Here is a 115343-nt window from a genome sequence, read left to right on the forward strand (position 1 = left end):
TGCCCCTCGGCATAGCCCTGCTGCGCGACGTGGTGCCCATGGAGAAGCTCAGCTCCTCGATCGCACTGGTCAGCGCGTCGATGGGGATCGGCGGCGGCCTCGGCCTGCCGCTCGCCGCGGCGGTCGCCCAGTACGCCGACTGGCGCGTGCTGTTCTGGGGCTCCGCGGGGCTCGCCGTCGTCGTCGCGGTGCTGATCTGGTTCCTGATCCCGGACGTCCCGGCCGCGGCCAAGGGGCAGCGCTTCGACCTGCCCGGCGCGGTCGGCCTCGGCATCGCCCTGGTCTCTCTGCTGCTCGCGATCTCCAAGGGCGCCGACTGGGGCTGGGGTTCGGCGACCACTCTCGGCCTGTTCGCCGTCGCCGTCGTGGTGCTCGCCGCCTGGGGCCGGTGGGAGCTGCGCACCGGTGACCCGCTGATCGACCTGCGCACCACCGCCCGGCCCCGGGTGCTGCTCACCAACCTCGCCTCCGTCTTCGTCGGCTTCGGCATGTACGCGAGCATGCTGGTGATGCCGCAGCTGCTGCAGTTCCCCGCGGCCACCGGCTACGGCCTCGGCCAGTCGATGCTCGCGGCCGGCCTGTGGATGGCCCCCGGCGGCATCATGATGATGATCGTCTCTCCGCTCGGCGGCAAGCTCACCAACGCCCGCGGACCCAAGTTCACCCTGGTCGCCGGGGCGCTGGTGATCGCCGCCGGCTACGGTCTGTCCATGCCGCTGATGGGCACGGCCTGGGGCCTGATGCTCGTCGGCATCGTCACCAGCAGCGGCGTGGGCCTCGCCTACGGTTCGATGCCCGCCCTGATCATGGGGTCCGTGCCGGTCTCCGAGACGGCGGCGGCGAACGGCTTCAACACCCTCATGCGGTCGCTCGGCACCTCGATCGGTGCCGCGGTCATCGGTGTGATCCTGGCCCAGATGACCACCACCATGGGCGGCCACACCTTCGCCTCCGAGGCGGGCTTCCGCACCGCCCTGCTGGTCGGCGGCGGCCTCGCCCTGATCTCCGCGGCGATCGCGGCGTTCATCCCCGCCGCCCGCACCACCCTGACCCCCGAGGACACCCCGAACCAGACCCCCGCCCCCGAGGAAGCCACGGTCTGACGGCGATCAGTGAATTCCGGTGTTCCGGGAGGCGGGTGGCCTGAGCGTGCCGCGGCCGGGATTCGGGTGGTGGTGTGTGCGGCGCGTGGGGTGGGTCTGCCGTGGGCGCCGTGCCGGAGCGGGGTCGGCCTGTCCGATCTGGGTGGGCCGAGGTGCGGCGAGGGGTGAGTTCCGGTGTTCCTGGACGTTGGTGGCAGCTCCCCGGCGCAGGCGGGTCCCGCGTCGGCCGACCCGGTGTGCGCGGCCGGGGTTCGGGGGGCGCCGGGTACGAGTGGGACGTGGATTCGGCTGGTTCGCCGGGGAACGGGGCGGGTCGACCGACCGGGGTGAGCGCGGCACGGCGGACTTGACCGGCAGTGCGCCAGACGGTGGGACCATCCCCGGCGGGCCGAGGCCACGCGAGCGGCCGGGCGAAACGCCGCCCGCGAAGACCGCCACGGCGGCCCCATCCCGGACGCCGCGCGCACCTCGGTCAATCCGCCCCGCTCCTCCGGCGAACCCATCGCACCAGGCTCCAGCGGCACGTGACGCACCAGGAGATGAACCGGCGGTCCGCCCAAGAGGCCAGGCCGGTCCCGCCAAGTCGCGGAGCGCACCCCGACGCGCCGCCCGCGGCAGGCCCGCCCCGGGCGGCACGCACACCGCCACCCGGCCGCGTACGCGGCACACGTGCTGGGCCCGCCCGGGAGGCCGAGCTGATCCCACCGGATCACGGAAACGCGGCGGGGGCCGGAACCCGGGTGGGTTCCGGCCCCCGTGGGGTGTGGGGATCAGGCCGCGGCGCCCACGTTGCCGTGCAGCCGGGCGACGACCTCGGTCAGCTGGGCGACGACCTCGGCGTCGTCGGAGGGGTGGGTCTCGGCGAAGCGGGTCACCGAGCTGGGAATGGACAGCTTGATGTCCTCGATGACCTTGCCACCGGCGATGCCCACGGCCTTGCGGGCCTCGTCCTGGGCCCACACGCCGCCGTACTGGCCGAACGCGGTGCCGATCACGGCGACCGGCTTGCCGCCGAAGCCGCTGGACCCGTACGGGCGGGACAGCCAGTCGATGGCGTTCTTCAGCACGGCCGGGATGGTGCCGTTGTACTCGGGGGAGAAGAGCAGGAACGCATCGGCGGCCTGGGCGGTCTCGCGCAGCTTGGCGGCGGCGGCCGGGACGCTGCCCTCGACGTCGATGTCCTCGTTGTAGAACGGGATCTCGGCCAGCCCCTCGAACACCGTGACGTCGGCGCCCTCGGGAGCGACCTGCACGGCGGCCTCGGCCAGCTGACGGTTGGTGGAACCGGCGCGGAGGCTGCCGACGAGGGCGAGTATGCGAACAGACATGGGAACTCCAGAGAGGGCTGAAACATTGCCGTTACGAACCGGACCGAGGTCCGCTTAAATTTGTACCAGGCTAACCGGACCGCGGTCCAGTTCCGGCTGAGTGCTTTACGCTGTGTTCATGTCCAGCGCCCTGCCGCCCCTTACGCCGCCCCCGGAGCCGGTAGACATGCCGCTGCTCGCCTTCGGTTCGGCGGACGACGAGCCCTGTCTGCGTGCCGACGCCGCCCGGAACCGGGCCCGGCTGCTGGAGGCCGCGGCCTGTCTGGTGCGGGAGCAGGGCGCCGCGAATCTCACGATGGAGGCGGTGGCCGCGGCCGCCTCGGTGGGCAAGGGCACCGTCTTCCGCCGCTTCGGCGACCGCACCGGCCTGCTGACGGCCCTGCTGGACCACTCGGAGAAGAAGTTCCAGGCCGCGTTCATGAGCGGCCCCCCGCCGCTGGGGCCCGGCGCCGGGCCGGTGGAGCGGCTGGGCGCGTTCGGCGTCGCCCTGCTGCGCCGCACGGGCGACGAACTGGAACTGCAACTGGCGGCCGAACCCCACCCCGAGCGCCGCTTCTCGGCGGCGCCGCGCCGCGTCCTGCACGGCCATGTGGTGCTGCTGCTGCGGCAGGCCGTGCCCGCGGCGGACTGCGAGCTGCTGGCGCAGACCCTGATGGGCTATCTGAGCCCTGTCCTGGTCCATCACCTCACCCGGCAGTGCGGCATGCCGCTGGAGCGGCTCGAGGCCGGCTGGCTGGACCTGGTCGCCCGCGTGACCCGCACGGACTTCTGCTGTTGAACCCCGCTCAGCCGTGCGCGGCGAACTCGTCCAGCAGCCCCTGCGGGGCGTCGCCGCGGAAGAGCAGCGCGGCGCTGCGCGCGGACTCGGCCGCGGACCGCTCGCTGCGGGGGAACAGCCGCTCCTCGTAGGCGGACAGGGCGGCCTCGGCGTCGCCCGGGTGCGCGGCGAGCGCGAGGCCCAGTTCGGCCCCGTCGAGCAGCGCCAGGTTCGCGCCCTCGCCCGCGAACGGTGACATCAGATGGGCGGCGTCACCGAGCAGTGTGACGCCGGGGACGCGCGCCCAGCGGTGGCCGACCGGCAGCGCGTGGATCCGCCGCGGCACCAGCGCGCCGTCCGCGTCCGCGACCAGCGTCCGCAGGCTCTTGTCCCAGTCCGCGAAGTGCTCAAGCACGGCCGCCTCGGCGGCGTCGCCGTCACCGAAGTCGATCCCGTCCAGCCACTCCTCGGCCACCTCCAGGGCGGCGTACACATGCAGGCTGCCGTCGGTCTCGCGATGCGCGAGGAAGCCCCGGCCCGGTGCGAGCGCGAACAGCATGCCGCCGCCGACCACCTCCGCGGCCACCGGATGGCGCGCGTCGGCCTCCCGCAGGTCCGCCTCCACGAACGATACGCCGGTATACGCGGGTCGGGCCGCCGAGAGGAGCGGCCGGACCCGCGACCAGGCGCCGTCGGCGCCGACCAGCAGGTCCGTGGTGAGGGTGCGGCCGTCGGCGAGCGCGACCTCGTGCCGGCCGCCGCCGAGCGGGCGCGCCGCCGTGACCTTCGCGCCCCAGCGGACGGTGCCCGGCGGCAGCGAGCCGAGCAGCAGGTCGCGCAGGTCGCCGCGGTCGATCTCGGGGCGCCCGCCCGAGCCGTCGTCCACCTGCGCCATGAGCACCGCGGCGCTCCGGTCGAGGATCCGCATCTCCTGGCCGCCCGGGTGGACGCGCGTGCGGAACGCGTCGTGCAGCCCGGCGGCGCGCAGGGCCTGCTGACCGGAGTCCTCGTGGATGTCGAGCATGCCGCCCTGGGTGCGGGCGGCGGGGGAGTCGTCCAGGTCGAGGACGGTCGCCTCGATGCCGTGCACATGCAGGACGCGGGCGAGGGCGAGCCCGCCGAGTCCGGCTCCGACGACGGTGATCGGGTGGTGGGCGGTGGTCATCACGGTCTCCTCCGAGGGTCGGTCGACGGGTCGGTCAGTCGGGTACGGCGGTCCGCTCGATGCCGTTGAGCAGCGCGTGGAAGGCCCACGCCAGCCGCGCCTCGGGCGCCCCCGAGACCAGCAGGCCGGCGGTCGCGGCGAGCTGCGGGTGGGTACGCTCGGACGCCCCGCGCACGGCCCGGTCGAGCGCGTCCCACTCCTCGCGGGCACCGGGGGAGTCGTCCTGTCCGGCGTGCTCGGCGGCCGTCGCCGTGGCGTGCTGCAACAGCAGGTCCACGCCCCACGCGGCCTGCGCGGGCGGCACCCCGCCCTCGTCGAGCAGCGCCAGCAGCGTCTCGATCAGGTTCAGATAGTGGGGGCCGGACGGGCGGGTGGTCAGCGCGGACCGGGCGAGCGTCGGATGGCCGAGGAGCATCTCGGTGTACGCGGTGAGCACCGCGGCCAGCCGCTCCCGCCAGGAGCCGTGCGCCGGGGCCCGCCCGACCGTGCCGAGCAGTTCGTCGAGGACGGCGGCGTGCAGCTCGTGGGTGTTGCGGACGTACACGTACAGCGAGGCCGGGCCGGTGTCGAGTTCCTGTGCCAGGCGCCGCATGGTGACCTTCTGCAGTCCCTCGGCGCGCAGTACGGCGACGGCGGCGGCGACGATGCCCTCCCTGGTCAGGGCGGGCTTGGCCGGGCGTTCGCGGCGGCTGCGGGGGGAGTCGGGGCGGGCTGTCATGGAGACACCGTAACGAACATGTTCGGCGCGAACAAGTTCGTAACGAACGTGTTCGCGACGGTGCGGCCCTCCCCACCGCCGGCTTCTGCCAAGATGCGGTACGTCATGGTGCAGATACCGAACACGCCCGCGTCCGCGTCGCCCGCACCGCGCTCCGTCCCCACGAGCGCCGATGTCGCCCGCCTGGCCGGCGTCTCGCGCGCGACCGTCTCCTACGTCCTCAACAACACCGGCGCGGCCCGGATCAGCGAGCCCACGCGCCGCCGCGTCCGCGAGGCCGCCGAGGAACTCGGCTACGTGCCGCACGCGGCCGCCCGCAGCCTACGCGCCGGACACAGCCGGATGGTGCTGATGCCCGCCCCGGCCTTCCCGGTGGGCCCGCTGTACGGCCGGTTCATCAGCGAACTCCAGTGGGCCCTCGGCCGCCTGGGCTACACGGTCGTCCAGTACGGCAGCGTCGGGCTGCACGGCGACGAAGCCGCCCGCGCCTGGGCCGAGTTGCGGCCCGTCGCGGTGCTGGTGCCGGGCTCCGGGCCCGGCCCCCGGGGCGTCGCGCTGCTCAGACGGGCCGGCGCCCGGGCCGTGGTCACGGTGGGCCCCGAGCGCGTCGAGGGGGCGCACGCCGTGCTGTTGGACCACGACGGCGTCGGACACTGCGCCGGCGCCCACCTGTACGCCCGCGGCCGGCGCCGCATCGGCGTCGTCGTCCCCGCGGAGCCCGGACTCGAACCCTTCTCCCGGCCGCGGCTCGCGGGCGTGCGCGCGGCGCTGCGCGGCACGGACGCCGAGGTGACCGAGCTGCCGCTCGCCTACGAGGAGCGGGCCGCCGCCGAACTCGCCGCGAGCTGGCGCCGGTTCGGCCTGGACGCGGTGTTCGCGTACAACGACGAGTACGCCATGCTGCTGATGCGCGCCCTGCAGGACGAGGGGGTGCGCATCCCCGACGACACCGCCGTGCTCGGCGCCGACGACCTGATGCTGGGCCGGCTGCTGCGGCCCCGGCTCAGTACCATCCACATCGAGCTGCCGGCCGGGCGCGACCTCGCCGACCTCGTCGACCGCGCCGTGCGCGACCCCGGTCTCGCGCCCGAGGCGCACCAGGTGCTCGGAGCGTCCGTGGTACGCCGCGAGTCCAGCTGACCGGGGCCGCGCACCGGCCCCGGCCGGTCCGGCACGCCGTCCTCCGCCCGGCGGGTCCGGCGCTCCTCAGGGTGTCCCCGGGCTCACTCGCCCGGGGCGCTCGACTGCTGCGCGGCGATGCTCTTGCGGACCTCGTCCATGTCCAGCTTGCGGGCCTGCCCGATGACGTCCGTCAGGGCGGCCTCGGGCAGCGCGCCCGGCTGGGCGAAGACGGCGACCTGATCGCGGACGATCATCAGCGTCGGGATCGACTGGATGTTGAAGGCCGCGGCCAGCTCCGGCTGTGCCTCGGTGTCCACCTTGCCGAACACCAGATCCGGGTTCTCCTCGGCCGCCTTGTCGTACACCGGCGCGAACTGACGGCACGGGCCGCACCAGGACGCCCAGAAGTCGATCAGGACGAACTCGTTCTCCGTGACCGTCTGGTCGAAGTTCTCCTTGGTGAGCTCCACGGTGCTGCTCATGCGTGATTCCCTCTTCCTGTGTATGGGGGCGAAGCCGTCTGCGGAACACGGCCGCCCGCGTAGGTATTCCGGCCACGTACCCGGGTGGCCGCCGGGCACACCCCGTGTGGCCTCCCGGCACACCACCCACCAGACTTGTCCCCATGACGGAAACGGAATCCATCGCTTACGACGTCGTGGTGCTCGGGGCCGGGCCGGTGGGCGAGAACGTGGCCGACCGCACCCGGGCGGCCGGCCTGTCCACCGCGATCGTGGAGAGCGAACTGGTCGGCGGCGAGTGCTCCTACTGGGCGTGCATGCCCAGCAAGGCCCTGCTGCGCCCGGTCATCGCCCGCGCCGACGCCCGCCGCCTTCCGGGCCTGAGCCAGGCCGTACAGGGCCCCCTCGACGCACCCGCGGTGCTCGCCCGGCGGGACGAGTACACCTCGCACTGGAAGGACGACGGGCAGGCCGGGTGGGTCGAGGGCATCGGCGCCGACCTGTACCGCGGCCACGGCCGCCTGGCCGGTCCCCGCACGGTCACCGTGACCGGCCCCGACGGCGCCGTGCGGACCCTCACCGCCCGGCACGCCGTGGCCGTCTGCACCGGCACCCGCGCCCTGCTGCCCGACCTGCCCGGACTCGCCGACGTGCAGCCGTGGACCAGCCGGGAGGCGACCAGCTCGAAGTCCGTGCCCGGCCGGCTGATCGTGGTGGGCGGCGGGGTGGTCGCCACCGAGATGGCCACCGCCTGGCAGGCTCTCGGCTCCCAGGTCACCATGCTGGTCCGGGGCAAGGGACTGCTCCCCCGGATGGAGCCCTTCGCCGGCGAACTGGTCGCCGAGGCGCTCGCGGACGCCGGCGCCGAGGTCCGCACCGGCACCTCCGTCGCGTCGGTGGCACGGGAGAACGGCACCGTCGTCGCGCTGACCGCGGCCGGCGACCGCGTCGAGGGCGACGAGATCCTCTTCGCCACCGGCCGCGTCCCGCACACCGACGACATCGGGCTCGGCACCGTCGGCCTGGAACCCGGGTCCTGGCTGCCGGTCGACGACAGCCTCCGGGTCACCGGAACCGACTGGCTGTACGCGGTCGGCGACGTCAACCACCGCGCGCTCCTCACCCACCAGGGCAAGTACCAGGCCCGGATCGCGGGCGCCGCCATCGGTGCCCGGGCCGCGGGCGACCCCGTCGCGGCCGAACCCTGGAACGCGTACACGGCCACCGCCGACCACCACGCCGTACCCCAGGTCGTCTTCACCGACCCCGAGGCCGCCGCCGTCGGGCTCTCCCTGGCGGAGGCGGAGCAGGCCGGCCACCGGGTGCGGGCCGTCGACGTCGAGTTCTCCTCGGTGGCCGGCGCGGGCCTGTACGGCGACGGCTACAAGGGCCGCGCCCGCATGGTCGTCGACCTGGAGGACGAGATCCTGCGCGGGGTCACCTTCGTCGGGCCCGGCGTCGGCGAGCTGATCCACTCGGCGACCGTCGCCGTCGCCGGACGGGTCCCGGTCAGCCGCCTGTGGCACGCCGTCCCGTCGTATCCGACGATCAGCGAGGTGTGGCTGCGCCTGCTGGAGGCCTACCGGGGCTGACCGCGCCGGCCCGCCCGCCGTTTCACGGCAGTTCGAAGCCCAGGGCCGCGGCGGCGGCCTCGGGCGTCGGCTGGGTCCACTGCTCCGTCATCGCCGTGTTCGAGGACAGGGAACGCAGTTCGGCGCGGTCGAGATACAAGGTCCCGGCCAAGTGGTCCGTCTCGTGCTGCACGATCCGGGCGGGCCACCCGGTGACCACCTCGTCCAGGGCGCGGCCGTGCTCGTCCGCGCCGCGCAGCCGCACCTCGGCGTGCCGGGCCACCACCGCCTGCCAGCCCGGCACGCTCAGGCAGCCCTCGAAGAAGGCGGCCCGGCCGCCGCCCACCGGCGCGTACGACGGGTTCACCAGCACCCGGAAGGGCTGCGGCACCCGGCCGCGGGCCAGCCGCACCTCGTCCGGCACCGTCGCCGGGTCCTCGACGACCGCGATCCGCAGCCCCACCCCGACCTGCGGTGCGGCGAGCCCGACGCCCGGCGCCGCGTGCATGGTGTCGCGCAGGGCCTCGACGAAGCGGGCCAGCAGCGCGGGCTCCAGCTGCCCGTCGAACGGTTCGGCGGGGCGGCGCAGCACGGGGTCGCCGGCCGCCACGATGGGCAACGGGCCGTCGCCGGCGAGGAGTTCCTCGACCCGCTCGGCGAGGGGCGTGCGATCAGTGGGAGGTGCCATCGCGCCAGCATGACACGGCGGCCTCCGCAGGCCATGTGACGCACATCACCTCGATTCCCGGGAACTCGACCGCCCGGCGCTCCGACCACTGGATCGTCATCCTTGAGGATCGAGTCCCCGGAGAAGCCGCCGATGTCCACCGCTCCCCCGACCACCACGGACGAGGCCCCCCGGCCCCCCGCCCCGGCGCCCTCCCCGAGCCGCTGGGCCCCGCTGCGCCCCCTGGTGCTGCGCCTGCACTTCTACGCCGGCCTGCTCGTCGCCCCGTTCCTGCTGATCGCCGCCGCGACCGGATTCCTGTACGCCTGCTCGTACCAGGCGGAGAAGCTGCTCTACTCCCACGAACTGACCGTCCCGGTCGGGCCGACCGAGGTGCCCGTCTCCGAGCAGGTGGCCGCCGCCCGCAAGGCACACCCCGAGGGCACCGTCTCCGCCGTGCGCCCCGCCCCGGCGCCCGACGCCACCACCCGGGTGCTGCTCACCGGCGTCCCCGGCGTCGACCCGGGCCACACCCTCGCCGTCTTCGTCGACCCGTACACCGGGACCGTGCGCGGCGCGCTGGAGCAGTACGGCACGAGCGGCGCGCTGCCCCTGCGCACCTGGATCGACGAGTTCCATCGCGATCTGCACCTCGGCGACCCCGGCCGGCTCTACAGCGAACTGGCCGCCAGCTGGCTGTGGGTGATCGCGGGCGGCGGGCTCGTGCTGTGGTTCTCCCGGCGGCGCGCCCTGCGCAAGGTACGGGGGACCAGCGGGCGGCGCCGCACCCTCGGCCTGCACGGCAGCATCGGCGTCTGGGCCGCGGCCGGCTTCGTCTTCCTGTCGGCGACCGGCCTGACCTGGTCGACGTACGCCGGTGCGAACATCGCCGAACTGCGCACCACGCTCGGCCAGGCCACCCCGGAGGTGTCGGCGGCAGCGGCCGGCGGCGAGCACACGGGCCACGGCGCGGCGGCCGGCACCGGCGGGGACGCCGGGCACGGTGTCGGCCTGGACACGGTGCTCGCGGCGGCCCGGGCGCAGGACCTGAGCGACCCCGTGGAGATCGTCCCGCCCGCCGACGCCGACTCGGCGTACGTCGTCAAGCAGATCCAGCGTAGCTGGCCCGAGAAACAGGACGCGGTCGCCGTCGACCCGGCCACCGGACAGGTCACCGACGTCCTGCGGTTCGACGACTACCCGGTGCTCGCCAAGCTCTCCCGCTGGGGCATCGACCTGCACAGCGGCAGCCTGTTCGGGATCGTCAACCAGATCGCCCTGGCACTGCTCGCGCTCGCCCTGGTGCTGCTCATCCTGTGGGGCTACCGCATGTGGTGGCAGCGCGGTCGCGGCTCCGCCTTCGGCCGGCCCATACCGCGCGGCGCCTGGGCGCAGGTGTCCCCGTACGTCCTGGTCCCCGCGCTCGCGGTGACGGCCGTGCTCGGCTACTTCGTTCCGCTGCTCGGCATCCCGCTGGCCGCGTTCATCGCCGTGGACATCGTGCTCGGCGAGATAGCCCACCGCCGCGAGCGGCGCGCCTGAGGCAGCGGAACCGGCGCCGATCAGCGTGGTCCCGACCCGGCCGCTCCTTCGCATGGACCCCGGCCGCCGGCGTGGCGCGCCTCGCTGCGCCGCCTCCTCGACGGCGAACGGGACCGCGAGGCCGTCCTGGCGCCCGGCGACGAACAGGTGCGGCGCTCCCTGCTGGCGGCGCCGACGCTCGCGGCCCTGGCCGCGGCGGGACCCGCGCCGCATGGCGAGGGCCCGGTTCCTGCCGGAACCGGGCCCGGGGCACGGGACGGTCAGTCGTCCCGGTCGTCCGCGAAGTCGCCCGCGAGTGCCGAGGCGATCCGCAGATGCGTCTCCGCCTCGTCGTGCCGCGCCTGCCGCTGGAGCGTGCGGCCCAGCATCAGCCGGGCGTAGTGCTCCACCGGGTCGCGCTCCACGATCACCCGCAACTCGGCCTCGGCGCGGCTCAGTTGGGCCGAGTGGTAGTAGGCGCGGGCCAGCAGCAGCCGGGGGCCGGTCTGCTCCGGCACCTCATCGACCAGCCGGGCCAGCACGCGCGCCGCGCCCGCGTAGTCCTGCGCATCGAAGAACTGCCGCCCGCGCTCCCAGCGCTCGGCCGCGGTTCCGTGGTCGTAGTACGTCGTCTCCACTCGTGACCTCCTCTGCCGCCCACAACGGAACCCGATGATTGAAAATTCCACCACATGCCTGGCCGGTCGTTTGCGTGGTCCCCCTCGGCCGGCACCGCGACACCAACGACCGGCTGCCAGCCACGAGTTGATCGACGTACGAAGCATGGCTCCGAACTCCTCGGGGTCCACGGAGCCGACCTATTAACGTCGGGGATCTCAGATCACGGAGGACTTGATGAACGTCAAAGACGCCTACCTGGGTGCCGCGGGACAGGCAGTGGCACTGCTGGAGGCTCCGGAAGTCGCCACGGCGTGGGAGCAGCCCAGTGCGTTGCCCAAGATGACGGTCGGCGGGCTGGCCGGCCACCTCGCTTACCAGATCTTGAGTGTCAGCGCAGCCCTGCAGGTGTGTGTCGACTCCGCCCTGCAGGAGTCCCCGCCCCACGAGGCGCCGATCCCCCTGCTGGACCATTACGCCCGAGCCGCCTGGATCGATGCGCCGCTCGACGGGGAGGTCAACGCCGGCATTCGGGCGAAGAGCGAGGGCATCGCGGCCCAGGGGACGTTGTTGTTGACAGAGCTTGCCCGCACCGCGTTCGCCGAGCAGCGGACCAAGCTCGCGGAGTGTTCGGGCGACCAGGCCGTGTTCATGCCGCAGACAGGGTGGGCGCTGCGTCTCGACGATTTTCTGGTCACCCGGATGCTGGAGCTCACCGTGCACAGGGACGATCTCGCCGTCAGCGTGGGACTGGCCGTCCAGGACCTCCCGGAGGCCGCCTTCGAACCGGTGCTCGTACTGCTGACCCGGCTCGCGGCCCGCCGGCACGGCCAAGCCGCGTTGCTGAGGGCGCTGACCCGAACGGAGCGAGCGCCCGCGGCAATCAACGCGATCTGACTCGACGCGGATGGTCGGACCGAACGCACAGCACACGACGCTGATCACTTCGTAGTCCGGCCCGAAGAGATCGAAGGACTCCAGATCAGCTGCGACGACCCGGGGCGCAGGAACGTTCGGCGGTGTCCTGCCGGGTGATGGCCGCGCCAACCTGCTCGATAGCGCTACGCAACAAGGCACCGTAAGCGTCCTGGGGCAGGTTCGAGGCATGTTCCTGGGCCGTGTTGATGTGCTCGGTGGCAGCGTCGAAGGACCCGAGCCGGCGGTAGTTGTCAGCGAGGTTGAGGTGCAGGGACGGGTAGAAGCCGGCGATCCGAAGACTGGCGTGATGCTCCTGAACGCGCTGATCGGTCAGGGCGTCGGCGGCGTCCAGGGCCCGGATGTCCCAGGCCAGGGCCTGGGCGGGGTCTTCGTAGAGGTCCGCCATGTAGTGCGCGAGGGTGCAGCGGTGCAGGGGGTCGCCGGTGACGCCGATCGTGGACCAGAGGTCCAGGAGTGTCTGGCGGGCGGTGGCCATGTCTCCGGCTCGTCCTTCGGTGACGGCCTGGCCGATGGCTTCCATGGTCGAGTCGGGGCCGGTGGGAGTGGTGGTCATGAGAGCGGTCCTCTTCCTTCCTGCTCAGGCGGAGTGGCTGGGACTGACAGGCATGGCCAAAGTGGTGAGATCGCCGCGGTCGGCGGAGCGGATCGTGCCGGGTTGGTCGGGTCCTCGCAGCTCGAGCAGCACGTCGGGGCCGATTGCGGTGCTGATGGCTGGATAGAGCGTGGTCAGCTCGAAAGAGATCTGGAAGGCGCGTCCCGTCACGACGGCAGGTAGCGGGAAATCGGGGTGCTTGTCGTCGGCCGCCAGAATCTTCGTACCGCGGTGGTTCACGCACAGCGAAAGCTGCTCACCGGAATGTTCTTCCAGGGCTCGCAGGAGCAGGTTCTTCGGCACGGTCACACGGGTCGTGACCTCGGGCAGCGACGCGAGCATCAGCCGGTGGTCGGGGAACTCGTCCGACATCAGCCGGCAGTGCTGGTCGTCCCGGTCCGCCATGCGGAGCCAGATACCGTGCGGCGTCGCTTCGACTCGCACCAGCATGCTGCGGCGGAGCTCGCCGACCGCGGCCCGCAACTCGGCACCGTTGATCGTGGCCGCCCAGGCCGTGGCGGCAGGTTCAGCAGGAACCAGGGTCCGTGTCGAGAGCCGGTAGCGGTCAGTCGCGGTCAGCGTGACCGCTTCCTGGCTCGCCTCGACCCGCAGTCCCCCGAGGACCGGCATCCCCGGATCGCGTGCTGTCGCGGTCAGGACCTGCTCGATCGCGTCGGCCAGTACGGGACCCTTCAGCCCGGCAATCGGCAGGCTCGGCACGTCGGTCAGTGACGACTTGATCAGAGCGGCCTTCTGCTGCACCGCTTCCGCGTCCCCCCGGACCTTTGCGACATGCTCGTCGATCAGCCGGGACGCTTCCTCGGGCTCGGCATCGAGGACCGCCGAGACAGCAGTGAGGGGCATGGCCAGCTCGCGCAGCTGACGCAGCGCGACGGCCCGCGCCACCTGGTCAGCGGAGTAGTAGCGGTAGCCCGAGACCGGGTCGGTCTCGGCAGGGGGCAGCGGCCCGGAGTCGGCGTAGAACCGCAACGCACTGGAGGTCAGACCAGTGCGCCGGGCAAAGACCCCGATCGGCATCAGCTCAGAGTTCGGCACCCCGCTATCGTCGAGCTTCGACCAACTCGAAGGTCAACACCGACGGACTCAACGCTCGGTTGCGGGGTGGGAGCGGCACGGGTGGCCGTTGAGTACTCCAGCAGCGTTTCGCAATCCGGCCTGGTCAGAAGCATCGTCCGGAGCGTAGTCGGCGGATGGCGTGTCACACCGTCAACTGGGCCTGTTTGCGGCCGCGGCACTTCGCCGCTGCTCGCTCGTCAGCCTCGCCGTCGGACGCGCACCGGTCGAACACGGCTTCGCCCCTCAAGAACTGGCGGATCCTCACCAAGCTCCGTACCGACCCCGCTCGCGTCACGCGCCTCCTACGTGCCCTGCTCGTCCTGACAAATCTCGAAGTCAACCGCTGGTACAACTAGCCTGCGTGTAGTGGGAAGTTGGGGCCCTGCGCCGCTCGGGCGGCAGGCTCCCCAACTGCAGAGAGGACCGGTCATGACCTCGAACCACGACACGCTGTGGCGTCGCTGCGCGTACCTGGGTCGCGTCCTGCTGCCACTGCTGGACCAGGAGCCATGGCGCCAGGGTCGCCGCCGAGAACGGCTGCATTCCTGGGGCATTGACGTGGCGGTGGGGGAACGACTCATTGAGGTCTTCGCGGCCTTGGCCGCACACGCTGTCGCGGTGGACACTTCCTTGTCCGCAGCAGAGTTCGAGACCCTGCCCCTCAGCGCCGTAGCCGACGCGGCGACCGACAAGCAAGACTTCGAACTACTCGCCGGGCTCCCAGACACCTTCGCTGACGACCGCGACGAAATCGCGGTCAAAGTCATCCGCCTGTACGCCTATAAGGGCGACCAGACCAGTCTCCAGCTCCTTCGGCTGAGCACGGAAGTGCGCCATACGCTGAGCGTCCTTGCAGCGCGCGAGTCGGTGCCTTCCCCCACGTGCGGAGACGTCTTCCGCAAGGCGGACGAGGCCAACCTGCCGCAGTAGGCACGGAGATTGCCACTCCGGGCCGTTGGTGCCAGCCGTAGAACACAGCCTGACGGACGATCTACTGCTCAGACCGTCGCCAGTGACCAGCGTGAGCAACCCGAGAACCGGTCACACCTGCCAACTGACCTGCGTTTTCAAGTTGGCGGAGGCTCATGGCATTCGCTCTCGACCCCCAGGTCGCCGAGATCCTCGCGCCGATGGCGGCGTCGGCCGACGTCACGGTCACCGATCACCACCTGCTGACGGACGACGATGAGCAGATCCTGCCGCGCTGGTACACCAAGCAGGGCACACCTGATGCGGTGTTCGGCGACAGTGCCGGCGGCGGGATCGCCGCAGCGGTGTCCGTCCTGGCGCGGGACCGCCAGGGCCCCGGGATCGCCCAGCAGATCCTGCTCATGCCGATGTTCGATGACCGCAACCTCACCACCGACCCGCATCCGGTGCCGTTCGTGGCCTGGTCCTGGGACGACAACCGCACCGGCCGGGGTGCGCTGCTCGGCGATGCCGTCGCCGGCCCCGACGTGCCGGCGCGGGTGGCGGATCCGGCGGGGCTGCCCGCGGCGTACATCGAGGTCGGCCGGCTGGACATCTTCCGCGACGAGGACCTCACCTACGCACGGCGGCTGAGCCGGGCCGGCGTCCCGGTGGAGTTCCAGGGGCGACGACCTGGTGTCTGTGGCGCGTCCCTCCTGTCTCCGGTCGGTGGACGCCCGGAGACGGGAGGGACACGAGGTACAGCAGAAAAAGGGGGAGGATCCGCCTTATTCGGCGATCAGGAACTTGTCGACGGGCAAGGGGCGGTTCACGATGCGGGTGTCACCGACGTTGCCGTGGAAGACGATGTCGATGGCGCCCGCGCCCTCGTGGCCGCCCAGCAGCCAGGGCTGCCCGAGCGAGGTGAGGCCGACCGACACCCGCTTCGGGTTGTCGACGACCGGGGCGCCCTCGACGTACAGCCTGGTGTAACGGCCGTCGTTGACCACCGCGAGGTGCCACCACCTGAGCTCCACCAAGCCGTGACCCCAGTTGGTCGTCGGGTAGGTGGTGTTCAGCGGGTAGTGGTTGAACTGCGGCTCGCGGCCGTTGTTCGTGATGGCGAGCTGGACCAGGGGCTCGTTCGGGTTGGTGTTCTTGCCGTGCTTGCCGGCGGCCCCGGCGGTACCCCGGCGGGTGAGTATCGCGGACCAGCCGTTCTTGCCGGCGTCCCAGTCCAGCGGCATCATCACAAACGTCTCGATGGTGTACCCGGACCTGAACGTCTCGGTGTTCAGCGGCGCCTTCGGCCCCGTGGTCAGGTACGTGCCGTGCAGCGGGTTCCTGCCACCGGCGAACTTCAGGCTGGCGTGTCCGGGCTGGTCGGGGTGGTGATCGGCCGACCAGGTCAGCGCGTCGGCGGCCGTGCCCGGCACGGTCACCGCCGTCAGGTCGTTGCCCCTGCCGGACAGGTCGCGGATGGTCTGGCCCGCGCTGAGCGGGGTGCCGGGCGCGCCCTGCCCGTCGAAGCGCCAGTACGCCACCGTGCCCTTCACCAGTTCCTTGCCGGCCGGCCGGGCGGGCCGGACCGGAACCGGGATGAAGCTGGAGAACCGCTTCTCGAAGTCGATCGCGATCGAGAAGTCGTCGACCGGGCCGGTGATCCGGGCGTGCTCGGCGGCCAACTCGTTGCGCGACTTCGGGTCCTGGGCCAGGATCCACGGGTTGATCGTCTCGACGTCGATCGTGTTGCGGGCCAGGTCGAAGTGGTACAGCCGGATCATGCCGCCACCACCGAAGTACCGGTTCTGGTAGTTCGTGATGTGCATGTGCACGTCGTTGCCGGCGGCGTTCTTCTTGGTGGTGCGCCCGGACGGCCAGTAGTGGCCGTTGATGGTCAGGAAGATCTGGTCGTTCTCCTTGACCAGCTTGTCCCAGATCGTCTCGCCGTATCCGGAGAGCGCGGCATTGTTCTCCGGGTCGCCGGACTCGTACGGGAAAACGTTGTCATCGTAGTCCGAGTAGACAATGTCGTGCGCCGTGAGAATCACCGGCATCTTGGGGTGGGCCTTGATGACGTCGTTGGCCCACGCGAAGCCCTGGTCGGTGGTCCGCCAGTCCAGGGCCAGCACCAGCCACGAGCGGCCGGCGGCCTGGAAGATGTGCGCGGTGTTGTAGCCGGTCGCGTCGGCGCCGGCGAACGTCTTCGAGCGCTTGAACCGCTTCGGGCCCAGGGTCTGCAGGTACGACGAATCGCCACGGCTGTCGTCGCCGGACACGTCGTGGTTGCCGGCCACCACGCTGTACGCGGCGCCGTGCGCGTCCAGCAGCGCGAACGCCTTGTCGATCTGCTGGAACGACGACGGGTCGGCGTCCTGTGTCAGGTCACCGAGGTGCGCCATGAACACGATGTTGTTCTCGTCGTTCCCGCTGTTGTCGATGATGTAGCGGAACGATTCCTCCATCGGCGTCCGGTTGACGCTGTCCTGGCTGCCCCAGTACAGGAACTGGGTGTCCGGCATGACGGCCAGGGTGAACTGGAGGGAGGTCGAATCCGGTCTCCATGGGCCGGTCTTACCGGTCCTGGCGGTGTCCGCGGCGAATGCGGGCGCCGCGCCGAGCGGGGACGCGGTGGCTCCTACGACTGCGGCTCCCGCACCGGCCAGCGCCGCGTTGCGCAGAAAACCACGGCGATTGTGTCCGGCCGTGTCAGGTGACGACTGGTCACTATGGGTGCACATAGGGGTCCTTCCGGGGTGGATGCACCAAACGAAATGAGGCTATGGGGAACCGGCCGAAGCCGGGCAGACGCGAGATGACCAGCGGAGATTAAGTTTCTGACCAGGGCTGAAGCGCAAGTCGAACTGTGACCGGGAGTTGATCACGTGTGTGCGGACAGCAACTGAACGAGCCGAGGGCGTGCTTGAGGCCGGGGGCACCGGCCTTCACTCACCGTCAGGTGACACCACGCACCGGTGGGGCCGGCAGGTGGTGTCGTAGCCTGGCGGCCATGGTGCAGCGCTTACTGGCTCTGCCGTGGATCCACACGGCGTACGACGTCGCTCTCGCGGTGCTGGTGGGCTGCCTGACCGCGTCCTACGACCAGGGGCTCGACCCGTTCATCGGTGGGGCGATGGCCCTGGTGCTGTTGTTCCGCCGGTACCGGCCGATGCTGGTGATGGGGCTGGTCTCGGGGCTTGCGTTGCTCCAGCCCCCGTTGGCGACCGTCCCGGCCATGTACGACGTGGCGCTGCTCGTCGCGATGGTTTCGGTGGTCACCCATGCCCGGTCGATGCGGCATGCCTGCACGGCGGGTGCGATCGTGCTGCTGGGCGTGGTGGCGGCGTTCGGCGGGTTCCTTCCGTTCGGCGAGGAGTCGGGCGAGAGCCTCGGCGACATCGTCGCGATCGGCGGTGTCTGTGCCGCCGTGTGGCTGACCGCCATGGTGCTGCGGACACGCCGGCTCTACGTGGCCAGTCTGGAAGCGCGGGCCGCCACGGCCGAACGGGAGCGTGAACACCTGGTGCGGCTCGCGGCGGCCGAGGAGCGCGCGGAGATCGCCAGGGAACTGCACGATGTGGTGGCCCACAGCCTGGCGGTGATGATTCTGCAGGCCGACGGGGCGGGCTACGCCCTCAAGTCGGATCCGGACAGGGCCGGTTCGGCGCTGAAGGCGATTGCCGACACCGGCCGTGACGCACTGGAGGACATGCACCGGATCGTGCGGGTGCTGCGCGGCGGCCGGGCCCCCGGCCAGGGTGAGTCGGCGGACGCGGTCGCCGGTCGCCGCCGGGTCTCGCTGGACGACCTGGAGACGGTGGCCGAGCGTGCCCGCGACGCGGGGCTGACGGTGGCCCTGGAGACCGAGGGCGTACGGGGCCGGCTGTCGACGGCGGATGAACTGACCGTGCTGCGGATCGTCCAGGAGAGCCTGACCAATGTGCTGCGGCATGCCGGGCCCGGTGCGGAGGTGACGATCACGCTGCGGTTCGACAAGGATGCCGTACGAGTTCGCGTGGTCGATGACGGAGGCGGCAGGCCGGCCGGCCCCCGAACCGCGTCGGTGCGGGGCAGCGGCGGGAACGGGCTGGTGGGCATGCGCGAGCGGGTGGAGGTGTCCGGCGGCAGTTTCACCGCCGGGCCGCGCCTGGGCGCGGGATGGCAGGTCGACGCGGAGCTTCCGGTGCAGGAGCCTTCGGTGAGGACGACGGGATGAATGACGGGACGACCGGCGGGACAGCCGCCGGGACGAGGGACGCGAGCGCGCCGATCCGGGTCGTCGTGGTGGACGACCAGCCGCTGATCCGGGCGGGGTTCGCGATGGTGCTGGCCGCGCAGAGCGACATCGAGGTCGTGGGCGAGGCGGAGAACGGCGCGGACGCGCTGACGTTGCTGGCCGGCACGGAGGCCGATGTCGTCATCATGGACATCCGCATGCCCGTCATGGACGGCGTCGAGGCGACCGCACAGCTGGGCCGGCTCCGCGGCGCGCCCCGGGTGCTGGTGCTCACCACCTTCGACACCGACGAGGACGCCTTCGCCGCGCTGCAGGCCGGAGCGAGCGGCTTCCTGCTGAAGAACACCCCTCCCGAGGAGGTCGTGACGGCGATCCGGGTCGTGGCGGCCGGCGAATCCGTCGTGGCCCCCCGCGTCACCCGCCAGTTGCTGGACCGGTTCGCGGGCAAGCTGGCGCCGTCGCCCCGCCATGACGAGCGGCTGGACCTGCTGACCGCGCGCGAACAGGACGTGCTCGGGCTGATCGCCGAGGGCCTGTCCAACAGCGAGATCGCCGCCCGCCTGTTCATCGCCGAGGCAACCGTGAAGACCCACTTCGGGAAGATCCTGACCAAGCTGGACCTGCGTGACCGTGTGCAGGCCGTCATCTTCGCCTACGACGCGGGCCTCGTCAGCCCCGCCGGCTGACCGTCCGCCGGCGGGTCCCACCACGGGACTGCGACTGCGGTCGTAGTCCCGCCCTCCCCTCCCGGTCGCAGTCGGGTGGTGCGGAGATCAGGTTCTGATCCGATGTTCCGCGACACCCGTTCTTCGAGAATGTTCCGTGCTGATCGACATACAGCGTCGGAAGAAATCCTCGGAGGGCATCATGACGGTTTCCGTATTCAGCCGGAACAAGAAGGCGACAATTCTCGGTGTCGTCGCGGCGGCGTTTCTCGTGGCGCTGTCGGCTGCCGCCGGATACCGGCTGTACGAGCGCGCGCGGCCCAGCCAGGCGTCCGAGGCCGACTGCGTACTGGCGCAGCGGATCGTCGACGGGGCGCAGGAACTCTCCCACGACAAGGCAGCAGTCGGTGAATGGGAGCAGAGCACGGCGCAGTTGCGCAGGTCGCGGATGAAGGACGGATACCTCGGCTTCCGGATCGCCCAGTACGAGGTCTGGGCGGCCCTCAAGGCGAAGGGGGAGGGCACGCCCCCGGCCGACAAGGAAGTGAAGGAGCTGGCGGACCGGGCCAACCGCCACTGCGAGGACGCGGGCGTCACGCTCACGCTTCCTGCGATCGCCTCCTGAAAAGCCGCGGCACAAGGGAATTCATCTCATGGCTGTCACTCAGGGAACGGACATGTCCGCGGCCGCGGGTGAGCACATCGCGGCGGCCGTGGATCTGGTGAAGATCTATCAGCAGGGGCAGGCGCGGATCAGGGCCCTGGACGGAGTGACGGTCGGCTTCGTCCGGGGACAATTCACGGCCATCGCGGGCCCGTCGGGCTCGGGCAAGTCGACACTGATGCACTGCCTGGCGGGCCTCGACTCGCCCACCTCGGGCCAGGTGGTGCTGGACGGCACGGAGTTGAGCGGGCTGTCCGACCGGACGCTGACCCGCGTACGGCGGGACAAGGTCGGCTTCGTCTTCCAGTCGTTCAACCTGCTGCCCCAGCTGACCGCCCTGGAGAACATCGCGCTGCCGGTCACCCTGTCCGGCCGGCGTCTGGACCAGGACCTGCTCGGCCACCTGGCCGGTGTGCTCGGCATCGGCGACCGGATGGCCCACCGTCCCGGCGAACTCTCCGGCGGCCAGCAGCAGCGGGTGGCACTGGCCCGGGCCCTGGTGGCCCGGCCCGCCGTGGTCTTCGCCGACGAGCCCACCGGCAACCTGGACTCGCGGTCGGGTACGGACGTACTCGACTTCCTGCGCCGCTCCGTGCACGACCTCGGTCAGACCGTGGTCATGGTGACCCACGACCCACGTGCCGCCGCCTGTGCCGACCGGGTGCTCGTCCTCGCCGACGGACGCATCGTCGACGACATCGACGCGGCGGCCGGCGCCGATGTCACCCGGGCCCTGACCGGCGTGGGGAGGACCCGATGACCCCCTCGGCCCCCTGGGCGCCGTCCTGGCGCGCGAGCGTCCTGGGATCGCAGCTGACCGAGCTGTTCCGGCGCCCCGGCCGGCTGCTGACCACCGGCCTGTCGGTCCTGGCGGCCGCCTTCGTGGTGTTCGCCACCGTCATGGCCCAGCAGATCACCACCCACACCACCGTCGACCGCTTCCGTGGCACCCCCGAGGCCGTCACCCTGATCGCGACCGCCCGCGACGCGTCGTCGAGCACCATCGGCGAGGCCGCGCTGGAACGGATCCGCGCGCTGCCCGGTGTCGCCGAGGCCGTCGGCCGCGTGGACGTCGGCGCTCCCATCGCCGGGCCGTTCGAGCGCTATCTGCAGCTCTACGCCGACCCCGGCACAGGACCGCTGTCCCAGGTCGAGCTGGTCGAGGGAAGCTATCCCGACGGCGCCGGCCAGATCGCGGTCGACCGTCGGGCCGCCGAGGAACTGCAGCTCGCGCCCGGCACCCGCACGACCCTGCTCCTCCCCGACCCCGGGGACGCGGACGGGGCGAAGACCCTCAAGGTCACCGTCACCGTCACCGGCGTGGTGCGGAGCACCGCGACCGCCGTACAGCAGACCAGCGGTTACGCCACCGACACGCACCTCGCCCGGCTCGCCGGGGCGCCGGGCTATCCGCGCGTGGACATCCGCGCCGAGCACGGTGTCCCGCACGGCGAGCTGTCCCGGCAGGTGCGCGCCGTGCTCGACCAGACGTCCGCCGGCGCGTCGCTCACGTCCGGCAGTGCCGTACGGGCTCAGGAAGCGCGCGAGGCCGTGCACGGGGACGTCCGTGAGATCTTCCGGCTCATCGCCGTGTTCCTGGCCGTGGCGGTGGGGGCCGCGGCCCTGGTCGCCACCTCGACGTTCCGTATCGTCTTCGCGCAACGGCTACGGCAGTTGGCGCTCCTGCGTGCCATCGGAGCCCCCCAGGCCCGGCTGGTGACGGCACTCGCCGTCGAGGGCGCCCTGGTCGGCGTGGTCGCGGGTGCGATCGGGGTGCTGACGGCGCTGGGCGCCGGGCATCTCGCCCCGCAGGCCGCCCGTCTTCTCGCGGGACAGGAGCTGTCCGCACCGGGCTTCCCCGTGGCGCAGGCCGTGTGGGTGGTCGTGGGAACCGTGCTGGTGACGGTCTGCGCGGTCCTCGCCCCCGCCGTGTCGGCGGCCGGGGTGTCACCGCTCCAGGCGCTGCGCAATGCCGGCACCGTCACGGGCGAACGCCGTATCCGACCCGTCCGGCTCGCCACCGGAATCCTTCTCGCCGCCGCGGCCACGGGGCTCGCCGCCCTGCTCCTCGCAGACCTCCCCGAGCCGGGCCGGGCGGACTACGACCGCGACGCCGCCCTGATGGCCACCGTCGCCTCGGCGGGCTTCGCCTTCCTGGCGCTCGTCACCCTGGGCCCGCTCCTGGTCCGCCCCGTGCTGGCCGTGGCCGGATGGCCGCTGCGCCGGCTGGGCACCACCGGCAGGCTGGCCGTCAACGGGGTCGGCGGCACACCGCGCCGTGCCGCGGCCGTCTCCGTCGTCGTCGCCCTCGGCGTCGCCCTGGTCTCCGGCGCCCTCGTCAGCGTCGCCTGTCTGAGCGGATACATGGAACGCACCGCAGCCGTCCAAGCCCCCGCCGACTTCCGGGTCGTTGCCGACGGTCAGGGGCTGGACGCCGCGCTGGTACGACAGTTCGCCGCGTCACCCCGGCTCGCTCATGTCACCTCCTACCGCACCCTCGTGACGTCCGTCGGCCACAAGGAGATCGAGGTGTCGGACCTGGATCCGGCGGCGCTGCCCACCGGCAAGTACGTCGACACGGCCAGCGGCTCCCTCGACGACCTGGGCCCGGGCAACGCGGTCGTCGCCTCCGACACGGCCGACCTCCTCGGCGTGCGGGCGGGCGACACCTTCACCCTCCCGGCCGACCACGGCGCCGTCCGGCTGACCGTCGCCGCCACACTGCCAGGTCAGGGCCCGCTCCAGGCGAACGTACTCGTCGCACCATCCGACCTTGACCGGATGGGCGCCCCCCGGAACGCGAGCGGCATCCTCGCCGACGCCGCCACCGAGGGTCTCGCCGCCCGCGGCGAAGCCCACCGGGCGCTGGAGACCGCGATCCGCGCACACGTCCCGGACCCCGACGACGTCGGCGTGAGCGTTCTGGCGGCGAGCCGGGACAGCGACCGGGACACGATCCGGGCCATGGGCACCACCGCGCTCGGGCTCGTCGCCCTCACCGTCCTCATCGCGGTCGTCGGCGTCACCGCCACCACCGGCCTGACCGCGGTCGAACGCACCCGTGAGTTCGGACTGCTGCGCGCTCTGGGGCTGGGCGGCGGCGCACTGCGCGGGACCATCACCGTGGAAGCCGGTCTGTACGGCGTCCTCGGCGGCGTCCTCGGCCTGGCCCTCGGCGTCCCCTACGCCTGGCTGCTCATGCGCGTCGTCGTCGCCGGCGTACCCCTGCGACTGCCCGCGGGACAACTGCTGCTGGTCTTCACCGGCCTGGCGGCCCTCACCGCCCTCGCCGGCCTCCTGCCCGCCCGCCGCGCGACCCGCGTCACTCCCATGACCGCACTGGGCAGCACCGAATGAAACCGGCGCCGACCCGCGGCCTTCCTGGACGCGGGCGGGGCGAGGACGCGGGTGTCGGCCAGGCTCCGTGCGCCGGTCACCGCCCAAGTACGCACTCTGCGCCGCGCATCCTTCGATGCGCGGCGCAGCTCACGGCTCGGACGGCCTTCTTCCTGCCGTCACTTCACCGCGTCGGCGAACAGCGGCACCACCTTGTCGATGGCGTAGCCGACCGAGAGGACGGAGTTGGTGGCGAAGGACTGGCTGATGTCCTTGTCGTCGAAGACGATGGAGTGGCCCTTCTCCACCGCCGGCAGGGACTTGTAGAGCGGGTCCGACGAGATCTTGGACGCCTCGATGCCGATGGGCGCCATCACGACGAGGTCGGCGTCCAGCATCTGCAGGTTCTCCTCCGACACGGACACCGAGAACGAGGAACCGGCCTTGGCGTCGACCTTCGGGTTGTTGGTGAAGCCCAGCTGCTGCACGAAGTTGACCCGGTCCGTGCCCTTCACATAGGCGCCCCAGCCGACCGAGGTACGGGAACCGAGGGTGATCGTCCTGCCCTTGAACTCGGGGTGCGCCTTCGCGGCGGCGGTGAACTTCTCCTGGGTGTCGGAGATGAGCTTCTCGCCCTGGTCGGCGAGGCCGAGAGCGGTCGAGATCATCGTGGTCTGCTGCTGCCAGGAGATCTTGTACTGGTCGCCGCCCTTGGGCACACCGAGCGTCGGTGCGATCTTGCTCAGGGTGTCGTACCGGGTCTGGTCACCACTGGACTTGACGTCGAGAATCAGGTCCGGCTTGAGCGCGGCGATCTTCTCGTACTCCGGCTCCAGCGTGCCGATCTTCTCGGGGCTCTGGTCGTACCGGCCCGTGGCCCACGGGCCGACGCCGTCGCCGCCGAAGGCGAGCCAGTCGCTCTGGCCGACCGGCTGCACGCCGAGGGCGAGGGCGGTCTCGGCGTCACCCCAGCCGAGCGCGACGACCCTCTTGGGCTGGGACTTGACGGTGACGGTACCGAACTTGGTGGTCACCTCGGCGGGGAAGGCACCGGACGTCTTCGGGTCGGCGGTGCCGGAGGCGTCGGAGCCGGAGTCGTCCGAGGAGGAGCCGCAGGCGGCGAGGGCACCGAGCAGCGCGACGGCCAGGAGAGAAGCGAGCAGGCGCCACAGGCCGCGCCCGGTACGGGCGGTCGGGTGCGAGGACGTGCGAGGCATGAGGGTTCTTTCTGTGTGCGGTTCACTGCCCGGTGGGGGCGGCGCTGATGTGGTGGCGGCCCAGTGGCACGACCATCGGTGTGCCGGAGCCGGGGTCGGGGATCACGGTGGAACGCAGCCCGAACACCTCGCGTACGAGGGACTCGGTCACGATGGCGGAGGGCGCGCCCTCGGCGACGACGCGGCCGTCCTTCATGGCGATCAGGTGATCGGCGTAGCGACAGGCCAGGTTCAGGTCGTGCAGGACGACGGCGAGGGTGACGCCGCGCTCCCGGTTGAGGTCGGTGAGCAGGTCCAGCACATCCAGCTGGTGACTGATGTCGAGGTAGGTGGTGGGCTCGTCGAGCAGGAGGATGCCGGTCTCCTGGGCGAGCGCCATGGCGATCCAGACGCGCTGGCGCTGCCCGCCGGAGAGCTCGTCCACCGACCGGTCCGCGAGTTCCATGACGTCGGTGGCGAGCATGGCCGCGGCGACGCCCTCGTCGTCCGCCTTCGTCCAGCGGCGGAACCAGCCCTGGTGCGGGTAGCGGCCGCGGCCGACCAGGTCGGCGACGGTGATGGCATCGGGGGCCACCGGACTCTGCGGCAGCATGCCGAGGCAGGCGGCCACCTGTTTCGTGGACGTGGTGTGGATGTCGTGGCCGTCCAGGAGGACGGTGCCGGCGGTCGGGGTCAGCAGCCGCGCCATGGCGCGCAGCAGCGTGGACTTGCCGCAGGCGTTCGGGCCGACGACGACGGTGAAACGTCCCGGCGGCAGTACGACGTCGAGACCGGAGATGATCTCTCGCTCCCCGTAACCGAGGCCCAGGCCGCGGGTTTCGAGGGTGTGCGGGGACGACACCGTGCTCTCCTTGCGGGTCACCGTGCTGCTCTCCTTGCGGCAGATGGGGTGGGGGTGGGGCGGACGGGACACGGTCAGCCGCCCCGGCCCACCCGGTTGGCGCGGGCGAGCAGCCACAGCAGGTACGGGGCGCCGACGACGCTGGTCACGATGCCCACCGGCAGCTGCGTGTGCGGCAGCAGATGCTGGGCGGCGAAGTCGGCGGTGCACACCAGCGCGGCACCGGTCAGCGCGGAGGGCACCAGTGCCGCACCCCGGCCGGGCAGCAGCCGGCGCGCGATCGGCGGGCTGACGAAGGCGACGAAGCCGATGGGGCCCGCCGCCGCCGTGGCGACGCCCACGAGGGCGGTGGCACTGGCCAGCAGGGCGAGGCGGCTGCGTTCGACCCGGGCACCGAGCCCGCCGGCCGCCTCGTCGCCGAGCTGCAGTGCCGCCAGCCCGCGGGAGGCGAGGAGGGTGAGCGGGACCAGGAGCACGGCACAGCCGAGCAGCGGCCAGAAATGGGGCCACGAGCGGCCGTTGAGACTGCCGGTGAGCCATACGAACGCGTTCTGGGCCTCGGTGACCTCCGCCCGTGTCATCAGATAGGAGCGCAGGCTGATCAGCCCGGTGCCGACGCCGATGCCGATGAGCACGAACTTCCCGCCGCTGACCCCGCTCCGCCAGGCCAGCAGGTAGATCGCGGTTCCGGCCAGCAGGGCGCCCGCCAGGGCACCGCCGGACAGGGCCAGGCCGCTGAGCCCGAACGCCATGGACGCCAGGACGGCCGCGGCGCTCGCGCCGGCACTGACGCCGATGACGTCGGGGCTGGCCAGCGGGTTGCGCAGCAGCGCCTGGAACACGGCGCCCGACAGACCGAAGCAGCAGCCGACGACGAGAGCCAACAGGGCGCGTGGCAGCCGGAGTTCGTGCACCACGAAGCGGCTGCCCGGGTCGCCGCCGCCGGTGAGGACGGCCAGCACGTCGGCCGGGGGGACATCGATGTCGCCGACCATGAGCGACAGCAGCAGCGCGGCCAGCGCGGTGAGCGCCAGGGCGAGGCAGACGGCACCGAAGCGGATGCGGCCGGCGCGGCGGAGCCGCCCGAGCCGTGCGGCGGCTTCGGCGGCTTGGGCAGTCGACGCGTTCACAGGTCGGCCTTCCCGCGGCGGCGGACCAGGACGATGAAGGGCACGCAGCCCACGGCCGCGGTGACCACGCCCACCTGGATCTCGCCGGGGCGGGCGACCACGCGTCCGACGACGTCGGCGACCAGCAGCAGGACGGGGGCGAGCAGCACGCTGTAGGGCAGGATCCAGCGGTGGTCGGGGCCGGTGATCATCCGCACCGCGTGCGGGACCGCCAGGCCGACGAACCCGATGGGCCCCGCGACGGCGGTCGACGCCCCGCACAGCAGCACGACGCTCGCCGCGCCGACGAGGCGTGCCACGGCGACCCGTTGGCCCAGGGCGCGCGCGATGTCGTCACCGAGGGCCAGGCCGTTGAGCCGCGGCCCGAGCGCGAGGGCGAGCACACTGCCGACGACCACGAAGGGCACCGCCTGCAGGAGCACGTCCAGATCGCGGCCGTCGAGGGCGCCGACCTGCCAGAAGCGGTACTGGTCGTAGGTCTGGCTGTCGGACAGCAGCATGGTGTCGGTGGCGGAGACGAGCAGCGCGGTGGCGGCGGCGCCGGCGAGGGCGAGTTTGACCGGCGTCGCCCCTTCGCGCCCGAGGCCGGCGATGCCGTAGACGAGTCCGGCCGCCAGGCAGGCGCCGAGGAAGCCGAACCAGATGTACTGGGCGGGTTCGGTGAGGGACAGCACGCTCATCGCGAAGACGACGGCGACCGCCGCGCCCGCGTTGATGCCGAGCAGCCCGGGATCGGCCAGCGGGTTGCGGGTCACGCCCTGCATGACGGTGCCGGCGAGACCGAGGGCGGCGCCGGCCAGCAGACCTGCCAGGGTGCGGGGTATCCGGACTTCCTGGACGACGAGTTGGCCGCGTACGGAGCGGTCCGGGTCCAGGACGCCGTGGACGACGTCGTGCAGGGAGACGTCGCCCGACCCGACGGCGAGGCTGAGCGCGGTGGCCGCGAGGAGCAGGACGGCCAGGAGGCAGAGGCCCGCTGTGAGGGCCGACCCGCGGTGCCGGGGGCCGACATGTGTTCCCGAAGCCCGGTCCTCCCGTGCGGCGGCGGGCGCGTTCACCGGCGGGTTGCGCGCCGGATCGGGCGCTGCCGGGCGGGAAGGGGGCGCATGTACGGGTTCCTCGAGACGGGTAGAACGGCAGACGAACTCACCGGATCGACAGCTTCCGGTTCATAAGGTAAGGCAAACCTAACATTAGATAAGGTTCTCTGTGCACCTACCCGCCCGACGCACACCATGGGAGTCGGCCTTGCCACAGACGATCGACACCGCCGGGGACAGGCCGGACGCCATGGCCGAGGAGGGCTGGGCCGAACTGGGCTCACGCGCCGAACTGCGCGCACTGCTGGGCGAGCCCGCGGCCGTGGTGATCGAGAAGGTCCACGACCGGCTCACCGACAAGGACCTGGCCATCCTGGCCCGTGCGCCGTTCTGTCTGCTGGCCACCTCGGATTCCCGGGGCAACTGCGATGTCTCCCCGCGTGGGGGCGCGCCGGGATTCACTCACGTCGTCGACTCCGGCACGCTCGCCCTGCCCGACCGGCCGGGCAACCGGCGCGGCGACAGCTTCCACAACATCCTCGACAACCCGCACGCCGGCCTGCTGTATCTGATCCCCGGTGGCAGGGAGATCCTGCGCGTCAACGGACGGGCCCGCATCCTCACCGACGCCCCGTTCTTCGACGCCATGACCGAGGGCGACCGCCGGCCCGTGCTCGCCCTGGTCCTGGAGATCGACGAGATCTACCGCCACTGCCCGCAGTCACTACACCGCTCAGGCATCTGGAACCCACCCTCGTGGCAGACCCACTGAGTCCGGTCTGACGGACGCCTCACCGACCCCGGGTGCGGTGGGGTGTTCCGTGTTGCCAGGGAGCAGGTGCTTCCTTCGGGAGCAGGTTCACGAAGTCGACGGTCGGCGGTGTCGCATGGGTCAGGGCCGGGTGCTGGAAGCGTTTTGCCTCGATGCCGGGGAGCTCTCCCGGGCGGTTGCGGGGCTGCCGGAGGCGGAGTGGGACCGTCCGACGCGGTGTGAACCATGGTCGGTGCGAGAGGTGTTGGGGCAGGTCCGAGTGGTGATCGCATGGCTGCCGGGCATGCTGGCTGCTCCGCCACCGGACAAGGCCGAGGTGTCCGCCGTGGAGTACTACCGGCCCGACGACCGTTTCGCCCCACAGACGAACACGGCCCGCATCGCCTCGGCCCGGGACCATGCGGCCGGGCACGGGAGCGGTGCCGCGCTCGCCGACGACTTCACCGCGACCTGGCAACGGGCCGACCGGCTGTGCCGCGCCGAGCCCGAGGGCCGTGTCGCACGTACCCGTCACGGGGATGCGATGCTCCTGTCGCAGTTCCTGGTCACCCGGGTGGTGGAGGTCGCCGTCCACGGCCTGGACCTGGCCGAAGCACTACGGCGCGAGCCATGGCTGACCCCGCAGGCCGCATTCGGTGGCTCACGCTGAGCTGACGCCGCGGCCGGCGCTCCGGGACAGGTGGGCGCGGGGGCATTTCCGCGCCTGCGGGGATGGGCTCAGGGCTTCCTTCAGCTGCGTCGCCGTGGCGGATGTGGCTTTGCACCCGGAGGAGCGCAGCGGTGGCCGCTCTGGCAGCCGCGCCTCGGGGGTGGTGCGGCTGCACTGCGAAAACCACTTGAGGCGTCCTGTACGTGCTGGCACGGTGGCCCCTTGTGCCTGCAACAGACGTGCCGGAGAACCGAGATCGTGAACCACCGGAAAGGGACACGGCACCGGCATCCAGTACTGGCCTCGCCTCCGGCCGGCCGCTCCGCTCTGCCGCCTTCCGGTGGTTTCTGGCGGGTCAGTCGATCTCCATGGCCGGCAGCGTCATGGCGCCTGTCGCGCTGGCCTTCGGCGTTCTGGAGGTCACCGACAGTGCGGCATGGCTGTCCGCGGTCACCACTGCGGCCTTGGTCCCGATGGTCGCGACGCTCCTCCTCGGCGGCGGTGTCGCCGACCGCTACCGGCGCGACACTGTGCTGTGCCTCACCAGCCTGGGCGCCGGCATCACCCAGTCCGGCGTCGCCTTCCTCCTGCTGACGCACCAGCCCCCGGCGTTCCTGCTCCCGCTAGCCGCTCTCAACGGCGTCTTTCAGGGGCTGACCAAGCCCGCGTTGCGCGGCATCGTCTCGAATCTGGCGGCGGGACGCGGACTGCAACAGGCGAGCTCCCTGCTGGCGTCCGTCAGGAACGCCACTCGGATCACCGGCCCGACCACAGCCGGCCTGCTGACCGCGTCAGTCGGAGGCGGCTGGGCGATCGCCGCGGACGCCGCGTCCTTCCTCCTGGCAGCTGCGTTCTTCGCCCGGATGTCGCTGCCCGGCCTGCCCCCGCGCACCGAGGACGGCTTGACGATGGTCGGCGAACTGCGGGAGGGCTGGAGCTACTTCGGCTCCCAGCCGTGGATCTGGACAGTGACGGCGGCCTTCGCCGTCTTCAACGCCGTCAACATGGGCGTCTGGCAGATCCTGGGCCCGGTGATCGCGAACGACACGATCGGCGCGGAGGGGTGGGGACTGGTGCTGAGCGCCCGCGGTGTCGGGGCCTTGCTTGCCAGCGTGGTGATGGTGAAGCTGACGGTGCGCCGGCCGATGGTGCCGGCGCTGTCCTTGATGACGCTGGGTGCCGTTCCGCTGATCCTGCTGGGGACCGGCGCGAACACATTCTGGCTGGCTGCAGCGGCATTGGCGGCGGGAGCGGCCTCCGAGTTCTTCACCGTCGTGTGGGAGACCGCCCATAACACCTACGTCCCGGAGCGGCTGCTCTCCCGGGTCGGCGCCCACGACGAGTTCTGGTCCTTCGTACCCATCCCGGTCGGCCAACTGTCCACGCCCTTCCTCGCCGCAGCATTTGGGACAGCGGCGGTCGCCGTCACCGGCGGAGGGGTGGCAGCAGTGGCGATGCTGGTCCCGTTACTGGTGCCCTCGCTTCGGCGGATCGAGATCAACCGGAACGACGACTGAGCCGCAGCGATGGACGGTGCGGCAACTCAGAGCGGGGCGTAGGCGGAAGCCCGGGACATCGCCCGCGATCCGTCCTTGCGTGCAGAACGGTTCACCTTATCTTGCGCGTCCGACGTCATCTCGACGGCGGCAGGCCCGGTATACGGTCCCCGGAAACCCCCTCTTCATGAACGGTCTGCGTCAGCCAGAGCAGTCCGGCCAGTTCCCGCGACCCTGTCTTGAGGTGCCATGTCGGCCATCGCTTCGTCAACTTCACCGCAGCCGTCCTCGTCACCCGGCACGACCCGGAATACGAACGTGACGATCCTGCTGGCCTGCCTAGGGGTATTCGCCTCCTACCTGCCGGTCGTCGGTGTCGCGGTCGCCCTGCCGGTCATTCAGCAGGCACTCGACGCCTCCACCGCCGGGCTCCAGTGGGTGACCGACGCCTTCATCCTGCCGACCGCGGCACTGCTCCTCACCTGCGGCATGCTCGGCGAGTTGTACGGACGCAAGAAGGTCTACCTCGCGGGCCTGACCCTCTTCTGCGCCGGTTCCCTGGTGTGCCTGACCGCGCCGGGCATCGTTCTCGTCTGTGTCGGCCAGGCACTCGCGGGTGTCGGAGCCGCGGCACTGCTCCCCTCCACGCTGGCATTGATCAGTCATGTCTGCCCGGATCGCCGCAAGCGCGCTCGCGCCATCGCGTTGTGGACCGCCTCCCTCGGTCTCGGTCTCACGCTCGGCCCCGTCGTCAACGGTGTGATCGTCGAGCACCTGAGCTGGCGGTGGATCTTCCTGCCGTCCCTGGTCATCGGCGTGATGATCGTGGTCGTCGGCATGGCCTTCCTGAAGGAGAGCCGGGCCTCGCGCGATCCGCACCTGGATGTGCCGGGCCAGCTTCTTGCCATCGTCGCCATCACCGGGCTGGTCTACGGCGTCATCGAGGGCGGCAGCGCCGGCTGGGCTTCCCCCGCGGTCATCGCCGCCTTCCTCGTGGCAGGCGCCGCATTCGTGGCGTTCGTCGTGGTTGAACTGCGATCACCGTGCCCCATGCTGGACATGCGCCTCTTCGGTTCCCGGGCGTTCTCCGGTGCCGCGTTCGTCATGACGGTCACTCTCTTCGCTCAGGTCGGCCTCGTGTTCGCACTGAGTGAGTACTTCGGGCTCGTGCATCACGCTTCGACCCTGGACATCGGAATACGCCTCCTCGCCCTCAACGGCTTCACCGTGCTCCTCGGCCCCCTGGTCGGGCGGCTGATGAACCGGACCGGCCCGGGTCTTCTCCTGGTCACAGGGCTCGTCATCAGCGGCATCGGAGCGCTGTGTGTGTGCTTCTTTCACGCGTCGACCGATACGGGGACAGCTGCCCTGGTGATCGCCGTCCTGGGTGTCGGCATCGCCCTTGCCATGGCTCCGATCACCACCATCGCGATGAACAGTCTCCCCCGCCGGCTCGCCGGCACGGCAGGTGCGGCGAACAGCGCGCTCCGCCAGATAGGCAGCGCACTCGGCCCCGCCGTCTTCGGCGCCGTTCTCACCGACCGCACCCTGGCCACCCTTCCGGCACACCTTGCCGAGTCCGGTCTGAATCCAGCCGACCAAGGCCAGGTGGGTGGCGTGGTGGCACACGTGGGTATCCAGGCCGGAGCGTTCCTGCGGCTCGACACGCCGACCGCGACCGAGAGGGCGCTCTCGGCGTACGGGGCGAGCTTCACCGACGCGCTGCACATGTGTGCCCTCGTCAGCGGCATCGGCATGTTGGTCGCGGCGGCGGTCGCACTCGTCTTGATCGGGGTCCGCAACCGGTCCCCCCACGACGCGACGCCCGAGCCCGCGACCGCATGACCGGCCGCAACGGCCGCAACGGTCGTACCGGTCGTACCGGTCGTACCGGTCGTACCGGTCGTACCGGTCGTACCGGCCGACGAGGGCCGAGAGCCCGGTGAGCCGCCCGGGCGCCGGCGGTCGGTGCGACGACCTACCTGTCCACCCTGTCCACCAGAACGGCGAGCGCGGACAGGGGCATCAACCGTTCGAGTCGCCGCCGTGACGGGCAGCATGGGTTCTGCTAGCGTGAACTAGATCGTTCTAGCCGATGAGTCCGCCGCCTCCGCCCCGCCTGGTGAGGCAACGGCCTGCGGGGCGACCGTGCCGCGCATCAGCCCATACTCGTCCAGGGCTCGGAGGGACACCGGTGCCATGGACGACGGGAGGAACTCCATGGACCGCATGTCTCTCATGCACAGCTTTGTCGCTGTCGCGAGGATCGGCAGTTTCAGCGGGGCCGCGAAGACGCTGAATTTCTCGGGCTCTCTCGTCTCACGGCACGTTGCCGAGCTGGAGCGGCAGCTCGGCGTCCGGCTCGTCAACCGCACGGCCCGCTCGGTCAGCCTCACGGAACCCGGTCTCCGCTACGCCGAGTTCGCCGCCCGCATTCTCAAGGAGGTAGCGGCGGAGGACGCCAGCATCTCCCGGCTGCACGACCGGGCGGAAGGAGCCTTGAGCGTCATCGCGCCCAAATGGATCGGCAGCCTCGACCTCGGTGACGCCATGGCCGCCTTCTCCATGGCGCATCCGAAGATCTCCGTTCGGTTCGAACTGGGCGGCTTGTCCCACCGCACGTACGACTTCCTCGACAGCGGCTTCGACGTCGCCCTGCACACCCGGAATCTCCGAGACTCGAGCGTCCGCCTCAAGAAGATCACCTCGCTTCCCTTCGTCCTGTGCGCGTCGAAGGAGTACATCGAACGGCGTGGGGCGCCGGCCGACCCCGACGATCTCTGGGAGCACGACTGCATCGTCCACAGCAACGAGCCCGTCTGGCGACTCGGCCACGGCCGCACCTGCACACCGCTCAAGATGCGCAAGGCGGCCTACTCGTCCAACTCCTACCTGGCTCTGCAGAAAGCGGCCGTGCACGGCCGTGGCATCGCGCTGCTCCCTCAGCGGTCGGCACATGACGATCTGCGGTCGGGCACGCTCAGAGCCCTGCTCCCCGAACTCGGCGTTCCCGAACGGCCTCTCTACGCGATCTACGGTCCCGGCGACACCGTCCCCCGCAAAGTCAGTGTCTTCCTGGATTTCCTCACCGTGTGGTTCAGGGAAAGGCCCGTTCCGCGAACCTCATCACCCGTTGACCAGCGACAGGGCATGCCGTCATGACGTCATAGGCCGGCCTCGGCAGCCTTCGGCGGGGTCACGCGGTCGTGCCCCTTTGCGCCGTCCCCCTCCGGGCCGTTGGACGCGATCGTCAGGAGCCGGGCCGCCTTGAGCTCCGTCTCCTTCCACTCCCGCTCAGGATCCGATCCCCAGGTGATGCCCGCCCCGGTACCGAAGTTGAGACACCCCTCGGCGCGGTCGATCCAGAACGTGCGTATGCCCACCGCCAGTTCGCCACTGCGGCGATCGGCGTCGACCCAGCCGACGCCGCCGCAGTAGGGTCCGCGGGGTACGGTCTCCAGCGCGCGGATGATGCCCAGGGCACTCTCTTTGGGGGCGCCGGTGACGGATCCCGGTGGGAAGGCCGCTGCCAGCAGTTCCCCCCAGCCGACACCCTTGCGCAGCACTCCGCGGACGGTGGAGACCAGGTGGACGAGCCCCGGGTGCCTTTCGATCGCGCACAGCTCGGGGACGATGACGCTGCCGGCCTCGCAGACGCGCCCGAGGTCGTTTCGGACCAGGTCGACGATCATGACGTTCTCGGCATGGTCCTTGTCCAGGAGGTCGGCCTCGGTGCGACCGGTTCCTTTGATGGGGCCGGAGCGGATCACCCGGCCGTCGCGGTGGAGGAACAGCTCCGGAGAGGCGGAGGCCACCTCGATTCCCTGGTCCGGCAGTCTGACCATTCCGGCGTACGGTGCTTGATGGCGTGCGGCCAGCCGGTCGGCCAGGGCCTTGATGTCCGCGTCGGCGCGGACCGGGGCGGACAGGATCCGGCACAGGTTGGCCTGGTAGACCTCGCCTGCGGCGATGTGCTCGCGGATGCGTTGCACGCCGGCGATGTAGGCGGCCCGGTCGAGCGAGCTGGTCCATCGGTCAGGTCCGGGGCCACGCCATGGGGCGCCGCTCTGCGGGCGCTGGGGGAGGGGCCGGAGATCGCGGAAGCGGGCGCAGGTGAGGCGGCCCTCGAAGTCGGCCACGACGGCCCAGAAGCCCTCGGAGTCGAGGGCCTCGGGATCGTGGGTGATGTCGAGGAGACCGCTCGCCGCGCGGCCACGGAACAGGGCCAGGGGAGTGTCGTGTGTCATGTCCGGCCTCTTTCCGTGGCGCGCGGACGGCGGGGGACGGCTACGCGGGGACGGTCTCGCGTTCGGCTTCCCACTCGGCGGCCTGGAGGGTGTTGACGAGGAGCATGGCGATGGTCATCGGGCCCACGCCGCCGGGGACGGGGGTGATGCGGCCGGCGATGCCGTCCAGTTCGGCGGCGCGGACGTCGCCGGTCAGGCCCTCAGGGGTGCGGTGGATACCGACGTCGATGACGGTCGCGCCCGGCTTGATGTGTTCGGGTCCGATGAGGCCGCGGACGCCGGTGGCGACCACGACGACATCGGCGGGGCGGGTCACGGCGGTGAGGTCGGCGGTGAATTCGTGCGCGACGGTCACGGTTGCCCCCCGCCGCAGAAGGAGTTGGGCCAGGGGGCGGCCGACGAGTTCGCCCCAGCCGACGACGGCGACGCAGGCGCCCTTCAGTTCGATGCCCTCGGCGTCGAGGAGTTCGATGACGCCGCTGGGCGTGCAGGGGCGCAGTCCGCGTTCACCGCGGGCCAGGCGGCCGGCGCTGGCGGTGGTCAGGCCGTCGACGTCCTTGGTGACAGGAATGCGGTCGATCAGTGGTGGGGCGTCGAGCTGTGCGGGCAGCGGAAGTTGCAGAAGGATGCCGTGGACGTCCGGGGCTGCGGCCAGCTCGTCGATGACAGCCGCGACCTCGGTCTGGGTGGCGTGGTGGGGCAGGCGGCGGTGGACGTCGCGCATCCCGGCCTCGCGGATGGCGCGGCGTTTGGCGGCGACGTAGACGGCGCTGGCCGGGTCGTCGCCCACCAGGATGGTCGCGAGGCCGGGTACCCGGCCGGTGGCCGTGGTCTCGGCCACTCGTTCGGCGACTCGGGCCCGGATGTGCCGGGCGATCTCCGCGCCCTTGATCGTGCGTGTCATGGTGGCGAACCGCTTTCTCTCGGCGAACGATTCGCCCGGTGAAGAGGACTGCGTGCGGGGACCGCGGCCGGTGCGCGGCCGCGGTGTACGGCGTCGGGGACCGGGGCGGCGGTGAGCACCGGAGCGGATCCGGATGGGATCCGCCGTGCCCGCCGCCCCGGTGGTCTGTTCCGGCGCGCGACAAGACCACCTGTCCCTGTTCCGGGCGGTTTCCCTGTCGGGTTGTGTGGATGGACGGTGAGTCAGGCGAAGACGATGGTGTGGTTGCCGTTGCGGATGACCCGGTCCTCGGCGTGCCACAGCACCGCGCGGGAGAGGACGGCCCGCTCGACGTCCGCGCCACGGCGTGTGAGGTCGCCGGCGGTGTCGGCGTGGGTGACGCGGACGACGTCCTGCTCGATGATCGGGCCCTCGTCGAGGTTCTCGGTGACGTAGTGTGCGGTGGCGCCCACCAGCTTCACACCGCGTTCCTTGGCCTTGGCGTAGGGGCCGGCACCGATGAAGGCGGGGAGGAAGGAGTGGTGGATGTTGATGATCGGCACGCCGGCCTTCTCGATGAAGTCGGCGGAGAGGATCTGCATGTAGCGGGCGAGGACGACGAAGTCGACGTTGTCCTTGAGCAGGCGCAGGTGTTCGGCCTCGGCGGCGGACTTGTCCGGGCCCATGGACGGGACGTGGAAGAAGGGAATGCCGAAGCTGCGTACCTCCTCGGCGACATCCGGGTGGTTGGAGATCACCATGGGGATGCTGATGGGCAGTTGGCCCTGGCGGTGGCGCCAGAGCAGGTCGAGCAGGCAGTGGTCGGACCTGGAGGCGAAGACCGCCACGCGCTTGGGCACCGACAGATCGCGCAGGGTGTAGGTCAGGCCGTACTTGTCGACCAGTTCTTCGTCGAAGTCGGCGCGCAGCGCGGGCAGGGAGGCCTGGAGGCCGTCGAGGGAGAAGACGGTGCGCTGGAAGAAGGCGCCGCCTTGCGGGTTGTCCGAGTACTGGTCGAGAGCGACGATGTTGGCACCGCGCCGGCTGAGCACCGAGGTGACGGCTGCGACGATGCCGGTGGCGTCGGCGCCCTGGACGATCAGCGACGCCTGGTGGTCCGTCCCCCCGCTCCTCTTGGCGGCGCGGGCCGGTGCGGCCTGGGTGACCGTCATGCGAGAGCTTCCTTCCTGAACTGGGCGATCCATTCGGAGGTGGCTTTGAGACCGCCGAACGTATAGAAGTGGATCTTCACTTCGCCGTGCTGTGCCGGGTCGTGGCCGTCGGCCAGGGCGCGCAGGAACTTGTCCGGACCCGCGGTGCCCATGAGGTTCGTGAGGGACAGGCCGTACTTCTTGGCGATGGAGGCGCTGGTGCCCACGCCGAAGCGGGTGGCGTAGGTCATCAGCCGCCGCACACCGGCCGGTCCGGGGACGCCGATACGGACCGGGAGTGTGATGCCCTCGCCCCGGACCCGTTCGATCCAGGCCAGCACGGGATCGACGTCGAAGCCGAACTGGGTGATGACGCTGCCGTCGAGGCCCTGGGCGGCAATGGCGGCGCTCTTCTCCCGCAGTGCGGTCCACAGCACGTCTCCGGGGATGGCCGGATGGCCTTCCGGGTAGCCGCTGATGCCGACGTGCCGGGCACCGTACTCGGACAGCAGACCGGACTCGATCAGGGAGAGGGAGTCCGCGTAGGGCCCCTCGGGGCGGGTGGGGTCGCCGCCGACGGTGAAGACCTCGGCGCCGGTGGCGTCGGCCCGCAGCCCGGCGAGGAAATGCTCGAACTCGGCCTGGGAGCCCAGGCGCCGGGCGGAGATGTGCGGCACCGGCCGGAAGCCGAGGCGTTTGACGGCCCGGGCCGCGTCCAGCCGCATCCGAACGTCCTCGTTTCCGAGGAAGGTGACGTTGATCCGGGTGCCCTGCGGGATGAGGCCGGCGGCCTCCTCCAGCTTGGGCACGTCCTTGCCGGTCATCTCCAGAGAGAAGTCCTCCAGCAGTGAGGTACTGACCGCCGGGGAGGCTGATCTGAGGGGGTTCATCGTGCTCCTAACGGGGGGCGGGGCCCTGTCCTTTCCGGCCTGGTCGCTCGGCCGCCCGCCCGGCCGGGCCCACGGCCGAACGGCGCGGGACGGCCTCTGGGGCGGCATCGCACGGTGCCGAGGGCGGGCGGGGAGTGCCGGTCACTCCGGTGGGAGGCCTGCCCAAGTGCGCGGTGCCGTGCGGGTCATGCGTCGCGGCGGTACTCGGTGCGGGCGTGCCGGTCGAACGGGCTGGGCTGAACGGTGGCGCGGATGCGCGGGAACCCGAGGTCCGCCTCGGGGCCGGTACCGGAGCCCGGATGGTCGCCCCACACCACGGTCACCTCGGTGCCGGGTTCGGCGTGGGAGGGGTCGATCAGCGTCTGGGACAGGACGGTGCCGACCGGGTCGATGGAAGCGGTCTGCATGGTGAGACCGACCAGGCCCGCGGAGGTCTCCACCCGGTGGCGGGCGTAGCTGACCACGAAGCCCGGGTCAGCTCCGCCGCCGATCACGCGGCGCACGTCGTCGGGGTCGAAGACCAGGGTCACCTTCGTGCGCAGGCTCGTGTCCTCCTTGGCCCTGAGCAGAGCGTCCCGGCCGTGGAAATCATGACCGAAGTGGATCACCTTTCCGTAACCCAGCTCGTACGGGGAGATGTAGTAGTCCTCGATGCTCTCCGAGAAGAAGCTGCCGTAGAGCGGGCGCGCGCCCTCGATGCCGAACAGGGGGAGCCACGCCCGGTACTCCGCGAGTTCGGAGTCGGAGTAGATGCCGGGCACCGGCGAGGGGATCCAGCCGCTCTCCACGCTCGGCGTGGTGTACGCGAGGGCGCCGACCTGGACCAGACCGAGCGGTTCACCCGCCGTCAGGAACGCTTCGTGCACGTACGCTGCGTGCTCCCAGGGGCCGATGAACTCGTAGCCGGCCTGTCCGGCCATCCCGTGGCGCAGCGCCTTGAAGGCACGGCCGTCGAGCGTGACCGGCGTCGAGTGGAAGAACTTCGTCTCCGGTATGGGGGCACCGAAGACCTGCTCGACCAGTTCGACGGCCAGTGGACCCTGGATCTGGTAGCGGAAGAGCCTCGGGTCGCCGCCGCCGGGGCGGAACGCGGAGGACGGGTCGGTGGAGAAGGAGACGTCGTAGCCGCCCTGCTCGGCGTGGTACTGCACCCAGTGCTGAGCGGCAGGGACGCCGCTGAGCAGGTAGGTGTCCTCGGCCTCCCGGGAGAGGATGCCGTCGGTGACGATGTGGCCGTGGCGGGTGACCGGCACGTACTGCTTGGCCTGGCCGATGGCGAACTTCTCGAAGTTGTTGGCACCGTAGTCCGCCAGAACGCGGGTGGCGTCGGGGCCCTCGATCCACATGTCGTACATGTGGTGCGACAGGTTCAGCAGCGCCACGCCCTCGTGCCAGGCGCGCTGCTCGATGCGCCAGCCGGCGAACTCGCGGTCCACCACCTCGGGTGTCCACGGCTCAGCGCCCGGCCGCCACAGCAGGCCGACGGGCGAACCGGCCTTGTCGATGCCGTCCTGGAGGCTGGGAGTTGTCATGGGATTCCTTCTTTCGAGGTGGGTCGACCCCCGTGAACTAAATCGATCTAGTTCTGTTGGCCGGCCGATTGCGGCTCAGTCGGGAAGCGTGCGGATCAGGTGGCACTTAATCGATCTAGCGGAAGCTAGCAGAGGAGATGTGCCGTCGGCGAGACCCGTGCGGCGCCTTCTTCGGAGCGCCCCTGGGGAAAGGTCAGACGGCCGAGAGCATCCGGCCGCCGTCGGCCCAGGCCGCCGCCATGCACACGGCATGGAGACTGGAACGGACGTCGTGCACACGCACGCACGCCGCTCCCGAGGCCGCCGCCAGAGCGGACACGGCGGCCGTCGCGGCGTCCCGTTCGGCGGGTGCGGAAGCGCGGCCCCTCAGGGCGGCGCCGATCAGCCGCTTCCGTGAGGCTCCGACGAGCACCGGGAAGCCCGTTTCCCGCAAGGCGTCCAGATGCGCGAGAAGTTGCCAGTCATGGCCGGCGTGCTTGGCGAAGCCGAGACCGGGATCGAGGATGACATGTTCAGGATTCACGCCGGCCGCGACGAGCCTTTCCACACGGCCGAGGAGTTCGGAGACGACCTCGGCCACAACATCGCCGTAGACGGCGTGACGGTCCATCTCCCGGCTCGGGGCACGCCAGTGCGTGACGATGTACGGCACGCGCGCCGCGGCGACGGCGGCCGCCATGGCCGGGTCGGCCAGGCCGCCGCTGACGTCGTTGATCACGGACGCCCCGGCTTCCACCGCGGCGCGCGCGACCTCCGCGTGCATCGTGTCCACGCTGACGGGCACCCCGGCCCGGGCCAGTTCGCGCACCACGGGCACCACCCGGACGAGCTCCTCGTCCAAGGGGACGGGCCGAGCCCCGGGTCGCGTGGACTCCCCGCCCACGTCGACGAGGTCCGCGCCGTCCTCGGCCAACCGCAACCCGTGCCGGACGGCCCGCTCGGTCTCGGAGTGGAGACCGCCGTCGGAGAACGAGTCGGGAGTGACGTTGAGGATGCCCATCACCAGGCATCTGCCGGGCTGGGGGAGACCGCCGGGAAGTGGGGGAGACCACCCCGAGAGAGTGCGGTGCCTCATGTCGATCATGGCAGGAGAGACCTCCTCCGCGCCCGGGCCGCCGGCCCGGGCACTGGAAAGCTAAATCGATATGCCGACCAGGTTACAAGCAATCACTAAATCGATCTAGCCCCTGTCGTTGCGCAGTTCGTCAACGTCTGGGGTCGTAGGTGAGGGTCTTGATCTCGCGGAGCGTGGGGACGGCTTCGACGGCCTGCACACCCTGTATCGAGCCCACCCGGTCGGCCAGGTACGCGAACAACTCCTCCGTCGTACGACACAGCACCGAGGCCATGATGTTCGCCCGGCCGCTGACGGCCGCGGCGAACCGTACCTCGCGGTGGCCGGCGAGAGCCTGCCCGACCGAGCGCAGCCGGGGAGGCGCCACCTTCAGCCACAGCACCGCCTCGGCGCCGTATCCCAACGGCTCGTGGTCGTACTCGACCTGGAAGTAGAGAACCCCCGCCCTGCGCAGTCTTGTCACCCGCCGCTTGGCCCCGGACTCCGTCTGACCGGTCGCGGCCGCGAGGTCGGCGACCGTGGCCCGTCCGTCGTGACGCAGCAGCTCCAGCAGAGCCTCGTCCGACGGGTCCAGGGCCACGGGGGCGTCCATCGTCTCGGGCGGGTCCGGCCGCAGGGCCGCTTCCTGCGCCGGTTCCAGCGCGTCGATCTTGTTGAGCCAGCCGGACGGCCCGCCGTAGAAGTGGTACAGGACGCAGCAGGCGTCGGCCGAGGTGACGCGTCGGGTGCGCGGGATCCGGTCCAGGAGCAGTTCGTCACGGTCTCGGCGGCTGCGCGGTTTCATCGCGCACATCACCTCGGTACCGCCGGACATCAGCCCGATGTAGGAAGTGTCCGGTCGGCGGGCGAGGGCGTCGGCCAGTGGCTCGGCGGCGTCCGGGGTACAGCGCAGCCGCACGATCCAGTTGGTGCGTCCCAGCCGGCTGTGGTCGGCCGTGCCGATCACACTGAGCCGTGCCTCGGTCCGCAGCCTGCGGTAGCGGCGGGCGACCGTCTGGTCGGACACACCGAGGACTTCCGCGATCCGGCTGAAGGGCGCACGGCCATCCAGTTGCAGGGCCTGGAGCAGGCACAGGTCGAGTGCATCGGGTCGGTACATGCGGGCTGCCTCTCCTCCGGAACACCTGTCGTGCGGCGGAGCCTCGCACAGTGCCAGGTCCTGTCGTCAAACTCCCGTCGTCCCGGGGGAGCGTGCGGGGCGTCGCGGGGCCGGGGGCACCTCCCGGCCGGAGGCTGGGGGAGGGAATGTGACGACAGGGCCTGAGGGCCTCATGCCCGGCACGGCATGCGCGGCTGCGTCCCCGGCCCCGCGTGGTGCGGGCCGGGGACACCCGCGGCCGGTGCCGTCCCCGTCCCCACGGGAAGGCCCGGCGCCGCCCCGCTGCTCCGCTGCCGCGGGGCGACGGTCCGCGAGCCTACGGCGTGCGGCGCAGGGCGTACGCCGCACGCCGTTCCGCAGGCCCGCGAAGACGGTGGCGTTACTTCGGGCCGGCCGCCGCAGCGGTGTCCGGACGCCGCCCGGTCTCGACGGGCCGGGTGCCTCCGGCGGTGACCGGCGCGGCGGAACGGCTGCCGCTCGTGGGCCGCAGCAGCCAGGCAGCCACCGCGGCGCCGAACAGCACGACAACGGCCGAGACCAGCAGGCACAGCTGGAGTCCGTCCAGGAACGACTGGGACAGAGCCCGCAGAGCCGGCCCGGTGGCACGGCCCAGCGGCAGGCCGGCAACGGCCCCGAGGCCGCCGGCATCGACAGCGTCCAGAACCCGGCTGCTGGTCGAGGCCGGCAGACCGGCGGCGGCCAGGTGGTCGGGCAGTGTGCCGACCGCCCGGCCGGTCAGCAGCGCGCCCAGGATGGCGGGGCCCAGGGCGCCGCCGACCTGCCGGAAGGCATTGTTGCCCGCCGCCGCCATGCCCGCCTGGTGGTGCGGCACCGAGGAGACGGCGGTGGCGGTCATGCACGGGAAGGCCAGACCGAGTCCGAGACCCACCAGAGCCAGGCGCCAGGCCAGTGAGCCGAAGGACGTGTCGGTCCCGATGTTCGTCAGGGTGAAGAGGGCCACCGCCGTGATGACCAGGCCGCCGGTGATCAGCGCGCGAGGTGACAGGAACCGCGTCAGCCGGCCCACGACGGCCCCCAGGACCATCGGCGGCACGGTGATCACGAGCAGGCGCAGCCCGGCGTCCAGGGTGCTGAGCTGCTGCACCATGCCCAGGTAGAGGCTGAGGAGGAAGAAGAAGCCGATCAGGGCCAGGAAGCTGATCATGACGACCAGCGCCGACCCGGTGAACGCCGCACTGCGGAACAGCGTCAGGTCCAGCATCGGGCTCGGGCTGCGCCGCTCCAGCAGGACGAACGCCACGCCGGAACAGACCGCGACTGCCAGGGCGACGATCACCTGGACGTCGCCGAAGGAACCGGCCCCGCCTTCGATGAAGCCGTACACCAGGGCGACGATCGCCGATGCGGCGGTGAGCTGGCCCGGCCAGTCCAGCGCGCGCTGCACCGGGGACCTCGACTCCGTCAGGACGAAGGCCGCGATCACCATCGTGACCAGGGACAGGGGGATGGGCAGCAGGTAGATCCAGCGCCAGGCGGCATGCTCCACGATGACGCCGGCGACGAGCGGGCCGACGGTCAGGGAGCCCATCATCGACGTCGTCCACAGACCGATGTACTTGCCGCGTTCGCGCGGGTCGGGCACGGCGTGGCTGATGAGCGCCAGCGTCATCGGCAGCAGCGCCGCGGCCCCCATCCCCAGCAGGGCCTGGCCGGCCCACACCTGTGCGACGGACTGCGCGGACAGAGCGACCGCGGAGCCCAGCACACAGAAGCCCAGACCGGCCTGGAAGACCTTCTTCCGCCCGTGCACGTCACCGAACACCCCGGCGGTCAGGATCAGCGCGGCCACCGGCAGGACGAACGCGTCGGACACCCACGACAGATCGGCGGTCGACGCGTCCAGGGCCCGCTGGATCACCGGCAGACTCACCGAGACCGTCGTCACCGGGAAGTAGCCGACGAACACCCCCAGACAGGCCATGACCAGCGTCGCCGTACGGCGGTCCGGCCGCTCCTTGACCACTGCTGCACTCACTCCAGGCTCCTCCGTGACCGCGAGCGGGGCTCGCTCGTCCTTGACCTGGGAACTATGGGATCCGGTCGGCGGCCCTGGCGAACCAGGAGCGCTCCGGAGGCCGAATCCGACACAACCGGTCCTCCCGGGGCCGGAAAGTTCCGCGCCGCGCCGACCGGGAAGCCGGAGCCGGACCGGCCGGACCGTGGAGTCCGGTTGCCGTATCCGTGCCGTCGGCCATGGTCTCTAGAATGGGCGTGCACCGTCCCGCCCGGGGGTTCGGTGCGCGGACCGCGGCGGAGCAGGGGTGATGGGCACTTCCCGAAGAGTCACGCTGAACGACGTGGCGGCGGCCAGCGGGGTGTCCCGCGCCACCGTCAGCTTCGTCCTCAACGACGATCCCCATCAGACGATCTCGGCCGCCACCCGCGACCGGGTCAAGCAGACCGCCCGCGATCTCGGCTACGTACCGCACGGGGTCGCCCGAGCGCTCCGGGAGGGCACGTCCCGCGTCGTCGTCCTGACCATCGAGGCGGGTCTGGAAGGCCACTACTCGCGCAGCTACATCGACGGCCTCGACGCCGAACTCGCCGCCCACGAGTACGTCCTGCTCGTGCGGCACGGTCACCACACCCCGCAGACCACCCAGCAGGTTCTCGACGTCATCGCGCCCCGCGCCGTCATCCGCTTCGGCGAGACGTACCTCGCCGGCCGGGAACTCGACGACCTCGGTGGCGGGTGGCGCGACGGCCTCGCCGCCCACTCGGCGCTCCAACTGCGTCACTTGGTGGAGCACGGCCACACCGGCATCGTCGTGGCGCTGCCCGACAGCGAGTCCCCCCTCGCCGCGACACGGCTGAAGTTCACCGGGCACGCCGCGCGGAGCCTGGGCATCCGCGTTCCCGACTCCTTCGTCGTTCCGCTGGAGCGGTCCGCCTGCGCCGAAGCGGTCGCGGCGTACCTCACCCGCGCGCCTCAGGTGACCGCGATCGCGGGATTCAGCGACGATGTCGCCCTGCGCGTGCTGATGGCCCTGCACGACCTCGGCCGTCGGGTGCCGGACGACGTGGCCGTCATCGGCTTCGACGACAACGGCTACGGCGTGTACACCACTCCCGCGCTGACCACCGTCAACGTCGACGCCGAGGCCCATGGCCGGCTCAGTGCCCGCCTCGCCCTGGACCTCGACACCGGCGGCCTGCGCCCGCCGCCCGCACGGATCGTCGTCCGCCAGTCGGTCTGACCGGCGGCGGGGCCTCGCAGGCCCGCGGTCCCACCCCTCGGCTCAGTAGCTGGTGCGGGCGGTGTCGTCGCCGGTGGTGAAGCGTGCGGCGAAGGACTCGGCGGCGCGGGCGAGCACCGCGACGTCGGCTCCGACGAGCACGAACGACGCACCCGCCGCAAGGTAGGCGTCGGCGACCACGGGGTCGAAGGCGTTGACCCCGGCCGGGGTGCCGGCGGCGAGGATGCCGGCGAGCGCGCTGCGCACCGCGGCCATCACCTCGGGATGGGTCTGCTGCCCGATCAGACCCATCGACGCGGCCAGGTCGGACGGGCCGACGAACACCCCGTCGATTCCGTCCACGGCCGCGATCTCGGCCGCGGCCGCCACGGCCTCGGCGGTCTCCACCTGCACCAGCACCGACACATACGCGGACGCCTGGGTCAGGTAGTCGTCGACACGGTTCCACAAGGCCGACCGGGACAGCGCCGAACCCACCCCCCGCCGCCCTCGGGGCGGGTAATGAGCGGCCGCGACCACCTCCCGCGCCTGCGCCGCCGAGGACACCATCGGCACCAGAATCGTGCGCGCCCCGAGATCGAGGACCTGCTTGATGACGACCGGGTCACCGCTGGGGACCCGCACGACCGCGTCGACCGGGTAGGCCGCGACCGCCTGCAGCTGAGCGAGCACCGATTCCAGCCCGTTGGGAGCGTGCTCCATGTCGATGAGCAACCAGTCGAGCCCTCCCCCCGCGCAGATCTCGGCGACCAACGGGCTGCCGCTGCACACCCACATCCCCGCGAGCGGCCGGGTCGCCGATGCCAGCCTGTCCCGCAAGGTCGGCGTCACTCGAATCGGCATGAGATCGTCCCCATCGGTCCGTAGTCGCACAGGACGACATCGCCCCGTGACACCCACATCGGCCTGGTGAAGGAGCCGGCGAGAACGAGTTCCCCGGCTTCGAGTCGTCCGCCGTGCCGGTGCAGCTTGTTGGCGAGCCACGCGACTCCGCGGGCCGGATGGTTGAGCACCGCGGCCGCGACCCCGCTCTCCTCGATGGTCTCGTTGCGGTAGAGGAGAGCGGAGATCCAGCGCAGGTCGACCGTGTCGGGCCGGACCGGGTTGCCGCCGACCACGATTCCCCCGTACGCGGCGTTGTCGGCGATGGTGTCGACGATCGTGCGTCCCTGGAGCTCGATGTGGGAGTTGAGGATCTCCAGTGCCGGTACGACGTACCGGGTCGCGCTCAGCACGTCGAAGAGCGTGCAGTGCGGACCTTCCAAGGGGTCCGCGAGCAGGAACGCGAGTTCGACTTCGATCCGCACGTTGGAGAAGTCGTCGAAGGGAACGACCGCGCCGTTCTCCCACACGGTGTCGTCGAAGATGACACCGTAGTCGGGTTCGGTGATGCCGGTGGCCGACTGCATGGCCTTCGAGGTCAGCCCGATCTTGCGGCCCACCGGGCGACGCCCCGCCGCCAGCTGTCTTTCGCTCCAGGCGCTCTGGACGGCATAGGAGTCCTCGACCGTCGCCTCGGGGTACCGGGCGGTGATCCGGGGCACCAGTGACCGCTGCCGGTGGGCCTCGGACAACTCGGCGGCCAGGCCGTTGATGGTCTCGGGCGGCAGCATTCACGCTCCTTCGGGGACAGGGAGATCGCAGAAGTTCATCTCGGGGTGGCGGGCGGCCAGATCGGCGGTGAGGGAGCCGGCGCGGTGACGGCGGGCGGCGCGTTCGATCTCCTCGGCAGGCGCGCCGCTCTCGACGAGATCGATCAGGGCCTCGTGTTCCAGCACCGCTGCCGCCGCGCGGCCCGGCGCGATACCGAAGGCCGAGCCGTGCAGGTGCCCGAGCCGCACCCACTCGGCACGGATGATGTCGAGCAGGCGCGGATTGGGGCACTTCGCGTAGAGGGTGCGGTGGAGTTCCTGGTTGACCTCCCGGAAGACCCGCGGGTCGAGATCGGGCAGGCCACGGCGTACGACATCGTTGAGCCCGCGTGCCCGCGCGATGTCGTCCCAGGTCAGGAAGGGAGCGGCGAGGGTCGTCGCCGCGCTCTCCAGCACGCTGATCGTTTGCATCGTGAAGCGGTACTGGGCGCCGTCGACGGCGGCCACCCGCGCGCCGACGTTCCGCTCGAAGGTCACCAGGCCCTCGGCGGTGAGCGCGCGCACGGCCTCGCGGACCGGTACGACGCTCATGGCGAGCTCGGTCGCGAGCGAGCTCAGCACCAGACGGTAGCCCGGGCCGAAGACCCCTGCGGCGATGCGCTCCCGGATCCAGCGGTAGGCCACCTGCGACTTGCTCTCCTGACTCGGTGCGCTCACTGCCGCGCCCGCCACTCGGCGTACCGGGCCCGCCAGGCCGCGTTCATCGGGAACAGCCCGTCCACCGGGTGGCCGGCCTTCACCTGCTCGGCGATCCAGGCGTCCTCGTCCTCCTGGGCGATGGCGGCGTCGGCGACGTCCTCTGCCAGCGCCGGAGGGATCACGACGACGCCGTCCGCGTCGGCGACGATCACGTCGCCGGGCTGGACCGTGGCGCCACCGCAGGCGACGGTCAGGTCGTGATCCCACGGGACGTGCCTGCGGCCCAGAACGGCGGGATGCCTGCCGGCGCTGAAGACCGGGATGCCGACGGCCGCGACCGCGTCGGCGTCGCGCACCCCGCCGTCGGTCACGATCCCGGCAGCCCCGCGGACGTGCGCTCTGAGGGCCAGGACATCGCCGAGTGTCGCCGCCCCCGGCTCACCCCGGGCCTCGATCACGAGCACCTCACCGGGAGCCACGGCGTCGAAGGCCCGCTTCTGCGCGTTGTAGCCACCGCCGTGCGACGCGAACAGGTCCTCACGGTTGGGCACGAACCGGAGGGTCCGGGCGCTTCCGACGATCTTGACGCCGGGTACCAGCGCATGCAGGCCGTCGATCGACACATTGTCGAGCCCCCGTTTGCGCAGCTGCGCCGACAGGCCGGCCACCGGAGTGCGCGTGAGCTTGTCGCGCAACTCGGGGGTCAGGACGCCGCGCGCGGTGACAGGGTCCGGCAGCGCCCCGAGCCCGGCATCGAAGGGGACGTGCCCGGGGACGACGGTGGTGCGCAGCCGGCGCGAGGTCGGCGTTGCGGGCGCGCCGGGAGCGTCCACCTCGACTTCCACGACATCGCCGGGGGACAGCACCCGTGAGCCCGCCGGCGTGCCGGTGAGGATGACGTCGCCGGGTTCGAGCGTCAGGTGCTGGGAGAGGTCGGCGACGATCTGCTCCGGTGGGAAGAGCATTCCTGCGCTCGTATCGTCCTGGACGAGCTCCCCGTTGACCCAGGTGCGGACCCGCAGTCCTGCCGGGTCGACAGTTCGCGCGTCGATCAGCTCGGGACCGAGCGGTGTGAAGCCGTCACCGCCCTTGGCCCGCAGGTTGGACCCGTGGTCCTGGGCCCGCAGCTCCCCGACACCGAGGTCGTTGGCCGCAGACACCCAGCCCACATGTGTCCACGCCTCCTCGCGGCTGACATGCCGCGCCGTCGCACCGATGACGAGGGCGATCTCACCCTCGCAGGTCAGGTGTGCGGTGCCGAACGGGCGCTCCACCTCACCGCCGGAAGCCGCCACCGAACTGGGCGGCTTGAGGAAGTACGACGGGTGCGCGGGCCGGCCGCCGCCCTCGGCGGCGCGCGAGGCATAGCTGGTGTGGACCGCGATGATCTTCCCCGGGCGCCGCACTCCGGGGTGCTCCGGCCTCCCGAGTCCGGTCACCGTGTGCTCCTCTCAGTAGAATTCGCCGCATGCAGAGCAAAGCCGAGCAGTCCTTCCAGATCCTCAAGGAGCGGATCATGGATGGCACGTACGGGCCTGGCCACCGCTTGGTCATCAATCAACTCGTGCGTGAGTACGGCATCAGCTCCGTGCCGTGGCGCGAGTCCTTGCGCCGGCTGGAGGCCGAGGGCTGGGTGGAGATCGTTCCGAACGTCGGGGCGCTGGTGCGTACTTTCGACACCGACGCCTGGCAGCAGGGGCTGAGCCTGCTCGCCCGCGTCGGCGGCTACGCGACCGCTCTGTCTGCGCCGCATCTGACGAAGGACGACCTGGCTGCCGCGCGCCTCCTCAACCGGCGGATGGGCGAGGCTCTCGCCGCGTTCGACCCGGCCCAATTCGGCCGTCTCAACCGTGAGTTCCACGAACTGCTCGCCTCGCGCGCCGGGGACGACCGGCTCGTCACCATGGTCCGCAACGAGTGGGCGCGGCTGGAGGTGATCCGCAAATCGGCTTTCTGGTACGCGCCCGGCCGGGCCGAGGCGTCCTTGGCCGAGCACGACGAACTCATCGCGATCATCGAGGCCGCGGCCGACCCCGAGACCATCGAGACCGCCGCCAGACAGCACGAGCTGCGGACCGTGGACGCGGTGACCCGCTACGAGGCCGGGCTTCCCCACGGCCCGAACGGCTACGGTCATCGCTGATCACTCCTCGCGCTCGCGCCAGCGGGCGATCAGCGCACGGCCGTAGTCGTTGCCGTTCGGGTGCCGCAGGGTGGTGTGCACGTGGAAGCGGGCCGGCAGCCGGTTGGCCAGCCACACACCCGCGTGATGGTCGAGTTCGGCGATGATCACCGGGCTCTGTATCCGCAGGTAGAACGGCTGGGAGCCGTCGGTGGCGCCGTACCAGGCGAACCAGGTGTCGTCCACGTGGGCGTCGTACTGCGCCAATGTCGCCTCGCGCTGGGCCGCTTTGAGAAGCAGCAGGAAGTCCGCGGCCACCGTGCGCAGCAGCGTGCGCTGCCGTTCGGTGAGATCGGAGCCCCGGATTCCCTCGTAGGGGATCACCCGGTTGTCCTGGAAGGCGCCCGCCACATGGCGTTCGTCGGCCGGGTGCAGTCGGCCTTCGGGCATCGCCGGGTCGAGAACGGAGTCGTAGACGATCGCGCTCGCGCGCTGCTCCGCGCTGAGCGAGCCGGCTAGTTCGAGCGCGGCCTCCTCGCGGGCGGCGAAGAGCGGCGGGTGTTCCTCGGTCAGGGCGGGTTCGGCGCCGAGAAAGACCGGCGCGACGACGTGCCGGCCCCCGACGGAGACGAAGTTGACGGCCACGTGATGCCCGAAGAGCTGCCATCCCCAGGGCGCGAGCGGGCCCGGCTGTCCGAAGAGCGAGAACCAGTAGCTGCGGTCGTTCATCACCGTCGGCAGGTCCACCAGCTCGCCCAGCACTCCGTTCAGCTGCATCGCCCCGGTGACGCGCTCGTAGCCTTCGGGGCTGAGCGAGGCCCGCACCACCGCGAGGACGGCTTCCGCCTTTTCGGCGGTGAGGTTCTCCAGGCGCAGACCGACCCGGTGCACGACGAACTCCGGATTGCTCCACGCCCGCCACTCCTGCGCCGTGACCGGATGGCCGACCGACTCCCTCTCCTCGTCGGTGAGGGCGGCCAGCAGCTGCTCCGCCGCCCGCTGCGGGGCCGGATCGGTGCTCGGGCGCTCCGGCAGGTCGTACAGCCCCCGGCGCATCACGCCGTCGGACGTGATGCCGGTGAACGGCTCGTCGTACAGCGAGCGCCAGGACGCCAGGAGGTCCTGGAGGAACGGCGCCTGGTAGCGGTCCTGCGAGAACTCCTCGTAGCCCATGCCCCGGACGTCCGCGAGTTTTGGCTCGTCGAGGTCGAAGAGATAGTGGGTGTAGCTGTCGGTGGGCAGCTCGACCGATTCGCGCCGTGCGGCGACGCGTGCGGTCGAGAAGAAGCCGTCGATGTTCTGGTCGGCCTGGTCGGCCTGGTCGGCCTGGCTGCCTTCGCTGTCCTTGCCGTCCTGGCCGTTGTTCGGGCTCACGGGCGTCTCCCCTTCTCGGGCTCCTCGGGCGCGGATCAGATCGGGAGCCGGAAGAGCCGCTTGGCGTTGCCCGACAGCACCAGCTCGCGTTCCTCGTCGCTCACCTCGACCGTGTCCTTGATGAACTCCACGCCCTGGCTCATCCAGCCGTAGAAGACCGGGAAGGACGAGCCGAACATGTAGTGGTCGGCGCCGTTGACCTTGAGCGCGCACTCGACCTGCTCCTTGCCCCATGAGTGCGGGTGGGTCAGGTCGAAGAAGATGTTGTCGCGCAGGTAGCGCTGGATCTTGTCGCCACCGGTCGGGTCGAGCCGGTCGATGGCCTCCTTCTTGTTCGACTTGTGCGGAGTCAGCAGCGCTGTGTTGGCGAACCAGTTGCCGCCGAGCATCGTGTGCACGAAGCGCAGGTCGGGCATGCGGTCGAACATCCCGCTGAACAGTTCGCGGCCGACTGCGGTGGCCTGGTCCACGATGCGGCCGAACTCGCGTCGCAGGTTGGTGTAGTCGATGACCGAGCGCCACTCCACAGGCAACGGGGTGTGGTGCACGATGACCGGGATGCCGAGCTTCTCGATGACCTTCAGGTAGGGCTCGAACACCGGGTCGTCCAGGTAGAGCTGCCCGTAGTGGCACGCGAGTTGCACCCCCACGACGCCGAGCTCCTTGACGCACCGCTCCAGCTCGTAGATGTTCTCCTTGCCGCCCCACGGGGGGACGCACGCGGTCGCGAAGAGGCGGCCGTCGGACCGCTTGACGATCTCGTGGGCGTTGTCGTTGACCTCTCGGCAGGTCTCCAGGGGGAGCCACTCCTGCCATACCGGCACGCGCATGATCCCGTAGTCGACGCCGGCCTCGTCCATGGCGGCGAGCTTGGCCTCGGCGCTGTAGTCGCCGTCGACGTAGTTCAGGTTCTGGAAGCCTGCCGGCTTCTCCAGGATCAGCTGCTTGCGGCCGTCCTCCAGCTCGGCGACCCGGGCGATCTCACCGAAGCCGCGCGGGGCGCTGTCGAGGAAGCCGTTGAGGATCTTCGGGTTCGAGAACAGGTCCTCGGGCAAGTGGTGGATGTTGATGTCGACCACGGTCATGGGGGAGATCCCTCTCGTCGTACGTCGTCGGTTCCAGCGGCCTTCTGACGTCCTCGCGCTCACCATCTCGCCGGTGGCGCCCTGCCGCATCACAGATCAAATCGTGTACGAAATGCGATACGGAAGGTAGTCCGCTCCCGGGAACATCGCAAGTGATTTCGTAATTGAAATCGTACACGATCTCGTTTACGGTCCTGTGTGGCGTCGCTCCCATGACTCACGGACGCCGCTGCCGCCGCGCCCCGGATGCGGGGTGGGGCCGAAGAGAAGGGACCTTTCCGCAGATGAGCGACGTGACCGCGTACGACGTCGAGTACTGGCACGATGCAACCCGGCTGCTCGGCCACGTGTGCCTGCCCGGCGCCGGGCGTACCGGGACGGCAGTTCTGCTGCTCCCCGATGCCTACGGAGTCACCGAGCACATGATCGGCATCGCCGGGCGTCTGGCGGACCGAGGCCACGCCGTCCTCGTCGCCGACCTGTGGGGCAACCGGCTCCTGCCGGTCGACCAAGCCGAGTTCGGACCGCTCATCGGCGCCATGGCACACGATCGTGAGCGCTGGCTGGGGCGGGTGCGCGCGGCGCATGCCGCACTCCTGGAGCAGCCGGAGATCGAGGCTACGGCTGTCGTACCCCTCGGGTACTGCTTCGGCGGCTCGTCCGCGCTGGAGTACGCGCGTACGGGCGCCGAGGTGTCCGGTGCGATCAGCGTCCACGGCGGCCTCGACATCATCGAGTTCGACTGGTCAGCGGCGGGGGACGCCCCCGTGCTGGTGTGCACCGGCGCCGACGACCCGATGGCCACGGCCGATCTGCGCGCGAACCTCGCGTCCGCGCTGAGCCGGGCGGACACCGACTGGCAGATGCATGTCTACGGCAACACCGTTCACGCTTTCACCAGCCCCCTGGCGAAGTCCTCGCCGAGGCCCGATGTCGTCGCGTACAGCGCGCGGAGCACCGCCCGGGCCTGGGCCGCGACTCTCGGATTCCTGGACGAGATCGACGGTTCGCGGCTGAACGCCTGACCACCCGGCCATCGCGCCCGGCCCCTGCTCCCAGGCGGCGGCCGTGGCGCCGCACCGACCCGAGGACCCTCATGACCAGCAGCTCTCTCGACATTGTCATCATCGGCGCCGGCCCGGCGGGCCTGGCCGCCGCACTGCGCCTGCACCAGCGGGGCTTCAGGCCCCGGATCTACGAGACCGTCCCCGAACTCAAGCCGCTCGGGGTGGGCATCGACGTCAAGGTCTACGGCTCCAAGGAGTTGGACGAGCTGGACCTGCTCGAGGAGTTCCGGGCGATATCCGTCGACGCGCGGGACTCGATCTTCTACAACAAGTACGGCCAGGAGATCTACGCCGAACTCTGCGGTGTTCACATGGGCTACCTGTACGAGCAGCGATTCGTGCACCGTGGCCGCCTCCAGATGCTGCTCCACCGCACCGTCCTCGACCGGCTCGGCGAGGACGCGGTCGTGCTGGGTGTGCGGTGTACCGGCTACACCAACCACGAGGACCGGGTGAAGCTCGATCTGGTGGACCACGAGGGCAGGACCTCGCAGGTGACGGCGGACCTCGCGATCGCGGCGGACGGCATCAAGTCCGCGATCCGCCGGCAGATGCATCCCCACGCGTCCGAGCCGGTGTATTCCGGGATCACCATGTGGCGCGGCACGACCCTCATGGAGCCCTCCGGCAGCGGGGGCACGATCCTGCACATCGGCGCGCCCCAGACCTCCAGCATGATCGTGTACCCGATCGCCGACGACTTCGAGGGCACCGGGAAAGTACTCGTGAACTGGGTCGTCGAGGCCACCCGCGAGGAGTCCGTCGAGGACTGGAACCAGCTCGGCAGCGTCGACGAGATCATGCCCTACTACGACGAGTGCGACATCGTGCACCTCGACGTGCAGGAGATGATGCGCAACGCCCGTGAGGTCTACCTGTTCCCGCTCATCCGGCACGACCCGCTCGACACCTGGATCGACGGCCGTGTGGTCCTGATCGGTGACGCCGCGCACGCGATGTACCCGCGAGGCGGCAACGGCGCCTGCCAGGCGATCGTCGACGGCGGCGCGCTCGCCGAGAAGCTGGCGACCATCGCGGATGTCCCCGCGGCCCTGAAGGCGTTTGAGGACCAGCGCCTCCAGGCCGTCAACGGGATTGTCATGGCCCACCGCGGCGAGGGTTACGAGGTGATCCGCCGGATGGTCGAGGAGCGCACGGGCGGCGAGCGGTTCACCGACATCGAGGACGTGCTGCCCCTCGCCGAGGCCGACGCCATCTTCAGCAAGTACCACGCGCTCGTGGGCCAGCCCCGGCCGGGGCACGGTGCCGGCGACACCACCGGATTCCGTACCAAGGACGCCGACCGCTGACGACCGCGGCCGTCAGCGGCTCTCCGCGGGGCCCGGGCCGGCCGCGCTGTGCGGGCCGGCCCCGCGGCTCGATGGCAGATCGTACGAAGGACTGACATGAACTCCCACCAGCCACACCCCGTCGTCCACGCCGACGACGACATCCGGGCGGAGATCCTCGCGGTGGAGGAACGCCGGCGCACCGCCCTCCTCGCCGTCGATCTCGCCACCCTGGACGACCTGTACGACGACACGCTCATCCACACGCACGCACCGGGACTGACCCACGACAAGGCACAGCTGCTGGAGCACGTGGCGACCCGGCAGGCGTACCTCGACATGACGCGCGGCCCCCTCACCATCCGGCTGATCGGTGACGTGGCCATCATGACCGGGCGCATCGTCAACCGGCTCGACAGCCCCGACGGAACCGAGCGGGTCGTCCGGGGTCAGGTCATTCAGGTGCTGCGCCGCTGCGAGGACGACGCCTGGCGCTTCGTCAGCTTCCAGATGACCCCGGACGGTGAGCATGTGTGGCCGGCCACGGAAGCGGAGCGGGCCGGCCTCGCGGACACGACGATCGAGCAGAAGGGTTCACCCGCATGAAACTCGCGCGCTTCCACGTAGTCGACGGTCCCGTCCGGCTCGGCCGCGTCGACGGTGACCTGATCACCGACATCTCCGAGGAAGTGGGAACCTCCCTGCGGGCGATCCTGCCGGACCTGGCCACGCTGCCGGGACAGATCGCCGACGCGCGGGGAGAGACACACCGCCTGGCCGATGTCGTGCTCGACGCTCCGGTCGACGATCCCCAGAAGTACCTCGGCATCGGCATGAACTACCGCGAGCACGCCGAGGAGGCACGCCAGGCGGGCATCCCCGTTCCCACGAACCAGATGTGGTTCAACAAGCAGGTCTCCTGCATTGTCGGGCCGAACGCCGACGTCATGAAGCCGGACCTCTCCGACGAACTCGACTACGAGATCGAGCTGGGCGTCGTGATCGGCCGGCGCTGCAAGCACGTGACGGCCGAGGACGCCCGGTCGGTCATCGCCGGCTACCTGGTGGCGAACGACGTGTCGGTCCGGGACTGGCTGCAGAAGCGCTCACCGACGTTCACCCTCGGCAAGTCCTTCGACACGCACGGCCCCATCGGCCCCTGGCTCACCACGGACGACGAGATCCCCGACCCGCTCGCGCTGCGGATGACGCTGACGGTGAACGGCGAGGTGCGCCAGGACTGGACGACGAGCGACATGATCTACGACATATACGAGCAGATCGCCTATCTGTCGCAGGTCTTCACGCTCATGCCGGGCGACATCCTCGCCACCGGCACGCCATCCGGCATCGGCGCCCCGACCAAGAACTTCCTGCGGGTCGGTGACGTCGTACGCGCCGAGATCCAGGGCCTCGGCGCCCTGGAGAACCGCATCGTCGCGGAAGTCTGAGACGTGTCCGAACGGGTCAGCATCGAGCTGCCGGGCTTTGGACACACCAATCCGATCCCGGTGGCCAGCCGGATCGGTCCCTTCCTGGCCTCGGGCGCCATCACCGGCCGCGACCCGGTGACCTGCGACATACCGCGCGGACTGGACCAGCAGTGTGCCAACGTCTTCCGCCATGTGCGGGCCCTCATGCAGGCAGTGGGCGGCAGCACGGACGACATACTGAAGATGACCTTCCACCTTGCCGACCCTCACGATCGTGCGGCGCTCAACCGCGAGTGGCTGGCCATGTTCCCCGACCCCGCGCACCGGCCGGCACGGCAGGCCGTCGCCGCGCGACTCGACGGCGGGGCACGGGTGCACTGCGACCTCCTCGCCGTGCTTCCCGAGACCTCCGCATGTGAACCACCACACCCGGCCGCCTGACGCGGGAGGAACCATGTCGAAGCCCCCTTCCATGAACTACGAGGCACCTCGCGCCGTCAAGAGGATGCTCTTCTCGGCGTGGGCGCTGCTGGACTCGCTCACTCCGGAACTGCGGGACCGGATGCACCTCACTGAGATGAGCGATCCGCGGCGCGACGACTGGGACTTCATTCCCAAGCCCGACCGCACGGGCGTGCCGCTCACCAAGCTGGACAGCCACCAGCGGACCCTGGCGCACACCCTGTTGAAGTCCGGTCTCAGTCTCCGCGGCTACAGCCAGGCCCTGGCCGTGCTGGCCACCGAGAACATCCTGCGCGAACTCGACGTGATCGACCGCCAGTTCGGGGTCTTCGCCGGCGACTTCCGCAGTCCTGACGCCTACTGGTTCACGATCTTCGGACGTCCCGGATTCGAGGACACCTGGGGGTGGCGGGTCATCGGCCACCACCTCTCGCTGAACTTCACCGTCGTCGCCCAGCGGTATCTGACCATCACTCCGCTGGCCATGGGGGCCATGCCTGTCCCCGCCGGGGCCCTCGACCCGCTGGGCGAGCACGGGCGCATGGCGTTCGACATCCTGCGCTCGCTGTCGCCCGACCTTCGTGCCCAGGCGGTCATCCACGACGTGGCACCCGCCGACTTCGTGACGCGCCAGGTGCCCCGGGTCGGTGTCGAGGAGTGGCCGGACCCCGTCGACCTCGGCATCGTCGGCTACACCACCACCGATGAAGACCGCCGCAAGCTCCGCTTCACCAAGGAGGCTCCCTCGGGAGTCAATGGCGCCGACCTCAGCCGCGGTGAGCTGACCGCCGTCCGGGAACTCCTGTTGCGCTACGTCGAGACCGGCCCGGAGGAGATCACCGCCCAGTACCGGGACGAGGTGTTCCGCGAGGATCCGGCCACGCTGCATTTCGCGTGGGCCGGCGGCACCGAGCCCGACACCGCGCACTACTACCGCATCTCGACCTCCGGTCTGCTGGTCGAAGCCGACAACGCGGTTGCCGCGGGCCAGCACATGCACACGGTGTGGCGCGACCTGAACAACGACCTCGGACACGACCTTCTGCTGGACCACTACGCACGGCACGGGCACTACGGTGAGCACCTGAACCGCCGGCTGACCTCCAACCGGCCGGAGACCGACAGTCCGCTCCGGACCCAAGCCTGGTATCCGCCGCAGGCGTACGTGAAGCACTGACCCGGCCCCTGCCCCAGTGGTGAGGCGGACGTCGCACCCGGCCACCGTCGCCCCGGGGAGGTCAGCCGACAACTGTCGGCTGACCTCCCCGGGGCGACGGGTTCTCCGCGAACCACTGGCTGACGAAGTCGAGCAGGGCACTGACCTTCCTCGGTGTCGCCGCTCCCGAACCGTGCACAGCGCACAGCGAGCGCTCCCGGCCGTGGAACAGCACCTCCAACTCGCCCGTCGCGATCGACGGGTGAGCCGACCGCAGCGGCAGGAGGGCGATGCCCCTCCCGCGGACAGCCGCCTTCTGCAGCGCGAGGTACGAGTTCGCCGCGAACGAGCTGCGGGCGATCCTGTGCACCTGCTCCTTGCCCGCCTCCTTCAGACGCCAGCAGAGCTTATGATCGTGGGTGAGGCAGTCGTGGCGGGCCAGCTCGTGGACCTCGCGCGGCCGGCCCCGCTCGTCCAGGTAGGCCGGCGAGGCGCACAACACGAAGGGCAGCGTGGCGATACGGCGCAGATTCATGAGCGAGTCCCGCAGCGGACGTGTGTGGAAGGAGACGTCGAACCCGTTGTCCAGGAACGCGTAGGCCCGGTCCTGGACGCCACCGAGCGCGAGCCGTACCTCGACCTCGGGGTGGCGGACGGAGAAGTCGGCGATCGCGTCCCCGAGGTCGAGACTTCCCAGCCATTTGGGGCAGATGACCGAGAGCGTCCCGGTGAGGCCGGCGTTGGCCTCCGTCAGGCTTCGTTCCTCCCGCTCGATCTCGTCCAGAACGCGGCGGGCGAAGACGGTGTACCGCACCCCGTTCTCCGTCAGGGTCACCGCGCGAGCGGTCCGGTTGATCAGCCGCACCCCGAGGTGCTTCTCGAGGGCGGCGACGTGCCGCGAGACCGACGAGGCGGAGGTGCGTACGAGTTCGGCGGCGCCGGCGAAGCTCTCCGTGTCGGCGACGGCGACCAGGCTGCGCATGACCAGCAGTCGATCCATCGTCATGTGCCTCCACGAACCGCCGTACTCGATTGCACGGCCATGGTGAGCGCCGGCACCGGATCGTGCAAGCTCTCACGAGTCGACTGCTTTCCCCGGCGCCCGCACCGATGTTCAGTCCTGGCGGTAACCGGCCCGCGCGAATTCGTTGTAGGGGCAGGGCCGCACGGTCGCGCGTATGCGGGGCAGGCTCAGCTCGGCGTCCTGCGCCACATCGCCGCCCGGGTGGTCGCCCCACACGACGGTCACCTCGGTACCCGGCTCGGCCATGTCCTGCGAGACGAGAGCGAGGCTGAGCATTGTTCCGTACGGATCGCTGAACGCGGTGTACTCGGTCTTGCCCACCAGCCCGCCGTCGCCGCTCTCGACCCGCTGCTTCGCCAGCGTGTTGACGATGCCGTGGCCCGCCCCCAGGACCGATGCCACATCATCGGCCCGCATCACGAGAGTCACCTTGTGGCGCCGCTCGGCATCCTTCAGCGCACGCAGTGCGTCGCGTCCGAGGAAGTCGTGACGGAAGGAGATGGAGCGACCGTAGCCGAGCTCGTACGGCGTGACGTAGTAGTCGGCGATCTCCGGCGAGTAGAAGCTGCCGTGCAGCGGCTGCATGCCGTCCGGGGTGTGGAGCGGCAGCCAGGAGCGGTACGCCGTCTGGGAAACGCTGTCGTCATAGATCGCCGGGATCGGCGCGGGCACCCAGCCGCCCTCGGCCTGGGCCGTCGGATAGGCCAGCGAGCCGACGAGTTCGAGCCCGAACCGCTCTCCGGCCTTCATCAGCGCTTCCTTGACCGGGGCGTGGTCGGCGTGGTCACCGATGAACTCGTAGCCGGGCTGGCCGGCCATCCCGTGGCGGAGGGCGCGGAACCTCTTGCCGCCGAGCGTGACATGCGAAGCGTGGAAGAACTTCGTCTCCGGCAGCGGGCCGTCGAAGGCCGCCTCGATCAGCTGTTGCGCGTACGGACCCTGGATCTGATAGCGGAAGAACGGAGGGACATGACCGGCGTCACGCGAGCAGTCGGGGTCGCTGCTCAGGCTGACGTCGTAACCCCGCTGCTGCGCTTGGTAGGTGATCCAGTTCTGCACGGTCGGGCGACCGGTGATGACGTAGTCCTGCTCGGCGCGCCGGAGCAGGATGGCGTCACCGATCAGGAATCCGTTCTCATTGACCACGACGAGCTGCTTGGCCTGGTCGATGGCGAAGTTCTCGTAGTTGTTGGCGCTCAGCTCGCTGAGCATCCGCGTGGCATCGGGGCCGGTCGCGAAGGTGTCCCACATGTGGTAAGAGAGGTTCAGGAGCGCGACGCCGTTCTGCCAGGCGGCCTGCTCCTCACGCCAGCCGGAATACTCCGGCTTGACCACCGGCGGGGTCCACACCTGCGGCTTGTCCGTCCAGCGGAGCCGTACCGCCGAGCCGGCCTCATCGATGCCGTCCTGCAGGCTGGGTGATGCCATTGCACGTTCCTCTCGTCCGGACTCGCACCGTGCAAGCCGCTCGAATGACATACGTATGGCAACATAGAAGATGTCTGATAACAAGCCCGTTCGAAGGAGTTCGCTCGTGAGTGATGCCGTGACGTCGTGGGACGACGCGTTCACCCATGTGCTGTGGCGCGCTCAGAACGCCGTGCACCGACGGGTCCAGGAGGCCCTCGACGAGCTCGGCGTCACAGCGACCCAGCTCGGTTTGGCCGTCCACCTCGATCAGTTGGGGCCCTTGTCGGCCGCGGACCTGTCCAGGGGGTTTCACATCGCCCCCCAGAGCGTCGGCACGGCACTCAATCGTCTGGAGAAGGCCGATTGGGTGCGTCGTCGTACCCACCCGGTCCACGGCCGGGTCGTGCTCTACGAACTCACCGCCACAGGACTGGCCGGTGTCGCTCGTGGCCGTCAGGCGATGGCCGCGACGAACGCCGGCGTCACGGCCGATCTCTCGGCTGCCGAGACCGCTCAGCTGATCGAACTGCTCCGCAAGGTCACCGTCGGGATCGACGGAGCCCAAGGTCCGATGACGTCGGCCTGGCCCGTCCGCAGAGGGTGATGGTTGCGCTCAGCACACGCGGACGACATCCAGATCGCTGCCCACCAGGACCTGCCCGTCGTACCCGCGCTGCGCCCAGCGCCGCCACTTGCGGGGGTCGAGCGTCTGCTCGGCCATGTCCCCGATATGGCTGAGCACCAGTCGACCCACGTCCGCGCTCTGGGCGACGGTGCCGACGTTCTGGACCTCGACATGCCCCTGCAGCAGGTGGTCGGCGACCGCGGCGGGCCCCGCCCAGCCACGGACGTTGATCGCCTCGTGGATCAGCACGTCCGAGCCTCGGGCCAGCGAGATCATATTGCGATGGTGGGTCGTGTCGCCGGAGAAAGTGACAGATCCGTGGTCGGTGTCGAACCGGTAGGCGAAGGCGGGGAAGACCGGGCCGTGCGGCACCAGCACCGCCGTCACGCGCACGCGGTCGTCCTCCATCACCACGAACGGCGTCATGTCCGGTGCCGTCTGCCGGAAACCGGCCTTGACCGGCAGGGCGATCTCGCGCACGTCGGCCAGACCCCGGGTCTCCCGTACGCCTGAGTCGCGCATGAAGAGATTGGTGCTGTAGGCGAACGCGGCGTTGGCATGGTCGAAGAAACCCGCGAGTCCCGGTGTCGGGTCGCTCGGGTTGGTCGTCGGTGACGGGCCGCCCCCGTATGCCGGGGGCAGCCCGCCGGCGGGCCCCGGACCGTACACCGGGATCGGCCCGGCCAGTGTGTCTCCCTGTGCGGGCAGCCGGAAGCCGCCGAGGAGGAAGACCTGGAACAACTCGGCCACGTGGTCCGCGTGCAGGTGGGTCACGAACACTGCCCGCAGGCCGGCCCACGCCAGACCGGCCTCCGCATACTGCGACACCGCCTTGCGGCCGACGTCGACCAGATACGTGGCCCCGTCGACGACCAGAGCCGAGGAGATGCCGGCGCGGTTCGCATCCGGAGGCGGTCCGCCCTGCGTGCCGAGAAGCACCACCGAAGTGCCGCGCCGGGGGAGGCCGTCCGTACGCGGTGCGGTTCGCGTGGACGCCGCTGCCCGGGCAGGGAGCAGCGCAGCCGCGGCACCCAGAGCGCCGGCGGTCGCGAGGACTTGGCGCCGTGCAGTCGCCGGCGTCCAGGAGGAGCGCACCGGCATCGGCGGCGCTGTCCACGGTTTCCGCGTTTCCTGAAGCACGTTCAGACCTCCAACTGTGCCGGTCCTGGAAGGGGCACGCCTCGCTGGGCGCACCGTGCGGACCGTAACAACGGGTGACTGCTGCTGGGAGGACGTCGACTCCTGCAATCGGCGAAAGCAATGCATGCATCCGACGGGATGTGTCCTGCCGGTCAGGTGTGATCTCGCGGTGTGCTCGTCGCCGTCGGCGAAATCGTCTGCTACGGTCCCACTTAATCGATCTAGTTGCTTCTTTGTCATGGACGGACGAAGAAGGCACGCATGATTCAGGCGGTTTCGGCTGTTCCGCACCTTGCCCCACCTGCCCGCCGACGGGCTGTTCCGTGCTGCCCGCCCGCCATGGCCGGCATGAACCGGGCTGGGCCACCGAACGTCAGAAGCGCCCACGAGCAGGAGGATCCCATGGGCATGGTCGGCACGCAGCGCAGCACGTACGACACGGTCCAGCGGCTGAAGGGCGCTCCCTTCATCACCCAGCGGCCGGCGTATTTCAGCCCCGCCGCGGCGGCCCAGGACGAGAGCAACTCCAGGGGAGACTTGGGTGAGTTCGCGCAGACTCTGGTGCCCCTGGAGTACACGAACTGGGCCGAGGAGAGTGGTGCCCATGTGAGCGCCTGCTACATCGGTGACTGGTCCAGCCTGCACAAGGTGGTCGTCCGTGGGCGGGAGGCGCTGGACTTCCTGGCCTGGCTGGGGATGCGGGGCCTGTCCCGCTTCGAGCACGGGCAGATCAAACATCACGTCCAGCTCGACGAGAACGGCTGGGTGGCCTCCGAAGGAGTTCTGTGCCGCTTGGCCGAGGAGGAGTTCCTGTACACGGCCGGCAGCGGGGACTGGCTGATGTGGCAGCTGAGTCAAGGCGGCTGGGACGCCGAGGCCGAGGATGTCAGCCCCGAGCGGTTCATCTTCGGTGTCCAGGGGCCGGCGTCCCTGGCGACGCTGGAGAAGCTGACGGGCGGGAGCCTCCGTGACATCGCCTTCAGCCGGAGCCGGATGACGCGGCTCGGCGGAGTCCCCGTGCGGGTCCTGCGCACGGGAATCTCGGGCGAGCTCGGTTACGAGATCCACGGTCCCGCCGAACGGGCCAACGCGATCTGGTCGGCCGCCGTCGAGACCGGCCGGGAGTCCGGGATCTGCCAACTGGGCCTCAGATCCCAGCCGGTGCAGCACATCGAGGCGGGCATCGCCACGAACGGTCTCGACTATCTTCCCGCCTCGATCCTCACCGCCGGTGCGCCGACGCAGTTCAGGAGGGGCAGGCCGGGCGGCAGCTATGTGCCGGAGGACGGCATCGCGGACTACTTCCGCAAGCCCGGCGAGCTCGGCTGGGGCTTCCGCAAGGGCATACCCGGCCGGGACTTCCTGGGCCGGGACGCGCTGGCCGCGGACGCAGCGAAGGGGGAGCCGCGGCGGACCCTCATGGGGTTGCGGTGGAACGCCGCGGACGTCGTCGGCATCCTCACCGCGTCTCTGGGTGAAGGCGACCTGCCCGACCCCATGGAGCTCCCGCGTGGCCGTGGCCCCGTCTTCGACCAGGTTCTCGTCGGCGGACGTCCGGTGGGTGTCTCCACCGGACGGACCGTCAGCGTGAACCTGCGGTCGACGATCTCTCTCTGCGTGATCGACGAGAGCCATGCGGCACCGGGAACGGACGTGGTGGTGCTGTGGGGCAGGCCCGGGACAGCACAGCGTGAGGTCAGGGCGACCGTGACCGCGCTGCCCTTCAAGCCGGACCGCCGGCGAACCGACGTATCCGCGCTGTGAGATGAGGACCGGGCGGAGCCGGATCGCAAGGGCCGGGGCGCGTGGCCGGACGGAGGAAGCCACCGCCGTCACCGCCACCCGGCTCCGTGACCTCGTCGAACGGCTCATCGCAGCGGGCGGTGAGTGCCTCAACCTAGTGGGCGTTGTTGCGGCGGCCGCCATACACGCCGCGCATAGTACGGGCCGCTCAACCACGAGACGATCGAGTGGTACGCCGGGAAGCACGGCACGGTCGACGGCTGTCCGCTGCGCCAGTCCGCCGATTTCCGCAAGCCGTATCCGCATTGGGGGAGGGGCAACCAGTGGCGGCGAGCCAGGGCGTCGGCCAGTGGCCCGAAGGGCGTGTGTTCGGCCCGGCTCGGCGTCGGCGCATGCCTACGCGGGGTGTGAGGTGTCCGCCGTGGCATCGGGCAACGACTGTTCCGCCCAGATGACCTTGCCGCTGTTCGTGTACCGGGTACCCCAGCGTTTGGTGAGTTGGGCCACGAGGAACAGCCCACGTCCGCCCTCGTCCGTGGTCGCCGCGTGACGCAGATGCGGAGAAGTGCTGCTGCCGTCGGAGACCTCGCAGGTCAGGGCGCCGTCGTCGCATAGCAGTCGAACGTGGATCGGGGGGCTTCCGTAGCGGATCGCGTTGGTGACCAACTCACTGAGGATCAGTTCGGTGGCGAACCCGACCTCAGGCGACATGTCCCACGTCTCAAGTCGCCGGCCGACATCAGTGCGGATGCCGGAGACCGCTTCGGGATCACAGGCCACATCCCAGTCAGCGACCCGGTCCGCTGCCAGGACATGCGTACGCGCGACCAGCAGAGCCACATCGTCAACCGGACGATCGGGAAGCAGGGCGTCGAGCACAGCCCGGCAGGTCTCCTGCGGAGGCCGGTCACGGCAGGCCAGGGTGGCTCGCAGCAGTTCAAGGCCGACATCGATGTCCAGCTCACGCTTCTCGATCAGCCCGTCGGTGTACAGCACGATCTGGCTTCCCTCGGGCACTTGCAGTTCGGCTGTCTCGAAGGGCAGCCCGCCGAGACCGAGGGGTGGCCCCACCGGCAGATCAGGGTAGTACGCGGTGCCGTCGGGGCGGACGAGCACAGGCGGGGGGTGGCCGGCGCAGGCCAGGCTGCAATGGCCCGCGACGGGATCGTAGATCGCGTAGAGGCAGCTGGCTCCGGTGATTTCCTCATAGTGGGTTGCGCTCAGGTCCTCCTGGTCGATCCGGGTGACCAGGTCGTCGAGGTGGCCAAGCAACTCGTCGGGGGACAGATCCAGGCTGGAGAAGTTGTGGACCGCGGTCCGCAGGCGGCCCATCGTGGCGGCGGCGTGCAGGCCGTGGCCCACGACATCTCCCACGATCAGCGCCACGCGGGCGCCGGGCAGCGGAATGATGTCGAACCAGTCACCGCCCACACCGCCCTTGGCGGGCAAGTAGCAGTAGGCCACTTCCAGTGCTCGCTGCTCGGGCAGGCCCCGGGGAAGCAGGCTGTGCTGCAAGGTCACGCCCATGGCGTGGTCACCGGTGATCGCGGATACGATCTGCTCCTGAGTGGCGTACTTCATTTCGAAGAAGCCGTTGTTGCGGCCGAGGCGCAGCACCGCCACCCGGTCCGCGACCGCGCGTACCTCCTCCAGGTTGTGGCTGATCAGAATCACGCCGAGATTCTGATCACGGAGACGGCCGATCACGTTCAGGACCTGGCCGGTCTGTTCGACGCCAAGGGCTGTGGAGGGCTCGTCCAGGATCACCAGCCTCGGCTCACCGAGCAGCGAGCGGGCGATCGCCAGCATCTGGCGCTGGCCACCGGTGAGCGAGGAGATCGGGGTGCGCGTACAGGGAATCCGAATGGACAGGCGGTCCAGCAGCTCGCGGGAGCGCCGCTCCATCTCGGCCCTGTTGAGCATGCCGAATCTGCGGATCATCCGGCCGAGGAAGAGGTTGTCCACGACATCGAGGTTGTCGCAGAGCGGAAAACTCTGATAGACGCTGGCGATACCGAGGTCCTGGGCATCGCGCGGCTTGCGGATGTCGACGGGAAGTCCCTCCCACTCCACGACGCCGGCGTCCGCTGGGCCCGCACCGGTGATCACCCTTGCCAGGGTGGACTTACCGGCGCCGTTCTCCCCGACCAGAGCGATGACCTCACCCGCGTCGACCTCGAGGTCAACACCGCTGAGAGCCTGTACAGCACCGAACTGCTTGGAGATCCCACGCAACGAGAGCAAGGGAATGCCTGCCATACCTGCATCATCTCTCGCGGTTGCCCCGTCTGCCCTTGGACACGACTCGGCAGCCGACCCGAAACCGGTGTGAGAGCCCTTGACGGGCCTGGGAGTGCGGCATACCGTCTCGCCTAATCGTTTAGGAGAGCTCGGTGACGGCATGCAATGATCCACCTAATCGTTTAGGAGGATGATGTCAGAGATGATCAAGAAGCCCACGCTGCACGATGTGAGCCGGGCCGTCGGCCTGTCCGTCTACACGGTCTCGCGAGCCCTGAGCAACCGCGACGGAGTGTCGGCGGCGAGCAGAGAGCGGGTGCTGCAAGCGGCCCGCGAACTGGGGTACGTGCCGAACCGGGCTGCTCAGGAACTGCGGCGGAACACACGCAGCTCGGTCGCCGTCATCACCGCCAGCACCTCCAACTACTACTACCTGGACCTGATGACCGGGATCCAGCGCACCCTGCGGCTTTCGGACCGTACCGCGATCGTGGCCGATGTCGCCGCGGAAGGCGTCTACACCCGCGCAGTGGAGGAGTCCCTGGTGAACGACCTCATCCAGTCACGGACCGCCGGGGTGATCGCGACTCTCACCCTGAGCCCGCAAAGCATACAGTTGTTTGAAAAGTGGGAGATTCCCGTGGTCTTCGTGGACTCGGCGCCGCCCAAGGGCGCGGACCGGGTGCCGAGTATCACCACGGACAATATCGGCGCCAGCATGAAGGTCGGTGCCCATCTGGGCGACCACGGCTACACCGACTGGCTCTTCCTGGCCTACCCGGCGCGCTGGTCGACCCGCGCACAGCGCGAGCGCGGACTGCGTGAAGCAGCGGCCGCGTACGGTGCCACGCTGGAGGTGCTGGAGAGCGAGAACGACACGGCGTCGGCCTACGCCGCGCTGAGCGGCTACCTGGCCGTCCCCGGCCGTTCCCTGCCGCGCGTGATCATCGCCGGCAACAACCCGATGGTGCACGGTGCCCTGCGTGTCCTGCGGGACCGCGGCGTCACAGTGCCGAGCGAGGCCGCGATCGTGGCCTTCGACGAATTCCCGTGGGCCCCGCTGCTCGATCCTCCGCTGACCGTCCTGAACGAGGACAGCGAGACCATCGGCGTGCTGGCCGCACAGACCCTTGCCCGGATCATCGACGAACAGGTGGAGGCCGAACGCCTGGGCAAGCCGCCCACGCCGGTGTACCGACCCGAGTATCGCCAGGAGATGCCGGCCGAACTCATCATCAGGAAGTCCTGCGGCTGCTGACCGGGCCGGCCGGATGATCCCCCCTCGGATCTGCGCCGGTGCCCCCCGGCCCGCACCGACACCGGCCCTCCGTTCCCACATCGGTCCGGCCGTCATCCGTACCGCCACGTGTCCGCCTCTGTGGGGTCGCAGACGAGCACCCCGAAGGAACACAGAATGAAGTCAATCACCAGACAGCGCTTCATCATCGCCATGACCGCCCTGACGGCACTGAGCCTGGCGGCCGGCTGTACGTCCGGCGACAGCCAGTCCGGCGCCAAACCCCAGAAGATCGAGAAAATCGGCCTGCTGGTCCAGGACATGTCCAACCCGTTCTTCTCAGCCATGAACAAAGGTGCCAAGCAGGCAGCGGTCAAGATCGGGGCCACGGAGAACACCCAGGACGCCCAACTCGACCTGGCCAACCAGAACAACCAGATCGACACCTTCATTCAGCAGGGCGTGAACCTGATCATCATCAGCGCCGTCGACGGGAGCGGCATACGGCCGGCGATCGATCGCGCCAGGCAGGCGGGCATCATCGTCATCGCGGTCGACACACCCGCCGAGGGCGCCGACGCCGTCATCATGACGGACGCCGTGCAGGCCGGTGAAAAGTCCTGCACCTATCTGTTCAAGGAAATGGGCGGCAAGGGCAACATCCTGCTCGTCGACGGCACGCCGATCCAGACGATCCGCGACCGCATCACCGGCTGCAGGCAGGCCATGCGGCACTTCCCCGAGATCAAGGTCGTCGGGCACCAGTCCTCCAAGAACGACCGTGCGTCGGGCCTGGCCGTCACCACGGACATGCTCACCGCCACCCCCGATGTCCAGGGCATCTTCGGTATGAACGACCCCTCTGCCCTCGGCGCGGTGCTGGCGGTCACCCAGGCCCACAAGACCGGTCAGGTGAAGGTCACCGGAGTCGACGGAAGCCCCGAGGGGGTCGCTGAGCTCAAGCGTCCGGGCTCTCCGTTCATCGGCACCAGCACACAGAACCCGGCCGAGATGGTTCGGCGTGCCGTGCAGGTCGCCCAGGACATCCTCCGCGACAAGCCGCCGAAGAAGAAGACGGTTCTCATCCCCAGCGAGTTGGTCACCCGGGACAACGTCGCCCAGTACAAAGGCTGGTGAGAGCTCCACGGCCACACGGTGCGGGCGCCCTTGAACTCCCGTCCGCACCGCCTGACCAGCGGAAGGCACACCCATGACAATGCTGCAGTCCCAGCCCCTGCTCCGGCTCGAAGCCGTCACGAAGAACTTCGGCCCCACCCAAGCCCTGAACGCGGTGGACTTCGACCTGCGTGCGGGCGAGGTCCACGCCCTGATGGGTGAGAACGGCGCCGGGAAGTCCACCCTCATGAAGATCCTCGCGGGCAATGTGCAGCGGGATGCCGGACGGATCCTGCTGGACGGCGAGGAGATCGACGTCCGCTCGCCCGCCGACGCCGCCGCCCACGGCATCGCCGTCATCCATCAGGAGTTCAATGCCGTCCCGGCCATGACGGTCGCCGAGAACCTCGCGCTCGGCCAAGAACCGCGCAACCGGTACGGCATGCTCGACCGGAGCGCAATGCTCGCCTCGGCCCGGCGGAAGCTGGCCCGCATCGGCGCGGACATCGACCCGCGCCGCGAACTCGGCGAACTCAGCGTGGGACTGCAGCAGATGGTGGAAATTGCCCGGGTGGTCAGCGAGCGCGCCAGGATCCTCGTGCTCGACGAGCCGACCGCGGCCCTCTCGCGCGCCGAGGCCCTCCATCTGTACGACGTCATCGAAGAGATGCGGGCAGCGGGCAGCGGCCTCATCTACATCAGCCACCGGATGGAAGAGGTCTGGCAGCTGGCCGACCGCGTCACGGTCTTTCGCGACGGCGCCTTCATCGGCACGCGTGAGAAGGATCGGATCAGCCCCCCGGATGTGGTGCGGATGATGGTGGGCCGCCCATTGGACGACCTGTACCACCACCGGCGGCGCAGCGCCGGCGACATCGTCCTTGACGTCAGCGGGCTGTGTGGCGCCGACGGTACCGGCCCGGTCAGTTTTCAGGTGCGGGCCGGCGAAGTCGTCTGCCTGGCGGGGCTGATCGGTGCCGGACGGACCGAGGTGGCCCGGTTGGTCTTCGGCGCGGACAAACCCTCCGGAGGCACGGTCACCGTCCGCGGCAAGCCGGCCACCGCCACCAGTTGCGGCCGGGCGATGGCCGCAGGCATCGGCATGGTCCCCGAGGACCGCAAGAAGCAGGCGCTCTTCCTCGATCACTCGGTGGAGGACAACATCGCGATCAGTTCGCTGCATACCCACGTCCGCTCCGGTGTCCTCCGGCGCGAGCGGATCCGTGGCGCCGTCGAGGGCCAGATGCACCGGCTGCGGCTGCGCCGCAGCGCGCTGCGCCTCCCGGCCGGCGCGTTGTCCGGCGGCAATCAGCAGAAGGCCGTCCTCGCGCGCTGGCTGATGCGCAGGTGCGATGTCCTGATTCTCGACGAGCCGACCCGCGGCGTCGATGTCGGAGCCAGGAGCGAGATCTACGAGGCCATCGACGAACTGGCCGCCGCGGGCACGGCCATTCTGGTCATCTCCTCCGACCTGCCCGAGGCGATCGGCATCAGCGACCGCATCCTGGTGATGCGCGCCGGCCGGATCGTGCATGAGCTTCTCTCGCACCATGCCACTGAGGAAGACGTGATGTTCCATGCCACCGGGATGGCGGCACACGCCCATGGAGACGACAATGACTGACCATTCCCTCGGCCCTCGGGACAAGGCGGCACCGGAACGGGGCGGCGGGCCTGCACCCAAGCCGGGCTTCGACTTCGCCACCTGGTGGGACCGGGTGGGCATCCTCGTCGTCCTGGTCGTACTCACCGCCTTGATGGCTGCTGTCGCGCCCAACTTCGCCACTGTCGGGAACCTGCTCAACATCGCGCGGTCGATCTCCATCAACGCCATCCTCGCGGCGGGCATGACCTTCGTGATCCTCACCGCCGGAATCGATCTCTCCGTGGGCTCGATCGTGGCCGTCTCCGGCATCGTTGCCGTGCTCACCGCCACGTCCGGCATGCCCTCGCCGGTCGCTGTGATCCTCGGTGTGCTCGCCGGCGCCGCCGCAGGGCTCGTCAACGGGCTACTGATCGCGTACCTCTCGCTCGCCGCGTTCATCGTGACGCTGGGCACGATGACGTTCCTGCGCGGCCTCGGCTACACGATGACCGACGGTCAGCCCGTCGTCTCGAACGTCCTGAACTTCCGTGACATCGGCAACGGTTACCTCGCCGGGATCCCCGTGCCCGTAGTGATCATGGCCGTCGTCTATCTCATCGCCTGGTTCACCCTCGAACGCACCCGTTACGGCAAGCATGTCTACGCCGTCGGCGGCAATGGCGAGGCCGCCCGCCTCGCCGGTATCAACGTGCGGCGGGTCACCACGTCCGTGTACGCCATCGCCGGTGCCTGCGCCGGGCTGGCGGGCGTCATCTTTGCCGCACGGGTGGTATCCGCTCAGCCCACCGCCGGAACCGGTTACGAACTTGACGCCATCGCCGCGGTCGTTCTCGGCGGGACCAGTCTCATGGGCGGGCGCGGACGCCTCATCGGTACCCTGATCGGCTCGGTCATCCTCGGTGTGCTGAGCACGGGACTCATCCTGATGAACGTCCAGTTCTTCACCCAGCTGCTGATCAAAGGCGTCGTCATCATCCTCGCTGTGGCCATCGACAGCCTCAAGCGGCGTCCCCTGCGACTACGCCGCCCAACGCCGTCCGGAACCGTCACCGCGCAGCAGAACTGAGCCCCTTTCCGGCCCAAGCCGCCGCCCCACGGGACGAAAGGAGCGACCGTGGCTCTGCCCACTGTCGTCATCACAGACCCCTTGCCGGGGTACCGCATCAACGAACCCCTCACCTTCACCGTCGACGCCGCTCTCGAAGGAGACCTGTGGACCGCCCGCACCGACACGGGCGACGAGGTGCTCTGCCAGCGGCTGACCGTCCCGGCTGCTCCGGAGCACACCACCTTCGTGGCGGTCGTCTCCTTCGAACAACGGGCCGAACTCACCCTGACAGCACCCGTCGAGAGCGCCCACGGCGGTATCCGCAGGCGCGAACCCCGGGAACAGGACGCCTTCGTCCGCCTGGACACCGGCTACTTCGACCTGGAGATGTGTACCGGAACCGCCCGGGGCACCGGCGCCTCCAAATGGGGGCTGCGCCACTTCGGCGCCCTGGCCGAAGGCGTGGACCTCCTGCCCTCGGGTGACAATGCCATCGGCGGCTTCTACGGGCCGTTCTTCACCCCGGAGAACGGACTCATCAACCCGCCCGAGCACACCACCGTCGACATCGAGGTCATCGAGCAGGGGCCGGTACTGCACCACTACCGCATGCACGGCACAGTCCCGGACGGCCTGCTGCACGAGCTCCGGGGCAAGAAGTTCTCCATCGACTGGAAATTCACCTACGGCACGCCCTTTTTCACCCGTACCTATCGGGTCGACGACTTCCGGACAGTGATCAACGGGCGCTCCGTGATCAACAAGATCACAGTGGGTGACGAATTCGAAAGCGGTACCGGTGACGTCGTCTTCACCCGCTTCGAGGCGTACGACGGAACGCGCTACCGCGCCGGTGACCCCTACGCCGAGGAGCTGAAGTCAGCCGTCGGCAGACTGTTGGCTTCCCAGACCTCGCCGACCAAGAAGTTCGAGGCGTTCAAGTCCCTGCTCACCGACGGCCTCGAAACCGCGCACTGGGATCTGTACTGGCGATTGTTCAGCACCTGGGAGGACGCTCTGCCGGACGCCGACATCAGAGAGTGCCTCGACGAGGTCATGACCGCGTCCCACGTCCGGGCCGATCTGAACGACCGGCCCTGGATGTTCGCCCGCGACGGCGTCGATGTGTCCGCGGCGCCGGACGAGACGGTCTTCGTCGGCCCGGCGACCAAGACCGTCGAGTACCACCCCCGGCACGGCCGGGCGATGATCTGGTGGACCTCCCAGGCCCCAGGGGCATTCCAGATAGTTCAGCGCCGCCAGTCCGGCTGGGTGAACTGGGGCACGAACGGCGAGAACGAGTGCCCCGAACTACCCGTCGGCGTCGAGATCAAGACCGCCTATGGACCGTTCGCCGAAACGTGGACCACAGTGGCCGATCGACTGGAGACCCCACCAAGGGTCACCTTCAGCTGAACGTACTCCCACTCTCGCCGCGGTCGACCCGCTCACGCTTGACCCAGCCGCGCAGCCCGTCCGGGCTCATGTGCGGTAGTAGTTGCGGCCGGCGACACTTGTGCTTCGACGTGGAGCGAACCGGGCGGGGTGCGTTGCACCTCGCCCGGCTATGTGTGCGCCGGGTGGAAAGCCCCGGTTCAGCGCACTCGAAGATCTTCGCAACTCCTCCGGTCAGGTATCGGTCGTCCCACCCGGTGAGAGCAGGCTGGAGATCGGTACCTCGTCCGCGGCGCGATCGGCCAGCGCCTGTGCCCGGACTTCGGCGAGGTGGCTCACATGGTCGAGCAGCCGGGCACGGGCACGGGCGGGGTCCTGGTCGCGGATGGCCTCGAAGATGGCTGTGTGCTGGGCCTGGATGAGGCCGCGATCGAGGAGATCGACGAAGACGGTGTTGGTCAGCGGTCGTACGAGGTGCACCGAGGTCATCGCCAGTTCGAGGATGCGATTGCCGGCTGCACGCGTGATGGCGGTATGGAACTCCAGGTCGGCGGCCAGCCACGCGGTCATGTCGATTCCGGGATCCTGGGCGCGGGCGAGGGTGGCCGTCATCGCTTCGAGATCTGCTTCGGTTCGGCGCTCGGCGGCCAGAGCGACACATTGCATTTCCAGAGCCATGCGCGCTTCATCGACCTCTCCCACGGACACGTCTCCGGCCCGGAACCACAACATGATCGCTTCGCTGAGGCGTGAGGCGACATCCTCGGCTGCGGGGACCACCACGTAGGTTCCGCCGCCACTGCCCCGGGCGGAGCTGACCATGCCGCTCGCCACAAGGTGCTTGAGGGCCTCACGAGCGGTCCCTCGGGCGACATCGAAGATGGTGGCGAGTTCCTGCTCCGTGGGCAGCCGATCTCCGGGCTTCCACTGGCCACGGACGATTGCCTCGCGCAGTTGCTTGGCGATCTGACCCGAGGCGTCACGCCGGGTCAGAGCCTCAGGTTTGAACGCGGTTCCGTCCGCTTCCCCCATGGCTCGCTCCTTCGAAACTTGATTGTTACCCGCAGACACCCTTGACGGTCGCCAGAACACCTGTGTCCAATGTCGGACATTGGATGTCGGACTAAGTGCCCCCCTGAGGTTACATCGGTTCCCCACCCTTTGCGGGGGCGTCCCGGCCGACACCGGACGTCGCAATCCCCGGACGGGCTCTCTGGCCCCTGAGACGAACAGGCAGACATCACCTCCGATGAGCACCCGGATAGATCTGAATTGCGACATCGGCGAGGGCTTCGGCCGATGGCAGATGCCCGCCGACACCGAGCTCATGGATCTCGTGAGTACCGTCAGCGTCGCCGCAGGATTCCACGCAGGCGACCCAGCCACCATCCGCGCCACGATCGATCAGGCCGCGGGCCGCGGCCTGGACATCGGAGTACATGTCGCGCTACCCGATCTGGTCGGATTCGGCCGCCGCCGCATGGACCTGTCGGCGCAGGAGGCACATGACATCTCGCTCTACCAGATCGGCGCAGTAGCAGGATTCGCCCGAGCGGCAGGAACCAGGCTGACCCATGTCAAACCCCATGGCGCGCTGTACGCCATGGCCAGCGCCGACGCAAGCATCGCGGAGGCAATCGCCCGTGCCACGGCGGCCTTCGACCACTCGCTGCGGCTGTTTCTGCTCGACGGGCGGTTCGCCGACCTGATCGCTGCCGAGCACGGCATCCGAGTGGAGCCGGAAGGCTTCCCCGACATGGCGTACACGCCTGATGGGCAACTCGTCCTCGAACGCGCCAAACAGTCGTGGCCGCCGCGGCAGGTGGCACAGCGTGCGGTGCGCATGGCGACCGAGGGCCTCGTCGAGACGAGTGACCGCTCCGAAATCCCCGTCCACGCCCGCACTTTGTGCCTGCACAGTGACGCCCCGAACGCCGTGGAAACCGCCCGGGCTGTGCGCGATGCCCTGGCCGTGCACGACGTGAGCGTCCGAGCACTCAGCCACTGCGCCTGACGTATCCAACGCCGCCTCGAAGCACCAGGAGTAACCATGAACGACCGCTTCACCCTCGACGAAGCCACCATCGCCGACGTGCACGCCGCCTATCGGGCGGGGACGCTCACCGCACGCGCACTCGTGCAGGCGTATCTGGAACGGATCGCGACCATCGATGCCGGAGGTGCACGGCTCAATTCCATCCTGGCCATCGACACCCGTGCGTTGACCGATGCCGACATGCTCGACGAACACCTGCGCTCCACAGGTGAGTTCGTCGGCCCATTGCATGGAATTCCTGTTGTCCTCAAGGACCAGATCGAGACTGCCGGGCTGACCACCACCTTCGGTTCCCAGACCGCGGCGGACTATGTGCCCGAGCATGACGCGACGATCGTCAGCAGGCTCAGGCAGGCGGGCGCGATCATTCTGGCCAAGACGACCATGCCGGACTTTGCGACCTCCTGGCACTCCACTTCCTCGGTCAGTGGCCTGACCCGCAACCCTTATGCGCTGGACCGTGACCCCGGTGGCTCCAGCGGCGGCACGGCAGCCGCCGTCGCCGCGAACCTCGCGACGGTGGGCATCGGCGAGGACACGGGTGGTTCCATTCGCCTGCCGGCGTCCTTCTGCAACCTCGTCGGCCTGCGGGCGACTCCGGGACTGATCAGCCGCAACGGCCTCTCGCCGCTCGTGAAGATGCAGGACACCCCGGGCCCCATGACGAGGACCGTGACGGACGCCGCGCTGCTGCTCGACGTGCTCGCCGGATTCGATCCGGCCGACCCCTACACCGCCACCGCGGCGATCTCACGGCAGCAAGGCAGCTACGCGGACGAGTTGGATCCGCGATCACTGGCGCAGGCCCGGATCGGTGTGCTGCGCCAGGCCTTCGGCGACGATCACGACCCCGCGGCCGCCGCGGTCAACACCGTCATCGGTGCCGCGCTCGACAAGATCGCCGCGACCGGGGCGAAGCTTGTCGACGTGACCATTCCCGACCTCGACCACTATGTGGCTTACACCTCTGTGTACTTTTCCCGGTCCCGCGCCGACATCGACGCCTTCCTGGCGAGCCGGCCCGGCATCAAGGCCACGTCCATCGCGCAACTGCACGCCGACGGCCATGCGCACCCGAACCTCGACCTGCTCGCCGGGATCGCGGCTGGTCCGGCCGTACCGACGGGCGACCCCGAGTACCACCTGCGGATGGAGGCCCGCGAGACGTTCCAGCGCGTTGTCATCGGAATCATGGCCGAGAACGATCTCGACGCGTTGTGCTTCCCGGACGTGCGGATCGCTGCTCCGACACATTCCGATGTCCTCGCCTCGCGCTGGAGCTGTCTGGAGTTCCCGACCAACACCGTGATCGCCTCCCAGCTCTGGATGCCCGCGATCAGTGTTCCCGCCGGGTTCACCACCGATGGCCTTCCTGTCGGACTGGAACTCATGGCACTGCCCTATCGCGAAGCAGACCTCCTGGGGCTGGCCTACGGGGTCGAACGGGCAACCGGCTCCCCCCGGCGTGCCCCGTCTCTCCCAACGGCCGACTGACGACGGCATTCAGCGGGCACATCCGCCTGGTCTCGGGAGATGCGTCCAAGTCCTGTTTCTGAGCATTCTCGGTGTTGGTGGCGAAGCAGGCGCATGCCGTCGGTGTCGGTGAAGCGCAACTGGGCGCCGGGGGAGGGGGTACGGGAAGTGCGAACGGCGTCCCCATAGATACCTGACTGACTGCCAGCGAGGTCGGCGTTGGGTCGGCAGTAGTCCGACCGAAGCCGACTGCGGCCGGCGACACTTGTGCTTCGACGTGGAGCTCAGCGTGCTCGGCCCCGTGGCTTCAGTGGTGCCGGTGGCAGCTCCGGCGCCGGCAGTGGATCCCCGTCGTACCCCTTCACCGCACCGAACCGCGAGCCCGTCATCCATTCCTCGCGGGCCTGTTCGATCTCCTCCTGGGTGCGGCCGATGAGGTTCCACCACATGAGGAGTTCCTCCTCGAACGGCTCGCCGCCGAGCAGCATGAGGTCCGCGTCCGACTTCGCGCGCAGCGGCAGTTCGGCCCGGCCGCAGCCGAGGTAGAGCAGCGAACCCGGCAGCACGGGCACCCCGTCGACCTGCACCTCGCCGGACATCGCCAGTACGCCGTACTCGAAGTCGGGCTCCAGCGGGAGGCGGACGTCGGCGCCGTGCGTCAGCGCGAGGTCGGCGCCCACGATCGGTGTGTACGTCGTGCCCGGCGAGGCGGTGCCGTCGAGGCCGCCGAGGATCACGGTCGCCGTCAGGCCCGGCGCGGTGACCGTGGGCAGTTCGGGGTGGTGCTCGAACCGCGGCTCGGTGTGGCGGTGCGCGTCCGGCAGCGCGACCCACAGCTGGGCGCCGTGCAGGAGGCGGGCGTGCGGGCGGGGGCTCTCCTCGGAGTGGCTGATCGCCCGGCCCGAGGTCATCAGGCCCAGCTCCTTCGGCCGGATGGTCTGCAGGCTGCCGGTCGAGTCCCGGTGCAGCACCTCGCCCTCGTGCAGCCAGCTGACCGTCTGCAGGCCCATGTGCGGGTGCGGCGGGACCTGCATGCCCGGCTCGTCGGCGATGTCGTCGGGCCCGTAGTGGTCGACGAACGCCCAGGCGCCGATCATGCGCCGGCCGAGGTTCGGCAGCAGCCGGCGCACCTCGGTCGACTCGCCGAGCCGCACCCGGCGGGGGCTCAGCAGCTCGCGGACGGGCTCGGCGACGACGAATCCACGGCCGCCGCAGACGCCCGGTACGGGCGCGCGGTCAAGGTTGCTCATGGCGCACAACCTAGCGGCCGGCGGTTCCGGTTGCCGAGATGTGAAGACGTGGCCGTTCCGCCGGGCGCCGAGCCCGGTGTGTGCGGGATCTTCACCGTACGTCCACCGAATCCCACTCTCCTTGCTTAAGTCAATCAACGGACCTAAAGTCGATGGGTCGCGCAGCCCCGAGCGCCCGGACGGAGACCCGACCATGGCCCACGCACAACCCCGGCCCGCACAGGAGACGAGGCCGCAGCAGCCCGGCGCGCCGCGGACGAACCTCGTCGTCGCGGTCCTGGCCTTCGGCGGCATCGTGGTCTCGCTGATGCAGACCCTGGTGATCCCGATCGTGCCCGAGCTGCCGAAGCTGCTCGACGCGCCGGCGTCGGACGCGGCCTGGGCGGTCACCGCCACCCTCCTCGCGGCCGCCGTCGCCACGCCCGTCATGGGCCGGCTCGGCGACATGTACGGCAAGCGGCTCATGCTGCTGACCAGCCTCGGCATGCTGGTCGCCGGATCGGTCACCGCCGCGCTGAGCGACACCCTCGCCCCGATGATCGTGGGGCGGGCGTTGCAGGGGCTGGCCGCCGGTGTGATCCCGCTCGGCATCAGCATCATGCGCGACGAACTGCCCGCCGAGCGGCTCGGCTCCGCCACCGCCCTGATGAGCGCCTCCCTGGGCGTCGGCGGCGCCCTCGGGCTGCCCGCCGCCGCGCTCATCGCCGACCACTTCGACTGGCACATGCTGTTCTGGACCTCGGCCGTGCTCGGCGGTGTCGCGGCCGTGCTCGTCCTGCTCCTCGTCCCCGAGTCCAGGGTGCGCACCGGCGGCCGGTTCGACCTGCCCGGCGCCCTCGGCATGGCGGCCGGTCTCGTCTGCCTGCTGCTGGCGATCTCCAAGGGCGCCGACTGGGGCTGGACCGGCGGCACGACCCTGGGCCTGTTCGGCGCCGCGGTCGTGGTGCTGTTCCTGTGGGGCGGGTACGAACTGCGCTCCGCGCAACCGCTGGTGGACCTGCGCGCCACGGCCCGCCGTCAGGTGCTGGTGACCAACCTCGCCTCGGTCGCCTTCGGGTTCTCCATGTTCGCGATGTCCCTGGTGCTTCCGCAGCTGCTGCAACTGCCCGTGGCGACCGGCTACGGCCTGGGCAAGTCGCTGCTGGTCGCCGGACTCGTCATGGCGCCGACCGGCCTGGTCATGATGGCCATGGCGCCGGTGTCCGCGGCCGTCTCCCGGGCACGGGGGCCCAAGGTGACCCTCATGTGCGGCGCCGTGATCGTGGCCGTCGGCTACGGCCTCACCATCGTGATGATGGACGCCGTCTGGCAGCTCGTCCTGGGCTCCTGCGTCATCGGTGCCGGCATCGGCTTCGCCTACGGCGCCATGCCCGCGCTCATCATGGGCGCCGTGGACCCCTCCGAGACGGCCGCCGCGAACAGCCTCAACACCCTGATGCGATCGATCGGCACCTCCACCGCCAGCGCCGTCGCGGGCGTGATCCTGGCACAGCTGACCACCCCCTTCGGCGCCGTCTCCCTGCCCTCCGAGAACGGCTTCAAGGTGGTCATGGCCGTCGGCTCCGGAGCCGCGGTCCTCGCGCTCCTCGTGGCCGCCTTCATCCCGCGCCGCCGCGAGGCCGCGCCCGTGGTGGGACCGGCCACCGTGCAGGCCGCGGCGACCGGTGACGTCCCGCAGCCGCCCGCGCGGCCCGAGCCGGAGGCCGCGCGGACACCGGGTCCGGAAGCCGTGTCCGCGGAGCCGGCGGTGCCCGCGGTGACCGTCGTGTCCGCCGGATCCGCAGAGCGCGGCATCCCGGTGCGCGGACGGGTGCGGGGCGCCGACGGCGGGCCCGTGGCCGGCGCGGCGGTCACCCTGATCGCGCTCGAAGGACGGCAGCTGGGCCGGGCGGTCGCACGGCCCGACGGGTCGTACGCGCTCACCGCGCCGGGGGAGGGGACGTACGTCCTGATCGCCTCCGCCGCGGGCTGCCGGCCGCGTGCCACGTCGCTCGTGGTCGGCGCGGTCCCGCCGGCCTACGACATCCTGCTGAGCGGCGGTGGTGGGCTCACCGGAGTGGTGCGCTCCGCGGACAGCGGGGCGCCGGTCGCGGGCGCGGTCGTCGTCGTGACCGACGTGCGCGGCGACGTCCTGGCCACCGAAGGGACCGACACGCTCGGCGAGTTCGGTGTCGCCGACCTGGTGCCCGGAACGGTGACCCTCGCCGTCAGCTCGCCCAAGCACCGCCCGCTCGCGCTCCCCGTCGACATGGCCGGGACCGGCGTCACCCGTGTGGAGATCGAACTGCGGCCCGGGGCGTACGTACGCGGCACGGTACGCGGCGCCGGAGCCCCGCTGAGCGACGCCCGGGTGACCCTGGTGGACGCCGCGGGCAATGTCGTCGCCACGACCACGACCGGCATCGACGGGGCGTACGCCTTCTCCGACCTGGACACCGGCCCGTACTCGGTCATCGCGACCGGCTACCCGCCCCGGGCCACCGGGGTGCGCGTCGACGGGGACGACATCGAGAACCACGACATCGAACTCACCTACCCCGGAGTCTAGTTCGCCGCATCCCACCGGTCCGGCGGCAGGCGGGGCGGCCGGAAGGGGACTGACAGATCGTCCTCCGGGTGCTTATGATGCCGGAGATGATGAATCTTTCCTCGTACGGATTGGGGGAATCGTCCGCGCAAGGTGAGTGCTGATGGCACATCACACCGCGAACGAGACTCCGCCCCGCCTGTTGATGTGGCAGCGCGTACGTGCGTACGCCGTGCCACCGTCCATGATCGAGACCGCGACCGTACGGCGTGCGGTCGGTGACTGGGCGGGGGCCTGCGCCGCCGCCCGGATCGACGTCGATCTCGATCTGCGCGCCGTGCGCGACCGCCACGGCACCGAACTCGTCAGCCGCCTGCGTGCGGATCTGCGCCGGCTGGCGCCTGATCTGCTGCGCTGGCACCTGCCCCGGATCGCCCCCGACGGGCTGCTCCGTCCCGGCCTGACCATCTCCCTGGCCCGCTACCGGAGTTCCGGCGGTACGCCGCCGCACCTGGTGGTGCGGACGCCGCCGGCCTGGGCGGACGCCGGGCAGCGGATCTCCCTGGCCCTGTGGGAGGGGCCGGGGAACGGCGCCCCAAGGCGCCATGCGCACCCGCACCCGCATCCCGACCGGCGTTTCCGGCTCGACCTGCACCGGCATCTCTGGGACGCCGGGCGGAGCGGCGAGTTGGCGCGACGGTGCGGTGCGGGCGGGACACCGTCCACGGCACCGCCCGTACCCGGCCCGCCGGTCCTGCCGGATCGGCCCGACCGGCTCAGCGTTCTCGATTCCCCGTGGGCGGTGGGACGTTGGGCCGCCGAGGCGGAGGTGCTGCTGCGGGCCGAGGGGCGCCCTCGCGGGGCCTTCACCGTGCGGCTCGGCGCGCGCAGCCGTGCCGTGCTCGAACTCGTCGCCCCCGACGACAGCCACGCCCCGACGTGCCGGCCGCTGCGGGAGGCGCTGCCGCCGCAGGAGGTCGCGGCGCTTCCGGTGCTGCCGGAGGCCGCGGCTCGGCTCCTTCCCGATCTGGAGCTGCTGCGGGCGGGGCTGGTCGCGGCCGAGCGGCTGCATCCGCTCGTCGCCGCGGCACTCGCGGCGCCCGGCCCGGCACCGGCACCGGCACCGGCACCGGCAGCGGCAGGCTCGGCGCCGGCGTCCGTTCCGGCACCGCCGGCCGGCCCCGCCCCCGGACCCGGCGATCCGCACCGGGTGCCGTGCCGGGGCGAGATCCACCGGATCGCGCTGCGGGACGGAGCGCTGACGGCGGTCGACCACGACCCGGCCCAACTGCGCCGGGAGGAACTGCTGGTGGCGCTCGGCGGACCGGCGCTGCCGTGCCTGCGGGCGATCGACGCGGTGCACCGCAGCCCGGCAGCACTGCCCGCGGTCCGGGAGCGGCTCGGCCACGGCGATGTCGCCGGGGCGCTGGCCGTGGTCGAGGGCCTGCTCGGTCCCCGTGCGGTCCTGCGTGACGGGCCGCTCAGGGAGGAACTGGAGTCGGCCGCGGACCGCCGCATCGACCACGGGCTCTTCCGCTCGGGACTGGCCGCCGTGCACCCCGCCGCCGATGCGACCGCGGGCGGCAACACCCCGGGCGAGGGGCAGGCGGAGGCGGGCCACCGTCCCCGGCTCGACCGTCGTACGCCACCCGCCGTGCGCCGCAAGCGGAGCAGCCGGGCCCGGCCCCGCACCGGCCTGACCAGCTGACCGGCCGCCCGGCCGAAGTCCCTTTCCCATGCAGCGCGTTCAGCGCGCACACCGACCGCGCGTTCAGCGCCGTACACCTCACTGCGCGTTCAGCGCCGTACACCCCAGACGTCAGGGACGGCACGTTCCGCTCCCCCGATCCTTCCCAGGTGATGCCCATGACTTCCAGCGCCCTCCTGCCCGACCCGGCCGCCCCCGCCGACGTATCCGGAGCGGACACCCGACTCGGCCTCGCCGACGACCTGTTGACCCTCCTGCGGACGACCACCACCGAGCCGCGCCCCGACGAGCAGCTCGACGCGCTCACCCTGGCCGTCTCGGCCGACCTGCCCGTGCTGCTCCGGGGCGAGCCGGGCATCGGCAAGACCGCGGCCCTGACACAGCTCGCCGCCTCCCTCGGCCTGCCGCTGACGACCGTGATCGCCAGCGTCCACGAGCCGTCCGACTTCTCCGGGCTGCCCATCGTGGGCGACGACCCGGCGGCGCAGGGGGTGCCGATGGCGCCGCCGCAGTGGGCCGTCGAACTGGTACGGGCCGGGCGGGGGCTGCTCTTCCTGGACGAACTCTCCACCGCCACCCCGGCCGTCCAGGCCGCGCTGCTCCGCGTCGTCCTGGAGCGCAGGGTGGGCGCGCTGCGGCTGCCGCCGGGAGTGCGGATCGTGGCCGCCGCGAATCCGCCCGCGTCGGCGGCGGACGGCTGGGAGCTGAGCCCCCCGCTGGCCAACCGGTTCGTGCACCTGAACTGGGTGCACGACCGGGAGGTGGTGGTGCGCGGGCTCGGCGGGGTCTGGCCCCGGGCTCAGCTGCCCCGGCTGGCGCCGGAGCGGCTGCCGGAGGCGGTGGCCTTCGCCCGGCACGCGGTCTGCGGCTTCCTTGCGGCCCGGCCGACGCTGATCCACCGGCTGCCGAGCACCGAGGCGCGGCGCGGCGGTGCCTGGCCCTCGCCCCGCAGCTGGGAGGCCGCGCTGACCCTGCTGGCCTTCGGCACGGCGGCGGCCGTCTCCCGGGAAGTGCTGGCCCTGCTGGTGCGCGGCGCGGTGGGGGACGGGCCCGGACTCGAACTCCTCGCCCATCTGGACCGGATGGAGCTGCCGGACCCGGAGTCGCTGCTGGCCGATCCGGCCGCCGCCGAACTGCCGGTGCGGGGCGATCTGCGGCAGGCGGCGCTCGATGCGGTGGTGGCCGCCGTCGGCGCGCGGCCGGAACGGGCGCGGTGGGAGGCGGGCTGGGCGGTGCTGGTCCGGGCGCTGCAGACCGGCGCCCCGGACCTGCTGGTCGCCCCGGCGACGGCGCTGGCCGCGCTGCGGCGCGACGACTGGGAGGTGCCGGAGGCGGTGGACCGGCTGGCAGGGGTGGTCGGTCTCGCCCGCCGGGCGGACCGCTCGGTGGCCCGGGTCGCGGCGTCGGCCGGCGCCAGGAGCGCCGCGCAGGTACGGCGATGACGGGGGCCGCGCGGCGCCCGGGGCCGCACCCGTTGCCGAGACCGATGCCCCGGCCCGCGCCGCCGCGCCCGGTGCGGGCCACCGTGCCGAGCCCGCCGGCCGGTCCGGGCGACCACCCCGGACTGCCGCTGGACAGGGAGAAGCTGCTGGCCGCCCGGCTGCACGCGGTGCGGGTCCGCCCCTACCTGGCCGACGCCCTCTTCGCGCTGCACGTGGTGGAGGACCGGTCGGTGCCGACGATGGCGGTGGACGCGCACTGGCGCTGCTACGTCTCCCCGGGCTTCGTGGCCCGCACCCCGGTGGCGGAGCTGGCGGGCGTCTGGGTGCACGAGGTCTCCCATCTGCTGCGGGACCACCACGGGCGGAGCGAGCGGTATGCGCGGGAGCACGAGGCGTGCGGGCCGGGCGGGCGAAGCGAGACGGGGGAGCGCCCGGCCGAAGGCTGGGCGAGGCTGCGGCGGAACATCGCCGCCGACTTCGAGATCAACGACGACATCTACGGCGACGGTCTGCCGATGCCCGCCGGGGCGGTGCTGCCGTCGCTGCTGCGGCTGCCCGACGGGCTGCTGATGGAGGAGTACCTGCGGACGGCGTCGATGTCCGGGCTCACCGCGGACCTGGCCTGGCTGGACTGCGGCAGCGGTGCCGACGGGCTGCACCGGCCGTGGGAGCTGGGGCCCGCCGGGGCACACGGGCTGACCGCGCGGCAGCGGGACGCGGTCCGCTTCCGGGTCGCGGAGGGGATCAAGGGCCGGCCGGGCGACGCGCCCGAGGGGTGGCGCCGGTGGGCGGACGAGGCGTTCCATCCGCCGCAGCCGTGGCGGCAGTTGCTGGGGGCAGCGGTCCGCTCGGCGGCGGGTGCGCCGGGGGTGGGCGAGGACCACAGCTACCGGCGCCCGTCCCGGCGCTCGGCCGGTGTCCCCGGGGTGCTGCTGCCGAGCCTGCGCCGTACGCCGCCCCGGGTCTGCGTCGTGATCGACACCTCCGGGTCGGTGAGCGACGCCGAACTGGGCAGCGCGCTGCTGGAGGTGGCGGCGATCTCGCGGGCGGTGGGCGGGCGGCGCGACCTGGTCTCGGTGATCTCCTGCGACGCGGCGGCCGGGGTCGCCGTCCCGCTGTGCCGCGCCGAGAGCATCGCGCTGGTCGGCGGCGGGGGAACCGATCTGCGCTCCGGGTTCGCGCGGGCGCTGCGCTCCCGGCCCCGCCCGGACGTGATCGTCGCCCTGACGGACGGCCAGACGCCGTGGCCCTCCGCGCAGCCGCCCTGCCGTACCGTCGTGGGTCTCTTCCCCCGTCCCGCCCGCGCCGCGGACGAGGAGGATCCCGACTACGTCCCGGACACCCCGCCGCCCTGGGCACGTGTCGTCACCATCGGCTGAGCCCGCGGTGGCTGGGCTGCGCCCCGAAGGGGCACGGGGAACTGCGCGAGCGTCGGCACCAGGGGTATACCGATCGGTTTTCCCGTGGGTGTGGCGCGGTAACCTCGCCGTATGGCCACCCCAGAGAAGGCGTCCCCGCGAGACCGGCTGCTCGACGCGGCGGCCGGGCTCTTCTACCGCGACGGCGTGTCCATCGGCGTGGAGGCGCTGTGCCGGACGGCCGGTGTCTCCAAGCGCTCGATGTACCAGCTCTTCGACGGCAAGGACGAGGTGCTTGCCGCGAGCCTGGAGCGGCGGATCCCGTGGTACGAGGCCCAGCTCAGGCCCGCCGAACCGGAGGCCATGTCGCCCCGCCGGCAGATCCTGTACGTCTTCGAGCGGCTCGCCGAGCGCTCCGGCGACCCCGGCTACCGCGGCTGCCCGTATCTCGCCGTCCTGGTGGAGCTGAAGGACCCCGAGCACCCGGCGAGCGCGGTCGCGCGTGGCGTCAAGGAGCGCCTGGCGGCGGACTTCCGGGCGCTGGCCGAGCAGGGCGGCGCCCGCGACCCGGACCTCCTGGCCCGCCAGCTGATGCTGGTCTTCGACGGGGCCAGCGCCCGCGCCGGCGCCCGTGTGGAGCGGCTGGACGACGGACTCGCCACGGCGACGGTGACCGCGCTCCTGGACGCGGCCGGTATGCGGACGTGACAGAGGTGGGTCCCTGACCGGCGCGCACGACGGGGGCCCGCCGCAGCGGGCCCCCGTCCTGTCATCGGAACCGGTCACACCGCCGCGGCCACCGCCCCGATCGCCGGGGTCCGCAGCACCCGGCGTGCCGTGCCCAGGCTCGTCCCCAGCGTCACCGCCGCGGCCACCGCGCACACCGCGAGCCAGATGCCGAGGGCCTGCCCCGGCAGCGTGCCGTCGGTGCGGACCATCGTGAACGGGACGATCCCGGCGAGCGCGGCCACCGTGCCGAGCAGCACCCCCACCACCGTGAGCACCGCGGACTCGACGCCCACCGTGCCCAGCACCTGGCCCGGGGTGGCGCCCGCCAGCCGCTGCCTGCCGAACTCGGAACCGCGGTAAGTCGTCGCCGCGTACAGCGAGTTGACCAGCATGACGCAGACGAACACCGCGATGACGCCGACGACCGTCAGATTCAGCGTCTCCAGGTTCTTCGCTTCGACCGACTTCCGCAGCCCCGAGGCCGCGACGGCGTCGGACTCCACCGACTGCATGGTCACCGTCGCCGCGCTGATGGCGGTGAACAGGACCAGCGACATCAGGATCCCGGACAGCTCGTCCACCCGGCGGCGCAGATTGCGCACCGCCAGCCAGCCGCTCGCCCCGCCCAGCGGCAGCGCGCCGAGCAGCCGGCCGAGCAGCCGCGGCGCCAGCAGTGCGCATCCCACCGACAGCAGGATCGCCCCGTACGCAGGCGCGGCCATCAGCGCCGAGTCCGTCGCCGAGAACGCGTACGTGCTCGCCGCCGACAGCGCACCGGCGACCAGCGCGCCGTACGCGAGGACGGTCCGCCCCCGGCCGCGCCGCACGTCCCGGCGCGTCGCCCGGCGCACGGCGAGGAACGCGGCGCCCGCCGACGCGAGCAGCGTGACCCCGATCCCGGACAGCAGCGCGACCGGGCCGAAGGCGGGTGCCACGGAGCGGGCCACCTGGCCGCTGTCCCGGAACGCGCCGAGCAGCGCCCGCCCGCCGAGCACCGCAGGACCGAGCGCCAGGACCGTGCCCACCAGGGCCACGACGACGGCCTCGCCCACGACCATCCGCTTGATCTGCCCGGGCGTCGCCCCGGAGCAGCGCAGCAACTCCAACTCGGCCGACCGCTGCCGCACGTTCACGGTCAGCGTGGAGGCGACCGCGAAGAAGACCAGCAGGGTGCCGTAGCCGCCGACGACGCTCGCCGTGGTGGTCAGCGTCTCCGTGCTCACGTCGTCGACGCCGGGCTGCCCGGCCGTGTCGTGCAGCGAGTTGAAGGCCATGACGAGCGCCGCGCCGAGGAAGGCGGACAGCAGCGTCGCGAGAAAGCGTCCGGGACGTGTACGGATCGACCGCAGAGCCAGTACGAGCATCGCTCACACCCCCGCCGGCACGTCGTCGCCCAGGTGCGCGAGCCGTTCGGCGACCGCGTCGGCCGTCGGCGCCGGCAGTCGGCCCGCGAGCCGGCCGTCGGCCAGGAACAGCACCGTATCGGCGTACGAGGCGGCGACCGGGTCGTGCGTCACCATCACCACGGTCCGGCCGTGCACCCGCACCGCCCCCTGCAACAGCCGCAGCACCTCCCGCGCGCTGCGCGTGTCCAGTGCGCCGGTCGGCTCGTCCGCGAAGATCACCCGCGGTTCGGTGACCAGCGCCCGGGCGATCGCCACCCGCTGCCGCTGACCACCGGAGAGCCGGCCGGGCAGCTGTCCGAGCCGGTCGCCGAGCCCGACGGCCGTCAGGACCTCCCGGGCCCGGTTCCGGTCGACGCGCCGGCCCGCGAGCCGCAGCGGCAGCACCGTGTTCTGCGCGACCGTGAGCGTGTCCAGCAGGTTGTACTGCTGGAAGACGAACCCGACCCGGTTGCGCCGGAACCGGGTCAGCTCCGCCTCACCGGAACCCGTCAGCTCCGTGCCGTCGACCAGTACGATCCCGCTGTCGGGCCGGTCAAGACCGGCCGCGCACTGCAACAGCGTGGACTTGCCCGAGCCGGACGGCCCCATCACCGCCGTGAACGTGCCCCGCGCCAGGCTGAGCGTGATCCCGTCCAGCGCGGTCACGGCGCCGTCCCCGCTGCCGTGCGTCTTGGTGACCTTGACCAGCCGCAGCGCCTCGGCGGCGGGTCCCGCGTCGTGTGTGCGTCGCGAAGGTGTGCGCAACATCGTCAGCCCTCTCCGTCCGGCACTCCCTGTGCCCGTCGACGACGCTACGGAGAAGGGGGCCGGAGCACATGGGGCGCAGAACCCGTATCGGCGGGTGTAGTCAGCGACACCCCCCCCGTACGGGTCATCACCACGTGCCGATCGCGTGATCATGCGGTCCAATGGACGCGTGATCGCGCCCCCGGACGACTGCCTCGCGCGCAACGAATGGATCTGCGGCGCGTATCTGAGCACCCGGCGCCACATCCTGCTCGACGCGGTGGTCCAGCATCTGCAGCTGACCTCCGTCTCGGTGCTGATCGGGCTCGCCGTCGCCGTCCCGCTGGCCGTGCTCGCCCGCCGCTGGGGCTGGGCCGCGGGGCCCGTCCTCGGTGTCACGACGATCCTCTACACGATCCCGTCCCTGGCGATGTTCTCCCTGCTCCTGCCCCTGTACGGGCTCTCCGCCACCCTTGTCGTCGCCGGGCTCGTGCTCTACTCGCTCACCCTGCTCGTCCGCAACATACTGGCCGGGCTGCGGGCCGTCCCGGAGGAGACCCGGCAGGCCGCGCGCGGCATGGGGTACGGCCCGATCCGCCTGCTGCTCACCGTCGAACTGCCGCTCGCCCTGCCCGCCGCCATGGCCGGGCTGCGCATCGCCACCGTCTCCGCGGTCTCCCTGGTGACCGTCGGCGCGATCGTCGGCTTCGGGGGGCTCGGCAATCTCATCTACGCGGGCATGAACACCTACTTCAAGGCACAGGTGCTGACGGCGTCGGTGCTGTGCGTGCTGATCGCGGTCGCGGCCGATCTGCTGCTGCTCGGTGTGCAGTGGCTGATCACGCCCTGGATACGGGCGGCCCGCGCGTGAACACCCTCACCGCCACCTGGCACTGGCTCGCCGACCCGGCGCACTGGACGGGCGACGACGGGATCGGGCACCGGCTGCTGCAACACCTCGTGCTGACCGTCGTCTGTCTGGTCGTCAGCTGCGCCGTCGCGCTGCCCGTCGCCCTGGTCCTCGGCCACCTCGGCAAGGGCGGCGCGCTCGCGGTCAACATCTCCAACGCCGGCCGGGCCGTGCCCACGTTCGCCGTGCTGGTCCTGCTCCTGCTGACCCCGGTCGGCCGCTGGGGCGAGGGGCCCACCGTGGTGGCCCTGGTGCTGTTCGCGGTGCCGCCGCTGCTCACCAACGCCTACGTCGGCATGCGCGAGGTCGACCGCAGCGTCGTGCGGGCGGCGCGGGGGATGGGCATGACCGGGCGTCAGCTGCTGCTCCGGGTGGAGCTGCCGCTCGCCCTGCCGATGGTCCTCAACGGCGTGCGGATCGCCGCCGTCCAGCTCGTCGCCACCGCGACCATCGCCGCGCTGGCGGGCGGCGGCGGCCTCGGCCGCATCATCACGGCGGGATTCAACCTCGCGAGCACACCCCAGGTGGTGGCCGGAGCGGTGCTCGTGGCCGTCTTCGCCCTGATCGTCGAGGCCCTCTTCGAAACCGCCGAACGCCTGATCCCGCGCCGGACGAGGCCGTCCCGATGACCCGCCACGACAGGACCGACCCCCGGCCGCCCCCGATCCGCCGCCCGGCGGGAGACCCGGGCGCGGCGGATCGGTCGCGTGCGGCGGGGGAGCGGGGCGTGACCGACGGGTCGCCCGCCGCGCGGGGGCAGGGGGCCACCGGCCGATGGCGTGCCAGGTCCTGTCGTCAGACTCCCGTCGTTCGCCCGGAGGGCGGGTCCTGCGGTGTCGTGGGGGTCCTCCCTGGTCGAGCGGAGCCGAGAGCTCGGGGGAGCGTGCGGGGCGTCGCGGGGCTGGGGGCACCTCCCGGCCGGAGGCTGGGGGAGGGAGTTCGATGACAGGGCCTGAGGGCGGCCGGGGCGGCGCCGATCGGTGGCGTGCGGTGCGGGAACAGGGCGGGCCGGATCTGTGGCCTCCGGTCCCGTCCGGCCGACGGGACCGGCCGGCCCGCGCCCCCGCGCCCCACCGCCCGCCCGCGGCCACCGTCCGTCGGCGGTCGCACGGGCGGCTGGGTGTCCACGGCCTCGGACGGCCGTGGGGCCGCCGGCGGGCCGGGGCCGGCCGGCGTCCGGGCGGTGCGCGGCGGGGGAGGACGGCCTGGGCCGGTGCGGCCCTCCTGGCAGTCGCGCTGCTCCTGCTCGTCGGGTGTGTCACCGGGCCCTCGCTGGAGAACCGCGGCACGGTCACCGCCTCGCCCGGTGACAGCCGGCGGCTGATCGTCGGATCGGCCGGCTTCACCGAGAGCGATCTGCTCGCGCAGATGTACGCGCTGCTGCTGAACCGGGCCGGCTACAAGACGTCCCTCCTCACGGTCGCCAACCGCGAGCTGTACGAACCCGCCCTGGAATCGGGCCAGATCGACGTCGTGCCGGAGTACGCGGCCACCTTCGCCGACTGGCTCAACGCCAAGGTGAACGGGCCGCAGGCACCCCCGGTCGGCTCGCCCGACCTGGCCACCACCATGACCGCCCTGCGCAGGCTCGCCACGCCCCGCGGCCTCACCGTTCTGGACCCCGGGCGTGCGGTGAACCAGAACGCCTTCGCGGTGGCCCGGTCGTTCGCCCGCGAGCACGGGCTCAGGACCCTCAGCGACCTCGGCGCTTCGGGGCTGCGGGTGCGGCTCGCCGCGGGTGACGAGTGCGTGCAACGGCCGTACTGCGAACCCGGGTTGAGGAAGACCTACGGCATCGACATCAGCGGTGTCGACCCCAAGGGCGTCGGCACCACCCAGGCCAAGCGGGCCGTGCAGAGCGGCCGGGACCAGATGGTGCTCACCACCACCACGGACGCCACCCTCGACCAGTTCGGCCTGGTCCTGCTCGCCGACGACAAGCAGCTGCAGAACGCCGACTACGTCGTCCCCGTCGTCAACCGCTCCCGGGCCGGCGGCGAGGGCGTCACCACGGCGCTCGGCCGGCTCAACGACGTCCTCACCACGGCGGACCTGGCCGCCCTGAACGAGCAGGTGGACAGCTGGCGCCGGCTGCCCGCGGACGTGGCCCGGACCTATCTCGAGGACAAGGGCCTGCTGAAGTGACCGCGCGCCGCACCCGCACTCCGGGTCCGCGGCCCGCTCAGGCGTCCGCCACCGAGTCGAACGGCACCTGACCACGCGGCACACCGAGCGCGTCCGCGTCCACCGAGCGCCGCAGCGCCTCGTGCAGCTTCGCCGGGGTCAGCACCCCGAGGAAACGCGCGCCGTCGAGCACCGCGACCCACCCGGCGTCGTACTGGAGCATCACCCCGAACGCCTGCTTCAGCGGTGCCCCCACCGGCACCCACGCCGTCATCCGGTGCGCGAGCCGGCCGACCCGGCCGCCCGCCCCGAGATCGTCGATGCCGACCCAGCCGTGCAGATCGCCGTGGGCGTCCAGGACGACGGCCCACCGGGCGCCCTCGGCCCGCAGCCGCTCCCGGGCGCGTTCGGCGGGCTCGTCGAGACGGGCCACCGGCGGCTGCTCCAGGTCGTCCGGCTCGATCGCGGTGACCGACAGCCGCTTCAGCCCCCGGTCGCTGCCCACGAACGAGGCCACGTAGTCCGTCGCGGGCGTGCCGAGCACCGCCCCCGGCGTGTCGAACTGCTCGATCCGGCCCTGCCCGTACACCGCGATCCGGTCGCCGAGCCGCACCGCCTCCTCGATGTCGTGCGTGACCAGCAGCACCGTCTTGCGCACCGCGGCCTGCATCCGCAGGAACTCGTCCTGCAACTGTTCGCGTACCACCGGGTCGACCGCGCCGAACGGCTCGTCCATGAGCAGCACGGGCGGGTCGGCCGCGAGCGCCCGCGCCACGCCGACCCGCTGCCGCTGCCCGCCCGACAACTGGTCCGGATAACGCGACCCGTACGTGGCCGGATCCAGCCCCACCAGGTCGAGCAGTTCGGCGGCGCGCGCCCGCGCCTTCGCCTTCTTCCAGCCGACCAGGGCCAGGACGGTCGCGGTGTTGTCGAGGATCGTGCGGTGCGGGAACAGGCCCACCTGCTGGATGACGTACCCGATCCGGCGGCGCAGCCGCACCGGGTCGACCGTGGCGATGTCCTCGCCGCTCACGAGGATGCGCCCGGAGGTCGGCTCGATGAGCCGGTTGACCATCATCATGGTCGTGGTCTTGCCACAGCCGGACGGGCCCACGAGGGTGACGAGTTCACCCTCGGACACCTCGAAGGAGAGGCCGTCCACGGCCGTCGTACCGTCCGGATACCGCTTGGTGACCTGCTCGAACCGGATCATTCCCCCACGTTAGCCGCGCCGTTTGCGGCACGCCCGGCTCCGCTTTTGAAAAGTTTCAAACCGATCTCCACGATGCCCGGCCTGTGCGGCCCGGTCTGATGGAACCTGTGGAATTTTCATCCTGTCGGAGTCCTGGACACCCCTCACTCCCGTCACTAGCTTCAACCGTCGACCGAATTGAATCGATGCAACTCCGACCGGCCGAAGGGATGACGGCGTGACTGACGGAGTGCGACGAAGGACGGTTCTGACCACGGCTCTGGGGGCCGTACCGATAGCCATGGCGGGCGGCCTCGGCGGCGCGGACACCGGATGGGCCGCGCTCGGCACGGACCGCAGCGAGGTGACCGGTCTGACGGTGGAGCACCGCACCGATCCGCTCGGCGTCGACGCCGAGCGGCCCCGGTTCGGCTGGCGCACCGACTCGGCGGTCCGGGGCCGCCGCCAGCTCGGCTACCGCATCCGGGTGGCCTCCGCCCCCGACCGGCTGACCGGCGGCCGCCCGGACGTCTGGGACAGCGGCAGGGTCGCCTCGGCCGACTCGGTCGCGGTGCCCTACGGCGGCCCGCCGCTGCGCGCCGCCACCCGCTACCACTGGACGGTGACGGTCTGGCACGAGGACGGCCGCTCCGCCACCGCCCCGCCCGCCCGCTTCGAGACCGGCCTGCTCGGCACCGACGGCGTCACGGGCTGGGACGGCGCCCAGTGGATCACCATGGCGGGCAAGCGGCCCAACAGCGCGGGCGCGCCGCTGCTGCGCCGGCAGACGGCCCTCACCGGCCGCCGGGTGCGCGAGGCCCGTCTGTACGTGTCGGCCCTCGGCGTGTACGACGCCTACGTCAACGGCCACCGGGTCACGGTGCCCCAGGGCGCCGGCGCCACGGACGAACTGCTCGCCCCGGGCTGGACGAACTACGACAGCCGGATCAGCTATCTGACCTACGACGTCACCGCACGGGTGGCGGGCGAACGGCAGGTCACGCTCGCCGCGGTGCTCGGCAACGGCTGGTACAACTCCCGTGTCTCCGAGGGCAGCATCTACTACGCGCCGGCCGGTAATCCGCTCGCCCTCAAGGCCAAGCTGCTCGTCCGGTACGCCGACGGCACCACCCAGACCGTCGTCACCGAAGCCGGCGACGCCTGGCGCGCCACGGACCAGGGCCCGTACCGCGCCGACGACATCTACGACGGGCAGACCTACGACGCCCGCAGGGAGCTGCCCGGCTGGAACGCGAACGGCTTTGCCGCCGCCGGCTGGGCCGCGGTCGAGGAGCACGGCTTCGCCGCCGCGTTCCCCGCCGCGAAACTCGTCGCCTACCCGGGCGACAGCGCCCGCCTGATGCCCGAGTGGGACCGCAGACCCCGCTCGGTCGCCGTCGTCACGGGCGTCACCGGCGAGGCCGGCAGCCGCAACGGCAGGGGCCGCGTCGTCGTCGACCCGGCCCGCACGGTCACCGACCCGGAGCGGGCCGCCACCGCCGAGGTGACCATCGGCCCGGGCGAGACGGCGGTCTTCGACCTCGGCCAGAACCTGGTCGGCGTCCCCCGCTACACCCTGCGCGGCCCCGAGGGCACCCAAGTCGCCTTCCGCTTCGGTGAGATGCTCAACGACGACAGCGCGGGCGCCGACGGCCCGGCCGGCTCCGTCTACCGGGCCAACCTGCGCGGCGCGAAGGCCACCAGCACCTACATCCTGCGGGGCGGCGGCCGGGCCGAGACCCACCAGGACTCCCTGACCTTCTACGGCTTCCGCTATGTCTCCGTGACCGCGACGGACCGGGTCACCGTCACCGCCCTGACCGGCCGGGTCGCCACCTCCGCGATCCGCGACATCGGCTCCGTCGGCACCGACGACGACCAGGTCAACCAGCTGATCTCCAACGTCCGCTGGGGCCAGCGCGGCAACTACCTGTGGGTGCCCACCGACTGCCCGCAGCGCGACGAGCGGCTCGGCTGGACCGGCGACACCCAGCTGTTCTGCAACACCGGGCTGTACAACGCCGACGCCGTCGCGTTCCTCAGCCACTTCGAGGAGAACCTGATCGACTCGCAGCGCGGCTACGGCCTCGACGGCGCCCAGTTCACCGCCGTCTCGCCCGGCAACCGCTACAACGCCGCCGCCCCGGTGAGCGGCTGGGCGGACTGCGGGGTGATCGTGCCCTGGACGGTGTGGCAGATGAGCGGCGACCGGACGATCGTCGACCGCAGCTGGGACGCGATGACCCGCTACCTGGGCTGGATCCGGCGCACAGGCGGCGACAGCCACGCCGGCCAGGGCGCCCTCTTCGCCGACTGGCTCGCCCCGCAGAGCACCGGCACCCAGCTGATCAGCGACGTCTACTACGGATATGTCACCCGGCTCATGGCCCAGATGGCCCGGGCCACCGGGCGCGGCCGGGAGGCGGACGCGTACGACGTCCTGTTCGCCGGCATCAAGCGGGCCTTCATGGCGAAGTACCTCGTCACCGACGGCGGCGGGCTCACCGTCCGCTCCAGCCTGGGCGGCAAGCCGGTCAACGGCCCCGACCCCGAGGACAACAGCCAGACAGCCCTGCTCTGGGTCCTCAAGCTCGGCTTCTACGACACCGAGGCCCAGCGCCGCGGGCTCGTCGCGCTGCTCGCCGACAACATCGGCAACGACGCCGCCTACAAGGCCGCCCATCCCGGCAGCACCCGGGTGCAGTACGCGGAGAACACCCTGGCCGTGGGCTTCCTCGGGGTGAACGTCCTCGCCCCGGTGCTGACCGACGAGGGCCGCACGGACCTCGCGTACCGGCTGGTCCACCAGAACGCGATGCCCTCCTGGCTGTACTCCGTGGACAACGGCGCCACGACGGTCTGGGAGCGCTGGAACTCCTACTCCGAGCAGGACGGCTTCGGCCCGGTCGAGATGAACTCGTTCAACCACTACTCCTACGGTGCGATCATGGAGTGGATGTACGAGAGCATGGCCGGCATCGCCAGGGACCCGGACCACCCGGGCTTCCGGCACTTCTTCCTGCGCCCGCACCCCGACCCCACCGGCAGGATCACCCGGGTGGCCGGCTCGCACCTGTCGCCGTACGGCGAGATCGTCAGCGCCTGGACGGTGCGGGACCGCACGCTCCACTACCGGGCCGCCGTCCCCGCCAACACCACGGCGACCCTGCGCATCCCGGCCACCGGTCCTGACGCCGTCCGGGAGGGCCGCACCCCGCTGTCCCGGGTGTCCGGGGTCGAGTTCGCGGGCTTCGCCGACGGGACGGCGAACTACCGGCTGCCGTCCGGCCGTTACGAGCTGACCGCCGCCCAGGGCTGAGCGCGGCGCCCGGCGCCGACCGGCCCGCACGGCACCCCGTGCGGGCCGGTCGACGGCGGTCCTCAGCCGACCAGGACGACCTCCAGGGTCCGGGGCCCGTGCACCCCCTCCACCCGGTCCAGTTCGATGTCGCTGGTCGCGGACGGGCCCGAGATCCAGGTCAACGGCCGTGCCGGATCGAGGCGTTCGAGCGCCTGCGGCACGCCGGAGACGACCTGATCGGGGACCCGGACCACACAGATGTGGTGGTCCGGGACCAGGGTGATCCGACGCCGGCCCTGGTCCGGCGCGCCGTCCAGCACGATGGTGCCGGTCTCGGCGATCGCGACCGCGCACGCCGTGACCACGCTGTCCACCCCGTCGAGCTCGTGCGGGGTGCTGTCCGCCCGGTCGGCGACCCGGGTGACATCCGTGGCCGCGAGCCAGCCCTCGTCGAGACCGGGCGGCACCAGCACCGACGTCGCCCCGCGGTCCGTGAGCAACCCGGCGATCAGCGAAGGCAGTTCAACCTCCGAGCAACGGTGCACGAGCGCCCGGTAGTCGGCGAGGTTCGCCGCGAGCAGGTGCACTGTCTCCGCGGCGCTGCGCGCACCGTGTGCCCGCAGATAGTCCCGGGCGACGGCCTGTTCGTAGGACGGGTCGTCGGCCGGTACGTCGGCGAGCGCGCGCCGCACCCGGCCCAGGATCCGTTCCCTGCCGCTCATCGCGCGGCCCCCTTTTTGCCGTCCGTGCCGTCCGTGCCGTCCGTGCCGTCCGTGCCGTGTGTGCGCTGCCACCAGTCCCGGAACGGCTCGGCCGGCACCGCCGGCAGATCCCGGGTGGCGCTCCACGCCCGGCCGGGACCGGGCAGGGTACGGGGGTGCAGCCGGCGGGTGCGGGAGGCCAGCCGCTGGCCGGTGCGCAGCGCTCCCGGGTGGCTGAACGCCCAGCGGGCCGCCCGCATCGCCGCCCGTTCGGCCGCGTGTCCCTTGGCCGGCCGCAGCACCACCTTGTTGCCCGCACGGGTCGCCGGGCCGCCCTGGGCGACCCGCTCCCGCAGGTGCACCAGCACCTCGGGGATGTCGATGGCCACCGGGCACACCTCGTAGCAGGCCCCGCACAGCGAGGACGCGTACGGCAGCGAGGCGTCGATCTCGCTTGACGTGCCCCGCAGTTGGGGACTGAGGATGGCGCCGATCGGGCCCGGGTACACCGAGCCGTAGGCGTGGCCGCCCGCCCGCTCGTACACCGGGCAGACGTTCAGACAGGCCGAGCAGCGGATGCAGCGCAGCGCCTGCCGGCCCACCTCGTCGGCCAGCGTGTCGGTGCGTCCGTTGTCGAGCAGCACCAGATGGAAGGCGCGCGGCCCGTCCTCGTCGGTGGTGCCCGTCCAGGTCGACGTGTACGGGTTCATCCGCTCGGCCGTCGAGGAGCGGGGCAGCGTCTGCAGGAACACCTCCAGGTCCCGCCACGTCGGCACGATCTTCTCGATGCCCACGACCGAGATCAGCGTCCTGGGCAGGGTCAGGCACATCCGCCCGTTGCCCTCGGACTCCACGACGACGAGCGTGCCGGTCTCCGCGACCATGAAGTTGGCGCCGGAGATGCCGACCTCGGCGCGCAGGAACTTCTCCCGCAGATGCAGCCGGGCGGCCTCGGCCAGCTCGGCGGGGGAGTCGGTCAGCCCATCGGGGGCCGGGCGGCCCCACTCGCCCATCTCCGTACGGAAGATGTCGCGGATCTCGCCGCGGTTGCGGTGGATGGCCGGGACCAGGATGTGCGAGGGCCGGTCCTTGCCCAACTGGACGATCAGCTCCGCGAGATCGGTCTCGTAGGCGTGGATGCCCGCCGCCAGGAGTGCCTCGTTGAGCCCGATCTCCTGCGTGGCCATCGACTTGACCTTCACGACCTCCGACTCACCGGTCTCCTCGACCAGCCGGGTGACGATCCGGTTGGCCTCGTCGGCGTCCGCCGCCCAGTGGACGACGCCGCCCGCGGCGGTCACCGACTCCTCCAACTGGACGAGGTACCGGTCCAGATGACGGAGCGTGTGGTCCTTGATCCGTTTGCCCGCCTCGCGCAGTTGGGCCCAGTCGGACACCTCCGCGACGGCGTTCGCCCGCTTGGCCCGGATGGTGTGCGTGGCGTGCCGCAGATTGCCGCGCAGCGTCGCGTTGCCGACCGCCTCGTGCGCGGCCTTCGGGAACGCCGGCATGCCGACGAACGTCCCGCTCATAGCGCCGGTTCCTCCTCGGTGCTCGCCAGGATCTCGGCGATGTGGACGGGCCGCATGCCGGTTTTCAGGCGGGTCATCGTCCCGCCGATGTGCATCAGACAGGAGTTGTCGGCCGCGCACAGCACCTCCGCGCCCGTCGACTCCGCGTTGCGCACCTTGTCCGCGCCCATCGCCGCCGAGACGTCGGCGTTCTTCAGCGCGAACGTGCCGCCGAAGCCGCAGCACTCCTCGGCGCCCGGCAGCTCGGCCAGTTCAAGACCCCGCACCGCGTCGAGCAGCCGGCGGGGACGGTCGCCGAGACCCAGGCTGCGCAGTCCGTGGCAGGTCGGGTGGTAGGTCACCCGGTGCGGGTAGTACGCCCCGACGTCCGTCACCCCCAGCACGTCCACCAGGAACTCCGTCAGCTCGTACGTCTTGGGGACCACCGGCGCGAGGATGGCGGCGAGCGCGTCCCCGCGCCCCTCCGCCCGGGCCCGCTCGCCCATCCGCGGATACAGCTCCCGCACCATCGCCCCGCACGAACCGGACGGCGTGACGATCGCCTCGTACTCACCGAAGACATCGGAGAAATGCCGGGCCAGCGGCTCCGCCTCATGCCGATAGCCGGTGTTGTAGTGGGCCTGTCCGCAGCAGGTCTGCGCCAGTGGGAAATCCACGTCGACGCCCAATCTGGTCAGCAGTTTCACCACCGCGCGGCCGGTGTCCGGATAGAGCGTGTCGTTGACACAGGTCAGGAACAGTGCGACACGCATCGCGGCTCCTTGAGGTCGATCATCCGATGAGTGCAGGGTAATGGGCGGAAACGCGCCGGGGGAGGCCCGGCTCACCGCGCGGCGAGCCGGGCCTCCGCCTCACGCCAGCGCGCGGCGTCCCCGCGCGGCTCGTAGCGCGTCAGCCGCTGGGTGCGGGCGAGCAGCCGGCGCATGTCGGCACGGTCCCCGACGAGTCCGTGGGCGCGGGCCTGGACCAGGACGTTGCCGAGGGCCGCCGCCTCGGTCGGGCCCGCCACCACCGGCAGCCCGCAGGCGTCGGCGGTGAGCTGGCACAGCAGCGCGTTGCGGGTGCCGCCGCCGACGATGTGCACCACGTCGACGGGGTGGCCGGCCAGCCGCTGGGCGTCCGCGACGGCCCGGCGATGGGCGAGCGCCAGCGAGTCCAGGATGCACCGGGTGGTCTCGGCCGGGGTCCGCGGCACCGGCTGCCCGGACGCCCGGCAGGCCTCGGCGATCCGGTCCGGCATCCGTCCGGGCGCGAGGAACGCCGCGTCGCCCGCGTCCACCACCGACCGCAGCGCCGGCACCTCGGCCGCGTCCCGCAGCAGTCCGCCGAGTGCGGGATCGCCCCAGGCCCGTACGGACTCCTGCAGCAGCCACAGGCCCATGATGTTGCGCAGATAGCGGACCGTGCCGTCCAGCCCCAGCTCGTTGGTGAAGTTGGCGGCCCGGCTCTCCTCCGTCAGCACCGGCGCGGCCAGTTCGAGGCCCGCCAGGGACCAGGTGCCGGTGCAGATGTAGGCGAACCGCTCGCCCACGGCCGGTACGGCGGCCACCGCGGACGCGGTGTCGTGCGAGGCGACCGTGGTCACCGGCACCGGACCGGTCAGGCCGGTCTCCTCCAGCACCTCGGCGCGCAGTTCGCCCGCCGGATCGCCGGGCCGGCGCAGCGGTGCGAACAGCCCCAGGTCGAGGCCGAGCCGGTCCGCGAGAGAGTGCGCCCAGGTGCCCGTGCGGGGATCGACCAGCTGGGTGGTGGAGGCGTTGGTCAGTTCGGTGCCCTGCTGCCCGGTCAGCCAGTACGCCAGCAGATCGGGGATCAGCAACAGGCGCGCCGCGTGGCCGAACTGGGCGGTCGAGCGGGCCGCGGCCAGCTGGTACAGGGTGTTGAAGGGCGCGTACTGCAGTCCGGTCGCCGCGTACAGTTCGGCCGCCGGCACCGTCGCCCACACCTTCTCCGGGACCCCCTCGGTGCGCGGGTCGCGGTAGTGCACCGGGTTGCCGAGCAGGGCGCCGTCGGCGTCCAGCAGGCCGTAGTCGACGGCCCAGCTGTCGATGCCGACCGAATCCACCTGGCCGGCCGCCCGCAGCCCCGCGAGCACCCCCGCGTACAGGGCCAGCACGTCCCAGCGCAGTCCCTCCGGCAGCCGGACGGGCCGGTTGCCGAAGCGGTGCGCCTCGCGCAGCTCCAGCGTGTCGTGGCCGACGCGGCCGACCATCACGCGCCCGCTGGAGGCGCCGAGGTCGACCGCGGCGTACGCCCGGACGGCAGTGCTCATCGCAGGAACGCGGCGGCCACGCCCGCGTCGACCGGGATGTGCAGGCCGGTGGTGTGGGTGAGGTCCCCGCCCGTGAGCGCGAGCACGGCGTTCGCGACGTGCTCGGGCAGCACCTCCCGCTTGAGCAGGGTCCGCTGCGCGTAGAACTCGCCCAGCTTCTCCTCCTCGACCCCGTACACGGCGGCCCGCTTGGCGCCCCAGCCGCCCGCGAAGATCCCGGAGCCGCGGACCACCCCGTCGGGGTTGATCCCGTTGACCCGGATGCCGTGCTCGCCCAGCTCCGCCGCCAGCAGCCGGACCTGGTGGGCCTGGTCGGCCTTGGTCGCGGAGTAGGCGATGTTGTTGGGCCCGGCGAACACGGCGTTCTTCGAGGCGATGTAGACGACGTCGCCGCCCAGCCGCTGCGCGATCATCACCCGGGCCGCCTCGCGCGAGACGAGGAAGGACCCGCGGGCCATGATGTCGTGCTGGAGGTCCCAGTCCTTCGCGGTGGTCTCCAGGAGCGGCTTGGAGACGGAGATCCCGGCGTTGTTGACGACGAGGTCGACGCCGCCGAAGGCCAGCACCGCCGCCTTGAAGGCGGCCGCGATCTGCTCCTCGTCGGTGACGTCCACGGTCACGGCGACGGCCTTGTCGGGCCCGCCCAGTTCCTCGGCGACCGCGGCGGCGCCGGCCGCGTTGAGGTCGGCGACGACGACGCACGCGCCCTCGGCGGCCAGCCGGTGCGCGATCGCCTTGCCGATCCCGCTGCCCGCGCCCGTCACCAGCGCCACCCGGGTGGCCAGCGGCCTCGGCTTCGGCATCCGGCGGAGCTTGGCCTCTTCGAGGGCCCAGTACTCGATGCGGAACTTCTCCGCCTCCTCGATCGGCGCGTACGCCGAGACCGCCTCGGCCCCGCGCATCACGTTGATCGCGTTGACGTAGAACTCGCCCGCCACCCGGGCCGTCTGCTTGTCCTTGCCGAAGCTGAACATGCCGACGCCGGGCACGAGCACGATCGCCGGGTCGGCGCCGCGCATCGCGGGGGAGTCCGGCAGGGCGTGCCGCTCGTAGTAGGCGGCGTACTGCTCGCGGTACTCGGCGTGCAGTTCGGCCAGCCGGGCCACCGCCTCCTCCAGCGGGGCGGACGGCGCCACGTCCAGGACCAGCGGACGCACCTTGGTGCGCAGGAAGTGGTCGGGGCACGAGGTGCCGAGCGCCGCGAGCCGCGGGTGCTCGGCGCGGGCGAGGAAGTCGAGCACGACGTCGGAGTCGGTGAAGTGCCCGACCTGCGGCCGGTCCTGGGAGGCGACGGCCCGCACGTACGGCGCGAGCGCGGCGGCCCGCTCCCGCCGCTCGGCCTCGGGCAGGGCCGCGTAGCCCTCGATCACCGGTCCGAAGGGCTCCGCCTTGCCCCGCTGCGCCAGGAAGCTCTCCGCGGTGCGGATGATGTGCAGCGAGTTGCGCTCGCACTCCTCGGCGGTGTCGCCCCAGGCGGTGATCCCGTGCCCGCCGAGGATGCAGCCGATCGCCTGCGGGTTGGCCTCCTTGACGGCGGCGATGTCCAGCCCGAGCTGGAACCCGGGCCGCCGCCACGGCACCCACACCACGGTGTCGCCGAAGCACTCGGCGGTCAGCTTCTCGCCGTCCGCGGCGCAGGCGAGCGCGATGCCCGAGTCGGGGTGCAGATGGTCCACGTGCGGGGCGTCCACCAGACCGTGCATCGCGGTGTCGATGGAGGGTGCGGCCCCACCCTTGCCGTGCAGGCAGTAGTCGAACGCGGCGACCATCTCGTCCTCGCGTTCCACGCCCGGGTAGACACCGGTGAGGGCGCGCAGCCGGTCGAGGCGGAGCACGGCGAGCCCGGCCTCGGTGAGCGTGCCGAGGTCCCCGCCGGACCCCTTGACCCACATCAGCTCGACGTCGCCGCCGGTGACGGGGTCGGTCTCGGTGCCCTTCGCCGAGGCGTTGCCACCGGCGTAGTTGGTGTTGCGCGGATCCGCGCCCAGCCGGTGCGACCGACCCAGCAGAGCAGCGGCTTCGGGATGCGTCATGAACGTTCAGTCCTTACTTGGAAGCGAAGACGAGGGGAAGAGCCCCGAAGAGGGCCACGAAGGCGCCCCAAAGGGGCGCGAGGAACGGCGCGACAAGCCACGACGCACCGACAGCCGAACGCTCGCCCCGGTACGGTGTGCCACCGGGCCACGACAGCACCCCAAGGGGGCGCGGGGAACGGCGCGACGAGCCACGACGCACCGGCAGCCGAACGCGGGCCCATCCCGGCCCCGGTACCGTGTGCCACGGGGCCACGATGGCGCCCCAAGGGGCGCGGGGAACTGCGCGACCAGCCACGACGCACCCGCACACGGCCACGATGCATCCCGGAGGACGCCGCATCCCGGCTGTTCCGGTGTCCCGAAGGAGCGGGGAACCTTTGGACCACGGGGCCACGATGGCGCCCCAAGGGGCGCGGGGAACGGCGCGACCAGCCACGACGCACCCGCACACGGCCACGACGCACCCCGGAGGACGCCGCATCCCGGCTGACCCAGCGGAGCGCTACGCGCCCCACCCCGCCTGCTCCCCCCCGACCCGCTCAGCCACGACCTTCTCGGCCCACCCGGACCGGGCGAACGCGCCCATCGGGTCGGGGTCGAGGCCCATCTCCTCGCGCACCTCGGCCAGCAGCGGCCGGACGTCCGTGTTGTACGCGTCCATCAGCACGGCGTTCGCACCGAGCACGTCCTCGGCCCGCTGCGCTGCGGCCAGCGCCTCCGCGTCCACCAGCAGCGCCTTCGCGGTGGCCTCCTGGACGTTCATCACCGAGCGGATGATGGCCGGCACCTTCGGCTCGATGTTGTGGCACTGGTCCAGCATGAACGCCACGTCGGCGGTGAACCCGCCCCCGCGCACCACCTCGTACATGATCCGGAACAGCTGGAACGGATCGGCCGCACCGACCATCAGGTCGTCGTCCGCGTAGAAGCGCGAGTTGAAGTCGAACCCGCCGAGCTTGCCCTCGCGCAGCAGCGTGGCCACGATGAACTCGATGTTGGTTCCCGGCGCGTGGTGGCCGGTGTCCACCACGACCTGCGCCTTCGGGCCGAGCTTGAGGCAGTGGGCGTACGCCGTGCCCCAGTCCGGCACGTCCGTCGCGTAGAAGGCGGGCTCGAAGAACTTGTACTCCAGCAGCATCCGCTGCCCCTCGCCGAGCCGCGCGTACACCTCGGCGAGCCCCTCGGCGAGCCGGTCCTGCCGACCGCGCAGATCGTCCTGGCCGGGGTAGTTGGTGCCGTCGGCGAACCACAGCTTCAGATCCTGCGAGCCGGTCGCGTCCATGATGTCGACGCACTCCAGCAGATGGCCGACGGCCTTGCGGCGCACCGCGGCGTCCGGATGGCAGATGCTGCCCAGCCGGTAGTCGTCGTCCTGGAAGGTGTTGGAGTTGATCGCGCCGAGCCGCAGCCCGCGCTCCTCGGCGTACCCGGCGAGGGCGGCGTAGTCGTCCACCGTGTCCCAGGGGATGTGCAGGGCGACGGTCGGCGCGACCCCGGTGAGGGCGTGCACCTGCGCCGCGTCGTCCAGCTTCTCCCGCGGCGAGCGCGGCACGCCCTGCTGGGCGAACACCTTGAAACGGGTCCCCGAGTTGCCGTACGCCCACGACGGCGTCTCGACGGCCTGGGTCTTGAGCGCGGCTTTCACCGCGGCGAGGTCGGTCACTTCAGGGCTCCCGTGAAATCGATTGGAACGGCTGAGCGGGTGAAACGATTCAGACCCGCAAGCTATGAGCCCTCCGGAGGGGTGTCAAGCTCTCCTGCCAACCCGGTTTTCCGTGACTCCGCCGTGACCTTCAACTATCGAAACTTTTTCGACACGGACCCATTGACGTGACATGGCTGCCATGTCTAACGTCCCGGCAATCCAGTTGAAACCTTTCACGACGCCGTGGGGGCCATCCCGCAGGCGTCGTCGAGGAGCCCCCAATGACCCACCCGTCCGACACGGGACCGGCGCCGGTGCTGGCGCTGAAGGACGTCTCCAAGTCCTTCGGCGCCGTACGGGCCCTGCGGGACGTCTCCCTGGAGCTGTTTCCCGGCGAGGTGCACGCCCTCGCCGGGGAGAACGGCGCGGGTAAGTCGACGCTGATCAAGACGCTCGCAGGGGTGCACCGACCGGACGCCGGTCAGGTGCTGCTCGACGGCGAGCCCGTCGTCTTCCACGGCCCCGGCGACGCCCGCGACGCCGGCATAGCCGTGATCTACCAGGAACCCACCCTCTTCCCCGACCTCTCGATCGCCGAGAACATCTTCATGGGCCGCCAGCCGCGGCGCGCCCTCGGCCGCATCGACCACCGGGCCACGCACGCGGCCACGGCCGGCCTGATGAAGCGGCTCGGCGTCGAACTCGACCCCGACCGCCCCGCCCGCGGCCTGTCCATCGCCGACCAGCAGATCGTCGAGATCGCCAAGGCGCTGTCCTTCGACGCCCGGGTCCTGATCATGGACGAGCCGACGGCGGCGCTGACCGGCAGCGAGGTGGCCCGCCTCTTCGGCGTCGTCGAGACGCTGCGCGAGCAGGGCGCCGCCGTGCTGTTCATCTCGCACCGGCTGGAGGAGATCTTCCAGATCTGCCGGCGCGTGACCACCCTGCGCGACGGCGCCTGGATCGCCAGCGAACCGCTCGCCGGCATGACCGAGGACGACCTGGTCCGCCGCATGGTCGGCCGCGACCTCGACGAGCTGTACCCCAAGCAGACCGTTCAGCCCGGCGAGGTCGCCCTCAGCGTCCGGCGGCTGACCCGCGAGGGCGTCTTCACCGACGTCTCCTTCGAGGTGCGCCGCGGTGAGATCGTCGGCCTCGCCGGACTCGTGGGCGCCGGCCGCACGGAGGTCGCCCGGGCCGTCTTCGGCATCGACCGCTGGGACGCCGGGGAGGTCGAGATCGCCGGCCGGAAGCTGACCAACGGCGCCCCGTCCGCCGCCATGACAGCCGGGCTCGCCCTGGTCCCCGAGGACCGGCGCGCCCAGGGCCTGGTGATGGACATGTCCATCGAACGGAACATCGGGCTGACCGGGCTGCGCAGCACCGTGCGCGCCGGCCTCGTGGACCGCGGCGCCGAGCGCAGCCGCGCCCTCGACTGGGCGGTCAGGCTCCAGGTGAAGTACGCCCGGATCGCCGTCGCCGTCGCCACGCTCTCCGGCGGCAACCAGCAGAAGGTCGTCCTCGCCAAGTGGCTGGCCACCGGCCCGAAGGTGCTGATCGTCGACGAGCCCACCCGCGGCATCGACGTCGGCACCAAGGCCGAGGTGCACCGGCTGCTCGGCGAACTGGCCGCCGACGGTGTCGCGGTCCTGATGATCTCCTCCGACCTGCCCGAGATCCTCGGCATGGCCGACCGCGTGCTGGTGATGCACGAGGGCCGGATCACCGCCGAGATCCCCCGCTCCGACGCCACCGAGGAAACCGTGATGGCCGCAGCCACGGGGAGGGCCGCCGCATGACGGTGACCACCCCGAACCCAGCCCCCGTCGCCGAGGTGCCGCGGTCCAGCGGCACCCGGCTGGCCGACCGCGTCTTCCGGATGCGCGAACTCGCCATCCTGGGCGTCTTCCTGGTGATGATCGCCGTCACCCAGGCGGGCAACAGCGAGTTCCTGTCCGAGCAGGGCATCAAGGACCTGCTGCTCAACGCGACCATCCTGGTGCTGGTCGCCACCGGCCAGTCGCTGGTCGTCATCACCCGCAACGTCGACCTGTCGGTCGGCTCCACCCTGGGCATCAGCGCCTTCGCGGCCGGCATCTATCTGCACAGCGGCGGGAACGCGGTCGTCGCCGTCGTCCTCGCGGTCCTGCTCGGCATCGGCTTCGGGCTCCTCAACGGCCTGCTGGTCAGCCTCGGCCAGGTGCCCGCCCTCGTCGTCACCCTCGGCACGCTGTACATCATCCGCGGCATCGACTCCATCTGGGTCGGCTCCCGGCAGATCACCGCGGCCGACCTCCCGAGCGGCTTCGTCGACTTCGGCTCCGGCGGGCTGTCCGCCGTTCCGTGGCTGGCCCTCATCGCCCTGGCCGTGCTCGTCGCCACCGCCTACTACCTGAAGCACTTCGGCAGCGGACGCGAGCTGTACGCGCTCGGCTCCAACCCGGAGGCCGCCCGGCTCGCCGGCATCCCGGTGCGCAAGCGGATCCTGGCCGCCTACACCTTCTGCGGCGCCCTGGCCGGCCTCGCGGGCGCGATGTACCTGGCCCGGTTCGGCAACGTCGACTCCGGCACCGGCAACGGCTACGAACTCACCGTCGTCAGCGCGGTCGTCGTCGGCGGCGTCGCCTTCACCGGCGGCTCCGGCAGCGTCTACGGCGCGGCCCTCGGCGCCCTGCTGCTCACCTCCGTCAACAGCGTGCTGCCCGCCCTCGGCGTCAGCTCGGTCTGGGTGCTCGCCATCAACGGCATCCTGCTGCTCCTCGCCATCGCGGTCGACCGGGTCGTCGCCCTGCGGGTGGCGTCCGCCCTGAAGAAGTCGGCTGCGAAGAAGACGGCCCCGGAGAAGGAGAACGGCCGCCATGCCTGAGTCGTTGACGCGCGCGATCCGCTGGGACACGGTCGTCGGTGCGCTGCTGGTCGTCCTGCTGCTGCTCTCGTTCGGCTTCGTGGACGGCTTCGGCAACGCCCTGAACCTGTCCTTCCTGATCGGCAACACCCTGCCGATCGCACTGATCGCCCTGCCGATGACCCTGCTGGTCGTCTCCGGCGAGATCGATCTGTCGGTCGCCTCCACCGCCGGCCTGTCGGGCGCCGTCATGGGCAAGCTGTGGAACGAGGGCATGTCGATCGAGTCGATCATCCCGCTGTGCCTGCTGCTCGGCGTGGTGTGCGGGCTGATCAACGGGCTGCTGGTGACCCGGCTCGGGCTGCCGTCGCTCGCCGTCACCATCGGCACCCTCGCCGCCTACCGGGGCATCGCACAGATCGTGCTCGGCTCCGACGCGGTCACCGACTTCCCCACGCAGTACCTGGACTTCGCGGCCGGCCGGATCGGCGACACCTTCGTCCCGCAGGCCCTGCTGCCCTTCCTGGTGCTGCTCGCCATCGCCGTGGTCGTGCTGCACGCCACCCCGTTCGGCCGGTCGCTGTTCGCGGTCGGCGCCAGCGAGGAGGCCGCCCGGTTCGCCGGCATCCGGGTCAAGCGGGCCAAGCTCCTGCTGTTCGTCGCCACCGGCCTCATGGCCGCGCTCACCGGCGTCTTCTGGGCCCTGCACTACGCCAGCGCCCGCTACGACAACGCCACCGGACTCGAACTCTCCGTCGTCGCCGCGGTGCTGCTCGGCGGCATCGACTTCGACGGCGGCAAGGGCACCCTCGGCGGCGCGATCGCGGGCGTCTTCCTGCTCGGCGCGCTGCAGAACGTGATGAGCCTGCTGAACGTCTCCGCACAGTCGCAGATCGTCGTCACCGGCGTGCTGCTCGTGGTCTCCGTGCTCGGCCCGCGGGTCGCCCGCCAGATCTCCGTCGCGCGGGCCGCACGCTCCACCGGATAGGCAGTTCGAACGCTGCGGGCCGTCTGTGGCTGGTCGCGCAGTTCCCCGCGCCCCTCGGGGCACTCCGTACTCACCTCCGTCAGAAAGAACCCGCCATGCGAACGTCTTCGATCCGCCGTACCTGCGCGGCCCTCGCCGCCGCCACCTCCCTCGCCCTGGCCGTGACCGCCTGCGGCGGCACCACCAAGAACGACGTCAAGGACTCCGGCGGCTCGAACACCGCGGCCGGCACGGCGAACCCGGACGCCGCCCTCAAGAAGGGCCTCACCGTCGGGTTCCTGCCCAAGCAGGTCAACAACCCCTACTTCACCACCGCGGACAAGGGCGGCGAGAAGGCCCTCGCCGAACTCGGCTCGACCTACAAGGAGGTCGGCCCCTCCAGCGCCACCGACACGGCCGGCCAGGTGAGTTACGTCAACACCCTCACCCAGCAGCAGGTGGACGCGATGGCCGTCTCCGCGCAGGACCCGGGCGCCCTGTGCACCGCGCTCAAGCAGGCCATGAAGAACGACATCAAGGTCGTCACCTACGACTCCGACACCACCCCGGACTGCCGCAACGCCTTCATCTCCCAGGCCAGCGGCGAGGACCTGGGCCGCACCGAGGTGCAGCTGCTCGCCGAACAGATCGGCTACAAGGGCGAGATCGCGATCCTGTCCGCCGCGCAGACCGCGACCAACCAGAACGCCTGGATCGAGTTCATGAAGGAGGAGCTGAAGGACCCCAAGTACAAGGACATCAAGCTCGTCAAGACCGCCTACGGCAACGACGACGCCCAGCAGTCCTTCCAGCAGACCCAGGGCCTGCTCCAGGAGTACCCGAACCTGAAGGGGATCATCTCCCCGACCACGGTCGGCATCAAGGCCGCGGCGCAGTACCTGTCCGGCTCCAAGTACAAGGGCAAGGTCAAGCTGACCGGCCTCGGCACCCCCAACGACATGCGCAAGTACGTCAAGAACGGTACCGTCGACGCCTTCGAGCTGTGGGACCCGGCCAAGCTCGGCGACCTCGCCGCCCGCACCGCGGTCGCGCTGGCCTCCGGGCAGATCACCGGCAAGGAGGGCGAGACCTTCAAGGCCGGCGGCACCGAGTACACCATCGGCAAGGACGGCGTGATCAACCTGGGCAAGCCGACCGTGTTCGACGCGAAGAACATCGACCAGTTCGACTTCTGATCCGGTTCGCACGCTGACCCGGTTCACCCGCTGATCCGGGTCACTCACTGATCCCTGTCACCTTCTCGACCCCGAAGGGGTGTTGATGCAGCGCGTGTGCTTCCTGCTGAAGGTCCGCGCGGACCGGCTCGACGAGTACCGCGAGCGGCACGCCGCCGTCTGGCCCGAGATGCGCGCGGCGCTCTCGGCCACCGGCTGGCACAACTACTCGCTCTTCCTGCGCGAGGACGGCCTGCTCGTCGGCTACCTGGAGACCGAGGACTTCGCCGCGGCCCGGACGGCCATGGAAGCCACCGACGTCAACGCCCGCTGGCAGGCGGAGATGGCGCCGTTCTTCGAGTCGCTGGACGGCGCCGGACCCGACGAGGCCATGAAACCGCTCACCGAAGTGTTCCATCTGGCCTGAATCCCGGAGTCCGCCCTCGGCCCTCACCCCGTGGCCGACTCCGCCCTGCCCGTGTGACCAGCCCGCAGCGGGCGGCGCCGCAGGTAATGTGTAGGTTTCCCGCCGCCCCTCGTCTCCCAGGAGGTCCCCGCCCGATGGCCCAGTCGGTGGGTATCAAGGACGTCGCCCGCGCCGCCGGAGTGTCGGTGGGCACGGTCTCGAACGTCATCAACCGCCCGGACACCGTCGCGAGCGAGACCCGTGCCCGGGTGCAGTCCGCGATCGACCGGCTCGGCTACGTCCGCAGCGAGTCCGCACGCCAGCTGCGCGCGGGCCGCAGCCGGATCATGGGCCTGCTCGTCCTCGACATGGGCAACCCGTTCTTCGTCGACGTGGCACGCGGCGCCGAGCGGGCGGCGCGGGACGCCGGGCTCGGCGTCATGGTCTGCAACAGCGCCCAGAACGCCGGGGACGAGGCCGAGTACCTGGCCCTCTTCGCCGAGCAGCGGGTGCGCGGGGTGCTGCTCACCCCGGCCGACGCCACCGGCCGGAACATCGAGGCCTTCCGCCGGCACGGCATCCCGTTCGTGCTGGTCGACCGGGTCGCCGAGGGCACCACCGAGTGCTCGGTCTCCGTCGACGACGTGGCGGGCGGCGCCCTGGCCGTGCACCATCTGGTGGACGCCGGGCACCGCTCCATCGCGTACGTCAGCGGGCCGCCCGGCCTGAACCAGGTCCGTGACCGGCGCACCGGTGCCCTGAACGCGCTCGCCGAGGCCGGGCTCGGCGAGCAGGCCCTGCGGGAACTGCCCACCGAACGCCTCGACGTCGCCGCCGGACGGGACGCGGGCGCCCGGCTGCTGGGCCTCGCCGACCGGCCGACCGCCGTCTTCTGCGCCAACGACCTGCTCGCCCTCGGCGTCCTGCAGGCCATGTACGCGGCCGGGGTCGTCGTCCCGGACGACCTGGCGATCGTCGGCTACGACGACATCGAGTTCGCGGCCGCCGCCGCCGTCCCGCTCACCTCGGTCCGCCAGCCGGCGGTGACCATGGGCGCCCTCGCCGCCGAACTGCTCCTGGAGGAGACGGAGGCACAGAACGGGCCCGGCACCCACGAGCACCGGCGGGTGGTGCTCCAGCCCGAGCTGGTGGTGCGCCGTTCGAGTCTCACCGCCCGCTGACCCCCGGCCGGTGACGAACCATGATCCCGGGTGTCGGACGCCGGGCGGACATGTGCTGAACTGGGACGCGTTCGTCCGTCCGTCCCGGGAGACCTGTTGAGCCTCAGTTACCGCCAGCCCGGCGTCGTCCTCACCGACCACCGCTTCACCGTGCCTCTGGACCACGCCGACCCGGCGGGCGAGACCATCGAGCTGTACGCCCGTGAGGTCGTCGCGAGCGACAAGGCGCACCAGGACCTGCCCTGGCTGCTCTTCCTCCAGGGCGGTCCCGGCCATGGGGCGAACCGTTTCATCGGCCGACAGGCCTGGCTCGACCGGGCCCTGGACGAGTACCGCGTGCTGCTGCTCGACCAGCGCGGCACCGGCCACTCCACGCCCGCCGGCCGGCAGACGCTGCCGCTGCGCGGCGGCCCCGCCGAACAGGCCCGCTACCTCGGCCACTTCCGCGCCGACTCGATCGTCCGGGACTGCGAGCACATCCGCCCGCGGCTGACCGGCGGCGCCCCCTGGACCGTGCTCGGCCAGAGCTACGGCGGCTTCTGCACGGTCACCTATCTGTCGCTGGCACCCGAGGGCCTGAACACCGCGGTGATCACCGGCGGCCTGCCGTCCCTGGACGCCCACGCCGAGGACGTCTACCGGGCCGCCTACCCGCGCATCGAACGCAAGGTCGGCGCGCACTACGCCCGCTACCCGCAGGACGTCGAGCGGGCCCGGCGCGTCGCCGACCACCTGCTGCACCACGAGGTGGTCCTGCCGAACGGCTACCGGTTCACCGTCGAGGCCTTCCAGTCCCTCGGCCTCATGCTCGGCTCGGGCGACGGCAGCCACCGCCTGCACCATCTGCTGGAGGACGCCTTCGTGCGCACACCGGCGGGCACCGAGCTGTCCGACGCCTTCCAGGAGGCGGTCCAGGGCCTCGTCTCGTACGCCGGGCACCCGCTGTACGCGCTCGTCCACGAGTCCATCTACGGCCAGGACGACCGCCCCACCGCCTGGGCGGCCGAACGTGTCCGCGCCGAGTTCCCGCAGTTCGACGCGGCCAAGGCGCTCGCCGGGGACGCGCCGGTGCTGTTCACCGGCGAGACCGTGCACCCCTGGATGTTCGACGCCGACCCGGCCCTGCGCCCGCTGCGCGAGACCGCCGACCTGCTCGCCGCCCGCGCCGACTGGCAGCCGCTGTACGACCCGGCCCGGCTCGCCGCCAACGAGGTCCCGGTCGCCGCGGCCGTCTACCACGACGACATGTACGTCGACACCGCCTTCTCCCTGCGGACCGCCCGCGCGATCCGCGGCCTGCGCACCTGGGTCACCGACGAGTTCGAGCACGACGGTCTGCGCGTCGGCGCGCCCCGTGTCCTGGACCGGCTGCTGGCCCTGACCCGCGACGAGGCGTGACCCGGCCGTAGGCGGGGCGGGGCGGCGGATCAGCGGAGTCAGCAGGGTGGCCGGCACGTCGGACGAGACGGACGGCGCTGCCGGGTGCCCGGGGCAGAAAGAAGGACCGGCGCGGCGCGGACCTGGCCGGCGCCCGTCTCGGGGGGGCCGATCTGTGCGGGGCCTGGCTCATCGCCGCCGACCTGACGGGCGCCGATCTGCGGGGCGCGGACATGACCGGTGCGGATCTGAGGGACGCCGACCTCACGGACGCCGCTCTGACCGGCGCGCTGTTCCTGACACAGCCGCAGGTCGATGCGGCCCGGGGCAGTGCCGGCACCCGGCTGGCGGCGTCAGTCGTCCGTCCGGCGCATTGGGCAGTGTGCCGCTGATCCCGGGGCGAGCCCTAGCCGCAGCCTGGGGTGGTCCTTCTGGCTCGGCCGTGGGTCGATGTTGCCCGGGGTAGTGGCGGGACTCGGCTGGTGGTGTCAGGCGTTCGTCCCGTGTGCTGGGCAGCGCGGCGCTGAGTTCGGGGTGCGGCGGGTCAGCCGTAACCGCAGTCCCTGGGGCATCAGGGTCAGCCGCTCGGTCACCCGTAGCCGGTAGCCGGGGTCGGCGCCGAACTCGTAGCGGCGCAGCAGCAGGCCGAGGACGAGCGTCGCCTCGTGCAGCGCGAACTGGCGGCCGATGCAGGCCCGCGCCCCGGTCCCGAACGGCTTGAAGGTGTGCGGGGCGCGGGCGCGTACGGCCTTCGCGTCGAACCGGTCCGGGTCGAACCGCTCGGCGTCCGCGCCCCACACCTCCGGGTCGCGGTGCAGCATCGGCGTCAGCACCAGCGCCCAGCCGCCCCGGCGCATCGGGTGCTCCCCGGCCAGCACCGTGTCCTGGCGCGCCTCGCGGGCGAACGCGGGCGCCGTCGGCCACAGCCGCAGCGACTCGTCGAGCACCCGCCGCACCTGGCGCAGCCTGGCGACCTCGGCGTAGCCGGGCGCGGGCGAGCCGCCCCAGACGCGGTCCACCTCGGCGCGGGCGCGGGCCGCCACCTCCGGGTGCCGGGAGAGGTAGTGCAGCGCGAAGGAGAGCGCCCCCGAGGTGGTCTCGTGGCCCGCGACCAGGAACGTGATCACCTGGCGCCGTACGTTCTGCGGCGACAGCCGCTCCCCGGTCTCCGGGTGGGCCGTGGCCAGCATCCGGTCGAGCAGGTCGCCGTCCCCGCCGCCGCTCGCGCGCCGGGCCCGGACCAGATCGTCGACGGTGCGGTTGAGGTGAGCGAGGTCGGCCGCGTTCCGCTGTGACGGGCCGCGCAGCAGCAGCGGGGCCAGCGGCGAGGGGACGGTGTTGAGCCGCTGCGCGTAGCTGAGCGCGCCCACCATCGCGGCCACGAACGGGTGCGGCCGGTCGCGTTCGAACGAACCGAAGTCGTGCCCGAACCCGGTGCGCGCGATGGTCTCCAGCGTCAGCCTGGTCATGTCCCCGGGCACGTCCACCGTATGTCCCGCCGCGAGCCGCCGGTCCCAGTGGTCGGTCAGCTGCCCGGCCACCGCCAGCATCGCGGTGTGGTAGCCCGCCATGGCCTCGCGGCTGAACCCGGGCGCCAGCACGTCGTGCGCCAGCTGCCAGTTGGGCTCGTGGTTGTACGCCGTGAACAGCCCGTCCCCGGCGATCGGACGCAGGTTGGCGATGCCGAGGCCGACGTGCTTGGCGAACCGGGACTCGTCCGCGATGTCGGCCGCGAGCCGCGCGCCCCACAGGAACACGAACTCCTTGCCGAACACCTTGCGCCGGAAGATCGGGCCGAGCCGGCGGGCGTGCCGCAGGGAGTCCTGCACGGGGGTGTGGCGGTCGGTGCCGAGCACGTCGCCGAGCAGCGGCAGGCGGTGCGGGGGATGCGGAATGCGGTGCAGTTCGGGCCAGCCGTGCGCGGCGCCGCGGAAGCCCTTCGGCAGGGCCGTCGCCGCCGTCGTCGTCTCCGCCATGTCGCCATCTCCCTCGGTCCTGCGGCAGGTCGGGCGTGCCGTACGCGTGCCGGACGCGTGTTGTACATGGGTTCAATAACGGGTTTCAGTCTGGTCCCGTTGCTGAACCGGCGTCAAGTAAGGTGCGGGGCATGGCCGCGGACCAGGCAGGGCGCACCCGGCGCAGACTCAGCACCCAGGAGCGTCGCGAGCAACTCCTGTCGGTCGGGGCCAGGTTGTTCTCCGAGAGCCCCTACGACGACGTGTGGATCGAACAGGTCGCCGAGATCGCCGGCGTCTCCCGCGGGCTGCTCTACCACTACTTCCCGACGAAACGGGACTTCTTCGCCGCGGTCGTCGAGCGGGAGAGCGAGCGGATGCTGCGCATGACGGCGGCCGTGCCCGGCGTGCCGGTGCGCGAACAGCTCACCGCGGGACTCGACGTCTATCTGGAGTACGTCGAGACCCATGCCCATGGCTACCGCGCCTTCCACCGCGCCGACGCCGCGGGCAACCAGGCCGTGCGCCGGGTCTACCGGCGCGCCCTGGCCGCGCAGGAGCGGCAGATCATGGCGGCCGTCGCCGCCGATCCCGAGTTCGGTCCGCTGACCGGGGACCGGTCCGAGCTGAGGCTCGCGGTGCGCGGCTGGCTGGCCTTCACCACCGCGGTCTGTCTGGAGTGGCTGCGCGGCTCGGGGGCGGGCCGCGAGCAGGTGCGCGATCTGTGTGCGCGCGCCCTCCTGGGGGTCCTCGCACCCTGACCGAGAGTGTCCTTGCGTTCTGGCCGGCCGGCCGCTCCAGGGCCGGTTCTGGTTGGCGTACACCGTGATCTCCGATAGGTTAGGCAAGCCTTACCTAAGAGGAGGTTTCTCGGATGGGTGACAGCCAGACCTGGACGGCCCGGCCCGGCACGGCCGAGCGGGCCCGTTCGGTGCTCGCCGCCGCATGGTCGTGCACGGTGACCGCGGAGGGCGGGCGCGAGGAGCTCGTCGGGGCGCACACCGTGACCGACGACGGGCGGGTGATCCTGCACGTGCCCGAGGACAGCCCCCTGCCCGCCGCCGCGATCTGCGCGCCGCGCGGCGAGCCCTCCGCGGTGCTGGAGTTCGCCGACGTGGCGCCCGTCCCGCTGCGCAACCGGATCCGCGCCCGGCTCTGGCTGGCCGGCTCGCTCGCCCACGAGGACGGCCGGATCGCCTTCCGCGTCACCCGGGTGGTGCTGCGCCGCCCGTCCGGTGCCGAGCTCGTCGACCTCGACGAGTTCGTCGCCGCCGCACCCGACCCGCTCGCCACCGCGGAGGCCCGGCTGCTCACCCACCTCGCCGACGCCCACCCCGACGCCGTCGACCGCCTCACCCGCCTCGTGGAACCGGAGAGCCTGCACGCCGCGACCCGTGTCGTGCCGCTCGCGGTGGACCGGCACGGACTCACGCTGCGCATCGAACGCACCGGCTCCCACGGCGACGTACGGCTGCCGTTCCACCGGCCCGCCGACACCCTCGCCCAGCTCACCGAGCGCATCCATGTCCTGCTGGCGCAGGCGGCCTCGGCCACCCGCCCCCGCGCGCTACAGCGGCAGCGCGCAGACGGCGACGGGTGAGGCGAACGGCTCGCCCGCGAGCCGCAGTCCACCGTCGGCCGCGTCCACGTGGAACACGCTCACCGTGCCGGAGCGCTGGTTCGCCGCGAACAGCAGCCGGCCGTCCGGCGAGAAGGCGATCTGCCGCGGGAAGTCACCGGCCACCGGCACGGTGTCCAGCAGCCGCAGCCGGGCGCCGTCCGCCTCCACGGCATAGCGCGCGAGGCTGTTGTGGCCGCGGTTGGCGAGATAGGCGAACGCGCCGTCCGCCGTGACCAGGATCTGCGCCGGGTAGTTGGTGCCCGCACCGGACCCGGTGGACTGCGGCGCGCCGATCCGGAGCCGGCCGGTGTCCGCGTCGTACGCGCACACCGCGACCGTGTCGTCCACCTCGTTGGCCAGGTACGCGAACCGGCCGCCCGGGTGGAAGGCCAGATGACGTGGCCCGGCGCCCGGCCGGGTGTGCGCCCGGCCGACCTCGGCCAGCGTGCCGCGCGTCAGGTCCAGCCGGTAGCTGTGGACGCTGTCGGTGCCCAGGTCGACCGCCAGCACATGGCCGCCGTCGGGACCGGTGACGAACTGATGGGCGCGCGGCCCCTGTTGCCCCGGGCCGGGCGGGCCGGAGTGGGTGACCAGCGCCGTGCGCTCCCCGAGGGCCCCCGAGGCGTCGATGGGATGCACGGCCACGCTGCCCGACCCGTAGTTGGCGCTGAGCAGCCAGCGCCCGCTCGGATGCACCGACAGATGGCAGGGCGCCGCGCCGCCGGTGCCACGGGAGCCGAGGATCCGCCGGTCGGCACGGCGCACGGCGGTCACGGCCCCGTTCGCGCGCTCGTCGACCGCGTACAGGGTGCGGCCGTCCGGATGCGCGGCGAGGTACGACGGGTCGGCGACGCCGGTCAGGGTGCCGGATCCGGTGACGGCGCCCGTCGCCGGGTCGTACCGGGCCAGGCCGATGCCGGTGCCGCCGCCCTCGGCCGAGGTGTAGGTGCCCAGATAGAGGGGGCGGGGGCCGGACGGCTCGGCCGGGCGCCGGGGCTCGGTGGCCGGCGCGGGCGCCGGCTGTCCGGGCTCGGCCCGCGGCGCCGCCGGTGCCGGCAGGGCCACCGTGGCGGCGCCGCCCGCCAGCGCCCCGACGAACCTGCGCCGGCTCCAGCCGCCGCTTGTCGCTTCCGCACCACTGCCCATGCCCGCACCTTCGGAATGTCCGCTGCTCCGGTCGTGACAGCCACCATGACGCGGAGCACCCCGCGAAGGCAAAACGTATCGGCTCCGCCGGGTGGGGTGCGGGGGTCGTTGCTCGGCTGCGGCGGGGTCGTGGCCGTTCGCGCAGTTCCCCGCGCCCCTATGGGGCGCTCCCGGTGTGTTCTTCAGTGGTACTACCTGGCCGTCGGTCGGGGGCTGCCAGGGGGCGGGATCGGTCCCGAGCCAGTCGCCGACCGGCTTGACCGCGGCCAGCTCGTCCGCCGCGGGGAGATCCTCGGCGTCCTCGTCGTAGTAGTCGTACCAGGGCAGACCCGCCCGGGTGTACGCCGCCCGGTCCACCGGCGACGGCGGCGGCGCCTCGCCCGTGATGCGGTGCCACTGCGGCGGCGTCACCAGATGCACGAACACCCGCCCGGCGGGCTCGTCCGTCCAGTCCCGCGCCGGCCGCTCGTCCCGGTAGACCTCCTGACGCATCGAGCCGCCGACCCCGAGCCCCATGGCCGCCGCGCGCGGCGGGGCGGCCGGCCCCGCGCCCGGAGCGGGGGCCGCGGCCGGCGGCGCCGCCCCGTATCCGGCGGCAGGACCGGAGCGCCGCCGCAGCGTCCGCTGGGCCCGGCGCCAGGCCGCGAGCGGCTCGGCCCTCAGCGGGAACGACTGCAACTGGATCCCGCCCCACACCTGCTCGCCCGTGACCTGCCCCTCCACCGTCG

General features: G+C 71.3%; 96 protein-coding genes and 5 pseudogenes (2 of these 101 cut by a window edge). 54 read left to right on the forward strand and 47 right to left on the reverse strand.

Features of this window, described 5'->3' with window-relative positions; all coding sequences use genetic code 11:
* Window positions 1–1103 carry the 3' portion of an MFS transporter gene (locus CTZ28_RS10510; RefSeq protein WP_121889031.1) on the forward strand. The gene continues 349 nt to the left of window position 1, outside the view, so 1103 of the gene's 1452 nt are visible here — the last part of the coding sequence; its start codon lies beyond the left edge, outside the window; its stop codon occupies window positions 1101–1103.
* 770 nt (window positions 1104–1873) lie between these two features.
* Here CTZ28_RS10510 and CTZ28_RS10515 read toward each other — a convergent pair.
* Window positions 1874–2431 (reverse strand): NADPH-dependent FMN reductase, encoded by a 558-nt coding sequence (locus tag CTZ28_RS10515; RefSeq protein ID WP_121889032.1) that lies wholly within the window; start codon window positions 2429–2431, stop codon window positions 1874–1876.
* A 118-nt stretch (window positions 2432–2549) separates the two neighbouring features.
* On the opposite strand from CTZ28_RS10515, the gene CTZ28_RS10520 reads away from it, so the two are divergent.
* The gene (locus tag CTZ28_RS10520; protein ID WP_121889236.1) at window positions 2550–3209 is read left to right on the forward strand and encodes a TetR/AcrR family transcriptional regulator; all 660 of its coding nucleotides are present in this window, start codon (window positions 2550–2552) and stop codon (window positions 3207–3209) included.
* A 7-nt stretch (window positions 3210–3216) separates the two neighbouring features.
* On the opposite strand, the gene CTZ28_RS10525 is transcribed toward CTZ28_RS10520, so the two are convergent.
* Window positions 3217–4353: an FAD-dependent oxidoreductase gene (locus CTZ28_RS10525; protein ID WP_121889033.1), complete on the reverse strand. Its 1137-nt coding sequence runs from the start codon at window positions 4351–4353 to the stop codon at window positions 3217–3219.
* Window positions 4354–4387: 34 nt separating this feature from the next.
* Window positions 4388–5071 carry a TetR/AcrR family transcriptional regulator gene (locus tag CTZ28_RS10530; protein WP_121889034.1) on the reverse strand — a complete coding sequence of 228 codons (684 nt, stop codon included), beginning with the start codon at window positions 5069–5071 and terminating at the stop codon, window positions 4388–4390.
* Between the two features lie 105 nt (window positions 5072–5176).
* Between CTZ28_RS10530 and CTZ28_RS10535 the strand changes: the two genes are divergently transcribed.
* Window positions 5177–6211 (forward strand): LacI family DNA-binding transcriptional regulator, encoded by a 1035-nt coding sequence (locus tag CTZ28_RS10535; RefSeq protein ID WP_259471534.1) that lies wholly within the window; start codon window positions 5177–5179, stop codon window positions 6209–6211.
* 83 nt (window positions 6212–6294) lie between these two features.
* Here the strand turns inward: CTZ28_RS10535 and trxA are convergent, their stop codons facing one another.
* Window positions 6295–6699 (reverse strand): thioredoxin, encoded by a 405-nt coding sequence (gene trxA, locus CTZ28_RS10540; RefSeq protein ID WP_472926667.1) that lies wholly within the window; start codon window positions 6697–6699, stop codon window positions 6295–6297.
* Between the two features lie 119 nt (window positions 6700–6818).
* On the opposite strand from trxA, the gene CTZ28_RS10545 reads away from it, so the two are divergent.
* A complete protein-coding gene (locus CTZ28_RS10545; RefSeq protein ID WP_121889036.1) occupies window positions 6819–8246 on the forward strand; it encodes a dihydrolipoyl dehydrogenase family protein in 1428 nt (475 codons plus the stop codon).
* A gap of 22 nt (window positions 8247–8268) precedes the next feature.
* Here CTZ28_RS10545 and CTZ28_RS10550 read toward each other — a convergent pair whose 3' ends face one another.
* Window positions 8269–8913 carry a peptide deformylase gene (locus CTZ28_RS10550; protein WP_121889037.1) on the reverse strand — a complete coding sequence of 215 codons (645 nt, stop codon included), beginning with the start codon at window positions 8911–8913 and terminating at the stop codon, window positions 8269–8271.
* 132 nt (window positions 8914–9045) lie between these two features.
* On the opposite strand from CTZ28_RS10550, the gene CTZ28_RS10555 reads away from it, so the two are divergent.
* The gene (locus CTZ28_RS10555) at window positions 9046–10434 is read left to right on the forward strand and encodes a PepSY-associated TM helix domain-containing protein (protein ID WP_121889038.1); all 1389 of its coding nucleotides are present in this window, start codon (window positions 9046–9048) and stop codon (window positions 10432–10434) included.
* Between the two features lie 260 nt (window positions 10435–10694).
* On the opposite strand, the gene CTZ28_RS10565 is transcribed toward CTZ28_RS10555, so the two are convergent.
* Window positions 10695–11051 (reverse strand): tetratricopeptide repeat protein, encoded by a 357-nt coding sequence (locus CTZ28_RS10565; protein ID WP_183154335.1) that lies wholly within the window; start codon window positions 11049–11051, stop codon window positions 10695–10697.
* A gap of 217 nt (window positions 11052–11268) precedes the next feature.
* Here CTZ28_RS10565 and CTZ28_RS10570 point away from each other — a divergent pair, with 217 nt between their 5' ends.
* Complete coding sequence (locus tag CTZ28_RS10570; RefSeq protein WP_121889040.1) at window positions 11269–11928, forward strand: maleylpyruvate isomerase N-terminal domain-containing protein; 660 nt, start codon at window positions 11269–11271, stop codon at window positions 11926–11928.
* An 85-nt stretch (window positions 11929–12013) separates the two neighbouring features.
* On the opposite strand, the gene CTZ28_RS10575 is transcribed toward CTZ28_RS10570, so the two are convergent.
* The gene (locus tag CTZ28_RS10575) at window positions 12014–12523 is read right to left on the reverse strand and encodes a hypothetical protein (protein WP_121889041.1); all 510 of its coding nucleotides are present in this window, start codon (window positions 12521–12523) and stop codon (window positions 12014–12016) included.
* A 24-nt stretch (window positions 12524–12547) separates the two neighbouring features.
* On the reverse strand, window positions 12548–13618 hold the full coding sequence (locus CTZ28_RS10580) for a DNA polymerase III subunit beta family protein (protein ID WP_121889042.1): 1071 nt from the start codon (window positions 13616–13618) through the stop codon (window positions 12548–12550).
* Between the two features lie 450 nt (window positions 13619–14068).
* Here CTZ28_RS10580 and CTZ28_RS10590 point away from each other — a divergent pair, with 450 nt between their 5' ends.
* Window positions 14069–14569, forward strand: a complete 501-nt coding sequence (locus tag CTZ28_RS10590) for a hypothetical protein (RefSeq protein WP_121889043.1) — start codon at window positions 14069–14071, stop codon at window positions 14567–14569.
* Between the two features lie 137 nt (window positions 14570–14706).
* On the opposite strand, the gene CTZ28_RS48150 is transcribed toward CTZ28_RS10590, so the two are convergent.
* Window positions 14707–15012 (reverse strand): hypothetical protein, encoded by a 306-nt coding sequence (locus CTZ28_RS48150; protein ID WP_259471536.1) that lies wholly within the window; start codon window positions 15010–15012, stop codon window positions 14707–14709.
* Between CTZ28_RS48150 and CTZ28_RS48155 the strand changes: the two are divergent.
* Window positions 14914–15171, forward strand: a pseudogene (locus CTZ28_RS48155) (alpha/beta hydrolase family protein); the annotation flags it as partial. The gene CTZ28_RS48150 and the pseudogene CTZ28_RS48155 overlap by 99 nt on opposite strands.
* A gap of 165 nt (window positions 15172–15336) precedes the next feature.
* On the opposite strand, the gene CTZ28_RS10600 reads toward CTZ28_RS48155, so the two are convergent.
* Window positions 15337–17289, reverse strand: a complete 1953-nt coding sequence (locus CTZ28_RS10600; protein WP_121889044.1) for a LamG-like jellyroll fold domain-containing protein — start codon at window positions 17287–17289, stop codon at window positions 15337–15339.
* A 269-nt stretch (window positions 17290–17558) separates the two neighbouring features.
* Here CTZ28_RS10600 and CTZ28_RS10605 point away from each other — a divergent pair, with 269 nt between their 5' ends.
* The 5 genes from CTZ28_RS10605 (at window position 17559) to CTZ28_RS10625 (ending at window position 23471) form a co-directional block, all read left to right on the forward strand.
* Window positions 17559–18764, forward strand: a complete 1206-nt coding sequence (locus CTZ28_RS10605) for a sensor histidine kinase (protein WP_121889045.1) — start codon at window positions 17559–17561, stop codon at window positions 18762–18764.
* A complete protein-coding gene (locus CTZ28_RS10610) occupies window positions 18761–19471 on the forward strand; it encodes a response regulator (protein WP_121889046.1) in 711 nt (236 codons plus the stop codon). The genes CTZ28_RS10605 and CTZ28_RS10610 overlap by 4 nt, the downstream gene beginning before the upstream one ends.
* A 181-nt stretch (window positions 19472–19652) precedes the next feature.
* Window positions 19653–20075 carry a hypothetical protein gene (locus CTZ28_RS10615; RefSeq protein ID WP_147481136.1) on the forward strand — a complete coding sequence of 141 codons (423 nt, stop codon included), beginning with the start codon at window positions 19653–19655 and terminating at the stop codon, window positions 20073–20075.
* Window positions 20076–20103: 28 nt separating this feature from the next.
* Window positions 20104–20874, forward strand: coding sequence for an ABC transporter ATP-binding protein (locus CTZ28_RS10620; protein ID WP_398655667.1), 771 nt, complete (start codon window positions 20104–20106; stop codon window positions 20872–20874).
* Complete coding sequence (locus tag CTZ28_RS10625) at window positions 20871–23471, forward strand: ABC transporter permease (protein WP_121889049.1); 2601 nt, start codon at window positions 20871–20873, stop codon at window positions 23469–23471. Before CTZ28_RS10620 ends, CTZ28_RS10625 begins: the two co-directional genes overlap by 4 nt.
* A gap of 158 nt (window positions 23472–23629) precedes the next feature.
* Here CTZ28_RS10625 and CTZ28_RS10630 read toward each other — a convergent pair whose 3' ends face one another.
* The 4 genes from CTZ28_RS10630 to CTZ28_RS10645 form a co-directional block, all read right to left on the reverse strand.
* Window positions 23630–24667, reverse strand: a complete 1038-nt coding sequence (locus CTZ28_RS10630) for an iron-siderophore ABC transporter substrate-binding protein (RefSeq protein WP_121889050.1) — start codon at window positions 24665–24667, stop codon at window positions 23630–23632.
* A 22-nt stretch (window positions 24668–24689) separates the two neighbouring features.
* Complete coding sequence (locus CTZ28_RS10635) at window positions 24690–25508, reverse strand: ABC transporter ATP-binding protein (RefSeq protein ID WP_121889238.1); 819 nt, start codon at window positions 25506–25508, stop codon at window positions 24690–24692.
* Between the two features lie 74 nt (window positions 25509–25582).
* Window positions 25583–26638 carry a FecCD family ABC transporter permease gene (locus CTZ28_RS10640; RefSeq protein ID WP_398655669.1) on the reverse strand — a complete coding sequence of 352 codons (1056 nt, stop codon included), beginning with the start codon at window positions 26636–26638 and terminating at the stop codon, window positions 25583–25585.
* On the reverse strand, window positions 26635–27696 hold the full coding sequence (locus CTZ28_RS10645; protein ID WP_121889051.1) for a FecCD family ABC transporter permease: 1062 nt from the start codon (window positions 27694–27696) through the stop codon (window positions 26635–26637). Before CTZ28_RS10645 ends, CTZ28_RS10640 begins: the two co-directional genes overlap by 4 nt.
* A 190-nt stretch (window positions 27697–27886) precedes the next feature.
* Here CTZ28_RS10645 and CTZ28_RS10650 point away from each other — a divergent pair, with 190 nt between their 5' ends.
* The 5 genes from CTZ28_RS10650 to CTZ28_RS10670 all read left to right on the forward strand — a co-directional run bounded on the left by CTZ28_RS10650 (window position 27887) and on the right by CTZ28_RS10670 (window position 33757).
* Entirely contained in the window at window positions 27887–28450 is a 564-nt protein-coding gene (locus CTZ28_RS10650; protein WP_121889052.1) for an MSMEG_1061 family FMN-dependent PPOX-type flavoprotein, read from the forward strand.
* Window positions 28451–28565: 115 nt separating this feature from the next.
* Window positions 28566–29099, forward strand: coding sequence for a maleylpyruvate isomerase N-terminal domain-containing protein (locus tag CTZ28_RS10655; RefSeq protein ID WP_121889053.1), 534 nt, complete (start codon window positions 28566–28568; stop codon window positions 29097–29099).
* Window positions 29100–29338: 239 nt separating this feature from the next.
* Complete coding sequence (locus CTZ28_RS10660; protein ID WP_259471553.1) at window positions 29339–30616, forward strand: MFS transporter; 1278 nt, start codon at window positions 29339–29341, stop codon at window positions 30614–30616.
* Between the two features lie 297 nt (window positions 30617–30913).
* Window positions 30914–32440: a DHA2 family efflux MFS transporter permease subunit gene (locus tag CTZ28_RS10665; protein WP_259471537.1), complete on the forward strand. Its 1527-nt coding sequence runs from the start codon at window positions 30914–30916 to the stop codon at window positions 32438–32440.
* 375 nt (window positions 32441–32815) lie between these two features.
* Complete coding sequence (locus tag CTZ28_RS10670; protein WP_121889056.1) at window positions 32816–33757, forward strand: LysR family transcriptional regulator; 942 nt, start codon at window positions 32816–32818, stop codon at window positions 33755–33757.
* A 2-nt stretch (window positions 33758–33759) separates the two neighbouring features.
* On the opposite strand, the gene CTZ28_RS10675 is transcribed toward CTZ28_RS10670, so the two are convergent.
* From CTZ28_RS10675 to CTZ28_RS10710, 8 genes are all read right to left on the reverse strand, one after another.
* A complete protein-coding gene (locus CTZ28_RS10675; protein WP_121889057.1) occupies window positions 33760–34842 on the reverse strand; it encodes a chorismate-binding protein in 1083 nt (360 codons plus the stop codon).
* 40 nt (window positions 34843–34882) lie between these two features.
* Entirely contained in the window at window positions 34883–35746 is an 864-nt protein-coding gene (locus tag CTZ28_RS10680; RefSeq protein ID WP_121889058.1) for a bifunctional 5,10-methylenetetrahydrofolate dehydrogenase/5,10-methenyltetrahydrofolate cyclohydrolase, read from the reverse strand.
* A 242-nt stretch (window positions 35747–35988) separates the two neighbouring features.
* Window positions 35989–36897, reverse strand: a complete 909-nt coding sequence (gene purU, locus CTZ28_RS10685; RefSeq protein ID WP_121889059.1) for a formyltetrahydrofolate deformylase — start codon at window positions 36895–36897, stop codon at window positions 35989–35991.
* The gene (locus tag CTZ28_RS10690; protein WP_121889060.1) at window positions 36894–37766 is read right to left on the reverse strand and encodes a methylenetetrahydrofolate reductase; all 873 of its coding nucleotides are present in this window, start codon (window positions 37764–37766) and stop codon (window positions 36894–36896) included. The genes purU and CTZ28_RS10690 overlap by 4 nt, the downstream gene beginning before the upstream one ends.
* Before the next feature lie 185 nt (window positions 37767–37951).
* Window positions 37952–39298, reverse strand: coding sequence for an aminomethyltransferase family protein (locus tag CTZ28_RS10695; protein WP_121889061.1), 1347 nt, complete (start codon window positions 39296–39298; stop codon window positions 37952–37954).
* A gap of 193 nt (window positions 39299–39491) precedes the next feature.
* Window positions 39492–40298, reverse strand: a complete 807-nt coding sequence (folP, locus tag CTZ28_RS10700; RefSeq protein ID WP_259471538.1) for a dihydropteroate synthase — start codon at window positions 40296–40298, stop codon at window positions 39492–39494.
* A 205-nt stretch (window positions 40299–40503) separates the two neighbouring features.
* Window positions 40504–41472 (reverse strand): Lrp/AsnC family transcriptional regulator, encoded by a 969-nt coding sequence (locus tag CTZ28_RS10705; protein WP_121889062.1) that lies wholly within the window; start codon window positions 41470–41472, stop codon window positions 40504–40506.
* 379 nt (window positions 41473–41851) lie between these two features.
* A complete protein-coding gene (locus CTZ28_RS10710; RefSeq protein WP_121889241.1) occupies window positions 41852–43414 on the reverse strand; it encodes an MFS transporter in 1563 nt (520 codons plus the stop codon).
* Between the two features lie 343 nt (window positions 43415–43757).
* On the opposite strand from CTZ28_RS10710, the gene CTZ28_RS10715 reads away from it, so the two are divergent.
* Entirely contained in the window at window positions 43758–44690 is a 933-nt protein-coding gene (locus CTZ28_RS10715; RefSeq protein ID WP_121889063.1) for a LacI family DNA-binding transcriptional regulator, read from the forward strand.
* A 42-nt stretch (window positions 44691–44732) separates the two neighbouring features.
* Here CTZ28_RS10715 and CTZ28_RS10720 read toward each other — a convergent pair whose 3' ends face one another.
* The 4 genes from CTZ28_RS10720 to CTZ28_RS10735 are packed head-to-tail and all read right to left on the reverse strand — an operon-like array spanning window position 44733 to window position 48420.
* Window positions 44733–45533, reverse strand: a complete 801-nt coding sequence (locus CTZ28_RS10720) for an aldolase/citrate lyase family protein (protein WP_121889064.1) — start codon at window positions 45531–45533, stop codon at window positions 44733–44735.
* Window positions 45518–46303 carry a 2-oxo-hept-4-ene-1,7-dioate hydratase gene (hpaH, locus tag CTZ28_RS10725; protein WP_121889065.1) on the reverse strand — a complete coding sequence of 262 codons (786 nt, stop codon included), beginning with the start codon at window positions 46301–46303 and terminating at the stop codon, window positions 45518–45520. The genes CTZ28_RS10720 and hpaH overlap by 16 nt, the downstream gene beginning before the upstream one ends.
* Complete coding sequence (locus CTZ28_RS10730; protein WP_121889242.1) at window positions 46304–46999, reverse strand: GntR family transcriptional regulator; 696 nt, start codon at window positions 46997–46999, stop codon at window positions 46304–46306.
* A complete protein-coding gene (locus CTZ28_RS10735; RefSeq protein WP_121889066.1) occupies window positions 46996–48420 on the reverse strand; it encodes a fumarylacetoacetate hydrolase family protein in 1425 nt (474 codons plus the stop codon). Before CTZ28_RS10735 ends, CTZ28_RS10730 begins: the two co-directional genes overlap by 4 nt.
* A gap of 29 nt (window positions 48421–48449) precedes the next feature.
* On the opposite strand from CTZ28_RS10735, the gene CTZ28_RS10740 reads away from it, so the two are divergent.
* Window positions 48450–49124 carry a GntR family transcriptional regulator gene (locus tag CTZ28_RS10740; RefSeq protein ID WP_121889067.1) on the forward strand — a complete coding sequence of 225 codons (675 nt, stop codon included), beginning with the start codon at window positions 48450–48452 and terminating at the stop codon, window positions 49122–49124.
* Here CTZ28_RS10740 and CTZ28_RS10745 read toward each other — a convergent pair whose 3' ends face one another.
* Together CTZ28_RS10745 and CTZ28_RS10750 are read right to left on the reverse strand one after the other, a co-directional pair.
* The gene (locus CTZ28_RS10745) at window positions 49125–50477 is read right to left on the reverse strand and encodes a DUF3500 domain-containing protein (protein ID WP_121889068.1); all 1353 of its coding nucleotides are present in this window, start codon (window positions 50475–50477) and stop codon (window positions 49125–49127) included. It abuts the gene before it with no gap.
* Window positions 50478–50512: 35 nt separating this feature from the next.
* Window positions 50513–51562, reverse strand: a complete 1050-nt coding sequence (locus CTZ28_RS10750) for an amidohydrolase family protein (RefSeq protein ID WP_121889069.1) — start codon at window positions 51560–51562, stop codon at window positions 50513–50515.
* A gap of 284 nt (window positions 51563–51846) precedes the next feature.
* Here CTZ28_RS10750 and CTZ28_RS10755 point away from each other — a divergent pair, with 284 nt between their 5' ends.
* From CTZ28_RS10755 to CTZ28_RS10780, 6 genes are all read left to right on the forward strand, one after another.
* Complete coding sequence (locus tag CTZ28_RS10755) at window positions 51847–52587, forward strand: dienelactone hydrolase family protein (RefSeq protein WP_183154337.1); 741 nt, start codon at window positions 51847–51849, stop codon at window positions 52585–52587.
* A 71-nt stretch (window positions 52588–52658) separates the two neighbouring features.
* Entirely contained in the window at window positions 52659–53939 is a 1281-nt protein-coding gene (locus tag CTZ28_RS10760; protein WP_121889071.1) for an FAD-dependent monooxygenase, read from the forward strand.
* Window positions 53940–54035: 96 nt separating this feature from the next.
* Window positions 54036–54524, forward strand: coding sequence for a nuclear transport factor 2 family protein (locus CTZ28_RS10765; RefSeq protein ID WP_121889072.1), 489 nt, complete (start codon window positions 54036–54038; stop codon window positions 54522–54524).
* On the forward strand, window positions 54521–55369 hold the full coding sequence (locus CTZ28_RS10770; RefSeq protein WP_121889073.1) for a fumarylacetoacetate hydrolase family protein: 849 nt from the start codon (window positions 54521–54523) through the stop codon (window positions 55367–55369). The genes CTZ28_RS10765 and CTZ28_RS10770 overlap by 4 nt, the downstream gene beginning before the upstream one ends.
* A gap of 3 nt (window positions 55370–55372) precedes the next feature.
* Window positions 55373–55792 (forward strand): RidA family protein, encoded by a 420-nt coding sequence (locus CTZ28_RS10775; protein WP_121889074.1) that lies wholly within the window; start codon window positions 55373–55375, stop codon window positions 55790–55792.
* Window positions 55793–55805: 13 nt separating this feature from the next.
* Window positions 55806–56990, forward strand: coding sequence for a DUF3500 domain-containing protein (locus CTZ28_RS10780; RefSeq protein WP_121889075.1), 1185 nt, complete (start codon window positions 55806–55808; stop codon window positions 56988–56990).
* A 61-nt stretch (window positions 56991–57051) separates the two neighbouring features.
* Here the strand turns inward: CTZ28_RS10780 and CTZ28_RS10785 are convergent, their stop codons facing one another.
* Both CTZ28_RS10785 and CTZ28_RS10790 read right to left on the reverse strand, forming a co-directional pair.
* Window positions 57052–57975: a LysR family transcriptional regulator gene (locus tag CTZ28_RS10785; protein ID WP_310887599.1), complete on the reverse strand. Its 924-nt coding sequence runs from the start codon at window positions 57973–57975 to the stop codon at window positions 57052–57054.
* Window positions 57976–58083: 108 nt separating this feature from the next.
* Entirely contained in the window at window positions 58084–59421 is a 1338-nt protein-coding gene (locus CTZ28_RS10790; RefSeq protein WP_121889076.1) for an aminomethyltransferase family protein, read from the reverse strand.
* A 106-nt stretch (window positions 59422–59527) separates the two neighbouring features.
* On the opposite strand from CTZ28_RS10790, the gene CTZ28_RS10795 reads away from it, so the two are divergent.
* Window positions 59528–60007 carry a MarR family winged helix-turn-helix transcriptional regulator gene (locus CTZ28_RS10795; RefSeq protein ID WP_259471540.1) on the forward strand — a complete coding sequence of 160 codons (480 nt, stop codon included), beginning with the start codon at window positions 59528–59530 and terminating at the stop codon, window positions 60005–60007.
* A 9-nt stretch (window positions 60008–60016) separates the two neighbouring features.
* Here CTZ28_RS10795 and CTZ28_RS10800 read toward each other — a convergent pair whose 3' ends face one another.
* A complete protein-coding gene (locus CTZ28_RS10800) occupies window positions 60017–60967 on the reverse strand; it encodes an MBL fold metallo-hydrolase (RefSeq protein ID WP_220795319.1) in 951 nt (316 codons plus the stop codon).
* A gap of 603 nt (window positions 60968–61570) precedes the next feature.
* On the opposite strand from CTZ28_RS10800, the gene CTZ28_RS10805 reads away from it, so the two are divergent.
* Complete coding sequence (locus CTZ28_RS10805; protein ID WP_259471541.1) at window positions 61571–62932, forward strand: aminomethyl transferase family protein; 1362 nt, start codon at window positions 61571–61573, stop codon at window positions 62930–62932.
* 375 nt (window positions 62933–63307) lie between these two features.
* On the opposite strand, the pseudogene CTZ28_RS49940 reads toward CTZ28_RS10805, so the two are convergent.
* Window positions 63308–64453, reverse strand: a pseudogene (locus CTZ28_RS49940) (ATP-binding SpoIIE family protein phosphatase); the annotation flags it as partial.
* 216 nt (window positions 64454–64669) lie between these two features.
* Window positions 64670–65314, reverse strand: a pseudogene (locus tag CTZ28_RS49945) (ATP-binding cassette domain-containing protein); the annotation flags it as partial.
* 40 nt (window positions 65315–65354) lie between these two features.
* Between CTZ28_RS49945 and CTZ28_RS10815 the strand changes: the two are divergent.
* From CTZ28_RS10815 to CTZ28_RS10835, 5 genes are all read left to right on the forward strand, one after another.
* Window positions 65355–66410 (forward strand): LacI family DNA-binding transcriptional regulator, encoded by a 1056-nt coding sequence (locus CTZ28_RS10815; protein WP_220795320.1) that lies wholly within the window; start codon window positions 65355–65357, stop codon window positions 66408–66410.
* Window positions 66411–66566: 156 nt separating this feature from the next.
* On the forward strand, window positions 66567–67526 hold the full coding sequence (locus tag CTZ28_RS10820; RefSeq protein ID WP_220795321.1) for an ABC transporter substrate-binding protein: 960 nt from the start codon (window positions 66567–66569) through the stop codon (window positions 67524–67526).
* Window positions 67527–67599: 73 nt separating this feature from the next.
* Window positions 67600–69129: a sugar ABC transporter ATP-binding protein gene (locus tag CTZ28_RS10825; protein ID WP_121889079.1), complete on the forward strand. Its 1530-nt coding sequence runs from the start codon at window positions 67600–67602 to the stop codon at window positions 69127–69129.
* Window positions 69122–70177: an ABC transporter permease subunit gene (locus tag CTZ28_RS10830; protein WP_121889080.1), complete on the forward strand. Its 1056-nt coding sequence runs from the start codon at window positions 69122–69124 to the stop codon at window positions 70175–70177. The genes CTZ28_RS10825 and CTZ28_RS10830 overlap by 8 nt, the downstream gene beginning before the upstream one ends.
* A gap of 48 nt (window positions 70178–70225) precedes the next feature.
* Window positions 70226–71575: a hypothetical protein gene (locus tag CTZ28_RS10835; protein ID WP_121889081.1), complete on the forward strand. Its 1350-nt coding sequence runs from the start codon at window positions 70226–70228 to the stop codon at window positions 71573–71575.
* 213 nt (window positions 71576–71788) lie between these two features.
* On the opposite strand, the gene CTZ28_RS10840 is transcribed toward CTZ28_RS10835, so the two are convergent.
* Window positions 71789–72586 (reverse strand): FadR/GntR family transcriptional regulator, encoded by a 798-nt coding sequence (locus CTZ28_RS10840; protein ID WP_183154338.1) that lies wholly within the window; start codon window positions 72584–72586, stop codon window positions 71789–71791.
* A gap of 217 nt (window positions 72587–72803) precedes the next feature.
* Between CTZ28_RS10840 and CTZ28_RS10845 the strand changes: the two genes are divergently transcribed.
* Window positions 72804–73568 carry a LamB/YcsF family protein gene (locus tag CTZ28_RS10845; RefSeq protein WP_121889083.1) on the forward strand — a complete coding sequence of 255 codons (765 nt, stop codon included), beginning with the start codon at window positions 72804–72806 and terminating at the stop codon, window positions 73566–73568.
* A 36-nt stretch (window positions 73569–73604) separates the two neighbouring features.
* Window positions 73605–75104, forward strand: coding sequence for an amidase (locus CTZ28_RS10850; protein ID WP_121889084.1), 1500 nt, complete (start codon window positions 73605–73607; stop codon window positions 75102–75104).
* A 263-nt stretch (window positions 75105–75367) separates the two neighbouring features.
* Here CTZ28_RS10850 and CTZ28_RS10855 read toward each other — a convergent pair whose 3' ends face one another.
* On the reverse strand, window positions 75368–76333 hold the full coding sequence (locus tag CTZ28_RS10855) for a pirin family protein (protein ID WP_121889085.1): 966 nt from the start codon (window positions 76331–76333) through the stop codon (window positions 75368–75370).
* A gap of 193 nt (window positions 76334–76526) precedes the next feature.
* Here CTZ28_RS10855 and CTZ28_RS10860 point away from each other — a divergent pair, with 193 nt between their 5' ends.
* The 5 genes from CTZ28_RS10860 (at window position 76527) to CTZ28_RS10880 (ending at window position 84076) form a co-directional block, all read left to right on the forward strand.
* Window positions 76527–78881, forward strand: coding sequence for an MFS transporter (locus CTZ28_RS10860; RefSeq protein WP_121889086.1), 2355 nt, complete (start codon window positions 76527–76529; stop codon window positions 78879–78881).
* 142 nt (window positions 78882–79023) lie between these two features.
* Complete coding sequence (locus CTZ28_RS10865; protein WP_121889087.1) at window positions 79024–80568, forward strand: hypothetical protein; 1545 nt, start codon at window positions 79024–79026, stop codon at window positions 80566–80568.
* Between the two features lie 158 nt (window positions 80569–80726).
* Window positions 80727–82010: an AAA family ATPase gene (locus tag CTZ28_RS10870; protein ID WP_121889088.1), complete on the forward strand. Its 1284-nt coding sequence runs from the start codon at window positions 80727–80729 to the stop codon at window positions 82008–82010.
* Complete coding sequence (locus tag CTZ28_RS10875; RefSeq protein WP_183154339.1) at window positions 82007–83389, forward strand: vWA domain-containing protein; 1383 nt, start codon at window positions 82007–82009, stop codon at window positions 83387–83389. The genes CTZ28_RS10870 and CTZ28_RS10875 overlap by 4 nt, the downstream gene beginning before the upstream one ends.
* A 111-nt stretch (window positions 83390–83500) precedes the next feature.
* Window positions 83501–84076, forward strand: coding sequence for a TetR/AcrR family transcriptional regulator (locus tag CTZ28_RS10880; protein ID WP_121889090.1), 576 nt, complete (start codon window positions 83501–83503; stop codon window positions 84074–84076).
* A 74-nt stretch (window positions 84077–84150) separates the two neighbouring features.
* On the opposite strand, the gene CTZ28_RS10885 is transcribed toward CTZ28_RS10880, so the two are convergent.
* Window positions 84151–85461, reverse strand: coding sequence for an FtsX-like permease family protein (locus CTZ28_RS10885; protein ID WP_121889091.1), 1311 nt, complete (start codon window positions 85459–85461; stop codon window positions 84151–84153).
* A 3-nt stretch (window positions 85462–85464) separates the two neighbouring features.
* Window positions 85465–86250: an ABC transporter ATP-binding protein gene (locus CTZ28_RS10890; protein WP_121889092.1), complete on the reverse strand. Its 786-nt coding sequence runs from the start codon at window positions 86248–86250 to the stop codon at window positions 85465–85467.
* Window positions 86251–86419: 169 nt separating this feature from the next.
* Here CTZ28_RS10890 and CTZ28_RS10895 point away from each other — a divergent pair, with 169 nt between their 5' ends.
* From CTZ28_RS10895 to CTZ28_RS10905, 3 genes are all read left to right on the forward strand, one after another.
* On the forward strand, window positions 86420–87100 hold the full coding sequence (locus tag CTZ28_RS10895; RefSeq protein WP_121889093.1) for an ABC transporter permease: 681 nt from the start codon (window positions 86420–86422) through the stop codon (window positions 87098–87100).
* A complete protein-coding gene (locus CTZ28_RS10900; protein WP_121889094.1) occupies window positions 87097–87768 on the forward strand; it encodes an ABC transporter permease in 672 nt (223 codons plus the stop codon). Before CTZ28_RS10895 ends, CTZ28_RS10900 begins: the two co-directional genes overlap by 4 nt.
* Before the next feature lie 595 nt (window positions 87769–88363).
* Complete coding sequence (locus tag CTZ28_RS10905; RefSeq protein ID WP_121889248.1) at window positions 88364–89284, forward strand: ABC transporter substrate-binding protein; 921 nt, start codon at window positions 88364–88366, stop codon at window positions 89282–89284.
* Between the two features lie 37 nt (window positions 89285–89321).
* Here CTZ28_RS10905 and CTZ28_RS10910 read toward each other — a convergent pair whose 3' ends face one another.
* Complete coding sequence (locus CTZ28_RS10910; protein ID WP_121889095.1) at window positions 89322–90476, reverse strand: betaine/proline/choline family ABC transporter ATP-binding protein; 1155 nt, start codon at window positions 90474–90476, stop codon at window positions 89322–89324.
* Between the two features lie 280 nt (window positions 90477–90756).
* On the opposite strand from CTZ28_RS10910, the gene CTZ28_RS10915 reads away from it, so the two are divergent.
* Window positions 90757–93774 carry an alpha-L-rhamnosidase gene (locus tag CTZ28_RS10915; RefSeq protein WP_121889096.1) on the forward strand — a complete coding sequence of 1006 codons (3018 nt, stop codon included), beginning with the start codon at window positions 90757–90759 and terminating at the stop codon, window positions 93772–93774.
* Between the two features lie 62 nt (window positions 93775–93836).
* Here CTZ28_RS10915 and CTZ28_RS10920 read toward each other — a convergent pair whose 3' ends face one another.
* From CTZ28_RS10920 to rhaI, 6 genes are all read right to left on the reverse strand, one after another.
* Window positions 93837–94478 (reverse strand): LutC/YkgG family protein, encoded by a 642-nt coding sequence (locus CTZ28_RS10920; protein WP_121889097.1) that lies wholly within the window; start codon window positions 94476–94478, stop codon window positions 93837–93839.
* Window positions 94475–95989 (reverse strand): LutB/LldF family L-lactate oxidation iron-sulfur protein, encoded by a 1515-nt coding sequence (locus CTZ28_RS10925; RefSeq protein ID WP_121889098.1) that lies wholly within the window; start codon window positions 95987–95989, stop codon window positions 94475–94477. Before CTZ28_RS10925 ends, CTZ28_RS10920 begins: the two co-directional genes overlap by 4 nt.
* Window positions 95986–96741, reverse strand: a complete 756-nt coding sequence (locus tag CTZ28_RS10930; protein ID WP_121889099.1) for a (Fe-S)-binding protein — start codon at window positions 96739–96741, stop codon at window positions 95986–95988. The genes CTZ28_RS10925 and CTZ28_RS10930 overlap by 4 nt, the downstream gene beginning before the upstream one ends.
* Window positions 96742–96812: 71 nt before the next feature.
* A complete protein-coding gene (locus CTZ28_RS10935; protein ID WP_121889100.1) occupies window positions 96813–98261 on the reverse strand; it encodes a rhamnulokinase in 1449 nt (482 codons plus the stop codon).
* Window positions 98258–100294: a bifunctional aldolase/short-chain dehydrogenase gene (locus CTZ28_RS10940; protein ID WP_121889101.1), complete on the reverse strand. Its 2037-nt coding sequence runs from the start codon at window positions 100292–100294 to the stop codon at window positions 98258–98260. Before CTZ28_RS10940 ends, CTZ28_RS10935 begins: the two co-directional genes overlap by 4 nt.
* Window positions 100295–100799: 505 nt before the next feature.
* Window positions 100800–101960, reverse strand: a complete 1161-nt coding sequence (gene rhaI / locus CTZ28_RS10950) for an L-rhamnose isomerase (RefSeq protein ID WP_121889103.1) — start codon at window positions 101958–101960, stop codon at window positions 100800–100802.
* A 263-nt stretch (window positions 101961–102223) separates the two neighbouring features.
* Here rhaI and CTZ28_RS10955 point away from each other — a divergent pair, with 263 nt between their 5' ends.
* From CTZ28_RS10955 to CTZ28_RS10990, 8 genes and pseudogenes are all read left to right on the forward strand, one after another.
* Window positions 102224–103741: a sugar ABC transporter ATP-binding protein gene (locus CTZ28_RS10955; RefSeq protein WP_121889104.1), complete on the forward strand. Its 1518-nt coding sequence runs from the start codon at window positions 102224–102226 to the stop codon at window positions 103739–103741.
* Window positions 103738–104808: an ABC transporter permease gene (locus tag CTZ28_RS10960; RefSeq protein ID WP_121889105.1), complete on the forward strand. Its 1071-nt coding sequence runs from the start codon at window positions 103738–103740 to the stop codon at window positions 104806–104808. The genes CTZ28_RS10955 and CTZ28_RS10960 overlap by 4 nt, the downstream gene beginning before the upstream one ends.
* A complete protein-coding gene (locus CTZ28_RS10965; protein WP_121889106.1) occupies window positions 104801–105775 on the forward strand; it encodes an ABC transporter permease in 975 nt (324 codons plus the stop codon). The genes CTZ28_RS10960 and CTZ28_RS10965 overlap by 8 nt, the downstream gene beginning before the upstream one ends.
* 95 nt (window positions 105776–105870) lie before the next feature.
* Window positions 105871–106950 (forward strand): rhamnose ABC transporter substrate-binding protein, encoded by a 1080-nt coding sequence (gene rhaS / locus CTZ28_RS10970; protein ID WP_121889107.1) that lies wholly within the window; start codon window positions 105871–105873, stop codon window positions 106948–106950.
* An 85-nt stretch (window positions 106951–107035) separates the two neighbouring features.
* A complete protein-coding gene (locus tag CTZ28_RS10975; RefSeq protein ID WP_121889108.1) occupies window positions 107036–107356 on the forward strand; it encodes an L-rhamnose mutarotase in 321 nt (106 codons plus the stop codon).
* Between the two features lie 134 nt (window positions 107357–107490).
* Window positions 107491–108516 (forward strand): LacI family DNA-binding transcriptional regulator, encoded by a 1026-nt coding sequence (locus CTZ28_RS10980; RefSeq protein WP_121889109.1) that lies wholly within the window; start codon window positions 107491–107493, stop codon window positions 108514–108516.
* Between the two features lie 96 nt (window positions 108517–108612).
* Window positions 108613–109914, forward strand: a complete 1302-nt coding sequence (locus tag CTZ28_RS10985) for an alpha/beta fold hydrolase (RefSeq protein WP_121889110.1) — start codon at window positions 108613–108615, stop codon at window positions 109912–109914.
* An 83-nt stretch (window positions 109915–109997) separates the two neighbouring features.
* Window positions 109998–110285 (forward strand): annotated as a pseudogene (locus tag CTZ28_RS10990) (pentapeptide repeat-containing protein); the annotation flags it as partial.
* Between the two features lie 96 nt (window positions 110286–110381).
* Here the strand turns inward: CTZ28_RS10990 and CTZ28_RS10995 are convergent.
* On the reverse strand, window positions 110382–111869 hold the full coding sequence (locus CTZ28_RS10995; protein ID WP_121889111.1) for a cytochrome P450: 1488 nt from the start codon (window positions 111867–111869) through the stop codon (window positions 110382–110384).
* A 131-nt stretch (window positions 111870–112000) separates the two neighbouring features.
* On the opposite strand from CTZ28_RS10995, the gene CTZ28_RS11000 reads away from it, so the two are divergent.
* Together CTZ28_RS11000 and CTZ28_RS11005 are read left to right on the forward strand one after the other, a co-directional pair.
* On the forward strand, window positions 112001–112609 hold the full coding sequence (locus CTZ28_RS11000; protein ID WP_183154340.1) for a TetR/AcrR family transcriptional regulator: 609 nt from the start codon (window positions 112001–112003) through the stop codon (window positions 112607–112609).
* 113 nt (window positions 112610–112722) lie between these two features.
* Window positions 112723–113448, forward strand: coding sequence for a DUF2470 domain-containing protein (locus CTZ28_RS11005; protein ID WP_121889113.1), 726 nt, complete (start codon window positions 112723–112725; stop codon window positions 113446–113448).
* Here CTZ28_RS11005 and CTZ28_RS11010 read toward each other — a convergent pair.
* Window positions 113416–114615 carry a lactonase family protein gene (locus tag CTZ28_RS11010; RefSeq protein WP_183154352.1) on the reverse strand — a complete coding sequence of 400 codons (1200 nt, stop codon included), beginning with the start codon at window positions 114613–114615 and terminating at the stop codon, window positions 113416–113418. The two genes, CTZ28_RS11005 and CTZ28_RS11010, sit on opposite strands and share 33 nt — an antisense overlap.
* 162 nt (window positions 114616–114777) lie before the next feature.
* A pseudogene (locus CTZ28_RS11015) lies at window positions 114778–115343 on the reverse strand (hypothetical protein) (its annotated part continues 436 nt past the right edge of the window); the annotation flags it as partial.

The organism is Streptomyces shenzhenensis (assembly GCF_003688995.1).
GTDB classification, from domain to species: Bacteria; Actinomycetota; Actinomycetes; order Streptomycetales; family Streptomycetaceae; genus Streptomyces; species Streptomyces shenzhenensis_A.

Coding starts and splice junctions, on each gene's coding strand:
- CTZ28_RS10860 (WP_121889086.1), top strand. CDS start 76,527: ATGGCCCACGCACAACCCCGGCCCGCACAGGAGACGAGGCCGCAGCAG.
- CTZ28_RS10750 (WP_121889069.1), bottom strand. CDS start 51,562: ATGACCGTGGTCGACATCAACATCCACCACTTGCCCGAGGACCTGTTC.
- CTZ28_RS48150 (WP_259471536.1), bottom strand. CDS start 15,012: ATGCGGGTCGGTGGTGAGGTTGCGGTCATCGAACATCGGCATGAGCAG.
- CTZ28_RS10910 (WP_121889095.1), bottom strand. CDS start 90,476: ATGATCCGGTTCGAGCAGGTCACCAAGCGGTATCCGGACGGTACGACG.
- CTZ28_RS10515 (WP_121889032.1), bottom strand. CDS start 2,431: ATGTCTGTTCGCATACTCGCCCTCGTCGGCAGCCTCCGCGCCGGTTCC.
- CTZ28_RS10935 (WP_121889100.1), bottom strand. CDS start 98,261: ATGAGCACTGCCGTCCGGGCGTACGCCGCGGTCGACCTCGGCGCCTCC.
- CTZ28_RS10805 (WP_259471541.1), top strand. CDS start 61,571: ATGGGCATGGTCGGCACGCAGCGCAGCACGTACGACACGGTCCAGCGG.
- CTZ28_RS10575 (WP_121889041.1), bottom strand. CDS start 12,523: ATGACCACCACTCCCACCGGCCCCGACTCGACCATGGAAGCCATCGGC.
- CTZ28_RS10600 (WP_121889044.1), bottom strand. CDS start 17,289: ATGTGCACCCATAGTGACCAGTCGTCACCTGACACGGCCGGACACAAT.
- CTZ28_RS10555 (WP_121889038.1), top strand. CDS start 9,046: ATGTCCACCGCTCCCCCGACCACCACGGACGAGGCCCCCCGGCCCCCC.
- CTZ28_RS10885 (WP_121889091.1), bottom strand. CDS start 85,461: ATGCTCGTACTGGCTCTGCGGTCGATCCGTACACGTCCCGGACGCTTT.
- CTZ28_RS10915 (WP_121889096.1), top strand. CDS start 90,757: ATGGCGGGCGGCCTCGGCGGCGCGGACACCGGATGGGCCGCGCTCGGC.
- CTZ28_RS10995 (WP_121889111.1), bottom strand. CDS start 111,869: ATGGCGGAGACGACGACGGCGGCGACGGCCCTGCCGAAGGGCTTCCGC.
- CTZ28_RS11000 (WP_183154340.1), top strand. CDS start 112,001: ATGGCCGCGGACCAGGCAGGGCGCACCCGGCGCAGACTCAGCACCCAG.
- CTZ28_RS10875 (WP_183154339.1), top strand. CDS start 82,007: ATGACGGGGGCCGCGCGGCGCCCGGGGCCGCACCCGTTGCCGAGACCG.
- CTZ28_RS10780 (WP_121889075.1), top strand. CDS start 55,806: ATGTCGAAGCCCCCTTCCATGAACTACGAGGCACCTCGCGCCGTCAAG.
- CTZ28_RS10760 (WP_121889071.1), top strand. CDS start 52,659: ATGACCAGCAGCTCTCTCGACATTGTCATCATCGGCGCCGGCCCGGCG.
- purU (WP_121889059.1), bottom strand. CDS start 36,897: ATGACGGTCACCCAGGCCGCACCGGCCCGCGCCGCCAAGAGGAGCGGG.
- CTZ28_RS10925 (WP_121889098.1), bottom strand. CDS start 95,989: ATGAGCGGGACGTTCGTCGGCATGCCGGCGTTCCCGAAGGCCGCGCAC.
- CTZ28_RS10785 (WP_310887599.1), bottom strand. CDS start 57,975: ATGACGATGGATCGACTGCTGGTCATGCGCAGCCTGGTCGCCGTCGCC.
- CTZ28_RS10680 (WP_121889058.1), bottom strand. CDS start 35,746: ATGACACGCACGATCAAGGGCGCGGAGATCGCCCGGCACATCCGGGCC.
- CTZ28_RS10570 (WP_121889040.1), top strand. CDS start 11,269: ATGAACGTCAAAGACGCCTACCTGGGTGCCGCGGGACAGGCAGTGGCA.
- CTZ28_RS11005 (WP_121889113.1), top strand. CDS start 112,723: ATGGGTGACAGCCAGACCTGGACGGCCCGGCCCGGCACGGCCGAGCGG.
- CTZ28_RS10930 (WP_121889099.1), bottom strand. CDS start 96,741: ATGCGTGTCGCACTGTTCCTGACCTGTGTCAACGACACGCTCTATCCG.
- CTZ28_RS10610 (WP_121889046.1), top strand. CDS start 18,761: ATGAATGACGGGACGACCGGCGGGACAGCCGCCGGGACGAGGGACGCG.
- CTZ28_RS10820 (WP_220795321.1), top strand. CDS start 66,567: ATGAAGTCAATCACCAGACAGCGCTTCATCATCGCCATGACCGCCCTG.
- CTZ28_RS10890 (WP_121889092.1), bottom strand. CDS start 86,250: ATGTTGCGCACACCTTCGCGACGCACACACGACGCGGGACCCGCCGCC.
- CTZ28_RS10960 (WP_121889105.1), top strand. CDS start 103,738: ATGACGGTGACCACCCCGAACCCAGCCCCCGTCGCCGAGGTGCCGCGG.
- hpaH (WP_121889065.1), bottom strand. CDS start 46,303: ATGCTGCCGCCCGAGACCATCAACGGCCTGGCCGCCGAGTTGTCCGAG.
- CTZ28_RS10670 (WP_121889056.1), top strand. CDS start 32,816: ATGGACCGCATGTCTCTCATGCACAGCTTTGTCGCTGTCGCGAGGATC.
- CTZ28_RS10920 (WP_121889097.1), bottom strand. CDS start 94,478: ATGAGCGGCAGGGAACGGATCCTGGGCCGGGTGCGGCGCGCGCTCGCC.
- CTZ28_RS10790 (WP_121889076.1), bottom strand. CDS start 59,421: ATGGCATCACCCAGCCTGCAGGACGGCATCGATGAGGCCGGCTCGGCG.
- CTZ28_RS10710 (WP_121889241.1), bottom strand. CDS start 43,414: ATGGCCTGTCTGGGGGTGTTCGTCGGCTACTTCCCGGTGACGACGGTC.
- CTZ28_RS10865 (WP_121889087.1), top strand. CDS start 79,024: ATGGCACATCACACCGCGAACGAGACTCCGCCCCGCCTGTTGATGTGG.
- CTZ28_RS10675 (WP_121889057.1), bottom strand. CDS start 34,842: ATGACACACGACACTCCCCTGGCCCTGTTCCGTGGCCGCGCGGCGAGC.
- CTZ28_RS10705 (WP_121889062.1), bottom strand. CDS start 41,472: ATGTACCGACCCGATGCACTCGACCTGTGCCTGCTCCAGGCCCTGCAA.
- CTZ28_RS10615 (WP_147481136.1), top strand. CDS start 19,653: ATGACGGTTTCCGTATTCAGCCGGAACAAGAAGGCGACAATTCTCGGT.
- CTZ28_RS10545 (WP_121889036.1), top strand. CDS start 6,819: ATGACGGAAACGGAATCCATCGCTTACGACGTCGTGGTGCTCGGGGCC.
- CTZ28_RS10605 (WP_121889045.1), top strand. CDS start 17,559: ATGGTGCAGCGCTTACTGGCTCTGCCGTGGATCCACACGGCGTACGAC.
- CTZ28_RS10550 (WP_121889037.1), bottom strand. CDS start 8,913: ATGGCACCTCCCACTGATCGCACGCCCCTCGCCGAGCGGGTCGAGGAA.
- CTZ28_RS10840 (WP_183154338.1), bottom strand. CDS start 72,586: ATGGGGGAAGCGGACGGAACCGCGTTCAAACCTGAGGCTCTGACCCGG.
- CTZ28_RS10625 (WP_121889049.1), top strand. CDS start 20,871: ATGACCCCCTCGGCCCCCTGGGCGCCGTCCTGGCGCGCGAGCGTCCTG.
- CTZ28_RS10740 (WP_121889067.1), top strand. CDS start 48,450: ATGCAGAGCAAAGCCGAGCAGTCCTTCCAGATCCTCAAGGAGCGGATC.
- CTZ28_RS10850 (WP_121889084.1), top strand. CDS start 73,605: ATGAACGACCGCTTCACCCTCGACGAAGCCACCATCGCCGACGTGCAC.
- CTZ28_RS10655 (WP_121889053.1), top strand. CDS start 28,566: ATGGGTCAGGGCCGGGTGCTGGAAGCGTTTTGCCTCGATGCCGGGGAG.
- CTZ28_RS10855 (WP_121889085.1), bottom strand. CDS start 76,333: ATGAGCAACCTTGACCGCGCGCCCGTACCGGGCGTCTGCGGCGGCCGT.
- CTZ28_RS10520 (WP_121889236.1), top strand. CDS start 2,550: ATGTCCAGCGCCCTGCCGCCCCTTACGCCGCCCCCGGAGCCGGTAGAC.
- CTZ28_RS10830 (WP_121889080.1), top strand. CDS start 69,122: ATGACTGACCATTCCCTCGGCCCTCGGGACAAGGCGGCACCGGAACGG.
- CTZ28_RS10525 (WP_121889033.1), bottom strand. CDS start 4,353: ATGACCACCGCCCACCACCCGATCACCGTCGTCGGAGCCGGACTCGGC.
- CTZ28_RS10630 (WP_121889050.1), bottom strand. CDS start 24,667: ATGCCTCGCACGTCCTCGCACCCGACCGCCCGTACCGGGCGCGGCCTG.
- CTZ28_RS10690 (WP_121889060.1), bottom strand. CDS start 37,766: ATGAACCCCCTCAGATCAGCCTCCCCGGCGGTCAGTACCTCACTGCTG.
- CTZ28_RS10845 (WP_121889083.1), top strand. CDS start 72,804: ATGAGCACCCGGATAGATCTGAATTGCGACATCGGCGAGGGCTTCGGC.
- CTZ28_RS10880 (WP_121889090.1), top strand. CDS start 83,501: ATGGCCACCCCAGAGAAGGCGTCCCCGCGAGACCGGCTGCTCGACGCG.
- CTZ28_RS10940 (WP_121889101.1), bottom strand. CDS start 100,294: ATGACGCATCCCGAAGCCGCTGCTCTGCTGGGTCGGTCGCACCGGCTG.
- CTZ28_RS10765 (WP_121889072.1), top strand. CDS start 54,036: ATGAACTCCCACCAGCCACACCCCGTCGTCCACGCCGACGACGACATC.
- folP (WP_259471538.1), bottom strand. CDS start 40,298: ATGGGCATCCTCAACGTCACTCCCGACTCGTTCTCCGACGGCGGTCTC.
- rhaS (WP_121889107.1), top strand. CDS start 105,871: ATGCGAACGTCTTCGATCCGCCGTACCTGCGCGGCCCTCGCCGCCGCC.
- CTZ28_RS10755 (WP_183154337.1), top strand. CDS start 51,847: ATGAGCGACGTGACCGCGTACGACGTCGAGTACTGGCACGATGCAACC.
- CTZ28_RS10870 (WP_121889088.1), top strand. CDS start 80,727: ATGACTTCCAGCGCCCTCCTGCCCGACCCGGCCGCCCCCGCCGACGTA.
- CTZ28_RS10815 (WP_220795320.1), top strand. CDS start 65,355: ATGATCAAGAAGCCCACGCTGCACGATGTGAGCCGGGCCGTCGGCCTG.
- CTZ28_RS10955 (WP_121889104.1), top strand. CDS start 102,224: ATGACCCACCCGTCCGACACGGGACCGGCGCCGGTGCTGGCGCTGAAG.
- CTZ28_RS10965 (WP_121889106.1), top strand. CDS start 104,801: ATGCCTGAGTCGTTGACGCGCGCGATCCGCTGGGACACGGTCGTCGGT.
- CTZ28_RS11010 (WP_183154352.1), bottom strand. CDS start 114,615: ATGGGCAGTGGTGCGGAAGCGACAAGCGGCGGCTGGAGCCGGCGCAGG.
- CTZ28_RS10530 (WP_121889034.1), bottom strand. CDS start 5,071: ATGACAGCCCGCCCCGACTCCCCCCGCAGCCGCCGCGAACGCCCGGCC.
- CTZ28_RS10720 (WP_121889064.1), bottom strand. CDS start 45,533: ATGCCGATTCGAGTGACGCCGACCTTGCGGGACAGGCTGGCATCGGCG.
- CTZ28_RS10620 (WP_398655667.1), top strand. CDS start 20,104: ATGGCTGTCACTCAGGGAACGGACATGTCCGCGGCCGCGGGTGAGCAC.
- CTZ28_RS10770 (WP_121889073.1), top strand. CDS start 54,521: ATGAAACTCGCGCGCTTCCACGTAGTCGACGGTCCCGTCCGGCTCGGC.
- CTZ28_RS10975 (WP_121889108.1), top strand. CDS start 107,036: ATGCAGCGCGTGTGCTTCCTGCTGAAGGTCCGCGCGGACCGGCTCGAC.
- CTZ28_RS10695 (WP_121889061.1), bottom strand. CDS start 39,298: ATGACAACTCCCAGCCTCCAGGACGGCATCGACAAGGCCGGTTCGCCC.
- CTZ28_RS10980 (WP_121889109.1), top strand. CDS start 107,491: ATGGCCCAGTCGGTGGGTATCAAGGACGTCGCCCGCGCCGCCGGAGTG.
- CTZ28_RS10535 (WP_259471534.1), top strand. CDS start 5,177: ATGGTGCAGATACCGAACACGCCCGCGTCCGCGTCGCCCGCACCGCGC.
- CTZ28_RS10590 (WP_121889043.1), top strand. CDS start 14,069: ATGACCTCGAACCACGACACGCTGTGGCGTCGCTGCGCGTACCTGGGT.
- CTZ28_RS10825 (WP_121889079.1), top strand. CDS start 67,600: ATGACAATGCTGCAGTCCCAGCCCCTGCTCCGGCTCGAAGCCGTCACG.
- CTZ28_RS10715 (WP_121889063.1), top strand. CDS start 43,758: ATGGGCACTTCCCGAAGAGTCACGCTGAACGACGTGGCGGCGGCCAGC.